Origin of the sequence: Rhizobium sp. CCGE 510, assembly GCF_000292525.1 — a bacterium.
GTDB lineage: Bacteria > Pseudomonadota > Alphaproteobacteria > Rhizobiales > Rhizobiaceae > Rhizobium.
This window is the reverse complement of sequence record NZ_AEYF01000021.1, coordinates 57,672-170,406: the sequence shown is the minus strand read 5'-3', so window position 1 is coordinate 170,406 and position 112,735 is coordinate 57,672. Positions and strand designations below refer to the sequence as shown.

Genomic DNA, 112,735 nt, shown 5'->3' with positions numbered 1-112,735 from the left:
TCGCGCCGACTTTGTTGAAGGTTTGCGGGGCGGCTTCGCCGTTGCGCTGGCGTCGGCGCCCTTTGCCGCCCTGTTCGGAGCGCTTGCGGTCGAAAACGGCATGTCGCTTCCCGAGATCGCCCTTATGAGCGGCACCGTCTATGCCGGCGCCAGCCAGATGGTCGGCATCGAACTTTTCGGACACAATGTCCATGCGTGGCTGATCGTGCTGTCGATTCTTGCCGTCAACTTTCGCCACGTGCTCTATTCGGCGGCAATGGCGCGCTATATCGGCGATTTCACGCCGGTCCAGAAATTCTTCACCTTCTTCCTGCTCGTCGATCCGCAATTTGCCGAAGCGGTGAAACGCGGCGAGGCCGGCCTGCCGGTCACCTTCGCCTGGTATCTCGGCTTCGGTATCATCATCTACATCCCCTGGGTGCTGATCAGCGTTGGCGGCGGCCTGCTCGGCGGTTTCATCGGCGATCCCAAAGCCATCGGCCTCGATATCCTGCTGCCGGCCTATTTCCTCGGCATCGTCCTCGGCTTCCGCAAACGCGACAATTTCCTGCCCGTGGCACTCGTCAGCGCGGTCGCTTCGGTGCTTGCCTATCGCTATGTCGGTTCGCCCTGGCATGTCAGCCTCGGCGCCGCCGCCGGCATCGTGCTTGCCGCCCTATTGCCGTTGCCGCCGCAACCGGGTGATCTCGAGGCCGACGCCCGTCAATCCGAAATTCACGAGGTCTGAGCCATGGAATTCGACCTTCACATGGCGCTCGTCATCTTGGCGGCCGCAGTCGCCACCTACGCCACCCGCATCGGCGGCTATATCCTCATTACCAGGATGAAGCACATCCCGCCGCGCATGGAGGCGGCGCTGAACGCCGTGCCGGCCGCCGTGCTGACGACGCTGGTCGCCCCCGCCTTCTTCACCGGAGGCTGGGATTCGAAGCTGGCGCTGGTCGTCGCCCTCTTCGTCGGCCTACGCGTCTCGCATAGCTGGATGCTGGTCGCCGCCTGGATCGTCGTGATGGCTTGGCGCCACACGATCGGGGTCTGAGCACCGGCCCGAAGGCCGGCATCTCAATATTCCAGCGGTAGAGTGGCGTTCTCGAGCCAAGCCCTGACATCGTGATCGTGGACGAGCGGCATCAGCGCCTCGCATGTGCGGCGATGATAGTCGTTGAACCAGTGTAACTCATCATGGGTCAGAAGCTCGGCAACGACGAGGCTGCGGTCGATCGGGCAGAAGGTCAGCGTCTCGAAGCCGAGCATCGCGGCATCACCGCCGTCGATCTCCTCGGCCCCGCGCACATAGATCAGGTTCTCGATGCGGATGCCGAAGCTGCCGGGCCGGTAATAGCCCGGCTCGTTCGATAGGATCATGCCGGGCAGCAGTTCCTGCGTCGAAAGCCTGGAGATGCGCTGCGGCCCCTCATGCACCGAGAGATAGGAGCCGACGCCATGGCCTGTACCATGGGCGAAATCGGCGCCTGCCCGCCACAGCGCGATGCGCGCCAGCGGATCGAGGTCGCAGCCGCGCGTGCCCTTTGGGAAACGCGCCGTGCTGATCTGGATCATCCCCTTCAGCACCAGCGTGAAGAAGCGGCGATGCTCGTCCGAGACAGTGCCGATGCCGACGGTACGGGTGATGTCGGTCGTGCCATTGATATATTGCGCGCCGGAATCGATCAGGAAGAGTTCGCCGGACTCGATCATTCGGTTGGTCTCGGTCGTCACGCGGTAGTGCATGATCGCCGCATGTTCGCCGGCACCCGAAATCGTGTCGAAGGAAATGTCCTTCAGCGGGTTCTGCATGCTCTGGCCGACGCGGGCACGCGCCGCTTCGAGATGCTCGGCGGCAGCGATCTCGCTCACCGTCCCGGGTTTCGTCTGCGACAGCCAATAGAGGAATTCCACCATCGCCGCCCCATCCTGCAGATGCGCGGCGGCCGAGCCGTTGATCTCGACCTCGTTCTTCACCGCGCGCGGCAGCTTGGCGGGATCAGAGCCCTCCACCACTTCGCCGCCTGCCTTGCGGATGATCTCCGCCAGCGCATAGGAGGCGATATCGGGATCGATCATCACGCGGCCGCCATCCGTGGAAACGACAGTGAGCCTCTCTTCAAGCGCCGAGGGCGGCAGCTGCGTGCAGATCTGTGCGAGATAGGCTTCGGGCTCGATGCCGGTCTTGCGCTTGTCGAGGAAGAGTTCGGCCTGCCCATCGGCATGAACGATGGCGCGCGCCAAAGGATGCGGCGTGTGCGGCACGTCGGCGCCGCGGATATTGAAGGTCCAGGCGACCGAGGACGGATCGGCGATCAGCACCGCCGCAAGATTCCTCTTCGAAAGGTCGGCGGCGATCGTGGCAATCTTGTCGCGCGCCAGCAAGCCGGCCTGCACGACATTCTGGATGCTGACCACGCCGAGCGGTTCGGCCGGCCGATCGCTCCAAAGCCTGTCCAGCGGATTGTGCGGCAGGAAGACCGGCGTACCACCGATCTCTGAAAGCGCTCTTTCCAGACGGCGCACCTCGGCACCTGCATGCAGCCAGGGATCGATGCCGAGCCGCAAGCCCTTGGTTCCGTTTGCGACCAGCCAGAGATGCGGCGGCTCGTTGACGAGATCGCCGCCCGAGAAGACCGATCCGTCGACCTGTTCGGTAAGTTGCGTCACATAACGCCCGTCGACGAAGACGATAGCCTGCGTGCGCAGGATGAGCGCAATGCCGGCCGAGCCTGTGAAGCCCGTCAGCCATGCGAGACGCTCCGAACCGGCCGGAACATATTCACCGTTGAACTCATCGGCACGCGGCACGAGGAAGGCGTCGATGCCGAGCGAATCGAAAGTAGCGCGCAACGCCGATACCCGATCCCTGCCGAACTGCGGCGTGGAGGTGACTTCGAAGGACTGGAACATGCTGGAAACCCGAATGGTTGAGACGAATCCGGTGAATGGGATGCTGGTCATGTTAGCGAAATTTCAATGGATAGGGAGAAAAAGCGACGAAACGAGTCGAAACTCGCAGTGCCGCCCAACATTTTGACGGAACTGTGACGTGAAAAGTTAATTTGGCACGCTTTATGCATTCGCCGCATGGCTCCTATGAGCGAAACCCTCTGCCTCCGCATTTCAGAATAGCTATATAGGCCCTATCGAACGGTTCGCGATGAACCTGAAACAAAGGATTTTTTGAAATGACCGCCTCTCTCGCGCGCTTCGCATATAGCAGCCCGTTGCAGGCTGGCGAACGCCAGACCGTGCGTCACGTCATCGGCGCCCGCCGGCCACAGAACGACGACAGCCTCAAGCTGCTTGGCGCCGGTCAGCGCGCCACGCGCCACAATGGCGCCCCCAGCTACGCGTTCTAAGTCTGAAAGCCCGTCCGTCTCCTCCCTCCCGGATTGGCCTATTGGAATGCAGTAGAGCCCGCTCGAGCGCTCCTCCCCTTGAGCTCGCGGGCAATGGCCGGATAGACCGGTCCAAGGCGGTGCCATAGGCACCGCCTTTTTTTGTTGGTTTAAGGCGGTTCCGTTTGTACGAAGCGCGAACCTCGCCCCATCCTCATTCCTGTGACAAGCACAGGAATGAAGGTGGGGCGGAGACACCTGCCTAAAGCCGACAGGCCAAGCCCTCGCCTCGCGGCCCCAAAAAATCATGGCCGATCGAAGTGGATCGTCACCCAGCCATTCCGCCAAATTGTCCTGACATGGCGAAGCCTCGCACCGCTATAGGCCGCAATTACCTTCCATCGCTGCGCGGCCAGAATGCCGGACAGAATGACCGATCCACCGGGTGCCAGATGTGTCGCAAGCTTCGGCGCCATGCGGATCAGTGGCCGGGCGAGAATGTTGGCGATGATGAGATCGAAAGGACCATGCTCGGAAAACGCCGTCGAATGAAAACCGGGAGCTGTCCTGGTAACAATGCCCGATGCGATGCCGTTACGGCGCACATTCTCAGCCGCCACCCGTGTCGCGATCGGATCGATGTCGGTCGCCAGCACCGGTATGTTCCTGAGCTTGCGCACCGCGATCGCCAGCACGCCGCTGCCGGTGCCGAGATCGAGCGCGTTGCGAACCGGGCGCGAGCGCACCACGGCATCGATCACCTCGAGGCAACCAGCCGTCGTGCCATGATGGCCGGTGCCGAAGGCCTGGCCGGCATCGATCTCGATGGCGATGTCGCCGGAGCGGATTTTGTCGCGGTCATGCGACCCATGCACGAGGAAGCGCCCTGCCCTGACGGGCTTCAGCCCCTCCAGCGACTTCACCACCCAGTCGACGTCAGGGATGACTTCCCGCTCCAACCGGGCATCGGGGAAAGAGGCTTTCAATGCGTCCTCGACGCGGGAATGCACTTCAGCCTCGTCCTCGGCCATCATATAGATCGAGGCTTCCCAGATGTCTCTCTTCTCATCGATCTCGGTGGTGCCGATGGCAAAGTCTTCTTCGCCGAAGACCGCGCTCAGAAGGTCGAGGATCTCTTCGGCCCTGCTTTCGGTCGTCGTCACGTAAAGGCGGATTTCACTCACGATAGGCGGTCTTTCCCGTTTCCGTTGCCCGCCACCGGTCGAGTCAACGCCCCATCACGCTGAAACCATCACCCCTTGCTGACGAGATTCTCCAGCTTCTTTACCGCCGTGTCCGGGTTTTCGCCATAGGCGATCGTTCCGGCAAACCGCCCGGCCGAGTCGAGCAGGAAGACCGAGGCGGTGTGATCCATCGTATAGTCACCGTTCGGATCCTTTTCGTCGATCGGCACCTTCTTGGCGTAGACGCGGAAACCCTTGATGACTTCGGCAATCTTCTCAGGCGCGCCTGATATGCCTGTAATGCGCTTGGAGACGTTGGACACATACCCATTCATGATCTCGGGCGTGTCACGCTCTGGATCGACGGTCACGAAATAGGCTTGCAGCTTGTCGCCCTTCGGATCAACTTTCTCCATCCAGCCGTTCAGCTCGAAAAGCGTCGTCGGGCAAACTTCCGGGCAATGGGTAAAGCCGAAAAACAGCGCCGTCGGCTTGCCACGGAGCGCCTGTTCGGTGATCGGCTGTCCGCTTTGCGAGACCAGAGTGAAAGGCACGCCGAAGGGCGCTTCCGCCACCACATCTTGAGACTTCGGATAATACGTCGCCCAGCCGAGAACCCCGGCAAGTATCAAAACACCGACCCAGACGGCGATGCGAAATCTCTTCATTGGCATGATCCTCGATCCAGGCGGATAGGTGCCGCCGGCCCCGTGCGCGCGCTCCGCGTGATTATAGTCTCGACCGAGCGCGCGCAATTCAAGAATATGTTTTTTGACCCGTGATTAATCGCCTCACCCGCAGAAACTGTCGGGGTAAGGAAATTCGCGCTTAGAAATCTGCCCGGATCAAAAATGCGATGTTTGCGAATGGCTTACCTTTAGAGCGACGGGTAATCCGAAAATACATATCGTTAGGAAAGACTTAAGCCGTCACATCTATATTTAACGGCGGTTATGCATCGCCGCTCCCGTCGGGGACAACTGGGAAGAATTCTGACCATGAACAACAACAACGCCATCAAGCAGTCGGGCGCTTATCTCGAAATCGTCTCGTTCCACCTGGGCGACCAGGAATTCTGCATCGACATCATGGCCATCCGCGAAATCCGCGGCTGGGCGCCGGTGACGCCGATGCCGCACACCCCGCCCTACGTGCTCGGCCTCATCAACCTGCGCGGCGCGGTCATCCCCGTCATCGACATGGCCTGCCGCCTCGGCATGAAGATGACCGAGCCCTCCGAGCGCTCAGCGATCATCGTGACCGACATTGCCGGCAAGCTGGTCGGCCTGTTGGTCGAACAGGTCTCCGACATGATGACCATCAAGAGCGAAGACCTGCAGCCACCACCGGAAATCATCCCGGAAGCCCAGCGCGCCTTCTGCCGCGGCATCGTCGCGCTCGAAAAGACCATGGTCTGCTTCCTCAACCTCGATACGGTCATCGCCGACGAGTTGACCCAGGCCGCCTGAGGGCTATCCATATCTGGAATTAAGAGGCCTGGCTCGTCCGGGCCTTTTTGAATTTGGAATGAGCGAAAAAGGGAAGCGGCGCTCTTTCCAAAATCTCACCGCAGAAGCCTTATTGCGGCTTCCCATTCTTCCAGACAACGTTCTGCCCATAGAGCGGAATCGTCGAAATCGACATCTTCGCCGACCCATCGGTCAATTCGCGCGAATGGGCGAGATAGATCAGCGTGTCGTTGGTCTTGTCGTAGATGCGGTTGACGACCAGTGTCTTCCAGATCAGCGACATGCCCTGGCGGAACACCTCGCTGCCATCCTTGGACAAGTCGATACTGCCGATCTCGATCGGCCCCGTCTGCCGGCAGGCGATGGAATTGTTGGACGGATCCTCGAACCAGTTACCGTTCTTGAACCGGTCGATCAGGCTGCGGTCGAAGTAGGTGACATGGCAGGTGACGCCCTTGACGTCAGGGTCGGAGACCGCCTCGACGATGATGTCGTTGCCGATCCAGTCGACCCCGACCTTGCCGACAACCTCGGCTGAGGCAGCACCTGTGGAAAGGGCGGCGAAAGAGAAGGCGGCGAGGAGAAGATTGCGCAGTCTGGACATGGCGGCTCCCTGGTAATCCGCATTCTAGATAAGCATGCACCCATGCTTTGCAAGATAAGCGCGTTTGCGGAAAGGGATCAGCCTTTTCGGCAGGTACAAGGCTCGTAGGCCCGCGCCGACAGCCGGCCGGGCCTCATGCCGATCAGCGCCGGTATGGCATGAACGGCATTGGCCTTGACCGCTTTTGCCATCTCGATCGCTGCGGTCGCGCAGACGACGGCGTCCTCGGCGGCATTGTGGTGCACGAAACGCAAGCCGAGATGCTCGGCGATCAGGTTCAGCCGATGCGAGAGGAAGTGCGGCCAGATCCGCTGCGCCATCTTGAGGCTGCAGAGATAAGAAAGTTCCGGGTAGGATTGCCGGTAGAGATCGAGGCTCGCCCGCCAGACGCTGAAGTCGAAGGCGGCGTTGTGGGCGATCATTGTCGAGCCGCTGATATCCTCATGGAACTCGTCCATCACCTCGGGAAACTCAGGCGCATCCTCGACATGTTCCGGCCGGATGCCGTGGATCGCAATGTTCATCCCGGAAAAGCGCATGTCCCGCGGCCGGATCAGCCGTTCCTCGACGCGCGTAACCCTGCCCTCCTCGATCCAGGCAAGGCCGACGGAACAGGCGCTACCGCGTTGTTCGTTCGCCGTCTCGAAGTCAATCGCGATGGTCTTCAAATCAGCACCCGAATCATTCCTTCAAAAATAGAAATACCGTCCTGCTCCCGGCGGCGCAAATTCGACACGACGCATGGTTGACTTTTCAACCGACATATCGAAACTTCTCGCCATGATCGGTTTCATGACCATGGCAGCGTTTATCCACCACACCACGACCCTTGAAGGGTACGCGGGAGCGATGGCGCGTTAACAGCGATCCGATCATCCTGAAAACCCTGCCGAGGCGAGCAGGGTTTTCAGAACCTCGGCTCTCCTCCTTAAATCAACGGAGAGCAGCCAATGTCTGAAAACGAAGAGAGTGACGCTGGCCGCCGAGCGCGCCTTCCGGAGGGCATCCTCGTGCGCGCCGTACGCCTTTCCGATGCGGAGGAAATCACCGATCTGATAAATCTGCCGGGCTATCGGGCCGGCACCCTGCGGCCACCGTACCAGAGGGTCGAAGAGGTTCGCAAAAATATGGAAAACCCGTCGCCGGGTGCGCTGAACCTCGTCGTCACCCTGGATGGCAAGATCGTCGGCAATGGCGGCCTCAATCGCTTCTCCGGCCGCAGGCAGCACGTTGCCAGCCTCGGCATGGGCGTGCATGACGATTTCACCGGCCGTGGTTTCGGCCGCATCCTGCTCGGCGCCATGGTCGACGCCGCCGACGACTGGCTTGATGTCAAACGGCTGGAACTGACCGTCTACACCGACAACGGTGTCGCGATCGGCCTCTACGAAAAGTTCGGCTTCGAGCGCGAAGGTCTGCTAAGGGCCTTCGGCTTTCGATCGGGAGAGTATGTCGACGCCTATACGATGGCGCGGCTCAGGCTTTGAAAGAACGAGGCTGACGGCCCGCCGTCAGCCTCTCACCCGCTGATCAGCGCCAGCCATTCGTCCTCGTCCATCGTCTGCACGCCGAGTTCGCGCGCCTTGTCGAGCTTGGAGCCGGCGCCAGGGCCGGCGACAACGATGTCGGTCTTCTTGGAGACCGATCCCGCCACCTTGGCGCCGAGGCTTTCCGCCCTCGCCTTCGCCTCGTCGCGGGTGAATTTTTCCAGCGATCCGGTAAAGACCACGGTCTTGCCGGCGACCGGACTGCCTGAGGTGACCGGGTGCTCGGCCTCCTGAGGCTTCACCTGCCTGATCAGCTCCGAAATCACCGCAACGTTGCGCGGTTCCTTGTAGAATTCGACCATGGCGCGGGCAACGACCTCGCCGATGCCGTCGATGGCGTTGAGATCGTTCCAGGCGTCGCCGGCAAGCGTCTCAGCCTCCCGCATAGCCGTTTCAAAGGCTTCGTAGGTGCCATAGGAGCGCGCCAGCAGCTTCGCTGTGGTTTCGCCGACGTGACGGATGCCGAGCGCGTAGATGAAGCGATGGAGCGCAATACTGCGCCGCTCGTTGATCGCCATATAAAGCTTGCCGACGCTGACCTTGCCGAAGCCGTCGATATTCTCCAGCTTGGTCAGCGATTGCAGTTGCCGCTCCTCCAGCGTGAAGATCTCGGGCGCCGTGCGGATTTGCAGCGACGGATCCTCGTTTTCGAAGAAGAAGTCGATCTGCTTCGACCCCAGCCCCTCGATATCGAAGGCGTTGCGCGAGACGAAGTGCTTCAGATGCTCGGTCGCCTGCGCCCGGCAGATGAACCCGCCGGTGCAGCGGCGCACCGAATCCATCTTGCCGGTCTTCTCGTTGACCTCGCGCACCGCATGCGAACCGCAGACCGGGCAGGTTTTCGGAAATTCGTACGATCGGGCGTCAGCCGTGCGTTTTTCCATCACCACGTCGAGGATCTGCGGAATGACGTCGCCGGCGCGCTGGACGATGACGGTATCGCCTTCGCGGATATCATGGTCTTCCGGCCGGATGCGCTCGCCATTATTGCCGAGACCCTTGATGTAGTCCTCGTTGTGCAGCGTCGCATTGGTGACGACGACGCCGCCGACGGTGATCGGCTTCAGCCGCGCCACCGGCGTCAGCGCTCCGGTACGGCCGACCTGGATCTCGATCTTCTCGACCTCGGTGAAAGCCTGTTCGGCCGGAAATTTATGCGCCGTCGCCCAGCGCGGGCTGCGCGAGCGGAAGCCGAGACGCTGCTGTAATTCGAGGCTGTCGACCTTGTAGACGACGCCGTCGATGTCGTAGTCGAGATCCGGACGTTCGAGGCCGATCTCGTCATAATGCGCCAGAATGTCAGCGACCGAATTCAGCCGCTTCATCAGCGGGTTCACGGGAAATCCCCAGTCCTTGAAGGTCTGCACCATGCCGAACTGTGTATCTTCAGGCATCTCCGACATCTCTCCCCAGGCATAGGCGAAGAATTTCAGCTTGCGGCTCGCCGTCACCTTGGCGTCGAGCTGGCGCAGTGACCCGGCCGCCGTATTGCGTGGGTTGACATAGGTCTGCTTGCCCTCCGCCTCCATCTGCCGGTTCAGCGCCAGAAAGTCGCTCTTGGCCATATAAACCTCGCCGCGGATCTCCACTACAGCGGGCACGCCCTTCGGTAGCTTGTTGGGGATTTCTGCGATGGTGCGAATGTTAGCGGTGACGTTCTCCCCCGTTGTACCGTCGCCACGCGTCGCAGCCGTCACCAGACTGCCGTTCTCGTAACGGATCGACATCGACAGACCGTCGATCTTCGGCTCGGCGGTAAAGGCGATCGACTGGTCCGGCAGACGGCCGAGGAAGCGATAGACGCCAGCGACGAAATCCTGCACGTCCTCCTGCGAGAAGGTGTTGTCAAGCGACAGCATCGGCCGCGCATGGACGACGGGCGTGAAAGTGACGGAAGGCGCAGCGCCGACATGCCGCGACGGGCTGTCCTCGCGGATCAACTCGGGAAATCGTGCTTCGAGCGCATCGTTCCGGCGCTTCAACGCGTCGTAATCGGCATCCGAGATCTCCGGCTGGTCCTTTCCATGGTAGAGCGCATCGTGATGCGCGATCTCCTTTGCCAGGCGCTCAAGCTCGGCGGCAACCTCTTCGATCGTCAACGTATCGACGGCGGAACCTTCGGTGGACATGGAACATCACTCCAGAGAATCTGGTCAGAAAATCTGGATTGTTTTTAGAGCAAAATTGCCGGATGAAAAGAGAGGGGGATATGCTGCATGCCGGATGGCCCGCTATCGGACAGGGCCACCCAGCTCTCTGCCCTCATCCCTCATCCTGTAACCCGCAAGATCACATGGCACTAGCCGGGAATATCTGGGAATTGCCGGGAAATGGCGGTGAAAGCCTATAAACACAGGGCTTCTAGTGGATTCCGCGGCGAAAGATGCGACAACAGCCGCGCAAGATCAAATGGCACCTCAGTTGCAGATAAGAAGTCGTTGGCCTAACCCTTTCCCCGCATTTTGACCTACCATTGCTGCAGGGAGAGAGGGGATTTTAGCTGCCGTTTTAGAACGCCTTCGAGTTCAGACTTTTCGTGAAAAAAGCGACTTCATAATTTTAAAAAAATCTACGAATGCTTGGATCTCTCTGCGGCCTCTAAACTCGTGATAATATTCGATTTCCTGCTTTTTCTCAGGAGGCTTCTCGTTCTCATCCCGCTTTGTCATCAGACTTGATGCCTCTCACAAGCCACTCTTCGTTGAGCTGACGATCGGCGTATACAAAAGGTATTGCGAGGTCTTCACCGCCGGATTTCTGCAATATCGGCTTCGAAACGTGATCAGGTTTCCCCGCTCGCTGTCGCGCCAAGTCCGCATCTCCGTCGTGCAGTATGTCGGAGGGCCAAGATCGAGGTCGTCGAGTTCAGGCCTACCATATTGTGCCCGGAGCTTTGCACTAACCCGCACGGCTTGCTCGTAATCACTCATATATAGCACAACCGCAGAAAGCTTTTTGTTATGAAACAGGTAATCGGCAGAAAAGTTCTCAGCCCCTGCCTTGTATGGCCCCGAAAGAAGCGGCTTTCCGTATGCCGGAATGGAGCGATCTTCGATCGCGGTCCCGACCACTAGCTCCAATTGCCTTTCGCTCGCTCTCAACGCTTCGAGTGATTGACCCCACCGTGTATCTTGCCAATCTGCGTAGACACAAGTCGCTGTAAATGCAGAAATTAACAGCGCACATAAGAACGCAGCTCGGCGGGTCATATCGACCTTCCAAACCACATGACGCGACCCGCAATGTGCAGATCCGGGACTTCTGCGATCGGCACGTCTTCGCGTGGGTATCGCTCATTGTCGGATATCAGCGTTAGCGAGCCATCGCGCTTTATGTGGACGCGTTTCACTAGGACATTGCCGGCATATATGATGACGTAAATGGCGTTGTCGCGGACCTGATTTATCGAGGTGTCGACCACTAGAATGTCGCCGTCTCGGATCGTCGGCTCCATGCTGTCGCCTTTGACGTCAAGTATTCGGGCGGCGGCTGCATTAATGCTGCGCTCGCGGAGCCAATTTCGATTAAAGCCAAGAATATCAACGGTATCTTCGCTAACAACGAGGGCACCAGTCCCTGCAGACGCCTGGACGTCCAGACGCTGAATAAAAGCAATTTCATTCATTATTCGACCACGAGACCTTTCAAAGTTTCTTCAATGTGGAATCAGGCGGCGGGCTGCGCGAGGTGCAGGACAACGCGGCTGTTTATGAGGCCGACTAGGCCTGTTTAAAACTCGGTCACCGGAGCGAGGTTTCCACCCCGCTTCAAAGGGTCCAACTGAGGCCGAAGTCGCGGCCAATATTTCAGAAGGACCACTATGTAATCCCGTGCCTCTTGGCTATAGGCCATAGTAATGCCGGCAGGATCAAACTCCCTTCCGGTGAGGCAGGCAAAAGCACCTTCCACGCCCATAGTGATGGAACGGATCATCTCGTACGTCTCTTTCTCGTCGCGCCCCCTCCTTCTGCTAAGGGCAGCCGCCCAGGAACCGAGGACGTGAAAATAGCCTTACGTAAATCGGGGGGTGCTTCCTCGTTTCCACATTTGCCAGGGTCGCGGCTTCGTCTGCGATCCTGAAAGAGAAGTAGACCGCCCACATCTGAAGCGAAAGCATCGTCGAGCCAGGCCCAAATTTATTTTCCCAGTCCGTAATCATCGGCAACCAGGGTTGCGGTAGTAGTCTTTCCCGAGTCATGGCGGTTCCAGCGAAGACGTCGGCATCCATTTCGAGAGTTTGGTATTCAGTCTCGGAAATCCGCGCATCGGGTGTTTTTTCAATTTCTTTGTAGGCGCTTATCCCGAGCCCGTTACCGAAGCTCGTGTGACCGTTCCATATGTGACCCATCTCGTGTTCGAAGATGAAGTCCATCGCGATAGTCGTGAGAAGCGTTGCCAAGTTCGATCTGATCTGATTGGGCGGAACTATCCGAGGAACATTTGAGTTGAGACCATATACAAGGTCTTTCGGATCAACCGGCTCTGGATCAACGTGTTCCTCGTCAAGCGGCCCCGCGAAAGGCATAACCGATTTGAAACAGAGAGCGCGATTGAATGCCCGCTCTAACGACACAGGCACGTTGGCGCTGATCGCAATCAGGTCTCCCTCGTCGTCCGTTCTGGCGATGGCGTTGTATTCACAATCTTCTGAAAATCCGATTGCCACTGAATGACCCGGAGCTTGCTGCCGAGCTCGCTCAGCTGCGAAATAACTGAAGCGGTCGAGCAGTTGTTTCAAAAGGGGCTGCCAAAATTCCAGACTGTCCGGGTGGAGGGCAGTGCGGCCGAAGCGGCGCAGCCGCCGCTCAAAATTGGATGCCATGCTATCCTCCAACCCTTAACTGGATCCTCGCCTATCAGCGTCCGGCTATCAGCGACGCCCGTGCCATTCAGTGTCCTGCATAGAGCGCTAGCATCGTTTGCCGCATGAGCGAGGCAATGAATAGAAATTTCTTGGCGCTCAGGCCTCGTGCGAACTCAATCGTTCCCAACTGTGACGGCCAAATTCTGTGCAATCCAGACTGGTGGCAGAGTTCATCTAATCCGGCATAGCCGACTTGATACGGTCCTGGTAAACGCACAACAATCAACCCCACGGTGCCAAAATGGATCCTCGTAAATAGAGCTCGGTCGAGCTCACCCTCTTCGGACCGCGGCCAGGCGCCGGTGTGGAACCAATCGGCCTCGTCGTTGCTTCGAAGTCGAGTCATATAGATTCGCCAGTCGGGAGGCGGTTTGCTGAAGCTTTTTGCAGTGAATGGCATGGCGTGCCGATCCTGATCGGTAGCCATGACAAGCTTCGGATCATAAAATTCGATTACCATCGTGAATATTGTCGCCCACGTCGCGATGACTTCCTGCACCGTCTGAGACATTGTCCTGCCAACGGTCGAATAGGGCTTTAAGTGCGCGCTTGCAGCATTTTGAATGCGAGACATCCAGCCATTGTTGCAGAGTTTGCAGACCACTTCGATTGTCTGTTCTGTAGGAGCACCCTTGACCCGCGCGTTGATTTTCCGGGGTTCGCTGCCCTCGGTCACAAACAGGGTGTATGGGGAAGCTTTTGGCAGGTGTGGTTGGAGCCACTTCGGCCAGTAGTCTTCTTTTGAGTTGGCGTAGCGAATACCGCAGAAGATGCACTTCGAGACTGGCCTTTGGATCTTTCGCATTTGCTCCTCTGGGGGATGCCGTAGGGCGGTGGCTGTGTTGGCGTTATTGGAACGTGGATGATAGCCGAAAACCGAGTCGCGCCTTAGAGAGCTTCACGAGGCAATTAAGAGCTTTCAAGAAGATCAAAAATTCTGGGTTTCCGCTGTTAAAATTCCAACGACCGATTGAGTTAGTTTCTGTTGCCATTTGATCTTGCGCGAAATGCCATTCGATTTTGCGCGCTACACATCCCTGTGCTCGTCACAGGGATCCAGCCACGGCGCGTCCGCGCCGTGAATGACTCTCATACAGGCAAGAAGTCTCTCGCGCCCAAGGACTTGGGCGCGCTGGATCCTTGTGACGAGCACAGGGATGAGGGAGATTGGGGTCAGCGTTCGCACGTAATTCATGCCTGTGGGACGCTTGTCGCGGCCTTCGGCGCCGGCAGGAAACGCGATAGCTCGCCGCCTAACCGGCCTATTCCCAGTCTCGAGCATTGCGCAGCCGGATGCCGCTGGCATGCAGGCCGGTATTCAAGAGGCTCTTCAACGGCCGCAGGCTATCGACCACCCTGAGATCCACCTTGCGTGACACAAGCTCCTGGTCGAGGCGCGACATGGCGGTCCGCTTGACGGGAATGACACGTCGGCGGGCCACCCACATGCCCGCGTCATCGAGATTCTCGAAATCCTGCGTCGGCATCTCGTAACGATGGATCGTCTCTGCCTCGAGCCTTTCCAGCCAATGACGCTCGACGAAGGCGACGGCGGGCCAATCACCGAGCCAGCGCCGCCGTTCGGCCTCCGACGTATCCGGCGTCGCCCAGATCAGGATGCGCGGGCAGTCGCGCGGAAAGAGATACATGAAGTCATGATCGCCATCGATCGCCCAGACGAGCGGACCGTTCAGCCATTCCCTGCCGGCCGGGCGAATGGAGGGGATGCGGACCGGGCGCGGTTCGAAGACGGCGATATCGGGATCATCGCTGAAATGGAAAAGACGCATGGCAAGGGATCACCGCTGATCGAGTGATTCGCATAACGTGAATCGGAATGCATGTCACAGCGGCCGCTTCCGGAGATCAGCCATTGCCCGCAAGCAGCCGCTTCGCCGCCGCCCTCGCCTCTTCGGTCACCGAAGCCCCGGCCAGCATGCGGGCGATCTCCTCGGTGCGGTCCTTCTGCGCCATCGTCGCCACGCGCGTGGCGATCTTTTCGGATCCCTCGGCCGCCGGTCCCTTGGAAATCAGAAGATGCGTCGCCGCCCGCGCCGCGACCTGCGGCGCATGCGTGACCGATAGCACCTGCACCCGCTCCGACAACCGCTTCAGCCGTTGGCCGATCGCATCGGCAACGGCTCCGCCGACGCCGGTATCGATTTCGTCGAAGACGAGTGTCGGGGCCGATCCGCGATCGGCGAGCGCCACCTTCAGCGCCAGCAGGAAACGCGACAGCTCGCCGCCGGAGGCAACCTTCATGATCGAGCCCGGCCGTGTGCCCGGATTGGTCTGAACATGAAATTCGACGACGTCGATGCCTTCGGCGAGCGCCTCCTGGGCATCCGTGGTGATCTCGACCATGAAACGGGCGCGTTCAAGCTTCAGCGCCGGCAGTTCCGCCATGACAGCCGCCGCCAGCGCGGTGCCGGCGTGATGGCGCTTGTCGGAGAGCGAGCGCGCCGCCGCATCGTAATTTTCCCTCGCCAGGCCGACCTCGGCTTCGAGCTTGGCAAGCCTCTCCTCGCCAGCGTCGAGATCGGCGAGTTCGGCGATCATGCGGGCGGCGAGCGCCGGCAGCTCGGTGACGGGCACGGAGTATTTGCGCGAGGCGGCCCTGAGCGCGAAAAGCCGCTCCTCCACCCGCTCCAGTTCCCTCGGATCATATTCGGTCTTGCGCAGCGCTGCCTCGACTTCCATCTGCGCGTTGGAAAGCTGGTCAAGCGCGGCATCGAGCAGCGTCACAGTGTCTTCAAGCAGGCCCGGCGCCTCATGGCTCTTGCGCTCCAGCCGGCGCACCAGCGAGGCGATATGAGGCACTGGCGAGGCATTGCCGTTCAGGAACTCGGACGCCTCGGCAATATCGCCGGCGATTCGCTCGGCCTTCATCATTTTTTGCCGGCGATCGGCGAGTCCGTCCTCCTCGCCATCCTGCGGCGAGAGCTTTTCCAGTTCCTCAACGGAGGAGCGCAGATAGTCGGCTTCGCGCGCCGCACCTTCCACCTTCTCGCGATGCTTCTTCAGCGCCCGCTCGCTGTCGCGCCACAGGCGATACAGCCGGGATACCTCCGAAACCTCATCGGGGAGACCGCCGAAGGCATCAAGCAGAGTGCGGTGGGCATTGGTGTCGACAAGGGCGCGATCGTCGTGCTGGCCGTGGATTTCGACCAGCATCTGGCCGGCTTGGCGCATCAGTTGCACGCTGACCGGCTGGTCGTTGACATAGGCCTTGGTGCGCCCGTCCGCCGATTGCTGGCGGCGAAAGATCAGGTCGCCCTCGTCGTCGATCCCGTTTTCACGCAGCAGCGTGCGGGCGCCGTGGTCCATGCCGACGTCGAACACCGCGGTCACCTGGCCCTTGTCCTCGCCGTGGCGCACCAAGTCGCCGTCGCCGCGCCCACCGAGCGCCAGAGACAGGCTGTCGAGCAGGATGGATTTTCCCGCCCCGGTCTCACCCGTCAACACGGAGAGGCCGGTCTCGAAGGCAAGATCCAGCCGCTCGATCAGGACGATATCGCGGATCGAAAGCTGGATCAGCATTGGCCTCAGGAACCGAGAAGAAGTTTCTTGCCTGCCGCAGCGATCCACGAGCCCTTGTTCTCACGCGGCTCGGCACCGCCGCTCTGCAGCAGCTTGTAGGAATCGGCGTACCACTGGCTGTCTGGATAATTGTGGCCGAGAACGGCAGCCGCCGTCTGCGCCTCTTCGACGATGCCCATGGCGTAATAAGCTTCGACGAGACGCGCCAAGGCCTCTTCGATCTGGTTCGTGTTCGGATATTTCTCGACGACGATGCGGAAGCGCGAGATCGCGGCGAGATATTCTTTCCGCTCCATGTAGTAGCGGCCGATCTGCATTTCCTTGCCGGCGAGCTGGTCGCGCGCGAAGCGGATCTTCGCCTGCGCGTCATCGACATATTCGGAGTTCGGATAATTGTCGATGACGGCCTGCATCGCCTCGATCGTCTTTGCCGAGGCGCGCTGATCCTGCGTCACGTCGACGATCTGCTTGGAATAGGTGAGACCGACAAGATACTGCACATAGGCGGCATCCGGGGACTTCGGATATTGCGACATGTAGCGGTTGCCGGAGGCAAGCGCATCGTCAAGGCGGCCCTGGCGGTATTTGACGAAGGTGCTCATGACGAGCGCCTTGCGCGCCCATTCGGAGAACGGATTCTCACGGTCGATCGCGTCGAACTTGCGCGCCGCTTCCGCCATGTTGCCGGCTTTCATATTGGCAAGGCCCTGGGTGTAGAGCACATCCGGCGGATCGGTTTCGAGGCCGAGTTTGGTGATGTCGATATCGGGGTCCGACTGGCAACCGGATATCGAGGCGCCTGCACTGAGCACCAGAAGCGATGCGAACAAAGCACGCGCTGTCTTCATCATACCTTCAGATCCTGCATAACCCATTCGAAAGAACCCCACTGCCGCCGCTCGCTCCACGGCAGCCACGCCTCGCTGGCGTTTCTAGCCACAAATGTGCATCAAGAGCAACGCAATGATAAGGCATTAACGCATTTTTGTGGCAGCAGCCGGGGAATGATCGGCTTTTCATCTTCTTCCCCGACCTGTGGCAGTTAAGCATCGGACCCGGCCGGACATAAAAAAACCGCCTCCGGGAAAGAGGCGGCCTGGTCTTAAGAATGTGCTGGAGGTCATGCTGACCAGGGAGCGAATTCCGAAGCGCTGACCGCAATCAGTTCGCGGGCAGCGACGCGCTGGCGCCGTGTCGACGTCTCCACAACCTCGTAGGCGGATGGATCGGCGAGCAGCGCCTTCAGCGCATTGGCATTCATCTTGTGACCGCCGCGATAGGAACGGTAGCAGCCGATGAACTGGACGCCGGCAAGCGACAGATCGCCGACGGCATCGAGCGTCTTGTGGCGGACGAATTCGTCCTTGGCGTAACGCAGCCCTTCGACGTTGATGACGGTATTGTCGTCCGAGATGACGACGGAATTTTCGAGCGAGGAACCGAGCGCGTGGCCCGAGGCCCAGAGACGCTCGACATCGCGCATGAAGCCGAAGGTGCGGGCGCGGGAAAGTTCGGTCTTGAAGACGGCGGCGGTCATGTCGCCGGCCCACTTCTGCCGGCCGATCAGCGGGCAATCGAAATCAATCTCGACTTCGAAGCGCGTGCCGTCATAGGGACGGAATTCGCTCCAGGAGCCGCCATGCTCGATTCGCACCGGCTTGGTGATACGGATATAGCGGCGCTTGACGCCGAGCGAGACCAGACCAACCTGCTCGATCGCCTCGACGAAGGGCAGCGAACTGCCGTCCATGATCGGCATTTCGGAGCCCTGCACCTCGATCACCACATTGTCGAGGCCGAGCGCATAGATCGCCGCCATGACATGCTCGATCGTCGCGACCGAATGGGCGGGCGAGAAGCCGAGCACGGTGCAGAGATCGGTATTGCCGACCTGCGAGGAGACGGCCTTGAGTTCGGTGATGTCGCCATTGGCATGCAGGCGCTGGAAAACGACGCCGGCGTCCGATTCGGCCGGGTTCAGCGTGATCGAGACATTAGCGCCCGAATGCACCCCGATGCCCGAAAGCGTCACGGGACGCGATACCGTCGTTTGAAAACCCAGCAAGCCAATTGCCATAAAATCTGCCTTTATTCTTCCGCACCGGCAGTCTGCCCAATCGGCGCGGTCATCGTTCGTTCTGTACAAGGAGCCTGTTGAAAGGACTCCTGGGGCAGTTTCCTTGCACCATACTTACGTGCGCCGGCGTTCCAATCCAAATCACTGTTTCTTTCGCTTTGTTACGAAGTCACAGGATTGAAATCGTTCGCGAATCACAGATCTAAAAACAGCAATGCCCGGGACCTTGATCCCGGGCATAAATGGTGCCGAAGCACGGTTCAGTTCGACTGGCGGCGCAGAAATGCCGGGATTTCCAGCTGGTCGTCTTCCTGCATCATCCGGGCCTGCGGAACCGCCCGGCCCTGGTCATCGAGGTTGCCGCGACGCGGTGCGTAAAGGCTGGCCTCCGGCGACAGCGGTCGGCGCTGCTGCGAAGCGGCCGGCGGTGCGGCAGTCATGTCGGCGGCAACGGCGTCGTCGTCGCGGCGGCCAAGCGAATTGGTGATTCGCTTCAGCAGACCCATCGGACCGCGCTCTTCCGCCGCATGCGCGGAAGCCGGCTGCGTGCGGTGGTCGAGTTCGGCCTGGACGACCGGCGGGAAATCCTCGACCTTCGGCATGCGCATCGGTTCGGGCGCCTGGCGGATGATCGGTTCCTGCCGAACCGGCTGCTGCTGGACGGGCTGGTTCATAACCGGCTGGCTCATGACGGGTGCCGGAGCTTGCTGCTGCACAGGTGCAGAGCGCATTACCGGAGCTTCCGGCGCAGGCGCGAAGATCTTGCTCTGCGGACGGAAGGTTTCCTGCGGTGCCACCGGCTGCTGCAGTGGTGCGGAGGCACGCGGGGCCGGAATTTCGAGCTCGCGTTCCATCTCGGCTGCGCGGATGGTCTGCGCGATCGGATCCATGGCCTTCGGTGCCTGCATCACGGCGGCAGGCTGAACTGCGGCTGCTGCCGGAGCAACAGCCGCCGAGGGACGGATAACAGGCCTCGCGGCTGGCTGGAGGTTGCGCTCGGCGGCCTCGTTCATCGCCCGATCGATGCCGGTCGCGACAACCGAGACGCGGATGATGCCTTCAAGCGATTCGTCGAAGGTGGCGCCGAGGATGATGTTGGCGTCTGGATCGACTTCTTCGCGGATGCGGGTCGCCGCTTCGTCGACTTCGAAGAGAGTAAGGTCGCGACCGCCGGTGATGGAAATCAGCAGGCCCTGGGCACCCTTCATTGAGGTCTCGTCGAGCAGCGGGTTGGCGATTGCAGCCTCTGCGGCCTGCAGCGCGCGGCCGGAACCGGAGGCTTCGCCGGTGCCCATCATCGCGCGGCCCATTTCGCGCATCACCGAGCGGACGTCGGCAAAGTCGAGGTTGATGAGACCTTCCTTCACCATCAGGTCGGTGATGCAGGCAACGCCCGAATAGAGAACCTGGTCGGCCATCGCGAAGGCATCGGCGAAGGTCGTCTTATCGTTGGCAATGCGGAAGAGGTTCTGGTTCGGAATGACGATCAGCGTATCGACAGACTTCTGCAGTTCCTGGATGCCCATCTCGGCCAGGCGCATGCGGCGCCCGCCTTCGAAGTGGAACGGCTTGGTGACGACGCCGACCGTCAGGATGCCCTTGTTGCGGGCGGCCTGCGCGACGACGGGAGCTGCACCTGTGCCGGTGCCGCCGCCCATGCCGGCGGTGACGAAGCACATATGCGTGCCGTTCAGGTGATCGACGATCTCATCGATGCACTCTTCGGCGGCCGCGCGGCCGACTTCCGGCTGCGAACCTGCGCCGAGGCCTTCGGTGACATTGACGCCGAGCTGGATGATGCGCTCGGCCTTCGTCATCGTCAGCGCCTGCGCATCCGTATTGGCGACGACGAAGTCGACGCCCTGGAGGCCGGCGGTGATCATGTTGTTGACGGCATTGCCGCCACCGCCACCCACGCCGAATACGGTGATGCGCGGCTTCAGCTCTGTGATGTCAGGCTTTTGCAGCTTGATGGTCATTGTACCTGTTCCTTCTCTCTCTGGCCGCATCGCCACGCCGGCCAATTACTCAATTGTCAGAAGCTTTCCTTCAGCCACTGGCCCATCCGGGCTATGCGGCTGTTATTTCCACCAAGCGACAGGAGCAGACCGCTCTGTGACGCATGTGTCTCCATGTCCGCGACCTGCGGATAGATCATCAGGCCGACGGCCGTCGAAAAGGCCGGGCCCTTGGCCGCCGTCGGCAGTCCCGAGACGCCCATCGGACGGCCGATGCGGACGTTGCGGGCAAGGATGCGCCGCGCCACGTCGGCAAGGCCGGTCAGCTGGCTGGCTCCGCCTGTCAGCACGACGCGCTTGCCGACGATCGGGCTGAAGCCGGAGCGCTGGATGCGGTCGCGGATCAGTTCCATCGTCTCTTCAATTCGGGCCGAAACGATGCGCGAAACCAGCGCTCTCGGCACCTGCGACGGCTGGTCGCGATCGTCCTCGCCGATCGGCGGGATCGAGATCAGCTCGCGCTCGTCGGAAGAATTCGAAAGGGCCGTGGCATGCACGACCTTCAGCCGCTCCGCATCCTCGATGCGGGTGGAAAGCCCGCGCGCAAGGTCGGTGGTGACGTGATGGCCGCCGAGGCCGACGGCATCCGTATGTACGAGCTTGCCTTCGGCAAAGACCGAGATCGTCGTCGTGCCGCCGCCCATATCGATTGCCGCGCAGCCGAGCTCGACCTCGTCGTCGACAAGAGCCGCAAGGCCCGATGCATAGGGCGTCGCAACGATGCCCTCGACCGACAGATGCGCGCGGTTGACGCTGAGTTCGAGGTTCTTCAGCGCCGAGCGCTCCGCCGTCACGACATGCATGTCGACGCCAAGCGCATCTCCGTACATTGCCAGTGGATCGCGGATGCCGCGCTCGCCGTCGAGCGAAAAACCGGTCGCCAGCGAATGCAGCACCGAACGGTCCTGGCGCAGCGACTGCTGGCAGGCTGCCGACAGCACCTTCTTCAGATCGTTGAGTTCGACTTCCTGGCCGCCGAGATCGATCGTCGCGGTGTAGATGTCGCTACCGAGACGGCCGGCCGTCAGATTGACGATCAGGCTTTCGACGGTCAGCCCCGCCATGCGTTCAGCCGCGTCGACAGCGAGACGGATAACTCCTTCCAGCGCGTCGAGATCGGCAATCACGCCGGTCTTGATGCCGCGGGAACGCTGGTGACCGATGCCGATGATCTCGATATTGTGCGTGCGGCCCGGCAGGATCTGGCTTTCCTCTCGCGGCGTCAGCCGTCCGATCATGCAGACGACCTTGGTCGAGCCGATGTCGAGCACCGAAACGACATGCGACCGCTTCGACGAAAGCGGCTTCAGGCGCGGCAGTCCGAAATGGGATGAACCGAACAAGCTCATATACTCTGCCCCGCCTTCTTCAATTCTTTCGTACGCTCCGTCACAGCCGTCTGCCTGCGGACCGCCGCCTCCGGCGTCAACTGGATCGCGGTTCTGTCGGACAGCCTGAGATCGACCGCGGCAATGTCCCGCTCCAGGAGCTGGTGCTCCTTGTCGAACTTCGAAAGCGTCGCCAGCGCCTGCTCGATACCGTCTTCCGGCAGCTTGACGACGACGCCATTGTCCATGTGCAGGTCCCAACGACGGCCAGATATCCAGACATAGGCCTTCACACGGGCCTTCACGTCGGGCCACTTCGAGAAGGCGTCGTCGAGTGAAGCCGCTGCCGTTTCCGCATCGCGGCCGACGACGAGCGGCAGCGCCGAAAACTTGTTGTCGCGCAGCGGCGCAATGACGCTGCCGTTCTTCTCGATCAGGGAAAGCTCCTGCCCGTGCTGCCAGATCGCATAGGCCTGACGCTCCTTGAGCTTCACCTCGATCGTCTTCGGATAGATCTTGCGGACCTCGACATTTTCCACCCAGGGGAGATGCGCGATCTTCCGGCGGGCGGCATCGACGTCGAGGGCGACCAGCGAGGTCGTGCCGTCCAGACCGATCAGTTGCAGGATCTCAATCTCGGAGGTTTCCGAATTGCCCGAGACCTTCACGTCCTCGATCGCAAAACCCGCCGCCGTTGTCGTCGCCTGCGCGACAGATTCGGTGTGGCCGCCGAGCGACATGCCGTAAAGCCCGGTTGCGGCCAGGAAGGCAAGGGCCGAGACCGTGCCGGTATGGGCGGGGATGTAGATGCGGCCGCTGCCGAGACTGACCAGGAAGCGGGTCACGCGGCGCAGTGGACGCGGCAGGACGAACCGCTCTTCGGCTTCCATGATCGGAAGCACGGCATGATGGCTCGGACGCCCAATCCTCTTGACTGTCAACGCAAACAAGACGCGTCCTCCACCATCCACCGGAGAAACTGACCAAATGTATAACCGGCATGACCGGCCATTTCGGGCACGAGCGAGGTCGGAGTCATGCCTGGCTGGGTATTGACCTCCAGCCAGATGATCTCGCCGTCTTCGGAGAAACGATCGTCGTAACGAAAGTCCGACCGACTGACGCCGCGACAACCGATTGCCTGATGCGCCCTTAGGGCCAATCTTTGTATTTTTTGGTAAATATTCGGTGAAATTTTCGCAGGAATGACGTGTTTTGAACCGCCTGCCGCGTACTTGGAGTCGTAATCATAAAAATTGTGTCCCTGCGGCACCACCTCGGTGACACCGAGCGGAGTTTCGCCCATCACACCACATGTGAGCTCGCGGCCATGGACATAGCGCTCGACGAGCACTTCCTCGCCGTAGCGCCACTCGGGCGAACTGACGACCTGCGGCGGATGCGTCTGATCTTCGGTGACGATGACGACGCCGAAGCTCGATCCCTCGCGGACGGGCTTCACGACATAGGGCGGCTTCATCGGATGCGTCGAGGGAAAGGCAAAACGGTTGATCACCTGTGATTCGGCGACCGGAATGCCGGCGGCGGCAGCGACAAGCTTCGCCTTGTCCTTGTCCATCGCCAGCGCCGAGGCAAGCACGCCCGAATGCGTATAGGGAATCTCGAGATATTCGAGGATGCCCTGAATGGTGCCGTCCTCACCGAACGGCCCGTGAAGCGCATTGAAGACCACATCGGGCTTCAGCGCGGCGAGCTTCTCGGAAACGTCGCGCGCGACATCGATGCAAGTCACCTCGAAGCCTTCCGCTTCGAGAGCCTCTGCGCAAGCCTTTCCCGAGGAAAGGCTGACAGGCCTTTCCGAGGAAAATCCGCCCATCAGGACCGCGACATGCTTGCGACTCATCAACACCCCCAAAAATAACTTCCATTGTCGAAATCGACGCTTGCGCGAAGCTTTCCGCGCCGTTTCAGGCCTCTGTCCGACCCGCATGCATTAGAGCACCATTATGGTTAACGAAGTGTTTACTTTCGTTAACTTCCTCTTGCCGCGCCCTTCATTTTTCCACCTTCGCTTCCTCGGGAGCATCGGAGCGAAGGTGCCTACCGATCCGCGAACACAGAAAAGCCCGCGCGGAAAAATCGCGCGGGCTCAATGGGATAGATCTGGGTTCTGCAGTCAGTCGGCGTCGTCGAGGAACTTCCACACGAGCCCGCCGAGCGCCCCGCCCACAAGCGGTGCTATCCAGAACAGCCAGAGCTGCTGCAATGCCCAGCCGCCGACGAAAAGCGCCTGGCCGGTTGAACGCGCCGGATTGACCGAAGTGTTTGTTACCGGGATGGAAACGAGATGGATCAACGTCAGCCCGAGGCCGATCGCAAGCGGTGCGAAGCCCGCAGGCACCCGGCTGCTGGTCGATCCCAAGATGATGATCAGGAAGAACATGGTCAGCAGCACTTCGATCAGCAGCGCCGAAAGCAGCGAATAACCGCCCGGAGAATGATCGCCATATCCATTGGCAGCAAAACCGCCGAGCTCGAAACCTGCCTTGCCGCTGGCGATGAGATAGAGCAGCGCCGCCGCGGCGATGGCGCCGACGACCTGCACGACGATATAGGGAACAAGACGCGCCGCGGGAAACCGTCCGGCAACCGTCAGGCCGAAGGAGACGGCTGGATTAAAATGACCGCCCGAAATGCCGCCCACGGCATAGGCCATGGTGAGCACGGTCAGGCCGAACGCAAAGGCCACGCCGACAAAACCGATGCCCAGCTCGGGATAGGCCGCCGCAAGGACGGCGCTGCCGCATCCACCGAAGACAAGCCAGAACGTGCCGAGAAACTCGGCAACAAGACTCTTTTGCATGCGCGCCCTCCACCTCAACCAAAGAGTTCATGATGATTCAGCTACAATTTGATTCTGGTCAAGTTGGCGGCAAATGCTGCGGCAAGCTCCACGCAAGGATCGAGAGACTGCGTATCCGAGGAATCCTCGACGGCCACCGTCTCGGCTTTTTTATTGATGCGGTCGACACTTCCGGCTAACTGGAGCACTCAAGATAAACGGGGAACAGACCATGCAATGCCTGATTACCGGCGCCGCCGGCTTTGTCGGTGGACCTCTCGTCGAAAGACTGCACAGAGAGCGGCTCTGCGAGCTTCAGGTCACCACGCGATCTGCAGCCGCCAGCTTTCCGGCAGATGTGCGGCATTTTCCCATCGAGATCTCCAGCGAAACTGACTGGACGGCCGCTCTCCACGGTGTTGACGTCGTCGTCCATCTCGCTGCTCGCGTGCATATCATGAATGATCGCTCCGCCGATCCACTGACGGAATTCCGCCGGATCAACACCGCCGCCACGCTGAATCTCGCCGAGCAAGCTGCACGCGCCGGGGTGAAAAGGCTGGTTTTTATCAGCAGCATCAAAGTCAATGGTGAAGAGAACGACCGCCCCTTCCGCCACGACGACAGGCCGAAGCCGCTTGATCCCTATGGTGTTTCGAAGCTGGAAAGCGAAATCGGGCTGCATGAAATCTCCGCCAGAACCGGCATCGAAATCGTCGTCATTCGGCCGCCGCTCGTCTATGGACCTGGGGCCAGAGGGAACTTCACCCTGCTCGTCGGACTTGTCAGGAAGAAGATACCGCTCCCCTTCGCGTCACTGAAAAACCACCGGACGCTGGTTGCGCTTCCAAATCTCGTCGATCTGATCATCACGGGCATGACGCACCCGGGCGCTGCCGGCCAGACCTTTCTCGCAGGCGACGGAGAAGATCTCTCGACGCCCGGGCTGATCGAGGGGATTGCCGCAGGCTTGGGCGTCAAACCGATGCTGCTTCCCTTCCCCCCCGCTCTGTTGCAGCTGGGCGCGCGATTGACCGGAAAAGACGCCGTCTACCAGCGTCTTTGCGGTTCCCTGCAGGTCGACATATCCCACGCCCGCGACGTGCTCGACTGGTCGCCCATCGTCACACCACGCGAAGGTCTGAAGCTCGCTGTGAAGTAAGAACTATTCGCTGGTGACGCCGTGGAACGGGCGCACTTCGCGGCCGGGCATGAAGACACCGAGGCGCTTGATTTCCCATTCGAGCTTGATGCCCTCTTTCTCGAAGACTTCGCGGCGCACTTGTTCGCCGAGATATTCAAGATCGTAGCCGGTCGCCTGCCCCATGTTGATCATGAAGTTGCAGTGAAGCGACGACATCTGCGCTCCGCCGATGACCAGGCCGCGGCAGCCTGCCTCGTCGACCAGTTTCCAGGCCGAATGGCCCTCCGGGTTCTTGAAGGTCGAGCCGCCGGTCTTTTCGCGCACCGGCTGCACCGTCTCGCGGTGATTGCGCACGGCGTCCATCTCGGCGCGGATCTGCGCGCGCTCTTCCGGATAGCCTTCGAACAGCACCGAGGTGAAGATCAGGTCGGCGGGTGCGGCGGAATACCGGTAGGAATAGCCCATTTCGGCATTGGAAAGCACATGTTTGTTGCCCTTGCGGTCGACGGCGTTGACCTCGATCAGCCGTTCGCGTGTCTCCACGCCGTTTGCCCCCGCATTCATGCGCGCCGCGCCGCCGATGCTGCCCGGAATACCGTAGAAGAAATGAAAGCCACCGATACCGTTATCCATCGCCATCGCGGCCACATGTTTATCGGGGCAGATGGAGCCGGCCAGAATGCGGTTTTCGCCTGCAAGCTCGACGAAGCCGAACCCCTTGGCGGACAGGCGCAGCACAACGCCGGGAATGCCGCCGTCACGCACCAGGATGTTGGAGCCGACGCCGATCACCGTCAGCGGCACCTCTTCCGGCAGTATCTTCAGGAAGGCGACGAGATCGTCGATGTCATGCGGCTGGAACATCAGCTCGGCGAGGCCGCCTGCCCTGAACCAGGTGACGCGGTCCATGGGGGCATCCGGCGTGATGCGCCCGCGGATATCCTTTACACCGTCTCCGAGAGACGCGAGAAGCTTTTCCCCATTCACCTGTTTCATACGGACTTTCCCGATAGGCCTTCCAGTTGCTTGGGCAGCGCCGCCGCCCAGGATGTGATGCTGCCAGCCCCCAACAGAACCACGAAATCGCCAGGCTTTGCAACCTCCGCAACCATCTGCGGCAGAAGCTCCGCCGAGGTGAGAAACCGGGCGTCGCGATGCCCGCCGGATTTGATGCGCGAGACCAGCGACACGGAATCGATACCCGCGATCGGATCTTCACCCGCAGCATAGACCGGTGCGAGGAAAATGCTGTCTGCATCGTTGAAGCAGGCGGCGAACTCCTCGAACAGGCTCGCAAGGCGGCTATAGCGGTGCGGCTGGTGGACAGCGATCACCCGCCCCTTGCAGGATTCGCGGGCAGCGCGCAGCACCGCCTTGATCTCGACGGGATGGTGGCCGTAATCGTCGAAGACTTGCACCCCGTTCCATTCACCGGTCAGCGTGAAACGCCGTTTGACACCGCCGAAGGAAGCAAGCCCCTTGGCGATATCGGCGCTCGATATGCCGAGCCGGTTGGCAACGGCGATCGCCGCCGTCGCGTTGGAAATATTGTGCCTGCCGGGCATCGGCATGACCAGCCCCTTGAGCTCGATCACCTGGCCGGTACGGCGGCGGCGGATTTCGACGTCGAAGATCGAGCGCGTGCCATCGATGCGCACATTCGTGAAGCGCACGTCGGCCTGCGGGTTCTCGCCATAGGTAATGATCTTGCGATCCTCGATGCGGCCGACCAGCGACTGCACCTCAGGATGGTCGAGGCACATGACGCCGAAGCCGTAGAACGGCACGTTCTCGACGAACTGCCGGAAGGCGGCGCGCACGGCATCGAAATTGCCGTAATGGTCGAGATGTTCCGGATCGATATTGGTGATGACGGCGACATCGGCGGGAAGCTTCAGGAAGGTGCCGTCCGATTCGTCGGCCTCGACCACCATCCACTCCCCCTCGCCCATGCGGGCATTGGTGCCGTAGGCGTTGATGATGCCGCCGTTGATCACGGTCGGGTCGAGCCCGCCGGCTTCGAGCAGCGTCGCGACCAGCGAAGTGGTCGTCGTCTTGCCATGCGTGCCGCCGATGGCGATCGCATTGCGGAAGCGCATCAACTCGGCAAGCATTTCGGCGCGGCGCACCACCGGCAGCAGCTTTTCGCGCGCGGCGATGAGTTCCGGATTGCTCTTCTTGATCGCCGTCGAGACGACGACGACTTCGGCCTCACCCAGGTTTTCGGCCCGGTGGCCGACGAATACCTCGATGCCCTTGTCGCGCAGTCGCTGGACATTGGCGCTGTCGGCCTGGTCCGATCCCTGTACCTTGTGGCCGAGATTATGCAGCACCTCGGCAATGCCGCTCATGCCGATGCCGCCGATGCCGATGAAATGAACGAGGCCGATCGCCTTCGGCAGTTTCATGCGCGTGTCCTCTTGAAGTCCGCAATTGTCCGTCCGGCGGCAATAGCCTCAACCATGTCGGCAAGCAAGTTCGCGGCATCGGGTTTCCCGGCCAGTCTCGCCGCCGCTGCCATGTGCGAAAGCTTTTCCGGATCGTTCATCACCGCCGTCAGGATCGCCGCGATCTTCTCCGGCGAAAGTTCGGACTGGACAATGACCTTGGCCCCACCGGTCGCAGCCAGGGCTGCCGCGTTCGCCGCCTGGTCGTGATCGAGCGCATGCGGATAAGGCACCAGCACCGCAGGCCGGCCGATGACCGAGATTTCCGAAACCGTCGAGGCGCCCGAGCGGCAGATGACGAGATGGGCTGTCGCCAATCTCTCGGCCATGTCGGTGAAGAAGGGGGCGATATCGGCGCCCATCTCCAGCTTGGCGACGCAGCCGCCGACCATCTCCATATCCTCAGGACGTACCTGCTGGGTGATGCGCAGGCGCAGGCGAAGCGCGTCGTCGAGCAGGCTGATCGCTGTCGGCAGCGCCTTGGAGAAATATTGCGCGCCCTGGCTGCCGCCGAAGACGACGAGGTTGAAAGCTTCGCCGGGATGCGAGGGCATGTAAGGCACTTCGGCGGCGGCGATGATCGCCGGGCGGACCGGATTGCCCGTCGTCACCGTCTTGTCCGGGAAGGCGCCGCCCCCTTCCGGCAGGAAACCGCCGGCAATACCCTGCACGCGGGTCGCCAAGGCCTTGTTGGCCCGGCCCATCACGGCGTTCTGCTCATGGATCATCGACGGCACGCCGAGCCGCGTGGCGGCAAGCAGCGGCGGCACTGTCGGATAACCGCCGAAACCGACGACGATAACCGGTTTCAGCCGCTGGATCAGCTTCTTTGCCGCCCGCATACCGCTCCAGAGCGTCCACAGTGAGCGTGCGACCGCAACCGCGTTCTTCGAGCCGATCGTCGCCGACGGCACGACATGGATCTCCTCGGCCGGGAACTTGCCGGCATAACGCTCGGCTCGGCTGTCAGTGACGAGATGCACCGCGTAGCCGCGCTCCTTCAGCTTGAAGGCCAGCGCCTCCGCCGGGAACACATGGCCGCCGGTTCCCCCGGCGGCAAGCAGCACGATGCCTTTGCTCATGGCCTCTACTCCGCCGGCATGCCGTGCGGGACGCGGAAAAGGCTCCGGTCCTGCGCACGTTTTTCCGGTCGATGGCGCGTCAGCGCCAGAATGAAGCCGGCGGTGACGCAAATCGCCACCATGGACGAGCCGCCGTAGGAAATCAGCGGCAGCGTCATGCCTTTTGCCGGCAACAGCTCGAGGTTGACACCGATATTGATGATCGACTGGATGCCCATCTGCAGCACCAGGCCGGCAACGGCGAAGCGGTTGAAGTCGTTGCGCTCGCGATAGGCATGCGAGAGACCGCGCAGCACCAGCACGGTGAACAGCGCAACCAGCGCTATGCAGAAGACGATGCCGAACTCCTCGGCTGCGACCGAGAAGATGAAATCGGTATGCGCATCCGGGATGATCCGTTTGACGATACCTTCGCCTGGTCCCTGGCCGAACCAGCTGCCGCGGATAATCGCCTCGCGGGCGGTGTCAATCTGGAACGTGTCGCCCTCACCGGTCATGAACTTGTCTATTCGCAGCGCAACGTGCGGGAAGACGTAATAGGCGCTGAGCAGGCCGCCGGCGCCGCCGATGCCAAGCAGCATGATCCATATCCATGGCATGCCAGCCATGAAGAACATCCCGCCCCAGACAGCCGTGGTCAGGATGGTCTGGCCGAGGTCAGGCTGCGCGACGAGCAAGGCGGCGACGATGGCAAACAGGATGATGGCGAAGAGATTGCCGGGGATCTCCGGCTGGCGCGCATGCTCGGCAAACAGCCAGGCGCAAACCACGACGAAGGCGGGCTTCATGAATTCCGACGGCTGGATGGAAAGGCCGGCGATCCAGATCCAGCGCCTGCCGCCCTTGACCTCCTGCCCGACGAACAGCACCAGCACCATCATGGCGATCGAAATGATCAGCAGCAGGATCGCCGTTCGCCGCACTTGCCGTGGCGTCAGGAACGACAGCCCGAGCATGACGGTGATCGAAGGGATCATGAAGGCTGCATGGCGCTTGACGAAGTGGAAGGGCTCGAGCCCGATGCGCTCGGCAACAGCCGGCGATGCCGCAAACGACAGCATGAAACCGATGCCCATCAGGAAGATGAACATTGCCAGGAAGAAACGGTCGATGGTCCAGAACCAATCGGCCAGAGGCCCACGTTCCGCGCGGCTTACCATGTCATTTCTCTCCTGTTGCCGAACCGATCAGCATCGCAATTCCGTCAAGCGCTGCGACGTGGCCAACGAAGGCATCGCCCCTGACTTCGAAGTTCTTATACTGATCGAAGCTTGCGCAAGCCGGGGATAACATCACCGCCGAAGCGCTGCTCTCGTCGCGCTCGGCATCGGCTGCCGCATGCGCGACCGCACGCTCCAGCGTGCCGGAGATCTCGTAGGGCACAGCCTCGCCGAGCGTCGCAGCGAATTCCGCCGCCGCCTCGCCGATCAGATAGGCCTTGACGATGCGCGGGAAATAGGGAGCGAGCGTTGTAATGCCGCCAGCCTTCGGCAGGCCGCCGGCGATCCAGTAGATGCGATCATAGCTCGAAAGGGCCGGCGCTGCAGCATCCGCATTGGTTGCTTTGGAATCATTGACGAAAACGACGCTGCCACGCTGCCCCACAGGCTGCATACGATGCTTGAGGCCGGGAAACGAGGCAAGGCCGGTGCGAATGTCGTCGGCGGAAACTCCGACGGCAAGGCAGGCGGCGACAGCGGCGGCGGCGTTCTGCGCATTATGGCTGCCGCGCAGCGTCTGGATGCCGTCGAGATCGGCAAAGGGCAGCATGGCGCCGCCGGTGGCCTGAATGAGCCTGGTGCCCTCGGCATAAATGCCTGATGCCACCACGCTGCGGCGCGAAATGCGGACTACCTTGACAGCCGCCCGCTCGACGCGGTCGGCAATCAGCGCCGAATGGCTGTCGTCGATGCCGACGATCGCGACATCGCTGCCGGCAACCAGCCGTTCCTTGATATCGGCATAATGCTGCATCGTGCCGTGACGGTCGAGATGATCGGGCGTCAGGTTGAGCAGGATGCCGGCGGACGGGTTCAGCGTCGGCGCCAGATCGATCTGATAGGAGGAGCATTCGACGACGTAATAGCGCTCGGCCTTCGGCGGATCGAGGGTCAAGACCGCCGTGCCGATATTGCCGCCGAGCTGTGTGTCGTAGCCTGATGATTTGAGGATATGGGCGATCAACGCCGTCGTCGTCGACTTGCCGTTGGTGCCGGTGATGGCGATGAAGGGGCAATCCGGCGCATGAGCGCGGCGCTCGCGCACGAAGAGCTCGACGTCGCCGACGATATCGACGCCGGCCGCGCGCGCAAGATCGACGGTCCAGTGTGGCTTCGGATGGGTGAGCGGCACGCCGGGCGACAGCACCAACACTGCCTGCTGGCTCCAGTCGATGGTGTGAAGGTCTTCCGTCCTGATGCCTTCCGCCGCAGCCTTGGCAACGCTGTCCGGATTGTCGTCCCAGGCGGTCACTTCAGCGCCGCCCGAAACCAGCGCCCGCGCGGTGGCAAAGCCGGAGCCGCCGAGCCCGAACAGCGCGACCTTCCTGTCCCTGAGCGTCGTGACCGGGATCATCGCCGCCTCACCGCAGCTTCAGCGTCGAGAGGCCAAGCATGGCAAGGCCGACGGCGACGATCCAGAAGCGGATCACCACCTGGCTCTCGGTCCAGCCCTTCTTCTCGAAGTGATGATGGATCGGCGCCATCAGGAAGACGCGCCGGCCGGTCATCTTGAAGAAGCCGACTTGGATAATCACCGACAGCGTCTCGATGACGAAGAGGCCGCCGATGATCGCCATGACGATCTCGTGTTTGGTGGCGACGGCAACGGTGCCGATCGTGCCGCCGAGTGCGAGCGACCCGGTGTCTCCCATGAAGATGGCAGCCGGCGGCGCATTGAACCAGAGAAAGCCGAGGCCGGCGCCGATCACGGCGCCGAGGACGACGGCGAGTTCGCCGGTGCCGGGTACGAAATTGATCTGCAAGTAATTGGCAAACACGACGTTGCCGGCGAGATAGGCGATGACGCCGAAGGAGGCGGCGGCGATCATCACAGGCACGATCGCAAGCCCGTCGAGGCCGTCGGTCAGGTTGACGGCATTGCCGGCCCCGACGATGACGAAGCCGCCGAAGACGACGAACATGATGCCGATATTGATCATGAAGTCCTTGAAGAAAGGAAAGGCGATCGAAGAACCGAAAGTCGAACCGGCAATGCCCGAGGCAAGGGCGGTGCGCATCATGAAATAGACGGCGATGCCGGCAATGACGAATTCGATGCCGAGGCGGGCCTTGCCGGAAAAGCCCATATGGCTCTGCTTCGTGACCTTGAGATAATCGTCGTAGAAGCCGATCGCGCCGAAGCCGAGCGTCACCAGCAAAGTGGCGACGACATAGACGTTGGAAAGATCAGCCCAGAGCAGCGACGCGCCGACGATGCCGGCAAGGATCATCAGCCCGCCCATGGTCGGGGTGCCGGCCTTCTTGAAATGCGTCTGCGGCCCGTCGGCACGGATCGGCTGGCCCTTGCCTTGGCGGATGCGCAGCGAATTGATGATCGTCGGCCCGAACAGGAAGACGATCAGTGCCGAGGTGAACAGAGCGGCCCCTGTGCGGAAGGTAATATATCTGAACAGGTTCAGAAATTTAAAATATTCCGACAGTTCGACAAGCCAGATTAGCATTCAGGGCCCCTTGTTTACCCGATCAAAGTTCGCGTTGCGTGTCGGAAAATGGCGGGAACTTGTCAAGGAGCGCGGCGACGATCTTGCCGAAACCGATGCCCAGAGACGATTTCACCATCAACACGTCGCCTGGTGCGACCGAGTTCAATACATAATTCGTCAATTCGCCAGTGTTCTCGCAATATTCGACATGGACGCTTTCCGGCAGCGATTCCTTCAGCGCAGCCATTTCTGCTCCTGCGAGCCAGACATGTTCGATGCCGGCCGCAAGCAGCGGCACGGCGAGATCGGTATGAACCTTCTGCGCATACTCGCCCATCTCCAGCATGTCGCCGAGCACGGCGATACGGCGTCCGCGGCCGGTCGGCTCGGAAGCCGCCAGCAGTGCGATCGCCGCGCGCATCGAAGCCGGATTGGCATTGTAGCTCTCGTCGATCAGTATGAAGCTGCCGCTGCCGATCGAAAGCCGGTGGCGTTTGCCCCTGCCCTTTTCCGGCCTCAGCGTCGCAAGCGCCTCGATCGCCTTTTCCATGTCGGCACCGACGATCCTGACGACGCCGAGCGCTGCGAGAGCGTTCTCGGCGATATGGCGGCCGGGCGCGCCGATCGCGGCCTCCAGCGTCTCGCCGCCGATCGTCAGCCACAGCGTCGAATTCTCATCCGAGCCGTTGAATTCCGCCAGCCGGAATTCCGCCTTGGCGTGCTGGCCGAAGGAATGGATATGCCCGATACCGAGCGACTGCGCCGTGCGGTCGAGGAAATTGAACTGGTCGTTGTCGCGGTTGAGAACGACATGGCCAGCCGGTTCGAGCCCCTCGAAGATCTCCGCTTTGGCGGCGGCGATCTCTTTGATGTTCTTGAAATTGCCGAGATGCGCCGGCGCAATCGTGGTGATGATGACGACATCGGGACGGATCATCGCCACCAGCGGCCGGATCTCGCCGGGATGGTTCATTCCGACTTCGAAGACGCCGTAATCCGTATCCTCAGGCATCCGCGCCAGCGTCAGCGGCACACCCCAATGATTGTTGAAGGAGGCGACGGAAGCATGCACCTTGCCGGAGGGCGACAGCACATGCCGCAGCATCTCCTTGGTGGTCGTTTTCCCCACAGATCCCGTCACCGCGATGATCCGGGCCTTGGAGCGCTCACGCGAGGCAAGTCCGAGACGGCCAAGTGCTGCGAGCACGTCCTCCACGACGATCATCGGCACCGTCAAACGGCCCATGGCCGGAAGCCTCGCCTCGCTGACGACGAGAAGGGCGGCGCCGTTTGCCATCGCCATCGATGCGTAGTCGTGACCGTCGACACGGTCGCCCTTGATCGCAAAGAAGGCCTCGCCTGGAGCAATTGAGCGGCTGTCGATGGAAATGCCGGTGATGCCTTCGGGCAGAGTGCCGAAGGGGCGCCCTGCCATTGCTGCGATCAGATCTTCCGTCGTCCAGAGCCAGCTCAAGATTGCAGTTCCTCCAAGGCCTTGCGCACTTCCGCATGATCGGAGAACGGCAGGGTAACGCTGCCGATCGTCTGCCCTTCCTCATGCCCCTTGCCGGCGACGATCAGCGTATCGCCAGATCTCAACATGCCAACCGCCTCGCGGATCGCCATGCCGCGATCGGCGATTTCCGAGGCGCCGGGTGCTGTCGCCATGATCTCCGCCCGGATCGATGCCGGCTTCTCCGAGCGCGGATTATCGTCGGTGACGATGACGACGTCGGCAAGCCGGCAGGCGATTTCGCCCATGATCGGCCGTTTGCCGCGATCACGGTCGCCGCCGCAGCCAAAGACGACGACGACGCGCCCGGTGGTGAAGGGTCTGACCGAGCCGAGCACGTTTTCCAGCGCATCCGGCTTGTGGGCGTAGTCGACATAGGCGAGAGCGCCATCTTTCGTATGGCCGACCAGTTCGAGACGGCCGGACGCGCCGACGAGCCTCTCGAGTGCAACCATCGCAACCTTCGCCGCAACGCCGGTCGACATGGCAAGCCCTGCCGCGACCAGCGCGTTGGCGACCTGAAAATCGCCGGCCAGCGGAATGTCCACCTCGAAGATCTCGCCGTCGATATGGATCTCGGCGGTCTGCTTGTGGCGGAAGTGTTCGACACGTTTCAAGGAGAGGTAATCGCCCTTGCGCCCGACGGTGCGAACGTCGTGACCGGCATCGGTCGCTGCCTTGATCGCCTGCGCCGACCACGGATCGTCGGCGAAGATCACCGCCGGCGACCCCTTCGGCAGCAGCACATCGAAAAGCCGCATCTTGGCAGCCATATATTCTTCAACGGTCGGATGATAATCCATGTGGTCGCGGCCGAGATTGGTGAAGGCCGCCGCCGCAAGCTTGACGCCGTCGAGCCGGCATTGGTCGAGGCCATGGCTGGAAGCCTCCATCGCCGCATGCGTGACACCCTCGTCGGCAAGTTCGGCCAAGAGCTTGTGCAGCGACACCGGATCGGGCGTCGTCAGCGAACCATATTCGTTGCGCGTCGGCGAGATGACACCCGTCGTGCCGATCATTGCGGCCGCATGACCCGCATGCGCCCAGATCTGCCGGGTGAAGGAGGCGACGGAGGTTTTGCCCGCCGTGCCGGTGACGGCAACCATGGTATCGGGCTGCCGGCCGTGGAAGCGCGAAGCGGCGATCGAAAGGAACCGACGCGGGTCTTTGACGGCAAGCACCGGGATGGAGGCATCGATGGCATGAGAGGCGATCGCAACGGCAGCGCCCCGGCCGGCGGCATCCGCGATGAAGCCAGCGCCGTCCGCCTTGGTGCCGACGACCGCGACGAAGGCATTGCCTGGCGCCACATGGCGGCTGTCCGAAGACAGGCCTGAAATATCAAGCAAGCCTGCCGGGCCGTCGAGCTGTGCTTCAAGTTCCGGAAACTGATCTCCGGCCAGGTCTCGCAATTTCATCGAAAGCACTTTTCTCTCTTGAAGCCGGTTCACCCCTCGCGAATCGGCGTCGATATTCATTCACACTCAATAAGACACCAGCAAGGCCGATCCGCCCTCCCCGAATTTCGGCTCGATGCCGAGAATAGGGGCCGCGCGGCTGATGATCTCACGGGCGATCGGTCCGGCTGTGCCGGCGGAGATCGTTCCGCCATAGGCCTTCTCGCCGGTTTTCGGTTCGTCGCAGAAGGTGATCACGGCATATCTGGGATCGTTGATGGGGAATGCGGCGATGAAGGAATTGAAGTTCAGCGTCGCGGAATAACGACCGTTCACCACTTTGTCGGCCGTGCCGGTCTTGCTGCCGACGTCGAAGCCGGGCACGCGGGCGACGCGGCCCGATCCCTTCGAGCCGTTGACGTCGAGGAGATAGCGGATCTGGTCGCTGGTCGACTTCTTGATCACCTGCGTCGCGACCTCATCGGCCTGTTCGGCCGTGCGCGGCAGAAATGTCGGCTCGATCAGCTTGCCGCCGTTGACGAGAGCGGCTGCCGCGATCCCGGTCTGCAACGCTGTCGTCGAGACGCCATGACCGAAGGAAATCGTGATCGAATTGATCTTCTTCCAGACCCGCGGCTGGCTCGGCATCTTCACTTCGGGCAGCTCGGTCTGCATCTTCGTCAGCAGGCCAAATTTGGTCAGATAGTCCTTCTGCGCGTCGATGCCGACGATGTCGATGACGCGCGCCGTGCCGATATTCGAGGAATACTGGAAAATCTCAGGAACGCTCAGCCAGCGGCGCTGCCCGTGAAAATCGTGAATGGTGAAGCCGCCGATATAGATCGGTTTGCTGGCATCGAACGTATCGGTCATCTTCACCTTGCCGGTGTCGAGCGCCATGGCCAGCGAAAAGGTCTTGAAGGTTGATCCCATTTCGAAGGTGCCGTTGGTCATCCGGTTGAGCCAACCCTCCTTGGCCCCTTGCTGCGGATCGTTCGGATCGAAATCCGGCGCCGAAGCCATTGCCAGCACTTCCCCCGTATGCACGTCTATAACAGCGGCACCGGCGCCCTTTGACTGGAAGTTGTTGACGGCGTTGACGACGGCGTCCCGGACGATGTTCTGCACGCGCAGGTCGATCGAAAGCCGCACCGGCTCGAGAGGCTGGTCGCTGGTCATACCGACCGAGGCGAGGTCGGCAAGCCCCTGGTCGTCAATATATTTCTCCATGCCGGCGACGCCACGATTGTCGATGTTGACGTAGCCAAGGATGTGCGCGGCGGTCGAGCCGCCCGGATAGAAGCGGCGCTTCTCTGGCCGGAAGCCGATGCCGGGAATGCCGAGGGCCAGGATCTGGCTCTGCTGCTTCGGCGTCAGCTGCCGGCGCAGCCAGGCGAAATGCGAGGTCTTGGCCGAGAGCTTTTTATAGGTGTCTCGAACGTCGAGTTCGGGCAGCACCGTCGCAAGCTTCTCGACCGCCTCGTCGGCATCGACGATCTTGTTGGGTTCGGCAAACAGCGAGACGGTGCGGATGTCGGTCGCCAGCACTTCGCCGTTGCGGTCGAGAATGTCGGGGCGCGAGGCCATCAGCCGATCGGGCGGCAGGATGCTGGAGACGACCTCCTGATCCTTCATTGCATATTCGACGAGACGGCCGCCGATAATGACGTAGACACCCATGAAGCCGAGGATCAGCAGGCCGACGCGGCTTTTAGCCTGCCCTGATTTCTTCTTGCGCGATCCTTCGATCGCCAGGCCGGCAGGGGAAGGACCGCCGAACCGGTTATAGACGCCGGCGGAAAAATGCGCCTGGCTCTTCAAGACCATTATGCGGGAAAGAAACGACATTATTCCACCGACCCCGTTTCGATCTCATCTGCATCGTCTTCCGGCTCGGCGCGGGGCGCGGGCTTTGGAACAGGCTGCGCCTTCGTCGTAACGGTCGCCCCGGCAAGAGCCGCGCCTTTGGCATTGGCCTCGGTCGCGCCCTTGGCGCTGGCCTCGGTCGCGCTCTTTGCGCTGGCCTTGGCCTCCGTCACGTCGGGCACCGGAACCTCGGATTTCAACATCGGCAATTCTTTGGCATGCACCAGCGCCGTCGATTGCGTCGGCTGCAGCTGCAGTTCGTCATCATAGGCCTTGACCAGCCGCTCCAGACGGTTCGGCTGCGATTGCAGCGCCCAGTCGGCCTTGAGAAGGTCGATGGTGTCCTCTTCGAGCTTGATCTCGGCTTCGAGGCGATGAACCTCCTCGAGCTTCAATTCGGCGCGATGCTTGATCGTGTAGGTGACGGCAGCGGTGGCCGTCATGACGCCGATGAGCACGAGATCGAACGTTTTCAGCATATCAACCTCCAAGCTTTCCGAGACTGGCGAGATTGGGAAACCCAAAGAGCGACATATCCGCGGCCTCAGCCGCAGCGTCCGTCCTCAGGCCGGCGCGCAGTTTGGCCGAGCGGGCGCGCGGATTGAGCTCCGCCTCCGCCTCGCTCGCCGAAACCATCGGCTTGCCGATCGCCGCAAAGGTTGCCGCCCGCTCATGCGCGACCGGCAGATGCCGCGACCCCACCGCCTTGCCGGCGCGGTCGGAGAAGAATTTTTTGACGATGCGGTCTTCGAGCGAATGAAAGGTGACGACGACGAGCCTCCCGCCCGGTTTCAGCGCCGCTTCCGCCGCAAACAGCGCCTGCGCCAGTTCGCCGAGCTCGTCGTTGACGAAGATGCGCAAGGCTTGGAAGACGCGCGTTGCCGGATGGATCTTGTCCTTCATCTTGCGCGGCGTGACGAGCTCGATGAGACCGGCAAGATCGCGCGTCGTCTCGAACGGCTTTTCGTCGCGACGTTTTTCGATGGCATGCGCAATGCGCGGCGACTGGCTTTCCTCGCCGAGAAAATGAAAGATGCGGATGAGATCGGCGACCTTGGCGCGGTTGACGACATCGGCGGCCGAAACGCCTGCCGCCGACATGCGCATGTCGAGCGGCCCGTTCTTCTGAAAGGAGAAACCGCGCTCGGCCTCATCGATCTGCATGGAGGAAACGCCGATATCGAGCACGACGCCGTCAAGTCCGCCTTGCTGTGCATGATCGGCAAGATGTGAGAATTGCGAATGAACGAGCTTGAGACGGCCGCCATGGGCGGCAACCATTGCCTGGCCAGCGGCAATCGCCGTCGGATCGCGGTCGAGCGCGATCACCTCGGCGCCGGCAGCAAGGATTGCCGAGCTGTAACCGCCCGCACCGAAGGTACCATCGAGAATGAGCTTGCCGGGCGAAGGCGCCAGCGCTGAAAGCACTTCATCGAGAAGAACAGGAATGTGACGAACCGGTCCGCCACCGGCTTCAGTTGAACCTCCGCCAGGATTCGCCACCATTCCGTTCCCTCGTTCTTTCAGGAACGCTTGCCCGCCAGCTTGCGCTCCCCTCTTGCCTGCGCCTGCGCAGCCACAAAAGCCTGCGGCTGCCAGAGCTGAAAATGATCCGCCCGACCGACGAAGGTCACTTCGTCCGAGATGCCGGTAAAGCCGCGAATGAAATCCGTGACCATCAGCCGCCCCTCGGCGTCGAGCTTCATGAAGACCCCGCCTCCATGAATGAGAAGCGACATCTCGTTCGCATCCGGCGAAAACGGATCCTCCGCAGCAATCTGCCGTTCGAATCTTTCGAGAAGATCCGGACCGCCGACACTGATCGCCGGAAACACAAAGTCCTGGAAGCAATAGAGCTCCTGAACATTGCGCTGCGCCAGCACGGAACGAAAAACCGAAGGCACGGAAACCCGGCCCTTGGCATCGATCCTGTTGGTCGCGTTCGAAAGGAAGCGGCTCATTACACGAAACATCCGTTCCCGCAGGGATCCGGACCGAAAGACGCCCGAAACTCCCGATATCAGGCACAGCTTCGCAAGCCGGATGAGTGAAAACCCCTCCGACGCTTCCAGAGAGGAAGACGCCTTTGCTTTGCGATGAATGGGCAGGTGATTGCCCTGGTGCAGTGCGCATTTGGGATAGCATGGGACCATATGGGCGTCAATGGGATGCGCCCATTTTGCAGTGGACGCATGATCAAAAATTTATAAGCCGTTAAGTTTAACAAAGGGTTAGGATCGCCCTCTTGCGATGGCGCGCAACGGTGCTTTCGCAAAAAGATTTTCAACAGGCGGATTGCATCAGCATCCACTTGAAAACTTTCGATTTCAGCAACTTACCTGGAAATGATTCCTGAAATCGGGGCTTGAACGCGCCAAAAAAGTTAATCGCCAGTTGGCCTGTAAGCCGGGTTCTGTATGGCTCCGGCGTGAACCGGAACGTGGCAGCCATTCCTCTGGGACAGCGTTCGCACGCTGCCTCGCGCAACCCACCCGGATGACTGGCCTGGAAACCGGCCGGAAGGCCTTTCGGCCTGCCACGTCATCCCTATTCGGTCTTGCTCCCGGTGGGGTTTACCGTGCCATTTCCGTTGCCGGAGATGCGGTGGGCTCTTACCCCACCCTTTCACCCTTACCTGTCATGACAGGCGGTTTGCTTTCTGTGGCACTTTCCCTGAGGTCGCCCTCGCCGGACGTTATCCGGCACCGTGTTTCCGTGGAGCCCGGACTTTCCTCACCCTACCGCCTTTCGGCATTGATAAAGCGCGGCTGCCCAGCCAACTGGCAGGGCTCCCATAAACGAGAGAGATGGCAATTGCCACCGAAATCAAAATTTATTTAGCGAAATTGCGGTGTGAAATCCGTGGAGTAGCCCTGTTCGCTGATTCTGCCTGCCAAAAGCAGCTCGGCCCCAAGTCGGCCGATTTCGTCCGAGCTCTTGGCCGAGGTGCCGGCACAGCCCGTCAGCACCGCAATTTGTGGCGATGAGGTATAGCCGATCATCGGGTAACCACTCGCAGTCTGAGAGACGACGCAGGCGGCGGTTGAAATCGAGAGCGGCACCATGTCGGGCACGAGACCCTCAACGATATGCTGGAGATGGGCGCGCACGCTATCGCGCCCCTCGGTCTTGAACCAGGCGCGCATCTCCGCCGCGTCGCCGAGCGTGAGATCGTCGGGATCGCCGCCGATCTTCAGGTAGAATTTGCCGTCAGGGTAACGGATCGGCGGCAGCAGATAGATATGGAAGCCGGGCGCTTCGAGAATGAGCGACGGCATCGCGGCCAAACGCGCCGCATCGGCCTCGCTCACCTCGAAGAGCGTCACGGTTCGGGCATAAACCGTCATGTCAACCGGCTTCGGCAACAGATTCTCCGCAATGGAAAATCCCCCCGCCGCCAGCAGCACCTTTTCAGCGCGGAAGGTCCGGCCGCCGGCAGTCTTGACGACAGCCGATCCGCTCTCGCTGCGAATCGAGACGGCATAGTCGCGAATGACGGTGGCACCTGCCTTTTCCGCCAGCAGCGACTGCGCCTTGACGAGCTCACGCGGACTGATGTGGCCGGCGCCCCTCGCCTCGAAGACACCTGCACTATCGGCAGAAAAGGTGAAAAAGGGAAAGGCAGCCTTCAGCCCGGCCTCATCGACAAGGCTGATCCCGACGCCGAGCGAAACGGCCGCCTGCCGGGTTTTCTCGAGATAATCGCTTCCATCGGGCGCAACGACGACGCAGCCGGCCTCGCGATAGAATTCGATGCCGCTGTCGCGGGCAATCTCGCCGTAGCGGTTGATCGAGCGGTTGGCGAGCAGCGCCCAGTTTCGGTCAGGATCGATGGTGCGGGTAATGCGCCCCTCGTCGTAATGGCTGGCGAAGACGCCCTCATGCACCTTGCGATCATCAGGCTCGTCCGGGCCGATCACCGCCACGCCATCAGTCTGCCGCGCCAGATGCCGCGCCGCCGCGGCCCCCATCAGCCCGCGGCCAACGACGATGTATTTGAAATCGACTGCCATGATGCTTCCTTTCAGGCAAAGACCGGCGTGAGTTCACGGCCGAAATCCTTCTCGCCAAGCTGCCCGTCTGTAAGAAGCACCGCTCCCAGCCGCCCAAGCTCGTCGGAGGATTTGGCCGCGACGAAATTGCCGCCGGTGAGCACCGCGATGCGCGGCGATTGGGTAAATCCGGCGTAGGGATAACCGGTCGGCGTGAAATTCGCCACGCAGGGTGCCGAAGTAACCGGGCAGCCGGCAAGCTCCGGCATCAGTTGCAGGGCGATGGCAGACAGATGATCGCGCTCGCTAGCATTGCCGTCTGAACGGAACCACGTGCCGACATCCTCCAACCTTTCGAAGGAAAGCGCTTCGGTGTCGCCACCGAGCTTCAGATAGGTCTTGCCGTCGGGATAACGCACCGGCGGCAGGATATAGATGTGGTCTTCCTCCCGGTCGCCGAGCACGATCGTCGACGGCATATCGCCGAAGATCGCCATCTCGCGCTCACCGATCTCGTAGAAGGCGACCGTGCGCGCCAGGACCCTGGTATCGACGGGACGCGGCAGCAGGGTATGGAAATTGCTGAAACCGCCGGCAGCGACCAGCACGCGCTCGGCGCTGTAGCTTCTGCCTCCGGCCGTCACCTCGACATGGGAGCCGGCATCGCGCACCGATGTCGCGACGGCCTCGATCAGCGAGACGCCGCCCTGTTCGGCAAGCCTCGTCTGCGCCCGCACCAGTGCCCGCGGGTTAATGTGCCCTGCGCGCTTGCCCTCGAAATATCCTGTAAAATCTGGATCGACGGCAAGATAGGAAAAACGTTGGCGAAGTTCCGACGGCGCGATGGTCTCGATATCGCTGCCGAGCGTCCGGCTGACAGTCAGCGCCTGGCTGATATAGTCCTGCTCATCCTTCGGCGTCGGACCGGTAAAGAGGCAACCGACCTCCGAAAAAAAGGAAACGCCGCTCCTTGCCTCGATCTCGCGGTAGCGGCCGAGCGCCCGAGCGGCGAAACTTCCCCAAGCCAGATTGCCGTCGAAAGTGCGGGTGATGCGCGCTTCGTCGTAATGGCTGGCGAATAGCCCGTCATGGGCCTTGCGTTGCTCCGGCTCGCGCGGGCCGATCAGCGCAATGCTGTCGGCCATCGACGAGAGGTGCCGTGCGGCGGCGGCACCCATCATGCCGCGTCCGATGATGATGAACCTGAAGTCGACTGCCATACCTAACCTCGTCTCGAGGTGGCCTAACCTCGTCTCGAGGTGGCCTAACCTCGTCTCGAGGTGGCCTAACCTCATCTTGAGGTGGCCTAACCTCGTATCGAGGTAGCCCACCTCGTTTCAGGTGGGGATATCACGGCGAGCGTCCTGATTCATATAGCAAAAATGCCGGAAGGGAATTTCGTCCAGCGGGTCATGCGAAGCTCAGTCGAGCATCGCCAGCACCTTGCCGCAATAGGTCTTCGACACCGGGTTCATTCGGGTAGCAGCATGGCCGGCATTGTATTTCAGGATGGTGTTGCACGTCTGCCCGCCACCGAGCTGATGGGCGGCCGCCAGATATTTCATCCCGTATTTGATGTTGGTTTCGGGATCGAACAGCCCCTTCTTCGTACCGGAATAACCCATCATCCGCGCCGTCGCCGGCTTGATCTGCATCAGGCCGACTTCGCCGGCACTGCCGCGGGCATTCGGATTGAAATTGCTCTCGACACGCACGACAGCCTGGGCGAGCGCGACGGGCACGTTGTATTCAGCGGCATATTTATTGATCAGCACGGCATAGGGAGTGCTCGTGGAAAAATCCGGCATGGCATAACCGCTCTGGCGATCGACGGTTTTCAACGAGATGGTTTCAGCCCTGGCACCCCAGTCATCCCCAGCCAAGGCAAAACTATATCCCGCCAGCAGCATGCCAACGCATGCCGCAGCACCAACAATCATATTCTTCATGTAGTCTATTCACTCCGACCCATAGAATTGCAGGACTGCGCGCCTCGCCGTCATCCGGTTATACGCGATCAAGGATTGATCGTGTTCCGCAGCAATTCTTATCGTTTCATTTGGCGCTCATCGTTACACTTGAAAAAGCCGCGAGCGCTGTTCAGCGGGCGTTCTTAGACCATCGCAATGAGGAGATAATAGGGAAATGATGTGGCGAGGTGGTTTTCTCGCTGATCGCGAGAAATCCGCCCGGAAATCCCACTCTTCCGCTCAGGAATAACGCGGCAGCGCCGACAGCAGCCGATGCAGCGTATCGATCGTCGAGAAATCGGCGATGCCATCCACCCGTTCGGGCCGGAAATGGCGCTGGAACGCTTCGACGTCACCCGCCGTCTTTTCAGAGAATTCGCCGGTAATTTCAGTGCTGTAACCATAAAGCGACAGCATCGACTGCAATGCTTCGACGGGCTGGCCGGCGTCACCCCGCTGGAAGAAGCGCCCGCCGGTGATCGTTGCCGGTTCGACCCAGTGCCCGACGCCCGCCCGGTGAAGCTCGGCCCAGGGGAATTTTTCGCCCGGATCGACCTTGCGGATCGGGGCGACATCGGAGTGCCCGAGGACCCGTTCAGGCGCGATCGACCAACGTTTGACACAGTCGCGACACAATTCGATCACCGCAGCGACCTGCTCTTTCGGATAATCGGGAAGTCCGCCGGGATGGCCGGCATTAGCGATCTCGATGCCGATCGACAGCGAATTGATATCCGTTTTGCCCTGCCAACTGCTCTTACCAGCGTGCCAGGCACGCCGCACCTCCGGCACGAGCTGCACCACCTCACCATTCTCATGCACGAAATAGTGGCTGGAAACCTGGCTTTCGGCGCGACAGAGCCAGTCGAGCGCGCCATCTGCCTTTGGCATGCCGGTATAGTGCAACAGGATCATGTCTGGGCGGCGCCCGTCCGCCCGCTCGCCGTGATTTGGCGAAGGCTGCACCCGGGCGCTGCTGCAGTCGGCCTCGAACGAGGTCATGCGGCGCGGCGTTCCTTCTCGATCGCCGCATAGGCAGCATTCAGTGCCGCCATGCGTTCGTTGGCGATCACGTGGAATTCCTTGGGCACGCCGCGCGAGATCAGCCGGTCGGGATGATGTTCGCTGACGAGGCCGTGGTAACGGCGGCGGATCGTCGGGAAATCGTCAGAGGGCGACACGCCGAGCACCTTGTATGGATCGCCGCCTGTGGAGACATGGCGGGCGGCGATCTGCTCGAAGCGGGTCTCGCTCATTTGGAAGATCTCACCGATGTGGCTGAGGAAATTCAGTTCCTTCTCGTGGATCAGCCCATCGGCCTTGGCGATGTGGAAGAGGCCGTCAAGCACGTCTTCCAGCACGGTGCAATTGGCCGCGCAGGTGACGCAAAGCGTCGAGAGCCGTTCGGCATAGGCCTCGTAGCCAGCCACGTCCTGTCGTGCAAGGTTGTAAAGCCTGGCGACGTTCTTAGCCTGATCCTGTGGGAATTCGAAGATTTCGCGGAAGGCTTCGACCTCCTTCTCGCTGACAACGCCGTCGGCCTTGGCCATCTTGGCTGACAGCGCGATGATCGCCACGGAGAAAGCCACTTTACGGCGGGTCTCGGGATCACCTTCGAAAACTGTTCGGATAGCCTCGACCACCGCAGACAGCGCATTGCCCGCGGTATTGCCAATGGCATTCAACAGTTTTTCCCAGAAGGACATCGAAATCTCTCGCATGCTTGTCAACTTATATGCAAACAGCTTGACCAAAGAATCGTAGCCTTTGCAAGGCGACTATTGGTCGTAGGGCCGAACACAGTTTTCACGATTTTGTAATTGTCGCACTGCAGCAAAGGATCATTGCAGCCGCCTTCATCCCGCATCAGACGAGTGTTACGACACCGTCGGAATTGCCCGCATCGCTAGGGTACCAACTTTCGGAGCGCGCCAGACCGGCAATTTCCACAACAGTTCTCGGCAGTCAGAACCGGCTTGAAACGATTATATCAGCTCTTCCGGTAGCCACGCGACAGAAAGGCACATTTTTCGTAAATTCTTTACTTTACAGGCCCCTTTCCCTGCCGCATCCATGCGCTCATGCATTCGCCTGGAAGTGTGCAGCGGTTCCGGGATAATGACATGCATGAAAACAAAGAGCTAAAGCGCGTCACTGGAATCACATTCGATGCCGCGCGCTCTGATTAACGCCGCCGCACCGAAACGCCATAGGAGGGATCATGGCCAAGCAGAAAGTTGCAATGCTGACCGCCGGAGGCCTGGCGCCCTGTCTCTCCTCCGCCGTCGGCGGGCTCATCGAACGCTACAGCGACATCGCCCCCGACCTCGATATCGTCGCGTATAAGTCCGGCTACCAGGGCGTACTGCTCGGCGACAGCATCGAGATCAGCCGCGAAATGCGCGAAAAGGCGCCGCAACTGCATCGCTATGGCGGCTCGCCGATCGGCAACAGCCGCGTCAAGCTCACCAATGCCGCCGATTGCGTCAAGCGCGGCCTGGTCAAGGAAGGCGAGAACCCGCTGCGGATTGCCGCCGAACGCCTCGCCAATGACGGCATCACCATTCTCCACACGATCGGCGGCGACGACACCAACACCACAGCCGCCGACCTTGCCGCTTATCTCGCCGCCAACGGCTACAATCTCACCGTCGTCGGCCTGCCGAAGACTGTCGACAACGACGTCGTGCCGATCCGCCAGTCGCTCGGCGCCTGGACGGCCGCCGAAGTCGGCGCGCATTTCTTCGACAATGTCGGCAACGAACAGACGGCCGCCCCCCGCACCCTCGTCATCCACGAGGTCATGGGCCGCCATTGCGGCTGGCTGACGGCGGCGACCGCCCGCGCCTATCTCCAGCGCACCAGCCGCAACCAGTATGTCGACGGCCTGATGATGAACGCGCATCTGAAGAGCATCGACGCCGTCTACCTGCCTGAGATGGCCTTCGACCTCGACGCCGAGGCCGCCCGCCTGAAGGAAAGCATGGACCGCAACGGCCACGCCACGGTCTTCGTCTCCGAAGGCGCTTGCCTCGACGCCATCGTCACGGAGCGCGAAGCCGCCGGCGAAACCGTCAAGCGCGACGCCTTTGGCCATGTGAAGATCGACACGATCAATGTCGGCGCCTGGTTCCAGAAGCAGTTCGCCAGCCTGTTGAACGCCGAACGTTCGCTCGTGCAGAAATCAGGCTATTTCGCCCGCTCGGCGCCTGCCAACGGCGACGACCTCAGGCTGATCCAGAGCATGGTCGATCTCGCCGTCGAAAGCGCGCTCAACAAAGTCTCCGGCGTCACCGGCCATGATGAAGCGCAGAACGGTAAATTGCGCACTATAGAATTTCCGCGCATCAAGGGCGGCAAGGCTTTTGACCTTTCGACGGCATGGTTTGCCGAAGTGATGGACAATATAGGCCAGAAATACAAAGAAGCGTGATTGACGGATGGTTAATATGATGTCTTTGCTTGTTCCCGAGGAATAGGAGGAGACACCATGTCACTTGAAGCTTGGCTCGCTTTTGCGGCCGCATCCGCCATCATGCTGGCCATACCGGGGCCGACGATACTGCTCGTCGTTTCCTATGCGCTCGGTCATGGCCGCAGGACTGCGTTTGCGACGGTGGGCGGCGTGGCGCTGGGTGACTTCACCGCGATGACGGCGTCTCTCTTTGGTCTCGGCGCCATCCTTGCCGCCTCCGCCACCCTTTTCACCGTCTTGAAGTGGGTCGGCGGCGCCTATCTGATCTGGCTGGGAATCAAGCTCTGGCGGGCTCCCATCATCGGCGAACCGGTTGCCGATAACGACAATCTGCCGGAAGAGAAGTCGCTCAAGATCTTCCTCCACGCCTATGTCGTCACTGCCCTCAATCCGAAGAGCATCATCTTCTTCGTCGCCTTCGTGCCGCAATTCCTCAATCCGGCCCTGCCCTTCGTCGGTCAGATGGCGATCATGGAAGCCACCTTCCTCGTACTGGCGATCCTCAACGCTTCCACCTATGCGTTTCTCGCCCATACCGCCCGCGGGCTGATTCGCAAAGCGAGCATCCAGCGCGCCGTAAACCGTACCGGCGGCACCCTGCTGATCGCTGCAGGCGCCGTAACGGCCGGGTATCGCCGCATTGCAGCCTAGTTGTTTAGTCCCGGCATTTGATGGATCGGATCGATGATGAATCGATCTGGCTCCCCTAGTAACATTGCGTGGTTGCCGAAATGCCACGAATAGGTTAATGGGGTCACCAGGGCTTAAGGTTTTTAGTAACTTTTATACGTTGCCGGGGCGGCGCGATTTCACGAAAGTGGCGGAATGGTAGCGATCGGATTGTCCGGCCTGAAACGCAGTCTTGTCGTTTCGACGATATTCTGCGGCGTGATGACGGGATGCGCCAGCGTCGAATACACATCCCAGGCCGAACTGACAGCCGCCCAGACCGTTGTGCCGATGCCGAAACCCGGTGAGGACGCCACGCTTGCCGCGATTCCGACAGCCGAAGGCACAAGCGGTCAGGCAGTCGCCAGCGCCACCCTTCCTCAGGAATCCCCTTCCCTGACCGCGACGGCGATGCCGACGGTGACAGCCTCTCAGCCTGCCGATCTCACGATACAGCCGGCAGCCTATGCGCAAATCCCGCTGACGCCCGAAATGACGGCGATCCAGTCCGTAGTGCCGACACCGCGTCCGGGAGCCCCTGCACAGCCGACGACGCAGCTTGCCTTTGCCGCGACACCGCAGAACGGCGCGCTTGCGGCACTTGCCGCAGTCGATACGACGCCGCGTTCCAGAATGGACTACGGCTTCGATGAATCCGGGCCGATCGATCCGCCGACGGCGCCGCCGATGTTCAGCGACGACGACAAGGACGATGCGCCGACGGTCGAAAAGAGCTTCGTCACCAAGCTCATTCAGAAATATTCGAAGCTCTACCAAATTCCAGAGACGCTGCTCCACCGCATCGTCCATCGCGAGAGCCGCTACAACGCCAAGGCCTACAACAAGCGCGGCTATTTCGGCCTCATGCAGATCAAATACAACACTGCCAAGTCCATGGGGTATGACGGCGCCCCGGGCGGTCTTTTCGATGCCGAGACCAATATCAAGTATGCCGCGAAATATCTGCGCGGCGCCTGGCTCGTCTCCGACAGCAAGGAAGACGACGCCGTGCGCCTCTATGCGCGCGGCTATTATTACGACGCCAAGCGCAAGGGCATGACCGACATCGCCCAGGGCAACTATTAAACAATAAAACGACCGGAACGGCGGAAGCCGCCTATGGCTGCGGCTGGGCTTGCCGTTGCGATCCGGCCTGCCGTTGCGGCTCTCCCGGTTGCGGCAAGGTCGCCAGGACCGCCTTGAGAAGCGTCTGCGGCTGATAACCGAGCCGGCTCGGCGTCAGCCCGAGCCGGATGACGACCAGATTGGCGGACGGCACGATCGCAATGCTCTGCCCGTCATGCCCCGTCAGCCAGAATGTATCTTCGGGCAGCCCGAACTTGGCACTCGAGCCACCGGGCGCGAGCCAAGCCTGGCCCTGCGTATAGCGGCCGTTCGACGCTGCCGTCGGCGTGCGCATGGCGCCGACAAAACCTTCCGGCAACAGCCGTTGACCGTTCCACACTCCATCCTGCAGCAGGAACTGTCCGAAACGCGCCCAGTCATGCGCCGTCGCGTAGAGATAGGAGCTTCCGGCAAACGTGCCGCGCGCATCGAGTTCGAACACGGCGCTGGTCATTCCGAGCGGCGAAAACAGCGCGTCGTGCGGATAGGAAAAGGCCGCCTGTGCATGGCCGACCCGATCCATCCAGATACGCGACAACAGCACCGCCGTGCCGCTCGAATAACGGAAGCGCTGGCCGGGTGCGGCCTCCATCGGGGCGTTTGCCGGCAGCGATACCATGTCGGGATCGAGATAGAGCATGCGGGTCACATCGGCGACATCGCCGTAGTCCTCGTTGAAGGCAAGTCCGCTCTCCATGCCGAGCAGGTCGGAGACCTTGATCCTGGCGCGCTGATCGCTCTTCCACTGCGCCAGCAGATTATCATCGTCGAAGGAGATCTTGCCGTCGAGCATCAGCCGGCCGAGGATCGCAGCATTCACCGTTTTCGTCATCGACCAGCCGATCAGCGGTGTCTTCGCCGAGAAGCCGGCGCCAAAAGTTTCGGCGACGATACGGCCGTTGCGCACCACCACGATCGCCCTCATGGCCGGGCCGGCAACTCTCTCATCGGCAAGCAACGCGGCGATCTTCCCGTCCGGTTGATCACCGGCAGCCTCCCCCTCCGGCCACAACGCCCCGTCCACCTCCGCCCTGGCCGGCGCATCGAAAGGTACCGCATTCGCCGCCGCCTCGAAATTGCCGTCCGGCACGCTCGTGCAGCCGAAAGCGCCGCGATAGAGCGCATAACTTGGGGCAAACATTCCCATGAAGCGCGCCGTCACACGGTCGTCGTCGCGGTCGACGCTGACGCGCACCAGCCGCAGGAGCGGATTTCCCGGCGCCTGGACATCATCACGGAGCACTTCCTCGGCCTCCCGGCCGGCGATGAAGACGTTGGAGCAGACGATTTTAGCGGCATAGCCGTCGCCGACACGCAGCAGTTCCGGCGGCTGGAAAAAAAGCCAGCCGGCGGCAGCGATGACGACGAGAACGGCAAGGAGAGCAAGCGCCTTCAGCATACGCAGGACAAATCGCATGGCATTCCTCCATGTCCGGAGAGAAGCAGGAATCGCACCCGCCGGAAAGGGGCCGCAGTGAAGAAGAGCCGTCATAGCGATCACTTTACCAGGAGGCGATCTCCCCTGAGAACGGCGACCCACAGCCCACGTCATCAAACTGTAGCAGTGCCGCGCTACACGCCCTGAACGCTAAAAAGGTGACAGACTCATGTCAGAATTTGCACCGGATGCCGGCTTCCGCAAGAACCGGAAACTCAAGGACGCCCTTCTCCGCCACAAGGCCTTTTCGAAAGATGGCTTTTCCGAGCGTCTTTTCGGCCTTCTCTTCTCCGGCCTCGTTTATCCGCAGATTTGGGAAGATCCGGATCTCGACATGCAGGCGATGGAACTAAGGCCAAACCATCGCATCGTCACCATCGGCTCCGGCGGCTGCAACATGCTCGCCTATCTCTCCAAAGCGCCGGCCTCGATCGACGTCGTCGATCTCAACCCGCACCACATCGCACTGAACCGGCTGAAGCTCGCCGCCTTCAAGCACCTTCCCGGCCATACCGATCTCGTCCGCTTCCTGGCGATGCCGAACGAGAAGTCCAACAGCCGCGCCTACGACCAGCATCTCGCCGCCAAGCTCGACGAGGCGACCAGCAGCTATTGGAACGGCCGCAAATTTGGCCGCCGCCGCGTCACGGTCTTCGACCGCAACATCTACGAAACCGGCCTGCTCGGCCGCTTCATCGGCGCAGCCCATCTTCTTGCCCGCCTGCATGGCGTCAAGCTGCGCGAGATGACCAAGACCCGCTCGATCCGAGAGCAGCGCCAGTTCTTCGAAGAGCAGATCGCGCCGCTGTTCGAAAAGCCGGTGCTGCGCTGGATCACCCGCCGCAAGAGCTCGCTCTTTGGCCTCGGCATTCCACCGCAGCAATATGACGAGCTCGCCAGTCTCGCCGCCGATCATTCAATCGCACCGGTGCTGAAGCACCGCCTGGAAAAGCTCGCCTGTCATTTCCCGATGCACGACAACTATTTCGCCTGGCAAGCCTTCGGCCGCCGCTACGGCACGCAAGAGGAAGGCCCGCTACCGACCTATCTGAAGTCGGCGCACTACGAGGTGATCCGCGCCAACGTCGACCGCGTCAACGTCCACCATGCAAGCTTCACCGAGCTTCTGGCCCGCGAGCCGGCCGCCTCGCGCGACCGCTATATCCTGCTTGACGCGCAAGACTGGATGACGGACGAGCAGTTGAACGATGTCTGGCGGGAAATCACCCGCACGGCGCGTGAAGGCGCCCGCGTGATCTTCCGCACCGCCGCCGAAAAGAGCATCATCGAAGGGCGCCTGTCTCCCTCGATCCGCGACCAGTGGGATTACTTCGAGGAGAAGTCGCGTGAGCTGACGGCGCTCGATCGCTCGGCAATCTATGGCGGTTTCCACATCTACGGGAAGAAGGCGTGAACAAGGTCGGCGCCGAGACGGCAGGAAAAAGCGGCGAACATGCCAGCCTGATGGACGGCATGTACCGCTATCAGCGCCATATCTACGACCTGACCCGCAAATATTACCTTCTCGGTCGCGACAGCACGATCCGCAATCTCGACGTGCCCGAGGGCGGCACCCTGCTTGAAGTCGGCTGCGGCACCGGACGAAACATGGCCTTCGCCCATCGGCATTTCCCGACCGCCAAGCTGTTCGGCCTCGACATTTCGCAGGAAATGCTGATTTCGGCGCGCAAGACCTTCGCCACCAAGGCGACGATCCCGGAATTCCACGTCGCCGACGCCACAGCGTTCACGCCGCGCGAATTCGGCGTCAGCGGCTTTGACCGCATCCTGATCTCCTATGCGCTGTCGATGATCCCGGACTGGGAGCGCGCCGTCGATGCGTCGATCGCCGCGCTCAACCCCGGCGGCCAGCTGCACATTGTCGATTTCGGCCAGCAGGAGGGCCTGCCCGGCTGGTTCGGCCGCATGCTGCAGTCATGGCTTGCGAAATTCCACGTCACTCCGCGCCCCGATCTGCGCGAGGTCCTGGAAGCGCAAGCCCATGAAAACAACGCGAGATTGTTGTTCGACACGGTTGGCGGCGGTTATGCCTGGCGGGCCGCCATTATCAGCAAGCGCTCATAATTCGCTTGAAACTAACCGAATTTTTACGTTGATATGGTGAAAAGAGGGTTATCCTCTGCCGAATCGTCTTTTTCGAAGGTCAGGCTGTGGGGCAAAGAGATCATTCGAGTTACGACGGGACGCCCATGCGCCGGCTTTTGTTTTGCGTTTTGCCCCTGGCTATCCTGCTGGCCGGCTGCACCTCCTCCGGTTATGACTATCTCGAAACGGCATCGATCAAGCCGAAGACGCGATTCAAGGACACCGATCCGCAGGACTTCGGCCCGAAGCATCCGCAACAGAACCAAGTCCATGGCATCGATATCTCCAAATGGCAGGGCGATATCGATTGGAGCACGGTGAAGAATTCCGGTGTCGCCTTCGCCTTCATCAAGGCGACTGAAGGCAAGGACAGGGTCGATCCGCGCTTCGACGAATACTGGCGCGAGGCCCGCGCCGCCGGCATCCCGCACGCGCCCTATCATTTCTATTATTTCTGTTCCTCGGCCGATCAGCAGGCCGACTGGTTTATCCGCAACGTGCCGAAGGAGGCCATGCGCCTGCCGCCGGTACTCGACGTCGAATGGAATGCGGAATCGAAGACCTGCCGCCTCCGTCCCGATCCGGAAACCGTGCGCGCCGAAATGCAGCGTTTCATGGATAGGCTGGAAGCCTATTACGGCAAGCGCCCGATCATCTACACCTCGGTCGATTTCCACCGCGACAATCTGGCCGGCTACTTCCAGGACTATCATTTCTGGGTCCGGTCGGTGGCAAAACATCCAGAGGTGACCTATTCCGACCGCCGCTGGGCCTTCTGGCAATATACCTCGACCGGCGTGATCCCCGGCATCAGCGGTCCCACGGATATCAATGTCTTTGCCGGCAGTGCAAAGAACTGGAACAATTGGGTTGCGGCCGTTTCCAAGGATAGAAATTCTTAGTAACGTCTTATGATGTTTCTTGCTTCCGTCACATTCCTCTGTGAAAGCGACGGCAATCTGTTTTGATATAAGGACCGCTCCATGCACCGCTCGCTCGCAAGCCGCTCTGCAATCGCCCTTCTGTTTGCCCTCGCCCTCGCCGGCAGTGCGGCCGCCCAGCAGGCACCTGACACAGCCGCTACAGCGCCCTGCGGCGGCGATCTGTCCGCCTTCCTCCAAGGCGTCAAGAAAGATGCGGTTGCAGCCGGCGCAAGTGCAGCCGCTGCCGACGCAGCCTTCGCCGGCGCCGAGATCGATCCCAAGGTCCTGAGCCGGGATCGCGCTCAGGGTGTCTTCAAGCAGACCTTCCTCGAATTCTCCCAACGTACCGTCAGCCAGGCCCGCCTCGACATCGGCCGCCAGAAGATGAAGCAATATGCCGACGTCTTTGCCCGCGCCGAGCAGGAATTCGGCGTTCCCTCCGGCGTCATCACTGCCTTCTGGGCAATGGAAACCGATTTCGGCGCTGTCCAGGGCGATTTCAACACCCGCAACGCGCTGGTGACGCTGTCGCATGACTGCCGCCGCCCGGAACTCTTTCGCCCGCAGTTGATCGCCCTTATCGAGATGGTTCAGCACGGTGACCTCGACCCCGCCACCAATACCGGCGCCTGGGCCGGCGAAATCGGCCAGGTGCAGATGCTGCCGCGCGACATCATCGCCTACGGCATGGACGGCGACGGCGACGGCCATATCCGCCTGAAGCAGAGCGGCCCGGACGCTATCCTGACGGCGGCGAAATTCATCCAACATCTCGGCTTCGAGCGCGGCCAGCCCTGGCTGCAGGAAGTCACCCTGCCTGATAACCTGCCCTGGGAGAAATCCGGCCTCGGCGGCACGATGAAGGCTGGCGAGTGGTTCGCGCTCGGCGTCAAGCCGCGCGACGGTAATGCCGCCTTCGGCAACCTCGAAGGCGACCTGGTTCTGCCGCAGGGCCGCATGGGCCCGGCCTTCATCGCCTATCCGAATTTCAAGATCTATCTCGAATGGAACAAGTCGTTCATCTACACGACATCGGCCGCCTATTTCGGCACGCGCCTCTCTGGCGCTGAGCCCTATCTCAAGGGCGTGCCGGAACAAGGGCTCGCCAACGATCAGATGAAGGCGCTGCAGACGAAACTGCAGTCGCTCGGCCATGATGTCGGCGAGATCGACGGCATTCTCGGCTCCGGCACGCGCGTCGCGATCCAGAAGGAGCAACAGCGCCTCGGCATCCCGGCCGACGGCTGGGCAACGCCCGCCCTTCTCAACGCTCTCTGATCGCCGAGACCTTCCGTCGCCCGCTTCGCAAGAAACGGGTGGCGCGGTCCGCCGTCTGCGCTAAGCATTAAGCCCGAGAACTGATGCCAGGGTAGGCAGGGCGAGCGGCTTGCGGTGGAGGAACCGGCGTGGACAGCAGAATGAATGCCTGGACGTGGGGCCTGCTGGTTCTGCTCGGCCTGATCTGGGGCGGCTCCTTCTTCTTCGCCCGTATCGCCGTCCAGCATGTGCCGCCGCTGACCCTCGTCTGCCTCAGGCTGCTGCTCGCAGCGCTGGCGCTGCATGTCTATATCGCCGGCCGTTTCGATATCTATTCGATCCTCCGTGCCCGCTGGCGCGAATTCCTGATCCTCGGGCTCATCAACAATGCCCTGCCGCATGCGCTGATCTTTTTCGGCCAGACCCGCATCGGTGCCGGCCTTGCTGCGATCCTGAACGCCACGACGCCGATCTGGACCGTGCTCATCGCCAACTATTTCACATCCGACGAGAAGCTGACTTCGGCAAAGATCGCCGGCTGCCTCGTCGGCCTGAGCGGAACGATCGTGCTGATCGGCCCCGGCCTGTCGGCCGGCGGCGAAGCGCCGCTCTGGGCGCTGCTGCTTCCGGTGCTCGCTGCCGTCTCCTATGGCTTCGCCGCCACCTACGGCAAGCGGTTCAAGGAGGTTCCAGCACCAGTCACCGCAGCCGGACAGTTGACCGCCTCCTCGCTGATCACTCTGCCCTTGTCGATGCTGGCCGATCGTCCCTGGACGCTCCCCATGCCGCCGCTCGATATCCTCCTCGCCGTGGTGGCGCTGGCGCTGGTATCGACCGCTTTCGCCTATATCCTCTATTTCCGGATCATGGCGGCAGCCGGCGCCACCAACGCCTCGCTCGTCACCCTGCTGGTGCCGCCGAGCGCCATCCTTCTCGGCGTGCTTTTCCTCGGAGAGAGGCTCGCGCTTGGCGAATTCGCCGGCATGGCGCTGATCAGTTTCGGCCTCGTCATTCTTGATGGCCGGGCCTATCGCCTGCTGCTGAGGACCACCTGATGCCGGTTGCGAATTCCGCATGTTTTCAACCGGTTGCCTGTTCGCCATGTTTTCGGCGCATAGGTAAACCGGCAATCGCCTAATTTAACGGCGCGTTAAAATCTGTGAACAAAAATTAATTGGAAATAATCGATTTGTTTCAGCGACTTGCCGAACCACTCCTCGACATATCCACCCTGGCCTTCCGCAGCGCAGCATAGATTCTGCTTCCCAAGCGACATATTTCCAACATATTATCTGCCGGTTAACGCGAGGAGACAGACATGGGACTCACGCAATCCTTGAATGTTCTGTTGGTCAGTGCAGCGTTTGCTTTCGTCTTGTCCATGCTCTTCATTTGAGCTGGCCGACCTAGGCGTAATGACTGGTAGTACCTGAACTCCCCTGATCAATCCGCCAATGAAAAAGCGCATGTCCCGCCCGACATGCGCTTTTCACTTTTGACCAACCGAGCGATCAGGCGGCCGCGCCTGCACTTTTTGCCGCCCGGCGGGAGAAGCCGAGATTGTCAAGCACGGCGGAAACCAGAGGCGAACGGTTCATCGTATAAAGATGGAAATCGCGGATGCCGCGCCGGACGAGATCCTCGATCTGCTCGGCGGCGACATCGGCTGCCACCTTCGCGCGCTCCTCGGGCCTGTCGTCGAAGCCGGCGAAGCGCTCATCGAGAAACGCCGGGATGATCGTGCCGCAGGCGCCGGCGAAGCGCTTCAGCTGCGTCAGGTTCTGGATCGGCATGATGCCGGGCACGATCGGGATCGAGATGCCGGCCGCGCGCACCCGCTCGAGGTAGCGCTCGAAATTGTCGTTGTCGAAGAAGAACTGCGTCAACGCCCGGTCGGCGCCATTGTCGGCCTTGCGCTTCAGCATCTCGACATCGGCAGCGGTATCGCGGCTTTCAGGGTGCTTTTCCGGATAGGCGGAAACAGAAATCTCGAAATCGCCGATCTCCCTGAGGCCGGCCACCAGCTCGGCTGCATTGGCATAACCGCCGGGATGCGGCTGGTAGGGCGCACCGGCGCCGCCGGGCGCATCACCGCGCAGCGCCACGAAATGCGTCACGCCGGCCTTTCGGAATGTATCGATCACCTGATGCGTCTCTTCCTTCGTCGCGCCGACGCAGGTGAGATGCGAGGCGGTGGCGAGCGGCGTCTGCGACAGAAACCGCGTGACGGCGGTGAGCGTCGGCGCCTTGGTGGTGCCGCCGGCGCCATAGGTCACCGAAACGAAATCCGGATCCCAGTCCTGCAACTCGCTCACCGTCTGCCAGAGCTGGCCTTCCATCTCTTCCGATTTCGGCGGGAAGAATTCGAATGAGATCCCGATGTTCCGGCCGCGTGCGTTGTTCAAAGCCATGTCATACTCTCCCGGCAAATGTAGGTTCGGCGCCTTCGCTCGTCTGCGAAGCCATCAGGCGCCTCGGGTCGCGCGCGAGCCAGACGGTGACCGTCAACCCCTGCCCGCTTGGCTGACCCGGATGAAGATCGACAACCTGCTCGACGTCGAGCCCGGCCCTGTGCAGCCAGTCGGATATCGCCTGGTGCGAAAAACCGAGACGGACATGCGCATGTTCGTCGCGAAGGTATTCGAGCGCGTGCGGCCCGAGGTCGATGACCACGAGCCGGCCGCCCGGCCGGAGCATGCGCGCCGCTTCAGCGATCGCAATCTCCGGCTGGTCGAAGAAATGCAGCACCTGATGGATCGTCACCAGATCGAAATCCTGGCCCTCGAACGGCAGGTTCAAAATGTCGGCGTGGCGCACAGTGGCCTTGGTGATACGGGACTTGTCGAGATTGGCGCGCGCCACGCTCAGCATGTCGCGGCTGGCATCGACACCGATCGCCCGACGGTAAAGCCCGGAAAGAAGCTCGAGGATACGGCCGGTGCCGGTGCCGAGATCGAGCAGGGAGTCGATTGGCTGATTGCCGAGCAGCCGGATGACGGCGGCGTCGACCTCTTCGTCGGCGGCATGCAGGCGGCGAAGCTCGTCCCACTCAGCCGCGTTTCGGCTGAAATAGGCCTGTGCCCGTTCGGCGCGCTGGCGCTTGACCTGTGAAAGTCGCTCGCCGTCGCGAAGCACCGTCGGATCGTTCTCGGAGACATGTTTCAACAACGCCCGCACCAGCATTGCCGCCTTGCCGTCCTGCTTGAGGCGGAAATAGGCCCAGGCGCCTTCTTGGTAGCGTTCGATCAGTTCAGCCTCGCCGAGCAGCTTCAGATGGCGAGAGATGCGCGGCTGCGATTGGCCGAGAATCTCGGTAAGATCGGTCACCGTCAGGTCGCCGCCGTCGAGGAGCGCCAGAAGACGCAGGCGCGTGGGCTCGCCGGCCGCCTTCAAGACGTCCACCAGCGCATCCAGTCCAAGCTTCAGCGGTTCGCTCATTATCCGTCCAATCAAGATATAAAGATATCTTTATGTGATTTGAAAGACGGTGACAAGCGGCAATTCGCGCTCCAGCGAAATTGCCTGCTCAAATTGCGACAGCCAGACGTGAAAAAGCCCCGGCTGAACCGGGGCTTCTCAACTGAAGAAAATGGCTGCGATCAGCGCGTCAGGCGCTTATGGGCCTGACTGCCCGGGTTGAGCGCGTCGGGGCCAAGGCGACGAACCTTGTCCTGTTCATAATCTTCGAAGTTGCCTTCGAACCATTCGACATGGCCGTCGCCTTCAAAGGCGAGGATATGCGTCGCCAGACGGTCGAGGAACATGCGATCATGGCTGATGATGATGGCGCAGCCGGCAAATGCCTCCAGCGCGCTTTCCAGTGCACCGAGGGTTTCCGTATCGAGGTCGTTGGTCGGTTCGTCGAGCAGCAGAACGTTGCCGCCGGCCTTGAGCATCTTGGCAAGGTGAACGCGGTTGCGCTGGCCACCCGAGAGATTGCCGACCTTCTGCTGCTGATCGCCGCCCTTGAAGTTGAAGGCGCCGCAATAGGCTCTGGAGTTCATATCGAACTTGCCGAGCTTGATGATTTCAGCGCCACCGGAGATTTCCTCCCAGACCGTCTTACTGCCGTCAAGAGCATCGCGGCTCTGGTCGACATAACCGAGGTGGACCGTCTCACCGATGCGGACCGATCCCGCATCCGGCTTTTCCTGGCCGGTAATCATGCGGAACAGCGTCGTCTTGCCGGCGCCGTTCGGGCCGATGATGCCGACGATACCGCCCGGCGGCAGCTTGATCGACAGGTCGTTGATCAGCGTGCGGCCCTCGAAGCCCTTGGTGATGCCTTCCATCTCGATGACAACCTGGCCGAGGCGCTCGCTGACCGGGATGATGATCTGCGCGTCACCGGGACGCTGCTTTTCGGCCGCCTCCACCAGTTGTTCGTAGGATTTGATACGTGCCTTGGATTTTGCCTGACGCGCCTTCGGGCTGGAGGCGATCCATTCCTGCTCGCGGCTGATCGCCTTCTGGCGGCCCGCCTCTTCCCGGTTTTCCTGCTGCATGCGCTTGGCCTTGGCGAGCAGGTAAGCCGAGTAATTGCCTTCGTAAGGAATGCCACGGCCGCGGTCGAGTTCGAGAATCCATCCCGTGACGTTGTCGAGGAAGTAGCGATCGTGGGTGATCATCATCACGGAGCCCGGATAGTCGCGCAGATGCTTTTCGAGCCAGGCAATCGTCTCGGCGTCCAGGTGGTTGGTCGGTTCGTCGAGCAGCAGCAGATCCGGCTGCGAAAGCAGCAGGCGGCAGAGCGCGATACGGCGGCGCTCACCACCGGAAAGGCTGGTGACATCGGCGTCGCGCGGCGGGCAGCGCAGCGCTTCCATCGCCATCTCGACCTGGCTTTCCAGATCCCAGAGGTTCTGGCTGTCGATAATGTCCTGAAGCTTCGATCCCTCTTCCGCCGTCTCGTCGGAATAGTTCATCATCAGTTCATTGTAGCGCTCGAGCACCGCCGTCTTCTTGGCAACGCCTTCCATGACGTTTTCGAACACCGTCTTGTTAGGATCGATGTGCGGCTCCTGCTCGAGGTAACCGACCGTCGCTCCTTCGGCGAGCCAGGCTTCGCCGGTATATTCCTTGTCTTGTCCGGCGATGATGCGCAGCACGGTGGATTTACCGGCGCCGTTCGGTCCGAGGATACCGATCTTTGCGTCGGGGTAGAACGAGAGGTGGATATTCTCCAGGATCTTCTTGTTGCCATAGGCCTTGTTGAGGCCGGACATATGATAGATGAACTGACGTGCCATGCTGCGCTGCTCCGGGCGGGAAACTTCGATCGTGCCGCTATGTAGGCGAAACAGCGCCTGCGGGCAACGCTAAACCCGGTTCACTCAGGATTTCCGGTCAAAACCCCGCAGCATCGACGACGCCTTCGTCGCAGCCGAAGGAGGTTTTCCCCGCACCCTGGATCAAATCGGTGAGGCCCGCACTTTTCGCCGACGCCGATCCGGCGGCCTCCGAAAGCCCGATGGTCAAGCCGCTGATCATCTTGACATTGCCGGCCCGCCGGCAGCTCACCTTGACGCGCTCGCCAGCGCCCGGCCCAAAGCTCTTGTCGAAAGCTGCCTTGATCGCCTCAGCCTTGACCGGCTTGCCGATATTGGCGGCAAAAAGCTCGCGCACGGCCGACGCGTTGAGGCCGTCCAACAGATGCACGCCGACGCCAAAATAGTCTTCGGCGCTCATTTTCGTGCAGGTGCCGTGCTTTGTCCATTCATGCCGTTCCAGGCCGGATTGCGTCCCGGGCATGGCCTTTGCGAGAGCCGCCTGCGTCTCGGCCGAAAGCGTGACCGCCGGCAACGTGTTCCAACTGCCGTCCTTGTCGGCGGCCTTCTGCTCGGCGCTGACGTCGCAATAATTCTGTCGCATCGGCCAGAGCCCGTGCAAGGAAAAATTCGTCGCATCGGGGCGCTCGCCGGTCTGGCTGGCGCATTCGGCCTTCTTCTGGTTCGTTTGGCAAAACGCCGGCTGCCAGCTTGCCGAAAGGATAAAACGGGTGCGCCCGCCAGCCTCCTGCGCCACGGCGGCGCTGGTAACAACCATCGACAAAGCGAACGACAAGGTACGCAACTGCATGCTGCTCATTTCAACCCCCAAAAAAGAACAATACAGGAACAAATAAGCACGAAGATCAAAAGCCCGCAACCCTTAATCGCAACAAGGCTGCATAATTCCGTAAATCGATTCCGATTTGAGGAATTATACACCAGCGATCTGCTTTGTTACCGCAGGGAGGACCTACATGTTTTCTGAAACGCAAAAGCTCACCGTGCCGGGGGCGTCGCTCGCCTATCACCATGCTGCGGCCGCCGGCCCGGCGCGGGGCATCCTGTTGATATCGCATGGCCTGGCCGAACATTCGAAACGATACCGCCGCTTTGCCGAGGCGATGGCGGCGCGCGGCTATCATGTCTACGCTCATGACCACCGCGGCCACGGAGAGACGACCGCCCCCGACGCACCGATCGGCCGCTTCGCCCGGCGGGACGGCGTCGGCAGAGTGATCGGCGATATCATCGCCATGCGCGCCCACGCCGCCTTGCGCCATCCCGGCCTGCCGGTGATCCTCTTCGGCCATTCGATGGGCGGCCTCATCGCCCTCAATGCATCGGTCTCGGCGCCGGCCGACTTCGACGCCGTCGCCGTCTGGAATTCGAATTTTGCCGTCGGCCTTGCCGGCCGCGCCGCCCAGGCGATCCTCTTTGCCGAGCGCATGCTGAAGGGCTCCGACGTGCCGAGCGGCTTGTTGCCGAAGCTCACCTTCGGCGCCTGGGGCAAATCCGTTCCCGGCCGCCGCACCGAATTCGACTGGCTGTCGCGCCTTCCCGACGAAGTCGACAAATATATCGCCGATCCACTCTGCGGTTTCGACGCCTCGGTCTCTCTCTGGCTCGACCTCTTCGAGCTGACTTTTCGCGCCCCGCAGAAGATCCATCTCGCCCGGCTGCCGCGGGATATGCCGATCCATCTGGTCGGCGGCGGAGAGGATCCGGCTACGGAGCGTGGAAAAGCGATCGTCTGGCTGTCAAACCATTTGAAAGCCAGGGGCTTCTCTCGTATCAGCACTGAGATATATCAGGACATGCGGCACGAAACGCTGAATGAGATCGGCGCGGATGGCGCTATCGCAGCCTTCGCGGACTGGTGCGACGAGGTCGTCGCAAAATCCTGAGCCGGAGAGATTCCATCATGAGCAGCACGACCGCCCGCCCCACTTCGTCCACCTCCGACGTGATGACGGGGCTTGTGCTGATGTTCGCCTCGGTGATGTTCTCGCCGATCATCGATATCTTCGCCAAGCTTGCGATCACGACCGTGCCATCCGCCGAGATCACCGCCGGCCGGTTCGCGGTCCAGGCGCTCTGCATGCTGCCGATCGTCTTATGGCGGCGCAGCTTTGCCGATTTCTCCTGGCGCCAGAGCCTGTTCCACGCCATTCGCGGCGCAATCATCACCGTGTCGATGATCTCCTTCGTCACCACGCTGAAATATATGGCGGTCGCCGACGCGATCGCGATCTTCTTCGTCGAGCCGATCATCGTGACGATCCTCGGCGGCATCTTCCTGAAGGAGACCATCGGCTGGCGGCGCTACACCGCCTGCGGCGTCGGCTTCTTCGGCGCGATGCTGATCATCCAGCCTAGTTTCGAGGAGGTCGGCTACATCGCGCTCCTGCCCGTCCTCAGCGCGCTCTGCATCGCGATTTTCGTGCTGATGACCCGGGTCCTCGCGCATCGCGAAGACCCGTGGTCGATGCAGTTCCAGATGGGCATCTGGGGCCTGCTCTTCTGCATCATCCTGCTCTATCTCGGAGGGGGAACCGGCTCCGACGTCTTCGACCCGGTCATGCCGGAAGGCCGCGCCTGGTTCTATCTCGCCGGCGTCGGCGCCACGGCCGCAATTGCTGGCATCCTCGGCGTCTATGCCTATCGCGCCGCACCGGCCTCGACGCTGGCACCGCTGCAATATTTCGAGATCGTCTCGGCGACCATCTTCGCCTGGCTGGTTTTCGGCGACTTCCCGAATGCGGTCAAATGGCTCGGGATCACGATCATCATGGCGTCGGGCTTCTATATCCTCTGGCGCGAGCGCCGCTTTGCTTCAAAGCCTGTATCCGATACATCTGAGGCGACAGTGGCGCCGTAGAAACGGACGAGGGAATATGACGACGAAAAAACCGCCGCTTGCCGGCATCCGGGTGATCGAGCTTGCCCGCGTGCTCGCCGGTCCCTGGGCGGGGCAGATGCTCGCCGATCTCGGCGCCGACGTCATCAAGGTCGAAAACCCCGACGGCGGTGACGAGACCCGACAATGGGGGCCGCCCTTCGTCGAAGGCGCCGATGGCGAAAACCTCTCAGCCGCCTATTACCACGCCGCCAATCGCGGCAAGCGCTCGATTACTGCTGATCTGAAGAGCCCCGAAGGTCAGGATCTCGTCCGCCGCCTTGTCGCCACCGCAGATGTGGTGATCGAGAATTTCAAGCTCGGCGGCCTCGTCAAATACGGGCTCGATTACGATAGCCTGCGCCAGGTGAACCCAAAGCTCGTCTATTGCTCGATCACCGGCTTCGGCCAGACCGGACCCTATGCCAGCCTTGCCGGCTACGATTACATCGTCCAGGGCATGTCCGGTTTCATGTCGATCACCGGCGAGCCGGACGGCCAGCCGATGAAGGCAGGCGTTGCCATCGCCGATATCTTCACCGGCATCTATGCCGTCTCGGCAATCGAGGCTGCCCTGATCCACGCGCTGAAGTCAGGCGAAGGCCAGCTCGTCGACATGGCCCTGCTCGACGTGCAATCGGCCGTGCTCGCCAATCAGAACATGAATTACCTCGTCTCCGGCGCCGCACCCACCCGCCTTGGCAATGCCCATCCGAATATCTCGCCCTATGAGGTCGTGCCGACGGCGGACAGCTATCTCATTCTGGCGGTCGGCAACGACGGCCAGTTCCGGCGCCTATGCACCATCCTCGGCCTTGACGCCATCGCCGGCGACGAGCGTTTCGCCACCAACAAGGCCCGGGTCGCCAATCGCGGCGAGGTGCGCAGCCTCATCTCGACCGAGACCCTGAAATGGCGGAGGGCGGATCTGCTCAAGGCCTGCGAGAAGAATGCGGTTCCCGCCGGCCCGATCAACACGATCGAAGAGATGTTTGCCGACCCGCAGGTTGAAGCCCGCGGCCTGCGTATTGACCTTGCGGATGCGGCCGGAACCGTGATCCCCGGGGTCAGGACGCCGGTGGTACTGTCGCAAACGCCGTTGTCTTACCTCAGACCGAGCCCGCGTCTCGGCGAACACAGCGAAGAAATTATGGCGGAACTCGCCGACCGCGACAGGAAGGCATCGGCATGAAGAGGGCATTGTCATGAAAAAGACGGGCGGACAACTGATCGTCGAGGCGTTGAAGGCGAACGGCGTCAAGCGTCTCTCCTGCGTGCCGGGCGAGAGTTTTCTCGCCGTGCTCGACGCACTGCGCGACAGCGATATCGACGTCGTCGTCTGCCGCCAGGAAGGCGGGGCGGCGATGATGGCGGATTGCTGGGGCAGACTGACCGGCGAACCCGGCATCTGCATGGTGACCCGCGGCCCCGGCGCCACCAACGCCTCCGCCGGCCTGCACATCGCCAAGCAGGATTCGATCCCGATGATCCTCTTCATCGGCCAGGTGCAGCGAGAAGCCCGCGAGCGAGAAGCCTTCCAGGAGGTCGAGTTCCGCCGCGCCTTCACCGAATTCGCCAAATGGGTGGGCGAGATCGACGATGCCGCCCGCATTCCCGAATTCGTCACCCGCGCCTTTGCGGTCGCAACCTCGGGCCGGCCTGGCCCTGTCGTGCTGACGCTGCCGGAGGATATGCTGCGCGATGAGGTCGAGGCACCCCGCGCCAAGCACTATGTCAGCGTCGAGGCGCATCCCGGCCGCAGCCAGATCGACGATCTCTATGTGAGGCTGCTGAAGGCGGAACGGCCAATGGTGATCCTTGGCGGCACACGCTGGGATGCCGACGCCGTCGCCGACTTTGCAAGCTTTGCGGAGCGTTTCCGACTGCCGGTCGGCTGCTCCTTCCGCCGGCAGATGCTGTTTGATCATCTCCATCCCTGCTATGCCGGCGATGTCGGCATCGGCATCAACCCGGCGCTGGCGAAGGAGATCAAGGAGAGCGACCTGCTGATCCTGCTCGGCGCCCGCATGTCGGAGATGCCGTCTTCGTCCTATACGCTGATCGACATCCCCTACCCCCAGCAATCGCTGGTGCACATCCATCCTGACGCATCCGAACTTGGCCGTATCTATCGCCCGGATCTTGCCATCTGCGCGGCACCCGCCGATTTCGTCGCAACGCTCGCCGATCTGGAAGCGCCGGCCGAGCCGCACTGGGCCGAGCGCACGCAACGCATGCATCAAGCCTATCTTTCCTGGTCGAAGCCGCCAGCGACAGGTCCCGGCCCAGTTCATATGGGGCCGATCATGGAGTGGCTGGAGGCCAATACCGGGCCGGAAACGATCTTCACCAATGGCGCCGGCAACTATGCCACCTGGGTGCACCGTTTCCATCGTTTTCGCCGCTTCAACACCCAAGCCGCCCCCACTTCCGGCTCGATGGGTTACGGCCTGCCGGCCGCCGTCGCCGCCAAGCGGCTCTTCCCCGAGCGAGAGGTCATCTGCTTCGCCGGAGACGGCTGCTTCCTGATGCACGGCCAGGAATTCGCCACCGCCATCCGTTACGGCCTGGCGATCATCACGGTCGTTGTCAATAACGGCATATACGGCACGATCCGCATGCATCAGGAACGCGAATATCCCGGCCGCGTCGCCAGCACCGATCTGACCAATCCCGACTTCGCAGCTTTGGCCCGCGCCTATGGCGGCCACGGCGAGACGGTGGAGCGGACCGAGGAATTCGCGCCGGCCTTCGAACGGGCGCGCACCAGCGGCAAGCCGGCGATCATCGAGGTCAAACTCGATCCCGAGGCGATCACGCCGACGCGCACACTCTCGGAAATCGCGCAAACAATAAGCCGGTAGGTTTCCCCACCGGCTTTCGCGCACAATCCTGCAGTGACCTCAGTCGATCGCCGCTGTGACGATGAACTCGACCTTGTATTTCGGCGCAGCGAGCTTTGCTTCGCTGGTCGCGCGGGCCGGTGTATTGGCCGGATCGATCCAGGCTTCCCAGGCAGCGTTCATCTCGGCGAAATAGGCAATGTCGGAGAGGTAGATAATCGTCTGCAGGATCTTCGACTTGCTGCTGCCGGCCGCAGCCAGCAGGCGGTCGACTTCGGCAAGCGAAGACTTGCACTGATCGGTGACGCTTTCGCCCTCGCCGACCTGGCCTGCGAGATAGACCGTGTTGCCGTGAATGACGGCGCCGCTCATGCGCGCGCCGACGTCGATACGTTTAATGCTCATTATAGTCTCCTGAGTGATGGAAGGTGGCGGCGCTGCGGAACAGCGCCGGAAAAGCGGGCACCCGGAACGGGCGCGGTTACGGGCTCAGCCGCGAATATGGTGAGACTTCTGGTAGATCGCCGTCGAGCGCGCCCCGGAGCGGCAGTAGCCGAGCATCGGCCGCGGGAATTCATCGAGCGCGTCGACCATGCCTTGCACGGCTTCCTCGGTCACGCCCATCGGTCCAACCGGCACATGAGCGATATCGAGACCAAGCTCTTTGGCGCGCGCCTCGATGACCGAGAATGCTGTCTGGTCGGGGCTCTCATGGTCGGGGCGGTGGCAGACGATAGATTTGAACCCCATCGCCTTGATCTCGTCGAGCTCTTCAAGCGTGATCTGGCCCGAAACCGAATATTCATCGTCGATCTGGCGGATATCCATCGTCTTGTCTCCTCAAAATCGTGGGCTGAAGGTCTACGACGGGAGGCCCGCGAGCGTCAACAACACTTCGCTCAGAGGAAGGCAAAGCTCAGCGCATAGCTGCGGCTCTCGCCGGGTGCCAGCATGTTGAACTCACCGGCCGCCTGAAGCTCGTCGCGGGACACCCAACGATGGGAGACCGGCTCAATGCCGATAATATCGGCCGGCGCCTTCTGGTTCCGCCACACCTGCAGATGGGGCAGCGTATCGGCGCGAAAGCGCACGCGGAGCGTCCTGCCGCCGACCGCGGCAATGGGTCCAAGCCGGATCTCCGCGAAGCCTTCCTCCGTCGCCGGCGCCGGAACGCAGAAGATGCCGCCCGCCGCCTCGCCGAATGTCCAGGGCAAACCGCCATTCTCCAACATCCGGCCTTCGAGCCGCGTGCTCTCGTCCAGCCATTTGCCGCCGGTATTCATGTGATACATCAGGAAGGTCGGCACCGTGCGATCACTCGTATTGACGACCCGGTCCTCAAGCTGCACCTCGCCGGTCGCCCCGTCGATCCGCCACAGCCGCTCGATGCGCTGTGGCAGTCCCTCGACGGTTGTGATGTCGATATCGGCGCGGCATTCGGCATTACCATTCTCGTACTTCGTCCACAGCACCTTGGCCGCATGGCCGGAGACCGATCCGTGCAGCGGATAGACCTTGCCGTCGGACCGGCCGGCGATCGGCTGGCGATGGCGGATATGGTCCGGGCCGCAGGTAAACAGGAAGCCTTCGAGCGAGTGATCGATTCGCGGATCGCCGTCGTCGGGAATGGCGCGCTTCGGCGCGATGTCGACGCCTTCGACGATGCATCCGCCGATATCCAGCACCGATGTTTCGTCCAGCATCAGGCGCGGCCCGCTTGCGGCGGCAAATTCGATCATCACGGTCTCCTCAGGGAATTATCGGCCGGTAGCGTTAGGTTTCGTGCCGCCATTCGTCAATCGGCCCTGTCGCCATCTTACTGATTTCGCGCCAACTGGGGATATTCGGAACCGACACAGGGACGCAAACGTTTATGAGCAAAAGGAAATCTTAGTGATTTTCATATTTTGTTCAGCACGGTTTCATAAATTCCACACTAGCGTCAAAATTCGCATGTGTGTGTCTGCCAGTCACTGTTCCGAGGTATGAGACGTGAATCGCTTTTTGAAGTCGGCATTTTCGCTTGCAGCCGTGCTGGCAGCCATCGCGGCTGCAGCGCCGGACGCAGGCGCGCAGCAGTTCCGTGACCGCCGGCAAAGCGATGTCGTGCTGGTCACGCCGAACGGCGAAATTCTCGACTACGTCCCGCGCGGCTATATCTATGCCCGCGACCGCAGCGGCAATCGCGTGCTGATCGATGACTACGGCAACGTCGTCGCCACCGAGATGCGCGCTCGCGGCTACTATCCGCCACGGCCCGGTCCGCGCGAGGTCTATGCTGACCAGAACGGCAACGATCCCTATTACGCCGACGACAACGCCTCTGGCGACACGCGTTATTCCGAGCGCGGTGCGGTCACCGGCGGTATTCCCCGCGATGCGGCGATCGAACGCCAGCCGCTCGACGGGCAGCCCTATCCCGACGACAACAGCATCGGCAATCCGCAGTCCGGCGACGATTATGCCTCGATTGATCCCGACCAGCAGCTCCCCCCCGCGGATGCGCCCAGGACCGCGCCGGATGAGCCCGTGATCACGCTGAAGAATAAATCGAAGCCAGAGATCGTCGCGCTGCAGGTCTTCCTCGACCGAGCAGGCATCTCCCCCGGCGTCATTGACGGCCATATGGGCTCGAACGTCACCAAGTCGGTCTATGCCTATGACCAGATGACCGGCTCCAAACTCGACCCGAACGATACCGACGCCATTCTGGAAGAGCTGCGCATGAATGGCGGCCTGCCGGTCGTCAGCTACACGATCACCCCGGCGGATGCCGCCGGCCCCTACGTCGCAGAGATCCCGGAAGACTATTCGCAGAAGGCGCTGCTGCCGTCGCTCGCCTTTACCTCGACCACCGAAATGTTGGCCGAGCGCTTCCACATGGATGAAGCCTTCCTCAAGGAAATGAACCCCGGCGCCGATTTCACCGTTGCCGGCACGATCATCAAGGTTGTCAATCCGGGCGAGCCGAAGAGCGGCGAGGTTGCCCGTATAATCGCCGACAAGGGCCGAAAGCAGGTCTTTGCCTATGACGGCGCCGGCAATCTCATTGCCGCCTACCCGGCATCGATCGGCTCCACCGACACGCCTTCCCCGTCAGGCACCGTTACGGTCGAGCGCGTCGCGTTCAATCCCGGCTATACTTATAATCCGAAGATCAATTTCCAGCAGGCCGGCAACGACAAGATCCTCAACATTCCACCCGGCCCGAACGGCCCCGTCGGCACCGTCTGGATGGCGCTGTCGAAGCCGACCTACGGCATCCACGGCACCCCCGAGCCTTCCAAGATCGGCCGCACCCAGAGCCACGGCTGCATCCGCCTAACCAATTGGGATGCGACCGAGCTTGCCAAGATGGTCAAGCCGGGGGTGACGGTCGAATTCGTCGATTGATCGAATATCGCGAATCTCGAAACGCAGTTACCGCAAGGCGGACAATACGATGTCGGGTAGCAAACGACCGAGACGCGGTAGGATGGGTGTGTCCGCCTTTTGATACAACAATCTAGCAGGGACGACGGCGGCAGTTCAAATTTGCTCCCCCGTTTCAAAGTTTGGAATCTGAGAACGCGCCTAAAGCAATTAAATCTGTAGATTTAACCTCCTGACATTTTGGAGGTCATATGAAATTGTTTGTTCGTTTTGCTTTAAGCGCATTGGCAGGTTTGGTCGCGATCAGCACGGCGCGGGCTGCCGATCTCTCGGAAATTCGCCTGGACTGGGCGACCTACAACCCAGTCAGCCTTATCCTCAAGAATGAAGGCATCCTGGAAAAGGAATTCGAGAAGGATGGGATCAAGATCACCTGGGTCCAGTCCGCCGGCTCCAACAAAGCCCTTGAATTCCTGAACGCTGGCTCTCTCGACTTCGGCTCGACCGCCGGGGCAGCCGCCTTGATCGGTCGCATCAACGGCAATCCGATCAAATCCATCTACGTCTATTCGCGTCCGGAATGGACGGCATTGGTAACCCGCAAGGATACCGGCATTGCCAAGGTCGGGGATCTCAAGGGCAAGACCATCGCCGTGACGCGCGGCACCGATCCGCACATTTTTTTGGTCCGCGCTCTCGCCGATGCAGGCCTGACTGAAAAGGATGTTTCGCTCGTCCTGCTCCAGCATGCGGACGGCCGCCTTGCGTTGAACCGCGGTGACGTCGACGCTTGGGCGGGCCTCGATCCGATCATGGCCTCGGCCGAGATCGAAGACGGCGACGTGCTCTTCTATCGCAAGCCGGAAAACAACAGCTGGGGCATTCTCAACGTGCGCGAGGAGTTTGCCGTTGCGCATCCCGATATCGTCAAACGTGTCCTTGCGTCCTACGAGAAGGCCCGCACTGAAGCGCTGAAGGAACCGGCCAAGCTGAAAGCCGCCCTCGTTGCTGCCACCAAGCTGCCCGATAGCGTGATTGATCGCCAACTGGAGCGCACCAACCTCAGCTATTCCGTCATTGGCGATGCGCAGCGCGAAACGATTGAAGCCGCCGGTCTCGCTTTGCAAAAAGCTGACGTCATCAAGGCGGATGTCGATGTCAAACAGGCCGTATCCGGGCTGATCGATCCCAGCTACGCCTCCGCCGCTCTCGGCCAGTGAAGCGATAGGAAACACATTCTTATGTCGTTGGTCGACATCGCGCTGTCATGGCGCAATACAGAAACAGGAAGAGAGACCCGGCAGCGCCGGGTTTCTCCTTTCGATCATCCGATCGTTGGGATCGTGCTTCCAGTTGCGCTGTTTGCCGCCTGGGAGATCCTCGTCCGTACGGGAGTGGTCGGGGGTCGTCTGATGCCACCGCCCTCGAAAATTCTCTATACGGTCTATACGCTGGCCGCATCGGGAGAACTGGCGACGCATGTCGGTGTGACGCTGCGGAGAGTGGCGATCGGTTTTGCCGTCGGGTCTCTGGCGGGAACGGTGCTCGGGGCGCTGACCGGGTATTCCAAGCTGCTCGCACGCCTGTTCGATCCGACGCTGCAGGCCCTGAGAGCCATTCCGTCGATTGCCTGGGTGCCGCTGTTTATCCTGTGGTTCGGCATTTTCGAAGCCTCCAAAGTCGCCTTGATTGCCGTCGGCGTCTTCTTCCCTGTCTATCTCGGGGTCTATGGCGCCGTGGTCGGTGTTGACAGGCGCATCGTCGAGGTCGGACGTGTCTTTCGGCTTTCCGGGTTCGACCTCATTCGTCTGATCCTGCTGCCGGCAGTCCTTCCCGACTATATCCTTGCCCTGCGCGCAGGCCTGGGTCTCGGCTGGATGTTCGTCGTCGCGGCGGAATTCATGGGTGCATCGGAGGGCCTGGGATATCTCCTGGTCGATGGGCAGCAGCTCGGAAAACCGGATCAGATCCTTGCCGCTATCTTGATCTTTGCCATTGTCGGCAAGGCGACCGACAGCCTGCTTCTGATTGCGACCGCGCCGTTTCTGCGCTGGCGTGACAACCATGTGAGCGGGATCTGACATGCTCGATATCCGCACTCTGTCCAAGATCTACCCCAACGGAACGCATGCCCTGCAGGACTTCTCCTTGAGCGTCGAAAAGGGTGAGCTGATCGCAGTCATCGGCGGATCGGGCTGCGGCAAGAGCACCCTTTTGAGGCTGTTGTCGGGCCTGGAAACCCCCACCCAGGGCGAAATCAGCCTGGAGGGACGGCGGCTGACCGAGCCGGACGCGCTCGTGAACCTTGTGTTCCAGGAGCCTCGGCTCTTTCCCTGGCTGACGGTCGCCGACAATATCGGTTTCGGCCTGCGTCACCTGGCAAGTGACGAACGCGAGAAGCAGGTATCGGCCGCCCTGGAGAAGCTTGGCCTCCCCGGCTATGAGAAACGCTGGATCAAAGAGCTGTCCGGCGGGCAGGCTCAGCGTGTGGCGTTGGCGCGCGCTCTCGTGACGAAACCATCAGTGCTTTTGCTGGATGAGCCGTTCTCCTCGCTTGATGCGATGACGCGCGCCGAACTCCAGGATCATCTGATCGATTTATGGCGTTTGAATGCCACAACGATGCTGCTGGTCACCCACGATATCGAGGAGGCCGCCTTTCTGGCGGATCGCGTCGTCGTGATGTGCCCCTGGCCGGGCCGCATTCTCGAAGTGGTCGATGTGGGCTTGCCCCGGCAACGCAATCGCATGTCGGACGAATTGGCCGGGGTCAAAAGACGTCTTTCCGAGCTTCTGGCTCATTCTCTCAATGGTGATGGTCGCACGGCAGGCACCTGAAAAACGAAATGCGTCGCCGGCGCACCGGACGCATTTTCGTCTTCGGGATGCTGGCTGTCAGGCCGCCGTCGCCATACGGGCCGATGCCGTCAGCCTGACCGGCAGCTTGCTCATCATTTCCTCGGCAAAACAGGTGGCGTTTTCACGCGCCTTGTCGAGATTGCTGACGCGTGTGGGATCGATCGTGTGCAGCGTGCCACCACAGTCGAAGATGTCGCGGAAGGCCGAGCGTTCGATGATCGCCGTGTCCAGCACCGGCACATGCCGCTCGCTGAGAAGCGACTTGACGACCTGCAGCGCCCTTGTCGTCACCATGGAGTTGACGCGCGTCAGCACCACCGAATGGCCGATCTTGATGCCCGCCTTCTCGTCCAGATACTGTAGCAGTTCGAGCACCTGCGCGCCACCGCGCGCATCCATCGCACAGCCCTGGATCGGGATCAGCACGTGATCGGAAAGGCCGACGGCTGTGGCGAGCAGCGGATTGCGCGCGCCCGGCAGGTCGACGATGAAATAGTCGGTATTGTGCTTGTTCTCGCTGATATGCAGCGGCAGCGACGCGGTTGTCACGAAATCGATCACCGAAATATTGGCCACATGGCCCGATATTTCGTGCCAACGCGAAATCCAGTGCTGCGGGTCGGCATCGAGAATGGTGACACGATAGCCTTTGCGGGCCAGCTCGGTGGCGAGCAGCAGAACAGCGGTCGTCTTGCCGGCCCCGCCCTTGGTATTTGCGAATGTGATGACAGGCATGTTCGGTCCTCGGAAGGAAATGGCGCGAGCCGGAATCGCTCTTTTACGCACCGTCGGAGCATCGTGCGGTTAATCCATTCTTTACAATCATGGTTAACAAATCCCGAACACGCCCGCCGAAATTGCAGTTGGTATTTTTCACATCCCTAAAATTTATGTAAATCGCCCAAAAGTGTTCAGCGGTTTTGGGACAACGATATGCATCGGGCAAAAACTTAAAGCACGGATGTCGCCAAAGCAAAAAGGCCCGGAAGAACAAAGTCTTCCGGGCCAATCTGCAGGTCCGCTCTTATCAAGCATGTCGCGCAAAAGTGTGCAGCGGTTTTGCGCTAACGATATGCGTAAAGACCTACAGCGCAAGGAGCGAATCTGAAAATCGCGACGCGCTTTAGTGTCAGAAGCAGTCCTTGAAAAGCGCCTTGGTATTTTCGAGCGTCATCGCAACCGGGTTGCCGCCCGCACTCGGATCTTCGATCGCCATCGCCGACAATTCGTCGATCCGGTCAGCCGCAATTCCCATCGCCGACAGCGTCTCCGGCACGCCGAGCTCGGAGCGGAGCTTCAGCACATAATCGTAGAAGCCGTCGAAACCGCCCGAGATACCGAGATAGGCAGCAGCACGGCCGATCTTCTCCTCGATCGCCTTGCGGTTGAAGCGCAGCACCGCCGGCATGACAACCGCATTGGTCATGCCGTGATGGGTGTTGTAGACGGCGCCGATCGGGTGCGACAGCGCATGGATGGCGCCGAGCCCCTTCTGGAAGGCAACAGCGCCCATGGCGGCGGCGGCCATCATATTGGCGCGGGCTTCGAGATCCGTGCCCTCCCTGTAGGCGCGCGGCAGGAATTCCTTGACGAGCCGCATGCCTTCAAGCGCGATGCCGGCCGACATCGGGTGATAGAAAGGCGAGGAATAGGCCTCCAGGCAATGGGCGAAAGCATCCATGCCGGTGCCGGCGGTGATGATCTTCGGCATCCCGACCGTCAGTTCCGGATCGGAGATGACGACGCCAGGCAGAAACTTCGGATGGAAGATGATCTTCTTCACATGCGTTTGCGAATTGGTGATGACGCTGGCGCGGCCGACTTCCGAACCGGTGCCCGCCGTCGTCGGCACCGCGACGATCGGGGCGATACCCTCGAGGTTCGCACGCGTCCACCAGTCGCCGATATCTTCGAAGTCCCAAACCGGCCGCGTCTGGCCGGCCATGAAGGCGACGCACTTGCCGAGGTCGAGACCTGAGCCGCCGCCGAAGGCGACGACGCCGTCATGCCCGCCGTCCTTGAAAGCCCTGACGCCGGCCTCGAGGTTCTTTTCGTTCGGGTTCGGGTCGACATCGGCAAAGATCGCCCGGCCAAGACCGGCATCTTCGAGGATATCGAGCGCATTTTTAGTGATCGCCATCGAGGCGAGACCGCGGTCGGTGACGAGAAGCGGCTTTTTGATGCCGAGGCTCTTGCAGGCGTCGGCCAGTTCCTTGATGCGGCCCCGGCCGAGCTTGACGGATGTCGGATAGCTCCAATTTGCGGTGATGTTGCTGCTCATGCTGTGACTTTCTTCAAATGAAAGGATTTCGGACGCGTCAGATTCTGGAAGCCGATGATCGACAGCGAGCCGCCGCGACCGGTCTCCTTGACGCCGGTCCAGCAGAGCGCCGGATCGAGATAGTCCGCGCGGTTCATGAAAACGGTGCCGGTTTCGATCTCGCGGCCGAGCCGCGCTGCCCGCTCGACATCGCCGGTCCAGAGCGAGGCCGTCAGTCCGTACTGGCTGTCGTTCATCAAAGCGAGTGCCTCCTCGTCGCTCTTCACCTTCATGATGCCGACTGCCGGACCGAAGGTCTCCTCGCGCATGAAGGCCATGGAATGGTCGACATCGACGAGAACCTGCGGTGCCAGATAAGCGCCACCGTCATCCTGGGGGAAAAGCTTGGGGTCGACAAGCGCCTTGGCACCCTTGGAAACCGCCTCGTCGATCTGCTCGCGCACCACTTTGGCAAAGCGCTTATGCGCCATCGGCCCAAGCGACGTATCGGGATCGAGCGGATTGCCGAGCTTATAGTTCGACACCCAGGCGACCGACTTCTCGACGAAGGTGTCATAGAGCGATTCATGCACATAGATGCGCTCGATGCCGCAGCAGCATTGGCCGGAATTATAGGTCGCGCCGTCCATCAGCGTATCGACGGCCGCCTCGAGATCGGCGTCCTCCATCACATAACCCGGATCCTTGCCGCCGAGTTCGAGGCCGAGCCCGGTGAAGGTGCCCGCGGCAGCCCGTTCCATCGACCGTCCGCCTTCGACCGATCCAGTGAAATTGACAAAATTGAAGCTGCCGGCGGCAATCAGCGCCGACGTCGTTTGATGATCGAGGAAGACGTTCTGGAACACGTCCTCGGGAACGCCAGCCTCGATGAAGGCCTGTACCAGTCGCTCGCCGACCAGGAGCGTCTGCGAGGCATGTTTCAGCACCACCGTATTGCCGGCCATCAGTGCCGGTGCGATCGTGTTGATCGCCGTCATATAGGGATAGTTCCATGGCGCGACGACGAAGACGACGCCATGCGCTTCGCGCTCGATGCGGCGCTCGAAACGCTCGCTCTCCTCGACGACGAGCGGAGCTAATGCATCCGCCGCAATCGAAGCGACATAATTCGAGCGCTCGTTGAAACCCTTATATTCGCCGCCATACTTGACCGGCCGGCCCATCTGCCAGGCAAGCTCCGGCACGACGACGTCTGACATCTCGTTCAGCCGCGCCGTACCCTTCAGCACAAGCTGCACGCGCTCTTCGAGCGGCCGTTTCGCCCAGGCCTTCTGCGCCTTGCGGGCCCGCGCCACCACGTCCTTGGCGGCATCGAGAGATAGTGCGGCGCGCTCGGCGTAGACCGACCCGTCAATCGGTGAAATGCATTGGATCATTGCCATGATCGATTTCCGTCCTCGTATTGATCAAAAATTTCGTCGAGGGCATGAGCCCCTCATCCGCGCCGGCACCTTCTCCCCGCTTGCGGGGCGAAGGGGATATGCCGCAACCTCTCCGTTCCTCGCTAAGGTCTCGCGGGGCACGTCCCCTCTCCCCGTTTTTACGGGGAGAGGGTGAGGGTGAGGGGCAGCAACCCCCGATCCGTACTAAGCTCTTTCGAAACCGCGCGCCACTTCCCAATCGGTGATGCGGCGGTCGTATTCTTCCTGCTCCCATTCGGCGGCGCGGGTGTAATGGTCGATCACGTCATCGCCGAAGGCTTTGCGCAGCATTGCCGATTCCGTCATTTCGGTGGTGGCCGCGCGCAGCGTGCGCGGGATTTCGCGCACACCCTTGCCGCCATAGGCGTCGCCGACGAAGGGGGCTTCGAGTTCCAGCTTGTTCTCGATCCCGTCGATGCCGGCCGCAAGCAGCGCAGCAAAGGCGAGATAGGGATTGAGATCTGAGCCGCCGACGCGGCACTCGATACGAATTCCCTTCGTCTCCTCGCCGCAGAGCCGGTAGCCGGCAGTGCGGTTGTCCTTGCTCCAGATCGCCTTGGTCGGCGCAAAGGTGCCGGCCATGAAGCGCTTGTAGGAGTTGATGTACGGCGCCAGGAAATAGGTGATCTCACTCGCATGAGCGAGAAGCCCGGCGACGTAATTGTGCATCAGCGGCGACATGCCGTATTTGCCGGTATGGTCGAAGAATAGCGGCTTCTCCTCCAGGCTCCAGAGCGACTGATGGATATGCGAGGAACTGCCGGCGGCGTTGTAATTCCACTTGGCCAGGAAGGTGATCGCCTTGCCCTTCGACCAGGCGATCTCCTTGCAGCCGTTCTTGATGATCGCGTGCCGGTCGGCCATGGCCAGCGCGTCGGCGTAGCGCACGTTGATTTCCTCCTGGCCGGCGGAAGCCTCGCCCTTGGAATTCTCGACCGGAATGCCGGCGCCTTGCAGCCCGGTGCGGATCGCCCGCATCACCTCTTCCTCCTTGGTCGTCTGGAAGATGTGGTAATCCTCGTTATAGGCGCTGGCGAGCTTGAGGTTGCGGTAGCCGGATGCCTGCGCCGTCTCGTAGCTCTGGTCGAACAGGAAGAATTCGAGCTCGGAGGCCATGTAGGCCTTCATGCCCATGTCTTCCAGGCGCTTCACCTGCTTCTTCAGGATCGCGCGCGGCGAATGGGCGACCTCTTCATGGGTGTGATGGTCGAGCATGTCGCAGAGCACCAGCGCCGTGCCGTCGAGCCAGGGGATACGGCGCAGCGTCGCCAGATCCGGCTTCATCGTATAGTCGCCGTAGCCCTTTTCCCAACTCGTCGCCTTATAGCCGGAGACGGTCTCCATCTCCATGTCGGTGGCGATCAGGTAGTTGCAGCTGTGCGTTTCCTTCCAGGCGCTTTCGAGGAAAAATTCCGCTTGAAAGCGCTTTCCCATCAGCCGGCCCTGCATGTCAACCTGGCAGGCCAGAACCGTATCGATGCGCCCTTCGGCAACATCCTTCCTGAGATCGTCGATTGTGTAATTGCTCATTGTTGATCCGCCTGAACGAGAAATGGGGAAATCGGAAACCGGGGCAACGAAACGGCATACCATCGCCAGCTTTTTCCGGCCGGATGCCTTTTCGTTGGACCGCTGATGGGGCCGCGAATGCGGCCCCATCATTCGAGAGGGAAGCCTCGTTGCTTAGTGTTCGCCTCTTTCGCCGACGGCTGCTTCGGCGGCCGCAATGTCGGCCTGGCGCTTTGCCACATCTGCGCCGATCGGCGGCCCCTTGAAGCGCCGGTTCTCGAAACCGAACCATACGATCGCGGTCAACAAGAGGAAGCCAACGGTAACGTAAAGCGCAGCACCGTTCGGCGGCTGGATGCCGAGAATGAAGATCAGGATCATCGCGATGACCGTGAGCACGGCAAAGAGCTTGAAGACCCCTTCACCGAGGTTCCACGGACCCATCTTGTCCCACTTCGACGTACCCCAGGCGAAAAGGCCGAGCGTGATCGGGATCGCAAAGGAGAAGAACAGGAAGATGACCGTGCACGAGACGACGATCGTATAGACCGGCGTGTCGCCGACTTTCATGAAGTCGAGTGAGGTGAACCAAACGAAAAGTACCGACAGGATCGAGCCGGTCCAGATCGCCGCCACTGGCGTGCGGTATTTCGGGCTGACCTTCGCCAGTGCCTTGGAGGCTGGCAGACCGCCGTCACGCGAGAAGGCGAAGATCATGCGCGAGACCGAGGTGACGGTCGCAAGGCCGCACAGCCACTGGCTGACGAGGATGGCAAAATAGAGGATGTCCTTGACGATCGGATTCACCTGGCTGTCCATCGCCCAGAAGAACACGTTCCAGCCCTGCTTTGCCGCATCGTCCATGTTCGGCAGCATCAGAACGAAGGCGCACAGCATGATGTAGCCGAAAAGCGCCGACCACAGGACGGACGCGACCATGCCGCGCGGGACCGACTCGGCAGCCTTGACGGTCTCTTCCGAGGTATGCGCCGAGGCGTCATAGCCGGTGATCGTATAGATCGGCAGCAACAGACCGAGCAGGAAGACCCAGGCGCCCGAGGTGGAAGGCCAGACGTTGCCGCCGGCTTCGCCGGAATAGTTGGCGAAGGTGAAGAGGCGGCCGATCTCGTAGGAGGGCGCTGCGATGAGGCAGACGGCCGATAGCGCGATCGCGGTCGCGAAGATCAGATAACCCGAGAAATCGGTCAGCTTCGCGGTCAGCCCGATGCCCATGTGGTTCACGAGCGCCTGCGCGCCGGTGATCACCACGAGGAAGATGATGCGCACCGCTGTCGTGTCGGTCAGTCCGAAATAGCCGGTGCCGAACGACCCCATGAAGAAATAATAGGTGCCGACATTGATGGCGCCGAGCACGGTGACGAGACCGAGCAGGTTGAACCAGGCGGTCACCCAGCCGGTGAAACGATTGCCGAGGATCGAGCTCCAGTGGTAGAGGCCGCCGGCCGTCGGATAGGCCGAACTGATCTGCGCCATGCCAATGGCAAAGACGAGCGATATGAAGCATCCCACCGGCCAGCCGATGCCGATCGCCGCTCCGCCGGCACCGGAGGTCGCCTGCGCCAGCGAATTGATGCCCCCGGAGAGGATGCAGATGATGGAGAATGAGACTGCAAAGTTCGAGAACGAGCTCATGCGTCGTTCGAGTTCCTGGGCATAACCCATGGAATGCAGGATGTGCACATCCTGCTTCTTGTCCAGTTCGGAATAATCCGACATGACTTCCCCCTGTTCACGATCGGCCGCGGGATTGCGGGCCGGTTCAGTGCCAAATTGTCCGCGGCCTTCGCGCCATACGGACGTTCGCAGTTAGACTGCTCCCTCGGGTCTTCTTTTTATGTCAGGCGTCCAGGCTTTGCTGGAGCAGCCCTTTTAGATAGTCGGCCATGACCCCTTGGCCGACATCGTCTGCGATGAGGTCGTTGCGGACCTCGATCATCACATTGCGCAAGCCGTTCGAAAGCCCGTGCAGGATCAGCGTGTGGGTCACGCCGTCCTCGGGCCCGTAAGGCTCGTTGCGTTCCGTCCTGTAAAGCGGCGCCTCGGCCGCTGCCTTCAGCATAAGGTCGGCGAACCGGCTGTCCTCATCGTGCAATATGCCGAGTTCGACGACACGTTCGCGACCGTGATAGACCGGCGTGAAGCTGTGGATCGTCACGATGATGCTGTCTTGTCCCCTCGCCCGGCGATCGCGGATCAGCCCGCGAATCGCGTCGTGGAAAGGCACGTAGAGCGCGTCGGTACGCGCCAGGCGTTCTTCGGCGGTCAAATCCTTGTTGCCGGGAATGGCGTAGATCTCGCTTGCTTCAGGCATGGCGCCAGGTGAACTGGGCGGCCGGTTGCAGTCGTAGATAAGCCTGGAGAACCGCTGGTGAACGAGCGTCGCGTCGAGCCCGTCCGATATGCCGCGGGCGACCGCGAGGGCGCCCGGGTCCCAGGCAATATGGCTCGCGAGTGCTTCGCTGGGCAGTCCAAGGTCGCCGAAATACGCCGGAAGCACATTCGAAGCGTGCTCGCAGATCAGCAGCACCGGGCTCTGGCCACGGATACGCTCGACACCGACACAGTCGCCATCCGCTTCGCTGAGGATTTTCGGCCTGGCCAGCACCAAAGGCGCCACTCCTTATCCGTTAACAAATTCCTGATGAAGAAAAGAATTCTTCAGGTTTCGGCCACTGTCAAGCGTCGACTGAAAATTTCTTTTCATGACAGTAGTTGACATGGATTGTGACAGCGTTGTTAACTTTGAGTGGGAAAGTGGCGCCAGACCATCCCGGGGAGCATAGTTACGTGACAGTTGCGTCGAAGACGGTTTCGGACGTCATACACTCGCATTTCGGGGTGCTGACGCGTGCCGAGAAGCAGCTGGCCGAAAGCCTTCTCGACAATTATCCGGTTTCCGGTCTCGGCAGCATCACCACGATCGCCGAGAATGCCGGCGTCTCGACGCCGACGGTCGTGCGTATGGTGCAGAAGCTCGGCTTCAAGGGCTATCCGGACTTTCAGGCACATCTGCATCTGGAGGTCGAGGCGACGATCTCCAACCCGATCACCAAGCACGACCGCTGGGCGCAGAATGCGCCGGGCACTCATATCCTCAACCGTTTCGCCGATGCCATCATGGGCAATCTGCGTCAGACGCTGACAGATCTCGACACCGCGACCTTCGACAGCGTCGCTTCGCTGCTTTCCGACCGCAAACGCGGCCTCTATTTCGTCGGCGGCCGCATAACCGGCGCGCTTGCCGAGTATTTCTTCACTCATATGCAGGTAATCCGGCCGGCAACGACGCTGCTGTCGTCGAACTCCAGCAGCTGGCCGCAATATGTTCTCAACATGAATGCCGGCGACATCCTGATCATCTTCGACATCCGCCGCTATGAACAGGAGATGGTGAGCCTTGCCACCGCCGCCCGCAAACGCGGCGCCGAAATCGTTCTCTTCACCGACCAGTGGGGCTCGCCGGCCGCCAAGCTGGCCCGGCATGCCTTCCGCGTTCGGATCGAGGCGCCGTCGGCCTGGGATTCCTCGGTCGTCACCCTCTTCATCGTCGAGGCGCTGATTGAAGCCGTTCAGAATTCGACCTGGGACGAGACGAAGGAACGGATGAAGACACTGGAGGGCCTGTTCGAGCAGACCAAGCTCTTCCGCAAACCGGGCTAAGGAGGAGAAGACTAAAAGAGAGGAAAACCAATGGCGGATTTCTGCGGAAACAGACTGCGCTGTCGCAAATGAACCATTTGACGCAGGCGCCTGCTATTCATGCAGAACTACCGTCATTCAACCGTCACACAAGCTTCATGTAAGCTGATTAACAGCATCGCCAGACACTGAAAACCCGAAGGAGAACAACAGTGATCTCTAACCTTTCTCGACTTCTGTCGCTCTCTACTGCGATGATCGTGGCTTCGACCGCGATTGCCGCTGCCGAGCCGAGCGCTGAACTTATCGCCGCCGCCAAGAAGGAAGGCACACTGACGACGATCGCCCTTCCGCACGACTGGTGCGGCTACGGCGATGTCATTGCCGGTTTCAAAGCAAAGTATGGCCTCGAGGTCAACGAACTGAACCCGGATGCAGGTTCGGGCGACGAAGTAGAAGCCATCAAGGCGAACAAGGGCAACACCGGCCCGCAGGCGCCTGACGTCATCGACGTCGGCCTCTCCTTCGGCCCATCCGCCAAGAAGGACGGCCTGATTCAGCCTTACAAGGTTTCCACCTGGGATTCGATCCCGGATTCGGCCAAGGATGCCGAAGGCTTCTGGTACGGCGACTATTACGGCGTTCTCTCGTTCCTCGTGAACAAGGATCTCGTCAAGGAATCGCCGGCCGACTGGACCGACCTGAAGAAGAGCGACTATGCAAACTCCGTCGCCCTCGCAGGCGATCCGCGCAGCGCCAACCAGGCTGTCCAGGGCGTCTATGCCGCTGGTCTTTCCGCATCAGGCGGTGACGCGGCCAAGGCAGGCGAAGAAGGTCTGAAGTTCTTCGCCGAACTGAACAAGAACGGCAATTTCGTGCCTGTCGTCGGCAAGGCTGCTCCCTTCGCTCAGGGCTCCACGCCGATCATCGTCGCTTGGGACTACAACGCCCTCTCCTGGGGCCAGAGCCTCAAGGGCAATCCTCCGTTCGAGGTCGTCGTTCCGAAAACAGGCGTCGTCGCCGGCGTATACGTTCAGGCGATTTCCGCCTTCGCTCCGCATCCGAACGCTGCCAAGCTCTGGATGGAATACCTCTATTCCGACGAGGGTCAGCTCGGCTGGCTGAAGGGCTATTGCCACCCGATCCGCTTCAACGATCTTGCCAAGAACAACAAGATCCCGAAGGACCTGCTCGACAAGCTGCCTCCGGCAGCAGCCTATGAAAAGGCTGTCTTCCCGACGCTCGAAGAGCAGGCTGCCGGCAAGGAAGCCATCACCAAGAACTGGGATTCCGTCGTCGGCGCCAGCGTCAAGTAATCCCTGATCCTGCCTCCCCGCCGCATAGGCGGGGAGGTTTTTTCACTCCGACGCCCCAGGATGAGCTTTTTCCATGAGCACGGTTTCAACGCCTATGGTGAGCAGTGCCCCCTTGATCAACAGAGATCGCGTGATCGACTGGCTGGGCATTGCACCCTTCATTATCTTCTCCCTGCTGTTCCTGATCATCCCCACACTTTATCTTGTGGCGGGCGCGTTCCTGACCCCCGAGGGCGACCTCACGCTGAAGAACATCGGCGATCTCTTTACCCCCTCGATCATGAGCGCTTACTGGATCAGTATCCGTGTCTCAGTGGCGTCGGCTCTCGGCGGTGCGTTGATCGGCTTTTTCCTTGCCTGGGCCGTCGTGCTCGGCGGCCTGCCCGCCTCCGTGCGCTCGACGCTTCTGACCTTCTCAGGCGTCGCCTCGAATTTCGCCGGCGTGCCGCTCGCCTTCGCCTTTCTGGCAACGCTCGGCCGCACCGGCCTTGTGACGATCTTCCTGCGCGAATGGTTTGGCTTCAATCTGTACGGCACCGGCTTCAACCTGCTGTCCTTCCTCGGCCTCACCATCACCTATATGTATTTCCAGATCCCGCTGATGGTGCTGATCCTGACGCCGGCCCTCGACGGCATGAAAAAGGAATGGCGCGAAGCCTCGCAAATCCTTGGCGCCACCAACCGTCAGTACTGGACGATGGTAGCGCTGCCGATCCTCTGGCCAAGCCTGCTCGGCACGACGCTGCTACTCTTTGCCAACGCCTTCGGCGCCATTGCCACGGCCTTCGCGCTGACCGGCAGCTCGCTCAATATCGTGCCGATCCTGCTTTATGCGCAGATCCGCGGCGACGTTTTGCACAATGCCAACCTCGGTTACGCCATCGCGCTCGGCATGATCGTCATAACCGGCGTCTCCAACGTCCTTTATCTCATGCTGCGCATGCGCGCCGAACGGTGGCAGAAATGAAACCTCAACGTCTCGGAGCATGGATCGCCGTTATTCTGGGGGCATCCTATTTTGTCATTCCATTGATCGGCACAATCGAGTTTTCGCTGCGCATGCGCCGTGGAGAATACAGCCTCGATGCCTATGAGTCAGTCTTCTCAGACGTGCAGTTCCGAGAGACCTTCGGCTACTCCATGCTGATGGCACTGCTCACCATCGTCTTCGGCATGCTTCTCGTCGTGCCGACGGCCTACTGGGTCCGGCTGCGCCTGCCGCAGATGCGCCCGGTTGTCGAATTCATCACGCTGCTGCCGCTGGTCATTCCGGCGATCGTCATCGTCTTCGGTTACCTCAGGATGTATAACTCGTCGTCCTACCTGCCGCTGACCGGCTCCACGACCGGCACCAACATCCTGCTGGTCTTCTCCTACATCACGCTGTCCCTGCCCTACATGTACCGCGCCGTCGATACCGCCATGCGCGCCATCGACGTCCGCACCCTCACGGAAGCCGCTGAGAGCCTCGGTGCCCGCTGGACGACGATCATGTTCAAGTGCATTTTCCCCAATGTCATGAGCGGAGTGCTGTCTGGCGCCTTCATCACGCTTGCGATCGTCATGGGCGAGTTCACATTCGCCGCCCTGCTTAATCGTCCGGCCTTCGGCCCTTACCTGCAGCTTGTCGGCGCCAATAAGGCCTATGAGCCCTCGGCGCTCGCCGTCATCGCCTTCTCGATCACCTGGCTCAGCATGGGCCTGCTCAACCTCGTTTCCCGCGTCGGCAAAGCCCGCCCGGCAAAGGCTTAAGGTATCTGGCTCATGTCCTTTCTCACATTGAACAATATTCAGAAATCCTTCGGCCCCGTACAGGTCGTCAAGAACTTCAACATGAACATCGAGAAGGGTGAGTTCGTCTCCTTCCTCGGACCGTCCGGCTGCGGCAAGACGACCGTCTTGCGCATGATCGCCGGTTTCGAAACGCCGACTGGCGGCACGCTCACCATCAACGGCAAGGACCAGAGCGCGCTGAAGCCGAACCAGCGCAACATCGGCATGGTGTTCCAGGCCTACGCGCTGTTTCCGAATATGACTGTACACGACAACGTCGCCTTCGGCCTCAAGGTTGCCGGCGCTCCCAAGCCTGAGATCGATGCCCGCGTCAAGGAGATGCTCGGCCTGATCAAGCTCGATCACCTCGCCGACCGCTTCCCCTACCAGATGTCGGGCGGCCAGCAGCAGCGTGTCGCGCTTGCCCGCGCGCTTGCCGTCAAGCCCCAGGTACTGTTGCTCGACGAGCCGCTCTCCGCGCTCGACGCCAAGATCCGCGTGTCGCTGCGCGAGGAAATCCGTGCGATCCAGCAGCAGCTCGGCATCACCACTGTTTTCGTTACCCACGATCAGGAAGAAGCCCTGTCGATATCCGACCGCATCGTCGTCATGAATGCCGGCAAGGCCGACCAGATCGGTTCGCCCTTCGAGATCTACAATACGCCGGCAACGCGCTTCGTCGCCTCCTTCGTCGGCACGCTTAACCTCATCGAGGCCAAGGTCGTCGACCCCGACGCCAACCGCATCCAGATCGGCGATCAAGGCATAACGCTGAAGCAGTCGGTCGCAGCCCATAAGGCCGGCGAAACCATCTCGCTGGCGCTGCGCCCGGAAGCTGGCTCGCTCTCCGACAGCGTCAAGAGCGACACGGCACTGACCGGTCAGGTCGTCTCGGCGCACTTCCTGGGCTCGGTCATCCGCACCCGCATGAATGTCGGCGGCAACGTCATCTCTTTCGACATGTTCAACAGCCCGGGCACCACCCCGCCGCAGGCCGGCGAAACGGTGACGCTGCGCTTCATGGCGGCCGATCTGCTGATCATCCGCGACTGAGTTTTGACGACACCCCTCATGCAAAAGGCGTTTTCACGGCGCCTTTTGCATTTCAGCCCGGCCGAACTATCAGGAAACCTGATGCAGCCATCATCACAAAGCACTTGAACTCTCCTAGCGCGGTGCCAGAAGTTGAGCGAACCAGATTGGTCGGCAGCCCTCGGCCAGCATTCACGCGATGGGATATTTCAAATGATCACCTGCCACCTACGCTATGTACTCGATCCGTACAAGCTTGCCGAATTCGAGGAATATGCCCGGCTGTGGATTCCGATCGTCAACAGGATGGGCGGCACCCATCACGGTTATTTCCTGCCATCAGAAGGCGCCAACAACATTGCCATTGCGCTGTTTTCCTTCCCGAGCCTTGCCGCTTACGAGGACTATCGCACCCGCATGGCAAGCGATCCGGAATGCCAGGCCGCTTTCGAGCTGGATAAACACAACCGCAGTATCGTCAGCTATGAACGTGGTTTCATGCGGCCGGTGCTCGGCTGATCGAACCAGCGCACGGAGGCTGGATAAAAACCCCGCAACATTGAACCGGCCTCCGAAAGTTGGACATCAACCTTCGGGGGTCGATTCACGTCGCAGGGCTTTCGCTTGTCATGCGCTCAGCGGATTGCCTGGTCGTCCACATCGAAGCGGTGGACATGCGCCTGATCCGGCGTCGCATAGACGATCTCGTCGGGCTCGTACTGGTGCTCGCCGAACAGGCGGGCCGTCAGCAGGCCGCACTGGTCGGATTCCAGATAGATGATCGTGTCGGCGCCGAGATGCTCGACATGCACGACCTTCGCAGCCCAAGTCCCCTGCTCGCGCGACAGCGTCATGTGTTCGGGACGGACGCCGATCGTCTTGGCGCTGTGATCACCGACTTTCTCGGCCGCGATGAAATTCATCTGCGGCGAGCCGATGAAGCCGGCGACGAAAACATTGGCCGGTCGTTTGTAGAGTTCCATCGGCGAGCCGACCTGCTCGATCGCGCCCGCATTCAAGACGACAATCTTGTCGGCAAGCGTCATCGCCTCGACCTGATCGTGGGTGACGTAGATCATCGTCGCCTTCAGGCTGCGGTGCAGCCGGGCGATTTCGAGCCGGGTCTGGACGCGCAGCGCCGCATCGAGGTTCGACAGCGGCTCGTCGAACAGGAAGAGCTCCGGTTCGCGCACAATGGCACGGCCGATTGCGACGCGCTGGCGCTGGCCGCCGGAGAGCTCCGCCGGCCGGCGCGCCAGATAGGGCTCCAGCGACAGCATACCCGACGCCTTACCGACGCGCTTTTCGATCTCGTCCTTGGCGGTGCCGGCCTGTTTGAGGCCGAGCCCCATATTGTCCTTGACCGTCAGATGTGGATAGAGCGCGTAGGATTGGAACACCATGGCGATGCCGCGCTTGGCCGGCGGCGTCAGCGTCTCGTCTCGGCCGTTGATGACCACAGCGCCTGAGGTTACGTCCTCGAGGCCTGCTATGCTGCGCAACAGCGTCGATTTCCCGCAGCCCGACGGCCCGACGAAGATGACGAATTCGCCGTCCTTGACCTCGAGATCGATGCCTTTCAGCACCTCATGCGTGCCATAGGTCTTGCGAATGGATTTGAGTTGAAGCGATCCCACTGATTTTCCCTTACAATCTGACCGGCTGGCCGGTACGCACGCTCTCGTCGGCGGCAAGGCAGATGCGCAGCGACGCCACCGCATCCGCCATATGGCGATCGAGGTTCAGATCCTCACGGATCGCCCTCAACACGAAGGCCTGTTCCAGGTCGCAGAGCGCCTGATGACCGGGCTCGCCCGTCATCGTCATCTCCTGGTCGGGCCGGATGAATTTGCCGTCCGGGCCGGTTTCGGCGGTATGCAGACGGATCACCGAGGTCTTGGTATGGGTGTCGATATCGTCGGACTTGGCGTTCGGATCCATAACGATCGAAACCGCGCCCTTCGGCGACATCACATCCTTCACGAAGAAGGCGGTCTCCGAGATCATCGGGCCCCAGCCGGCCTCGTACCAGCCGACCGAACCGTCTTCGAACAGCACTTGCAGCTGGCCGTAATTATACATGTCGGCGGCAATTTCCTCGGACAGTCGCAGTCCCATGCCGCGCACCTCGACAGCCCTGGCGTCCGTGATCTGGCACATCACGTCGACATAATGCACGCCGCAATCGACGATCGGCGAGGTGGTTTGCATCAGCGACTTGTGGGTCGCCCAGGTCGGGCCGCTGGACTGCTGGTTGAGGTTCATGCGGAAGACGAAAGGCGGGCCGAGCTTGCGCGCCTCTTCGATCAGCCTCGTCCAGGAAGGGTGATGGCGAAGAATATAGCCGATCACCAGCTTACGGCCTGCCTTTCTGGCCGCCGCCACGACGCGCTCGGCATCGGCGACGGTGGTCGCCAGTGGCTTCTCGACGAAGACGTCGCAGCCCGCCTCGAAGGCGGCGACCGCATAATCCGCATGACTGTCGGAATAGGTGTTGATCGAGCAGAGGTCCGGCTTCAGCTCGGCGAGCGCCTTCGTAAAATCGGGATGGATCCTATAGCCCTGCAGCTCGGTCTCCAGCTTCGGCGTCGAGCGGTTGACCATACCGACGATCTCGAAGCCGGGATTGTTATGATAGGCGAGCGCATGGCTGCGGCCCATATTGCCGAGGCCGGCAACGAGGACCCGGATCGGTTTATCGGATTGGCTCATTTGACGGCTCCTGACGTGATGCCGCGGATCAGCTGCCGCGAGAAGATGACGTAAAGGACGAGGATCGGCAGGATCGCCAACGACAGCGCCGCCAGCACCGCATTCCAGTTGGTGACGAACTGGCCGATGAAGATCTGCGAGCCGAGCGTTACCGTCTTGGTAGCCTCGGAGGGCGCCAGAATTAGCGGGAACCACAGATCGTTCCAGATCGGGATCATGGTGAAGACCGCCACCGTTGCCATGGCTGGCCGCACCAGCGGCAGCACCAGCCGGAAGAAAATCGCATACTCGGAAAGCCCGTCGATGCGCCCGGCATTTTTCAGATCGTCCGAAACTGTGCGCATGAATTCCGACAGGATGAAGATCGCCAGCGGTATGCCCTGCGCGGTATAGACGAGGACCAACGCCGTCAGCGTATTGACCAAGCCGGCGGCCACCATGCCCTGCAGGATCGCAACCGTGCCGAGACGGATCGGGATCATGATGCCGATCGCCATGTAGAGTCCGAGCAGCGTATTGCCGCGGAAACGGTATTCAGAGAGCGCAAAGGCCGCCATCGCGCCGAAGAGCAGCACCAGCAGAATCGAGACGATCGTGACGATGAAGCTGTTCTGGAAGTAATTAGCGAAGTCGCCCTGGCCGAGCACCGTCTGATAGCCGACGAGGCTGAAGGTTGACGGCGTCGGCACCATCAGCGGCTCGCGGAAGATCGAGGCGCGATCCTTAAGCGAGTTGACGATGGTCAGGAAAACAGGAAACAGGGCGACCAGCGTATAGGCGCCAAGCGCCAGATGCATGAGACCGGTGCGGATGGGAGATGTGCGCGCCTTGGACATGCCCGCTCCTCAGAATTGGTAGCGGCGCATGCGCCGCTGGATGACGAAAAGATAAAGCGAGACGCCGGCGAGGATGATGAGGAACATCACGGTGGCGATCGTCGCGCCCATCGAGCGGTCGCCAAGCTGAAGCTGGAAACCGAAGAAGGTGCGGTAAAGCAGCGTGCCGAGAATGTCGGTAGACATGTCAGGCCCGGCGAGAGCGCCCTGCACAGTGTAGATCAGGTCGAAAGCGTTGAAATTGCCGACGAAAGTCAGGATCGAGATGATGCCGATCGCCGGCAGGATGAGCGGCAGTTTGATCTTCCAGAATTGCGCCCACCCGGTGATGCCGTCGCATTCCGCCGCCTCGATCACCTCTTCGGGGATGCTGAGCAATGCCGCATAGATCAGCATCATCGGAATACCGATATACTGCCAGTTCGAAATCAGCGACACGGCAATCAGCGCCGAACCGGGCTTGCCGAGCCAGGGCGCGAACAGGAATTTCAACCCGATGAGATCGAGCATCCAGGGCGCCACGCCCCAGATCGGCGAAAGGATCAGCTTCCAGATGAAGCCGACGATCACGAAGGAGAGCAGCGTCGGCAGGAATATCGCGGTCCGGTAAAAGGCGACGCCGCGTAGCTTCGGCACCGAAAGCAGGGCGGCAAGCGCCACGCCGATCGGGTTCTGCACACACATGTGGATGACGAAGAAGACAAGGTTGTTGACCAACGCGTTCCAGAAATCGTGGGCCCAGCGCGGATCGCCGAACAGAACCATGAAATTCGCGAAGCCGACGAAGGCCGGCTGCCCGTCGACCGTATTGTAGAGTGAAAGCCGGAGCGTTTCGATGAGCGGCAGGACCATGATAGCGGAATAGACGATGACCGCCGGCAGCATGAAGACGAAAATATGCCAGCGCACCGGGCGCTTGATCGGGACGATATCGACCGCGTTGTGGATTTCGCTCATGGCTTTTGCCTGTTCTTGTCGACTGGCTGCAAGGGCAGCACAGATGGAAAACGTTGCGCCTCACCCTACTCTCTGCCACCTGGGAAGAGAGGGAACACGCCCTGCTGAGATGCCATACCGGGCTGGGAGGTCGCTGCGAGTCTCCTTCTCCCCGCAAGCGGGGAGAAGGTGGCCGGCAGGCCGGATGAGGGGCTGCAAACGCCGCCCCTCAACACACATTCACTTGGCCGGCTTGTACCAGCTGTCGAGGCCCTTCTGCAGCTTCTCGGCAGCGACCTGCGGCGTATCCGTGCCGTTGATCACATTGGCCGATTCAACCCAGGTCTCGTTTTCCAGGTTCGGCTTGCCGCGCGACAGGATCTGGTAGGTCGAGCGCACGGTCGACTTGTACGGCCCGCGCCAGGAAACGAATTCCTGAGCAAGCGGATCGGACATCTTGACCGGGTTGGAGTTCAAGCTGAAGAAGCCCGGCAGCGCGTTGGCATAAATATCGGCGAATTCAGGCGAAGCGACCCAGGTGAGGAACTTCTTGGCTTCCTCGGCATGGGTGCTCTTCGCGTTCAGGGCAACGCCGATATCCGGATGGTCGGAAATGTAGCCGGTGTCGCCGGCCTTTGGAACCGGCGGCGGGAAGGCGCCCATCTTGAACTGGGCCTGGCTGTTGAACAACGAGATTTCCCACGAACCGGCGGGATAGATCGCTGCACGGCCGAGCGTGAAGAGGTTCTGGCTGTCGGAGTAAGTCTGCGCTTCGAAGCCGTCGCCGAGATAAGGCTTCCACTTGGCAAGCTCTTCATAGGGCTTGACCCAGTCGGCATCCGTCAGCTTCTGCTTGCCGGAGATCAGTGCGGCGCGGCCGTCCTCACCCTTCCAGTAGTTCGGGCCGATGTTCTGGTAGCCCATGGTGGCGGCTTCCCAGAGGTCCTTGGTGCCCATGGCGAGCGGGATGTAGGTGCCGTCGGCCTTGATCTTGTCGAGCGCTGCGTAGAACTCATCCTGCGTCTTCGGTACAGAGATGCCGAGCTTGTCGAAGGCATCCTTATTATAGATGAAGCCGTGGATGACCGAAGCCATCGGCACGCAGAAGGTCGACTTGCCGTCGTCAGTGCTCCAGGCGGCCTTGGCGACCGGCGAGAAATTCTCCATGCCGGTAAGGCTGGTGATGTCGGCGAGCTGCTTCTTATTGAAGAGTTCGAGCGAGGCATCGAACGGGCGGCAGGTGATGATGTCGCCTGCAGAGCCGGCATCGAGCTTGGCGTTCAGCGACGCGTTGTATTCGGTCGGCGCGGTCGGCGAGAAGACGATCTTGATGCCCGGGTTCTTCGCTTCGAAAGCCGGGATGATTTTTTCCTGCCAGATTTGCAGGTCGTCGTTACGCCAGCTTTCGACCGTCAGCGTGACGTCGGCGGCGTGGACGAAGCCCGCAGAACTCAGCAGACTGGAGGCAAGCAGCAAGCTTTTCAGAGCAGTATTTTTCATTTCCCTCTCCTGTGTTTTAAGCGCCGGAAGGCGCCGTTTTCGATCTGAAACAAGCAGTTGGCGTGCCTGAGGAAACACCCAATGCCCCTTGGAGGACCGCCAGCGACTGCCGGCCCCGAAAGCTCGATAACCGCGAAGGCGGACTGCCTGCGGCCGGAAGGCGCGCCCTGCACGATGGTCTGCACCGGGCGAGACGAAAAGCTTGGGAAAAGCCGATGGATACCTGAGCTTCGCCACCAGCCTGACGGCTGACGGGGTCGTTTCTCGATCATCCTCGAAGCGGTTCCGGCTTGGCTTTGCTGCCGGTTTTCATGGGCTTCGATGTGCTGTTCCCTTTTGCCGAATTAAGTCCAAAAAAATACCAATTGTCCAGCCGAATTTAACTTTTTGGCCATCAAAAATTCATTAAAAAAATTTTATCAAGCAAAATCAATGTGATAAAAAGATCATTTTCTCGATCATTCCCACTTGGTAAATGGTATTTTTTTGGTATTGTAATAAAAACATGGGGAACGGCGTATTCGGAGGCCCGATGACGGAGCTTGCAATCGGCATAGACGGCGGTGGAACGAGCTGCCGGGCGGCTGTCGCGGACAGAGATGGCAATATCATCGGCCGCGGCAAATCAGGTCCTGCCAACATCCTGTCCGATCTGGAAAACTCTCTTCTCAATATCGTCGAATCCGCCCGGCAGGCGTTGCTTGATGCCGGGCTGGCCGCTGAAACCATCTCCTCCGTTGCATCGATTGTCGGCGTCGCCGGCGCCAATGTCGGCGATTACGGCAGGCGGATCGAACAAGCCCTGCCCTTTGCCGGAGGCCTAGTTGTCACCGATGCGCTGATTGCCCTGCAGGGCGCGCTCGGCGATGCCGACGGCATTGTCGGCGCCTTCGGCACAGGCTCGGTCTATAATGCCCGCAGGAACGGCCGGCTGAACGGCATCGGCGGCTGGGGCTCTATTGTCGGCGATCAGGCAAGCGGCGCCCGGCTCGGCCGCGATCTAATGGAACGATCGCTGCTTGCCCATGACGGCGTGCGCCCGGCTTCACCGATCACCGAAGCGGTTCTGGCGGAATATGGCAACGATCCTGAACGCATCGTCGAATTCGCGCATTCGGCAAGACCGACGGATTTTGCCCGTTACGCGCCCATCGTCTTCGAATATGCTGCCAAGAGCGATGCCGTCGCGATCAGCATCGTCACCGATGCATCAATGGCAATCGGCGAAAGCCTCGACGCGTTGCTCTGGCCGGAATGCCCGTCGATCTGCCTGCTCGGCGGGCTCGCGGACGCCTATGAACCATGGCTTTCCGAACGCTACAAGTCTCGGCTTGCCAAGCCGAAGGCCGATGCCCTGCAGGGTGCGGTGGAACTGGCCGTCAAGCACCTCAACGACCGGCAGAGAGGTGCGGCATGACCGACGACCTCGCCACCCTCCTGTCCCTTGAGCGCCTGCAGGCAGCCGGCACCGGTCCGCTCTACGTCAAGCTGCGCCGCAGGCTCGAAGAGGCCGTGCGCACCGGAACGCTCGGTCACGGCGATGCGCTGCCGCCGGAGCGCGACATCGCCGAGTTTGCCGCCGTCAGCCGGGTCACCGTGCGCAAGGCGATCGACGAACTCGTCGCCGACGGCCTGCTGGTACGCCGCCACGGTTCGGGCACCTTCGTCGCCAAGCCGGTCTCCAGGGTCGAGCAACGCCTGTCGCAGCTTACCTCCTTCACCGAGGACATGGCGCGCCGCGGCATGTCCTCCCGCTCCGAATGGCTGCACAAGGGCGTCCACACCCCCTCGCCCGACGAGATGATGATCCTCGGTCTCGGCACCGACGTGAAGGTTTCACGCCTCTCCCGCCTGCGCATCGCCGATGACCAGCCGCTGGCGATCGAGAATGCCAGCGTCTCCGGCGAATTCCTGCCCGATCCTTCCGTCGTCACCAATTCGCTCTATGCCGAACTCGAACGCCTTCAGGTCCGCCCCGTGCGCGCCGTGCAGCGCATTTCGGCGACCAACATGAAGGAAGCCGACGCCCAGCTTCTCGGCGTCTCCGTCGGCGCCGCCGGCCTGTCGATCGAACGTATTTCCTATCTCGGCTCCGGCCGCGCCGTGGAATTCACCCGCTCACTCTATCGAGGCGATGCCTACGATTTCGTCGCCGAGCTGACGATCGGGGTAACGTAAGCATTACCAGAAGCGGGCGATCCAAAGCGGATTGCCGACGAGTTCATCGAAAACCGCGTCGGCAGAGATAATCGGTATCCCATTCTGCATGGCGGTCGCCGCAAGAAACCGATCGAACGGATCGCGATGCGCCCAGTCCATCATGGCTGCGGCCAGACAAATTTCCGGTGTCAGCGCCACGGTAATGCCGCCCTGTTCCTGCAGCAGTTCCGGCAGCCGGCCGATGAAAGGCTCCATCTCCGGCCATTTACCGAGACGAACCTTCTGACTGATTTCAAACAGGGATATCGGGCTGACGAGAATAGTTTCCGCCTTTTCGATCAAAGCGACCGCCTTGACCGAGAGACGTTCGTCGCCGCTCAGCGACCATGCCCAGGCATGGGTGTCGAGCAAAAGCGAATTCACTCGGCCCCTTCCCAGGCTGAAAGGTCGCTCTCATCCATGGGCTCGAAGAAATCCGGCCCCTTTCCAGCGAGTTGGCCCTTGAGCAACCCGATTTTGAAGGAGGACTGCGTAATCGGTATGATCTTCACGACCGGCTTGCGCCCTTTGGCGATCACCACTTCCTCTCCGGAAAGGGCGGCGTCGATCAATTTCGACAGATTGGTCTTGGCGGCATGAATGGTCACCTGCATCGCGGTCTCATTAGCTAACTTGGCTAACCATACCACCTTATCGACAATTCCGCTATCGCATTCATACTGCCTGAATTTCGTCAATTATTGAGCGGCATCAAAATCATAAAGCCAGAAAGTGAACCACTCCCCGGCTTTCGATTATTGAATCATTCCTTGAGCACGCCGCCCCAAGCGACTGCGAAGACTCGGCAAATCAGGCCGCGTCTTCGATCTCCGCGCCCGTCTTGCGCGGCACGTAGTTGAGCACCGGTCCGAGCCAGCGCTCGATTTCTGAGATCTCCATGCCCTTGCGCCTGGCATAGTCTTCCACCTGATCGCGCTCCACCTTGGCGACGCCGAAATAATAGGAGTCGGGGTGGCCGATATAGAGGCCGGAGACCGAGGAACCAGGCCACATCGCATAGCTCTCCGTCAGCTTCACGCCGGCCGCTTTTTCGGCATCGAGCAGCTTGAAGAGCGTTGCCTTTTCGGTGTGATCGGGCTGCGCGGGATAACCGGGCGCCGGGCGGATACCGGCATAGGCTTCGGTGATGAGATCCTCTTTGCTGAGCGTCTCGTCCTTCGCATAGCCCCAATATTCGCGGCGCACCTGCTCATGCATGCGCTCGGCGAAGGCTTCGGCGAAGCGGTCGGCCAGCGCCTTGACCAGGATCGAAGAATAATCGTCATTCGCCCGTTCGAAACGCTCGGCAATGGCGATTTCCTCGATGCCGGCCGTCACCACGAAGCCGCCGACATAATCCTGAACACCGCTCGAAACCGGCGCGACGAAATCGGAGAGCGCCACGTTCGGCCGCCCGTCCCGTTTCGAAAGCTGCTGGCGCAGCGTGTAGAAGGTGGCAAGCTCCTGGCTGCGGCTCTCGTCCGTAAACAGGCGGATATCGTCACCGACGGCGCCGGCCGGCCAGAAGCCGATGACGGCGCGCGGGCGGAACCACTTCTCGTCGATGATCTTCTTGAGCATCGCCTGCGCATCGGCCCAGAGCGCGCGGGCTGCTTCGCCCTGCTTTTCGTCCTCGAGAATGGCGGGGTAACGGCCGCGCAGTTCCCATGTCTGGAAGAACGGCGTCCAGTCGATATATTTGGCAAGCTCAGCCAGATCGTAATCCTCGAACACTTGCGTGCCGAAGAACTGCGGCTTCGTCGGCTGGTAGCCGGACCAGTCGACCTTATGTGCATTCTCGCGAGCCCGCGGCAATGGCAGGCGCACCTTCTCGGCCTCGCTGCGCGCATGAGCCGCCGCCACCTTGGCATACTCGGCTCTTATATCGTCGACATAGCCGCGGCGCGCCTCTGGCGACAGCAGCGCCGAGACGACGCCGACGGCGCGGCTCGCATCGGTGACGTAGATCGCCTGCCCCTTGTTGTAGCCCGGATGGATCTTCACGGCCGTATGCACGCGGCTGGTCGTCGCCCCGCCGATCAACAGCGGGATCTCGAAACCCTGTCGCTCCATTTCGGCTGCGACATGCACCATCTCGTCGAGCGACGGGGTGATCAGGCCGGAAAGACCGATGACGTCGACTTTTTCGGCGATCGCCGTTTCGAGGATCTTCGTCGCCGGCACCATGACGCCGAGGTCGACGATCTCGTAATTGTTGCAGGCAAGCACGACGCCGACGATGTTCTTGCCGATATCGTGCACGTCGCCCTTGACCGTCGCCATCAGGATCTTGCCGGCCGACCGGCGCTCTTCGCCGCCGTTCAGGCGCTTTTCCTCTTCCATGTGAGGCAGCAGCACGGCGACCGCCTGCTTCATGACGCGCGCAGACTTGACCACCTGCGGCAGGAACATCTTGCCCGAGCCGAACAGATCGCCGACGACGTTCATGCCGGCCATCAGCGGTCCCTCGATGACATGCAGCGGACGGGCGGCCTGCAGGCGGGCTTCCTCGGTATCGGCTTCGATATATTCGGTTATGCCGTTGACCAGCGCATGCTCGAGACGCTTCTCGACGCTCCATTCGCGCCACGAGAGGTCCTGAACCCGGCCTTCCCTGGCGCCAGCGCCCCGGAAGCGCTCGGCCACTTCGAGCAGCCGCTCGGTGCCGTCGGGACGGCGGTTCAGCACCACGTCTTCGCAGGCCTCGCGCAGCTCGGGATCGATATTGTCGTAGACGGCAAGCTGGCCGGCATTGACGATGCCCATGTCCATGCCCGCCTGGATGGCGTGGTAGAGGAACACAGCGTGCATCGCCTCGCGCACCGGCTCGTTGCCGCGGAACGAGAAGGACAGGTTGGAGACGCCGCCGGAGATATGCACGAGCGGCATGCGCTCACGGATCGTCCGCGTCGCCTCGATGAAATCGACGCCGTAGTTATTGTGCTCTTCGATACCGGTGGCGACCGCGAAAATGTTCGGGTCGAAGATGATATCCTCAGGCGGGAAACCGATCTTTTCGGTCAAGAGCTTGTAGGCGCGCGTGCAGATTTCCACCTTGCGCTCGTAGCTGTCCGCCTGCCCCGTCTCGTCGAAGGCCATGACGACGACGGCGGCACCGTAATTGTGTAGCAGCCGCGCCTGGGCGAGGAAATTCTCCTCGCCTTCTTTCAGCGAGATCGAGTTGACGATCGGCTTGCCCTGGACGCGCTTCAGGCCGGATTCGATGATCGAGAATTTCGAACTATCGATCATCACGGGCACGCGGGCGATATCGGGCTCGGCGGCAATCAGGTTGAGGAACTCGACCATCGCCTTTTCGGAATCGATCAGCCCCTCGTCCATATTGATGTCGATCACCTGCGCGCCGTTTTCGACCTGGTCGCGCGCCACATCGAGGGCTGCGGTGTAATCGGCATTGGTGATCAGCTTGCGGAACTTCGCCGAACCGGTGACGTTGGTGCGCTCGCCGACATTGACGAAGGGAATATCCTTGGTCAGCTCGAAAGGTTCGAGGCCCGACAGCGACATAAAGGGGCGATGCTCGGGAATCGGCCGTGGCTTGTATTTGGCGACGGTCTCGGCGATTGCCCTGATATGTTCAGGTGTCGAGCCGCAGCAGCCGCCGACGATATTGACTAGGCCCTCGCGGGCGAAGCTGTCGATCTGCGCCGCCATCAGCTCCGGCGTTTCGTCGTACTGGCCGAATTCGTTCGGCAGGCCGGCATTCGGATAGGCGCAGATGAAGGTGTCGGCGACGCCGGACAGTTCCTGCAGGTGCGGGCGCATCGCATTGGCGCCGAGCGCGCAGTTGAGCCCGATCGTGAACGGATTGGCGTGGCGCACCGAGTTCCAGAAGGCCGACGGCGTCTGGCCGGAGAGTGTCCGGCCGGAAAGGTCGGTGATCGTGCCGGAGATCATCACCGGCAGGCGCACGCCCTTGGCCTCGAAGCGCTCCTCGCAGGCAAAGATTGCCGCCTTGGCGTTCAGCGTGTCGAAGATCGTCTCGATCAGGATGATATCGGCGCCGCCGTCGATCAGCCCGTCGATCTGCTCGCCATAGGCAATGCGCAGATCGTCGAAGCTCACGGCGCGAAAGCCGGGATTGTTGACATCCGGCGAGATCGAGGCGGTGCGGTTGGTCGGGCCGATGGCGCCGGCGACGAAGCGGCGGCGGCCATCCTCGCGCTCGGCGCGCTGGGCTGCCCGGCGCACGATCTCGGCGCCTTCCTTATTGAGGTCGTAGACCGCATTTTCCATCGCATAATCGGCCTGCGCAATGCGGGTCGAGGAGAAGGTGTTGGTCTCGAGGATATCGGCGCCGGCCTTGGCGTATCGGTAATGGATCTCTTCGATCGCATCGGGCTGGGTCAGGATCAGAAGGTCGTTATTGCCCTTCTGATGGCAGGCGCAGCCGATGAAGCGCGTTCCGCGGAACTGGTCCTCGTCATAACCGAGCCCCTGGATCTGCGTGCCCATGGCGCCATCGAGGACAAGGATGCGCTCGCTCGCAGCTTTGCGCAACGCTGCGAAAACTTCATTGCCGTCACGTTTGCCCGTTTCCGGACCAAAGAGGGTGTCAAACACGGGAGGGCTCCTTGACGTCGTAAGACCAGACAGTCCAAATCACATAAAGATATCTTTATGTCAATATATGCCTGTCGATTTCGTGCTTTGCAAGCCTGGCCCGATGACAGACTCGAATGGCCTCTATATAGGCATTTCAAAAGCATCGCGCACGAAATCGGAGGAAGTGTCATGGCACCCGTGCTTGGAAACTGGACGAGCCGCGCCTATCATCGTGGCTGGCTGCTTGCCCAGGCAAACGGTCTCTTCGATTTCTTCCAGCACAATTCGCTCAACCCCAAGGGCGGCTTCTACGATCTCGACGATACCGGCAGACCTCTCGATGCCGAGGGCCAGGTGCGCGGCATCCATATCGCGGCGCGCGCGGTGCATTGCTTCTCGATCGGCACGCTGCTCGGCCGTCCGGGTGCTGCCGACCTCGTCGACCACGGCATGGACTATCTCTGGAACCATCATCGCGACAGGAAAAACGGCGGCTATTTCTGGTCGCTGGACAATGACGGTCCCGTCGATACCAATAAGCAGGGTTATGGCCATGCTTTCGTGCTGCTGGCCGCCTCCTCCGCAAAGACCATCGGCCATCCGCTGGCCGACGGCATGCTTGACGATATCACCGAGATCCTCAACACCAAGTTCTGGGAAGCAAAGCACGGCGCCATCGCCGAGGAATTCACCGCCGACTGGCAGCCGCTCGACGGCGGCACCTATCGCGGCCAGAACTCCAACATGCACCTGACCGAAGCGCTGATGGCCGCCTTCGAAGCCACCGGCGACAGGCAATATCTGACCAAGGCCGAAAGCATCGCCGATCTCGTCATCCGCCGCCAGGCCGGCTCGGTCGATTGGCGCGTCGCCGAGCATTTCGATGCCGAATGGAACCTCGACAAGAACTACTATCATCCGAACGAAATGTTCCGCCCGGCCGGCACGACGCCCGGCCACTGGCTGGAATGGGCCCGCCTGATCCTGCAGCTCTGGACGCTCGGCGGCAAACGCATCGAATGGCTGCCGGATGCGGCCAAGGCGCTTTTCGCACAATCCATGGCACTCGGCTGGGATAACGACAAGGGCGGCTTCTTCTATACGCTTGATTGGGACGACCAGCCCGCCAAGCGCAACAAGCTCTGGTGGCCGGCCTGCGAGGGTGCCGCCGCCGCCCATTTCCTCAACGAACACCTTCCGAGCGATTTCCACGAAGACAGCTACCGCAAGATCTGGAACGTTATCGAGCGCGCCTTCATCGACCACAAGAACGGCGGCTGGCACGAAGAGCTGACGGAAGACCTCGTTCCCTCGCACGCGCTCTTCCCCGGCAAGGGCGATATCTATCATGCCCTGCAGGCCTGCCTCATCCCGCTTTTCCCGGCAACCGGCAGCCTGACGAAAGGCATCGCGGAGGCCGACGGCAGGATCTGAGGACTGAGTAACCCGGGGCCGGGCTGAATGGGCAGACCCGTTAGAGCGGGGCGAGCCGCAGCGTATCCAGATCCTTGGCCAGCATCAGCGCCAGGGCCTCAACCGCGAGATTGTGGTCGTCGCGTTGCGGCAGGCCGGAGACGGTGACCGCGCCGATGCAGCCGGTGCCCTTGACGTTGATCGGGAAACTGCCGCCGTGCGGCGCATAATCGTCGCCGGAAAGCCCGTTATCCTCGACGGTCTTCCCGTCCTTCCTGAGCTTCAGGCCGGAGGCATAACTGCTGCGGAAATAGCGCAGCACCATGTTGCGCTTGCGACGGACCCAGTTGACGTTATCGGGCGTCACACCGGGCAATGCCGCATAGAAGACCGGCATTGCATGCAGGGTCACGTCGATCGCGATACCAAGGCCGCGCTCGGTGGCGAGTTCCTGCAGCAGTTTGCCGAGCTGCCATGCCGTCGTCAGGTCGAAGGCGTCGAAGCTCAGGACATTCTCCTGCTCCGCAATCCGGCTGAGATCGTCCTCGATTGTCATGGGCAAGCGCTCCTCTGCCGCGATAATCCGCTGCAGACAATTCTCGCCGACAGCGAAAATGTAAAGCAAAAACTTAGGCCTACCTCACCTGTCAGAACTTCGGCGTCAGCATCTCGAAACGATCGCGTGTTGTGGCGCAGGTGTCGCCCCCGAGCCTCGCAATGGCATCGAGCGCGGCCGGATCGACATGCAACCGTTCGGGATCGACGACGCCATCGCGATAGTGCGCATAGACGATCTCGCCCATGACGATCTGCCGCGAGCGGCCGAGCTCCAGGGTCACATGCCGCCGGCATTCGAAGGCGGCCGGCGCCTCGGCAATCCAAGGCGAAGCCACCTTCTCACCCGGCATCGCCGTCAAGCCCGCCTCCTTCAGCTCGTCGACGCCGCGGGGATATTTGGCGCCGCAGACATGCATGGCCTCGGCGATGGCGAAGGAGACGATGTTGACCGTGAAGACCTCGGTCATGCGGATATTGTGGCCGGTGTCCTTGAACGACATGTCGGCATTGTTTTCGACACCGATCGCCAGGATCGGCGGATCGGCCGAAAGGCAGTTGAAAAAACTGAAAGGCGCCGCGTTGATCCGGCCGTGCTCGTCGACCGTCGTCACTAGCGCGATCGGCCGCGGAATGATCGTGCCGATCATCAGCTTGTAACGCTCGCGCTCCGAGAGCTGCTCAAAGTCGAAGGACATGGCCATGGGATCAGCTAACCTTCCGGACTGGCGAGAATCCGCTCATCGCCCCGGTAAAGGTTTTCGGCAGCGGCGAGGCATAGGAGCCGCGCTTACTGGTGGAAAGCTTAAGCGACACCAGGGCCTCGGCCTGCTTGACGGCCGCCGCGACACCATCGACGACCGGCACGCCGTAGATCGCTTGCAACTCGCGCGCCAGATCGGTCATGCCGGCGCAGCCGAGCACGATCGCCTCGGCGCCGTCCTCCAACAGTGCCCGCTCGATCTCGGCCCGGAGCTTACCGATCGCGCCCGAAGCCGCATCTTCCAGCTCCAGCACCGGGATATCGCAGGCGCGCACCTTGGCGCGATCGCCCATGCCGTAACGGCGGACCAGATTGTCGATCAGCACCCGCGACCGTTCCAGCGTCGTCACCACGGTGAAGCGCTGCGCCAAGAAACCGGCGGTCGCCACGGCGGATTCGCAAAGCCCGAGGATCGGCACGTCGGCAAAGCTCCGTGCCGCCTCCAGCCCGGTATCGTCAAAGCAGGCGATGACAGCCGCGTCGTAGCCGGTCGACTGCCGCTCCTTGAGTTCGGTGAGCAGACCGGGGATCGCCAGCGCGCCGTCATAATGGCCCTCGATGGAGACAGGCCCCATGCGCGAGGTGGCGGCGATAATCTCGGTTCCGGAAGCCGCCACCGCGCGTGCGGCGGTGGCGGCCTTCTCGGTCATGGAGGCCGTGGTGTTCGGATTGACGATGAGAATGCGCATGTCAGTCTATCTTTGCCTGCCGCCGGCCGAGCATGGTCATGATGCCGAGCGCAATGAGAATGATGGTGAAGGAAAACAGCGTCGTCACCGTGCCCAGCGCATAGAGCACCGGCGTCGTGACATTGGTCGTCATGCCATAGATTTCGAGCGGCAGCGTATTGTAGCTGCCCGAGGTCATTAGCGTACGGGCGAATTCGTCATAGGAGAGCGTGAAGCCGAACAGACCGACGCCGATCAGGCTCGGGGCGATCATCGGCAGCACCACATGGCAAAAGGTCTGCCACGAACTGGCGCCAAGATCGCGGGCCGCCTCTTCATAGGCCGGCGAGAAGCGGTTGAAGACGGCAAACATGATCAGCACGCCGAACGGCAGCGTCCAGGTCAGATGCGCGCCGAAGGCCGATGAATACCAGGCGGGCCTCAGCCCTCCCTCCTGGAAGACGACGCCGATGCCGAGCGAAATGATGATCGACGGCACCACGAGACTTGCGACGGTGGCGTAAAACAGCGCGGTCGAACCTGGAAAACGGCGGCGGAAGGCAAGGCCGGCGAGCAGCGACACGGTGACTGTCACCACCATCACCATCAGCCCGAGGGTGAAGGAGCGCCGGAAGGAGGCGCCGAAATCGCCGACCGCCTGCTTCTCGAACAGGTTGAAGAACCAGTGCGTGGACATCCCGTTCATCGGGAAGGTCAGACCACCGTCCGGCCCCTGGAAGGAGAGGATCAGGATCGCCGAAAGCGGCCCGTAGAGGAACAGCACGAAGATGATGAAGAAGATCGCCAGCAGATAGAATTCGAGGCCGCGTTTTTCGTGGTTCATCTCAAAGCTCCTTGCGGATGTCGACGACACGCAGGATGGCCGCGACCATCAAAAGCACCACGGCAAGCAGCACCACGGCATTGGCGGCCGCGGCCGGATATTGCAGCAGCGACATCTGGTTCTTCATCATCAGCGCCACCGAGGCGCTCTGGCCGCCGGACATTACCTGCACCGTCGAAAAGTCGGCCATGACCAGCGTGACGACAAAGATCGTGCCGATCGCCATGCCGGGTTTGGCCAGCGGAATGACGACGTTCCACAGCACCTGCCAGCCCGACGCGCCGGCATCGCGGGCCGCCTCGAATAGCGAACGGTCGATACGCATCAGCGTGTTGAAGATCGGCGTCACCATGAACAGCGTATAGAGATGCACCATGGCGAGCACGACGGCGAAATCGGAATAGAGCAGCCATTCGATCGGCTGCGGGATGATTCCCATCTCAATCAGCGCCGAATTGACGAGACCATTGCGCCCGAGCACCGGGATCCACGAAATCATCCGGATGATGTTCGAGGTCATGAACGGCACGGTGCAGACGAGAAAGAGGATCATCTGCGTCGAGGTCTTGCGGATGTGGAAGGCCAGGAAATAGGCCACCCAGAAACCGATGAAAAGCGTCAGCCCCCAGACGATCGCAGTGAATTTCAGAGTGTTGAGATAGGTCTTCCACGTCACCCACGAACCGAGCGTGTCGGTATAGTTCATGGTGAGGAAATCGGGATAGAGGCCGGCGAAATCGTAATCCCAGAAGCTGACGACCGATATCATGGCGATCGGCAGCAGGAAGAAGAAGCCGAGAATGCCGATCAGCGGCATCGCCTGGAGATAGGAGATGGCGGACGGGGAGAGGCTCAGTCTGCGCCCGGCCTGCCGTCCTTCCTCCGTTTCCGCTGCGATAGTTGCCATACCCGTTCTCCGTTCTGATTACTTCAGGTTGGACGAAGGCGCGTGGCGCCCCCTCATCCGCCTGCCGGCACCTTCTCCCCGCTGGGGAGAAGAGGAATCGCGGCAACGTCCGGGCCACCGCGGATCTTGCTTTCAAATAGAGAAGGTTCAAACGACCCCTCCCCAACCCTCCCCACAAGGGGGAGGGAGTTTTTTGCCGCACCCTCGCCGGGCTCCCTCCCCCTTGTGGGGAGGGTTGGGGAGGGGAAAGCGGCAGACGCCTTACGCCGCGATGAACTCGTTCCAGCGGCGGACCATGTAGCGGTCTTCGTCCATCACGGAGTTCCAGCAGGCGACTGCACCCATGCGGGCTTCGAAGGAGCCGCCGTCACGCACGGCGCCGGCCTTCTCCATCACCTTGCCCTCGGGAGACAGGATATCGCCCTGGGCCGGCTTTCCTTCGATCCAGTAGCCCCATTCGTCGGCCGACATGAACCCCTTGGCGGTGTCCATGGCAGCAGAATAGTAGCCCTGGCGGTTGAGGTAGCCGCCGACCCAGCCGGACGTGTACCAGTTGATGTATTCGTAAGCCGCATCGAGCTGAGCGCCCTTGAGGTGCGAGGCAAGGCCGAGACCACCGCCCCAGGCGCGATAGCCTTCTTTGAGCGGCTGAAAGGTGCAGGCAATGCCCTTGGAGCGGACGGCGGCCACGGCCGGCGACCACATCGACTGGATGACGACTTCACCCGAGGCCATCAGGTTGACCGACTCGTCGAACGACTTCCAGAAAGCGCGGAACTGGCCGTCGCCCTTGGTCTTGATCAGGAATTCGATCGTCTTGTCGATCTCTGCCTTGGTCATGTTGCCCTTGTCGGCATATTTGATCTTGCCGGAGGCTTCCATGATCATCGCCGCATCCATGATGCCGATCGACGGAATGTTGAGGATCGCGGTCTTGCCCTTGAAAGCCGGATCGAGAATATCGGCCCAGCTGGTGATCGGACGGCCGGTGAGGTCGGGGCGGATGCCGAGCGTATCAGCATTGTAGATTGTGGGAACCATCGTCATCCACTGCGTCGGCTCCTTGGCGAATTTCTTCGAACCCTGCGCTTCGACGAAGCCGACCGTGTGCGGCGCAGTGCCTTGGGCGATAACGCTGTCCGCCTTTAGCTTGCCATTGATGAACAGCGGCACGATCTTGTCGTAATATTTCAGTTTCTTGACGTCCATCGGTTGCATCACGCCCGTTGGAAACACCTTCTTGGCGATCCAGTATTCGATGTCGGCAATGTCGTAGCTGTCCGGCTGGGTGACGGCGCGCTGGGCGGCGGCATCGGAATCGGTCGCCGTCATCTCCAGCGTGATGCCGAGATCGGCCTTGCACTTTTCGGCGATGGCATTGATGTTCGAAACACCGGTGCCGAACTGGCGAAGCGTGATGTTCGACTGCGCCCAGATCATGGGAAAGCCGGTGATGGCGCCGGAGCCGGCGATAGCGCCGACGGCGGCAGCACCCGTCTTCAGCAACGTGCGGCGGGAAAGGCCCTTCGCAGCCTTGGTCGATGTCGTTTCAGTCGTCATATCAGTTCCCCTTTTTGTTGGATGGGCAAGTTTGGTTGTCGATGGTGTTCATCCGGAAGCGCGGCCGAGCAGCACGGCATCCTCGAGCGCCCAGCTAAGCGAGACGGCGTCGCCGACCGCGACCGGCCGGGCGAAATAATCGCTATCGTCTGATATGACCGTGAAGTCGTCGCTGCCGGCGCCGACGACGGTGATCTTCACCGAAGAGCCGCGATATTCGATGTTGGAGACGATGCCGTCGAAGCCGAGCGTCCATTCGGTCGCCACCTGCAGGCGGACGCGGTCTGTGCGGATACCGATATCGACAGGCTCTCCAACCTCTCTGCCGGTTCCGCGCACCGAAAAGCTCTGCCCCTCCGGCACGGCCATGACGAGCACGCCGTTCTCGCTCGACGTCACCCGGCCGGTGAGCACATTGTGATCGCCCATGAACCGGGCGACGAAGGCGGTCGCCGGCTTTTCGAAAATCTCGCGCGGTGCGGCCGCCTGCTCGATCCTTCCGTCATTCATGATGACAATGACATCGGCGAGCGCCATCGCCTCTTCCTGGCTGTGGGTGACGTGCACGAAAGTGATGCCGAGCGACTTCTGTAGTTTCTTGAGTTCGGCGCGCATGCGGATCTTCAAAAATGGATCGAGCGCCGAAAGCGGCTCGTCGAGCAGCAACGCTTCAGGATCGGTGATCAGCGCGCGCGCCAGCGCCACGCGCTGTTGCTGGCCGCCGGAAAGCTGGGCCGGGCGCCTGACGGCATAGGACTCCATCTGCATCAGCTTCAACATCTCGAGCGCCTTGGCCCGACGTTCCGCCTTGTCGACGCCCTTCATCTTCAAGCTGAAAGCGACATTGTCGATCAGATCGAGATGCGGGAACAGCGCATAGGACTGGAACATCATCGCCGTTCCGCGCCTGGCCGGCGGAAAATCGGTGACGACGACATTGCCGAGACGGATATCGCCCGACGAAATACTCTCGTGGCCGGCGATCATCCGCAGCGTCGAGGTCTTGCCGCAGCCCGACGGGCCGAGGAAGCAGCAATAGGAACCGGCCGGAATCTTCAGGCTGATCTCATCGACCGCCGTCGTCGCGCCGTAGACCTTCGAAACGGATACTATATCGATCTCTGCCGCTTTCGACATCATGCTTCCCCTGTTTGGAAAAGACGATGCATCCGCCGTGCCAGTTTCCCTCGCACCCAACCAAGCTCTTGTGATACAAAGATTTTATCGACGACAAGCCCACGAACAAAATTTTGAGCGAGACAGTGTCTGCACATGATTTAGGCTATCGTGCTCAATTTTTATAAAAAATTGTATACAATTCAACCGGCATTTCGGGCACAAATTCATTTAACTTTTGCCGCGAAGCCAGATATGGTTTGCCCGCCATCAGGGAATGATTTGATGAAATCCGCCGCCACGGCTCAGCAGGCCGAAGAACCCGCCGAAACCGGCGCGCAACAGATCCGCGACGCCATTCGCACGGCGATCGTCGAACGCAGGCTTTCGCCCGGCACCAAGCTTTCCGAAAGCGATGTCGGCAATCTCTTCAACGTCAGCCGCACGCTCGCCCGCGCCGCTTTGCAGGCGCTCTCCTATGAGGGCCTCGTCAACGTCGAAAAGAACCGCGGCGCCTTTGTCGCCTATCCCTCGCCTGAAGAAGCCCGCCAGATTTTCTCAGCCCGCCGCTTGGTCGAGCCCGGCCTGTTGCGCGAAGCAGCGGCGCGGATCACTCCGGATGACATCAAAGATCTGAGAGAGCTGTTGCTGGAAGAAGGCCGGCTGATGAGCGAGCGTGGACAGACGGCGCGCCGCGCCGAAATCAAGGCATCCGGCGATTTCCACCTGATGCTGGCGGTCATATCCGGCAATGCGATCATGCAGCGCTTCATGGAGGAACTCGTTGCCCGCTCGTCCCTGGTGATCGCGCTCTATGGCCAGTCGACCGCCTCGAGCTGCGGCCATTCCGAACATGGCGAGATCATCTCGGCGATCGAAAGCAACGAACTCGACCGCGCCTGCCAGCTGATGCTGCATCACATCGCTCATATCGAGGCCGATCTCGACCTGCGCGAACGCAAGAGCCTCGGCCTCAAGGAAGCCTTCGAACTTTAGAGCATGTCTCGCAAAAGTGTGCTGCGGTTTTGCCAGGCAAAGCGCAAAGCGCTTTTGCCGCAAAGACATGCGTAAAAACAAAGACCTCAAGCGTGACAAGCGAATCTGAAAGATCGCGACACGCTTTAGGAATGCCCTTCGAGCGATAAGCATGCAAAGACGCCGGCCGCGCGGCTTTCGCCACGCTCCGTCGCGCGTCAAGCGAAGGGTCGAAACACTACCAAGGCGTCTGTGGCAGCATCTCAAAAGCCGCGAAGATATCCTCCGCGGTCCGCGGCTCGCTCGAGCGCAGCTTCACTGCCCCGTCGCGGCCGACCAGGATCAGCCCGAACGCGCCGGATGGCGGCCCTTGCAGCCGCTCTCTTACATCGTCGGCATCGAGTTCGGAGCCGTCGTCGAACAGCGAGAAAGCACCGCCGCCGGCGATGATGAAAACCTCGACATCTTCCTCGATGAGGCGCATATGCGCGTTCCGCAGCCATTCGTCCTGAATGACGGCGCGGTCGTCCTGCGCATCGGCAAAGATGATCAGCACCCGCTTCCTGTCGCGAAACTGCTCGAGCGATTGCGGAAGCTCCGGCTCACGCCGCGGAGCTCCGATGATTTCATGAACGATGGATTTCAGCATGATGCTCATTCCTCACCCGCACTGGCGGCGGGCCTGCCGGTAAAACGGCTGGCAATGGGCGAGGTTCCGCCAGGACGCGGAAAAGGATCGCAGCCATCGCCGCGATCCTCATCCAAATCAGTCGCGGCTCTGGTCTTCGGATGTGTGAGCCGAAACGGCGACGAGATCGACCGTGCCGTTGGCATGAAGGCGCTTGCGCACCAGCACGCGCATCACACGCGCCGCCGTCGAGAAGGTCATCTGGTCGAGCGGGCCTTCGCCCTCCCACGGCTTGGTCAGCCGTTCGGTAACTGCGCCGACGATATTCATCGGCACGATGTCTGTGCATTCGCGCATGGCTTCGAAAACGAAGCCGATGGGGATGATCCGTCCTTCGTAAGTCACGATCGGTTCGGTCAGTTCGCTGTCCCATTCCTCGAAGGCATAGAGCGCTTCGCGAAACAGCTGCTGGAGGGTAAACGGCGCATGGCCGTCATGAAGTGGCGGCAGGGCATTCATCATGTCTGTCTCCTCTTGATGGGTTGAAGCCAAAGTCCTCCGGTATCGGTCGCGCCAACGCGGGGAACGCAACGTTTTTGCCGCCCCTGCGAACCGATTAACACGATTGATTCTATAGACTAACGCGCCGGGGTAAAGCCCATTTATCGGCAACCCCGGAAGCCAATTCCATAACACGCTGATATTCTTGCATTTTTTAGTTGAAATTTTCCCTGCGCCGACCATTCTGGAAAATCCATGCTGCAGCTCCAGATTGCCCCGCTATGGCACGAGTGGGCGAAAAAACCCTGAAAATTCACGGAACTTTTGTCGCTGTAATCTGTTTTGTTCTCACATTTGAAAAACAGTCTGGGGTAATCACCAATGACGCAAATCCGCGAACCGGAGCGCCGAAGCAGGATCCTGCGCGGCCGGCCGTACAGCCTTGATGAATTCGCTTCCAAATATGGCCTGTTGAGCGATCAGGCCGAAAGCCTGTTCACCCGTTTTGGGCCCTCATCGATCGAGCTCGATCTGCTGATGGCCGCCAAGCGCCGCCTGCCGGTTCGCCAGGACAGACCGGTTCCGCAGGACAGACCGGCTCCGCAGGACAGAATTGCCGAATAAACACCTTTAACGAATGGAACGGATAGATGAGCAACAGACGTCATGAATGGATCAGCAAAAGAGCTTACGCGATCTGGGAAGAACAGGGCCGCCCGCAGGGGCGTGACGACGATCACTGGCGTCAGGCGGTTGCCGAACGCAATGCGCTGGAACGCACACAGGCCTCCGTTGACGGCCGCGAGGTGCTGGTGAAGTTTCGCCCGAAGCAGCCAAAGCCCGAAATACCCCACCACGACTGGGTCAACCCTTCGAGCAAGGTCGGCTGACCGCTATCTCATATAGACTTCTGCGCCGGGGCCGGTCTCGTCCCTCGAGGCCCCTGCGGGGCACCTCAAGATGAGGAAGTTGCGGCTTGTGGCTGATCGGAGAACGCAGCGCCCCACCGCCGATAGTCCAGCCGCAGGGCACAACAACTAGCCGTCATGGTGCGGAGGCCTGCAGGGCCGTCTCGAACCACGAGGGCGGGTGGGGGGGCGCACCCACGGCATCGCACGATTACTGCCCGCTCAATCCCCCATGCTAGCTTCCTGCCATGGAAGTCACCGTCTACATCTTCCGCTGCAGCGACGGTTCGTATTACACCGGCCTCACCAAGCAGGAGATCGAGGCGCGTGTCTGGAAGCACAATGCCGGGACCTATGACGGCTACACTGCCAAGCGCGCCTCCCGGTCGAACTCGTCTTCGCCGAAACCTATGACCGCATCATCGACGCCATCTCCCGCGAGCGGCAAATCAAAGGCTGGTCGCGCCGCAAGAAGGAGGCCTTGATTGCCATGGATTACGAGGCCTTGCCGGAATTGTCGAAGCGAGGGCCGGTAGAGGCCAGGTGAGCGCGGGTGGCCGGTGGCCGTCCTCGTCCTTCGAGACCCCTGCGGGGGAGGAGGCCCGCAGGGCCGTCTCGAACCACGAGGGCGGGTGATGAGCAGTACGCGGGAGCTTCCGCAATGGCACAGTGCAACCGCTTCCCCGGACACTGGAAACGCTTCGTCAACCATATTGACACAAATCCATGGAGTACGGGCTTTCCCCCCACCCGCCAACGCCATTGCCGCTCGACACTCTCTTCGCAAAATCGGAAACGGATAAGAACGAAACGTGGTCACTCGCGGGACACGGATTTCATCTCGCCGCGGCACCAATTCCGGTGCCCGCCGATCCTGTAATATCGGGAAAAGCCTGAAGCGCCCGCCAGGGCAGGCCATGTCAGAAAGCGCTGTTTTCCACGCAAAGCGCCCGGTGGACCTCGGTCCAGAACAGCGCCAGCGGGGTATCGCCATTGCGTTCGGCAACGAGCGCGCGGATCAGCGCTTCGGAGCCTGCCATGTCCTGCCAGCTGGATTTCAGGCCCTTGGCGGCCTGTTGGCATTCGGCAATCTCGAATGGTCTCTTGCTGTCCATATGAGGTCTCCTCACGGAAGGCGCTAGCAGGTGGAGCCCGGATTGTCATTCCCCGCATATGGGGGGATGCCTTGTATTTATGACGGTCCTCGCGGTAGGATTGAGGGAATTGGGGCAGTGGAAATGACTGAGAACACCTATAGCGAAAAGTTCGAGTCCGCTTTCGAACAGATCAAGGCTGCGGCCAATGTGGATGGCGCGATCCGCGTTCTTCAGACGGAGTATGGCCTCGATTTCGTCACCTACCACCTCGCCCAGACGATCGCCAGCAAGATCGATTCGCCCTTCGTGCGCACCACCTATCCGGATGCCTGGGTCTCCCGCTACCTCCTGAACAGCTATGTGAAGGTCGATCCGATCGTCAAGCAGGGCTTCGAACGCCAACTGCCGTTCGACTGGAGCGAGGTCGAGCCGACGCCGGAGGCCTATGCCATGCTGGTCGACGCCCAGAAGCACGGCATTGGCGGCAACGGCTACTCCATTCCCGTCGCCGACAAGGCGCAGCGCCGCGCCCTCCTGTCGGTGAATACCCGCATCCCGGCCGACGAATGGGCTGAGCTTGTCCGCCGCTGCCGCAACGAATGGATCGAGATCGCCCATCTGATCCATCGCAAGGCGGTCTATGAGCTGCACGGCGAAAACGATCCGGTGCCGTCACTGTCGCCGCGCGAGATCGAGTGCCTGCACTGGACGGCACTCGGCAAGGATTACAAGGATATCTCGGTCATATTGGGCATTTCCGAGCACACCACCCGCGATTATTTGAAGACCGCCCGCTTCAAGCTCGGCTGCGCCACGATCTCGGCCGCTGCCTCGCGGGCCGTGCAATTGCGCATCATAAATCCCTAAACTGATCCCCTCATCTGAGGGGGCCCATCTGAGGGAATTTCCGATCCGGCCCGTCTGAACCATTCTGCTCTCCACGAACTTGCAAACGCTGGAGGGCAAGATGTTTGTAATCATTCAGGCTCATGAGTATCAGAAATACGCTGCCGTACTCGATCAGATGTTTCGCCTGCGCAAGCAGGTCTTCGCCGATACGCTCGGCTGGGACGTTCCCGTCATCGGCCCTTACGAGCGTGACAGCTACGATGCGCTGGCTCCCGCCTATCTCGTCTGGTGCAACGACAGCCGCACCCGTCTTTACGGCGGCATGCGTCTGATGCCGACGACCGGCCCAACCCTTCTCTACGATGTCTTCCGCGAGACTTTTCCGGATGCCGCCGATCTTATCGCGCCGGGCATCTGGGAGGGCACGCGCATGTGCATCGACGAGGAGGCGATCGCCAGGGATTTCCCCAATATCGACGCCGGCCGGGCCTTCTCGATGATGCTGCTTGCGCTTTGCGAATGCGCGCTCGATCACGGCATCCACACGATGATTTCCAACTACGAGCCCTATCTCAAGCGCGTCTACAAACGTGCCGGCGCCGAAGTGGAAGAACTCGGCCGTGCAGACGGTTACGGCAAGTATCCCGTCTGCTGCGGCGCCTTCGAAGTGTCGGACCGCGTGCTGCACAAGATGCGCACCGCCCTCGGCCTGACCCTACCCCTTTATATCAAACACGTGCCGGCCCGCTCGGTCGTGACCCAATTCCTGGAGATGGCAGCATGAAACGCCTCGTTGAAACCGCTACGCAAAAAGACATCGGCGCGCTGGAGCGCCATGTTCTCGCATCCCGTGACATCGCCACGCAGATAGGGGATCCCTTCCTCTCCTATCTCCTCTCGATGGCGCTGTTCACGATCTACGAAAAAAAGGCTCACCACGAGAACGAGGCGCTGAAGAGCAGCTTCGGCTGAGGGCGCGACCCCCTCCGCTGCGCCCGAAGACGAGCATGTCTCCCGGCGCCTCGCGCGCAGCCGCAAAAACAGTCCCCGTTTTGCGGCTGCGCGCCCCATTCGTGTCATGGGAAGTCGTGTCATGGGGAATTCATATCACCAGGAAATCCAGTCACGTCATCAACGAAGCGATTGTCGAGATCAGCGCGTCGTGCATATAGGGCTTCGGCAGGAAGGCGGTGTTGGCTGGCAGCGCCATCGGGTCCAGCCGCACCATGCCCGAGGTGATGATGATGCCGATATTCGGCCGCATCGCCCTCACCCGCTTGGCAAGCTGGATCCCGTCCATGGAGCCGGCCATGTTGACATCGGTGAACAGGATATCGATATCCTGCCGCCCTTTGAGCACCACCAGCGCCTCATCGGCATTCGCCGCCTCCAGCGCCACATGGCCGATATCTTCAAGCACATCGAGGACAGTGAACCGGATCAGCGGTTCGTCCTCGACGATAAGCACCACGGCACTGTTCAACGCCACCATCTGCGATCGCCCTCTTCATCGAATCCAATCTCAGTAATTGTCGCCCGCGCGAGAAGGTTCCAGTAGCGGCGCCTATGAAATATGCATCGTCCACAGATGCTTGCGCTCTCCGCTTGTGGCTCCCTGCAATTTGCGTTAGAGCGAACCGATGCTGCGGGAGCCATTGCCCCGGCATCCAGGCGCCGGCCTCCGGCGTCAAGGGCCTGTAGCTCAATGGTTAGAGCCGGCGGCTCATAACCGCTTGGTTGGGGGTTCGAGTCCCTCCGGGCCCACCATTTTTCTCGACCGGCTTTACTCGGCGGTTAAGAGCGAGCGCGGGACGTTGACGTCGTCTTCGCCAATGGGGGGCAGGAAGTCCGCTCCCGCTCGACAAGATCACCGCCGAGCACATCGACGAGAACTTCGCTACCAATGTGAGGGTACCATCTTCACATTGAGCGCGGGCACCGCGGGCGAGTTCGCGCGGAAAAAACAGCGCAAGCCGCCGGAATGGCGATATGGCGCTCCTCTTCCATGCGAACTGGGAGAGAGGCGGCCTGTTTCACTGAACTTCTCGCTGTGGACTTGAAACGAACACAATCAACGGCTACATATCCTGCATCGGCATTGCTGGTGAGTGCTCCACGAGAGCGTTCGCGATAGCCGAA

The 112,735-nt window shown here is 61.0% G+C and carries 105 protein-coding genes, 1 tRNA gene, 1 other RNA gene and 2 pseudogenes (1 of these 109 running past the window's edge); 40 read left to right on the top strand and 69 right to left on the bottom strand.

Features of this window, described 5'->3' with window-relative positions; all coding sequences use genetic code 11:
• Together RCCGE510_RS11740 and RCCGE510_RS11735 are read left to right on the top strand one after the other, a co-directional pair.
• Positions 1–727, top strand: the 3' portion of a protein-coding gene (locus RCCGE510_RS11740) for an AzlC family ABC transporter permease (RefSeq protein WP_007630151.1). 5 nt of this gene lie to the left of the window's left edge; 727 of the gene's 732 nt are visible here — the last part of the coding sequence; the start codon falls outside the window, past its left edge; the stop codon is at positions 725–727.
• Between the two features lie 3 nt (positions 728–730).
• Positions 731–1,039, top strand: a complete 309-nt coding sequence (locus RCCGE510_RS11735) for an AzlD family protein (protein WP_007630150.1) — start codon at positions 731–733, stop codon at positions 1,037–1,039.
• Positions 1,040–1,062: 23 nt separating this feature from the next.
• Here RCCGE510_RS11735 and RCCGE510_RS11730 read toward each other — a convergent pair whose 3' ends face one another.
• Positions 1,063–2,949, bottom strand: a complete 1,887-nt coding sequence (locus tag RCCGE510_RS11730; RefSeq protein ID WP_240539648.1) for an aminopeptidase P family protein — start codon at positions 2,947–2,949, stop codon at positions 1,063–1,065.
• 227 nt (positions 2,950–3,176) lie between these two features.
• On the opposite strand from RCCGE510_RS11730, the gene RCCGE510_RS35165 reads away from it, so the two are divergent.
• Positions 3,177–3,350, top strand: coding sequence for a hypothetical protein (locus RCCGE510_RS35165; protein ID WP_007630148.1), 174 nt, complete (start codon positions 3,177–3,179; stop codon positions 3,348–3,350).
• A 284-nt stretch (positions 3,351–3,634) separates the two neighbouring features.
• On the opposite strand, the gene RCCGE510_RS11725 is transcribed toward RCCGE510_RS35165, so the two are convergent.
• Together RCCGE510_RS11725 and RCCGE510_RS11720 are read right to left on the bottom strand one after the other, a co-directional pair.
• A complete protein-coding gene (locus RCCGE510_RS11725; protein WP_007630147.1) occupies positions 3,635–4,513 on the bottom strand; it encodes a 50S ribosomal protein L11 methyltransferase in 879 nt (292 codons plus the stop codon).
• Between the two features lie 68 nt (positions 4,514–4,581).
• The gene (locus RCCGE510_RS11720; RefSeq protein WP_007630146.1) at positions 4,582–5,181 is read right to left on the bottom strand and encodes an SCO family protein; all 600 of its coding nucleotides are present in this window, start codon (positions 5,179–5,181) and stop codon (positions 4,582–4,584) included.
• A 330-nt stretch (positions 5,182–5,511) separates the two neighbouring features.
• Between RCCGE510_RS11720 and RCCGE510_RS11715 the strand changes: the two genes are divergently transcribed.
• Entirely contained in the window at positions 5,512–5,982 is a 471-nt protein-coding gene (locus RCCGE510_RS11715; RefSeq protein WP_003541378.1) for a chemotaxis protein CheW, read from the top strand.
• 109 nt (positions 5,983–6,091) lie between these two features.
• Here the strand turns inward: RCCGE510_RS11715 and RCCGE510_RS11710 are convergent, their stop codons facing one another.
• Positions 6,092–6,586: a CreA family protein gene (locus RCCGE510_RS11710; protein ID WP_007630137.1), complete on the bottom strand. Its 495-nt coding sequence runs from the start codon at positions 6,584–6,586 to the stop codon at positions 6,092–6,094.
• A 77-nt stretch (positions 6,587–6,663) separates the two neighbouring features.
• Positions 6,664–7,254 carry a 3'-5' exonuclease gene (locus tag RCCGE510_RS11705; RefSeq protein WP_007630136.1) on the bottom strand — a complete coding sequence of 197 codons (591 nt, stop codon included), beginning with the start codon at positions 7,252–7,254 and terminating at the stop codon, positions 6,664–6,666.
• Between the two features lie 282 nt (positions 7,255–7,536).
• Between RCCGE510_RS11705 and RCCGE510_RS11700 the strand changes: the two genes are divergently transcribed.
• On the top strand, positions 7,537–8,073 hold the full coding sequence (locus RCCGE510_RS11700; protein WP_007630134.1) for a GNAT family N-acetyltransferase: 537 nt from the start codon (positions 7,537–7,539) through the stop codon (positions 8,071–8,073).
• A gap of 32 nt (positions 8,074–8,105) precedes the next feature.
• Here the strand turns inward: RCCGE510_RS11700 and ligA are convergent, their stop codons facing one another.
• The 13 genes from ligA to aqpZ all read right to left on the bottom strand — a co-directional run bounded on the left by ligA (position 8,106) and on the right by aqpZ (position 24,784).
• Complete coding sequence (gene ligA / locus RCCGE510_RS11695) at positions 8,106–10,262, bottom strand: NAD-dependent DNA ligase LigA (RefSeq protein ID WP_007630132.1); 2,157 nt, start codon at positions 10,260–10,262, stop codon at positions 8,106–8,108.
• Between the two features lie 1,076 nt (positions 10,263–11,338).
• The gene (locus tag RCCGE510_RS35570; protein WP_007630129.1) at positions 11,339–11,758 is read right to left on the bottom strand and encodes a helix-turn-helix transcriptional regulator; all 420 of its coding nucleotides are present in this window, start codon (positions 11,756–11,758) and stop codon (positions 11,339–11,341) included.
• 345 nt (positions 11,759–12,103) lie between these two features.
• Positions 12,104–12,955, bottom strand: coding sequence for a hypothetical protein (locus RCCGE510_RS11675; RefSeq protein ID WP_007630127.1), 852 nt, complete (start codon positions 12,953–12,955; stop codon positions 12,104–12,106).
• A gap of 67 nt (positions 12,956–13,022) precedes the next feature.
• Complete coding sequence (locus tag RCCGE510_RS11670; RefSeq protein WP_007630126.1) at positions 13,023–13,802, bottom strand: hypothetical protein; 780 nt, start codon at positions 13,800–13,802, stop codon at positions 13,023–13,025.
• A 457-nt stretch (positions 13,803–14,259) separates the two neighbouring features.
• On the bottom strand, positions 14,260–14,787 hold the full coding sequence (locus RCCGE510_RS11660; RefSeq protein ID WP_007630125.1) for a DUF6886 family protein: 528 nt from the start codon (positions 14,785–14,787) through the stop codon (positions 14,260–14,262).
• Positions 14,788–14,863: 76 nt separating this feature from the next.
• Positions 14,864–16,537, bottom strand: coding sequence for a DNA repair protein RecN (gene recN / locus RCCGE510_RS11655; protein ID WP_007630124.1), 1,674 nt, complete (start codon positions 16,535–16,537; stop codon positions 14,864–14,866).
• A 5-nt stretch (positions 16,538–16,542) separates the two neighbouring features.
• Positions 16,543–17,412: an outer membrane protein assembly factor BamD gene (locus RCCGE510_RS11650; RefSeq protein ID WP_007630118.1), complete on the bottom strand. Its 870-nt coding sequence runs from the start codon at positions 17,410–17,412 to the stop codon at positions 16,543–16,545.
• A 245-nt stretch (positions 17,413–17,657) separates the two neighbouring features.
• On the bottom strand, positions 17,658–18,614 hold the full coding sequence (gene lpxC, locus RCCGE510_RS11645; protein WP_007630117.1) for a UDP-3-O-acyl-N-acetylglucosamine deacetylase: 957 nt from the start codon (positions 18,612–18,614) through the stop codon (positions 17,658–17,660).
• Between the two features lie 260 nt (positions 18,615–18,874).
• Positions 18,875–20,593 carry a cell division protein FtsZ gene (ftsZ, locus tag RCCGE510_RS11640; RefSeq protein ID WP_007630116.1) on the bottom strand — a complete coding sequence of 573 codons (1,719 nt, stop codon included), beginning with the start codon at positions 20,591–20,593 and terminating at the stop codon, positions 18,875–18,877.
• A 56-nt stretch (positions 20,594–20,649) separates the two neighbouring features.
• Positions 20,650–21,981, bottom strand: coding sequence for a cell division protein FtsA (ftsA, locus tag RCCGE510_RS11635; protein WP_007630115.1), 1,332 nt, complete (start codon positions 21,979–21,981; stop codon positions 20,650–20,652).
• A complete protein-coding gene (locus RCCGE510_RS11630) occupies positions 21,978–22,910 on the bottom strand; it encodes a cell division protein FtsQ/DivIB (protein ID WP_007630114.1) in 933 nt (310 codons plus the stop codon). Before RCCGE510_RS11630 ends, ftsA begins: the two co-directional genes overlap by 4 nt.
• A complete protein-coding gene (locus tag RCCGE510_RS11625; protein ID WP_007630113.1) occupies positions 22,898–23,824 on the bottom strand; it encodes a D-alanine--D-alanine ligase in 927 nt (308 codons plus the stop codon). The genes RCCGE510_RS11630 and RCCGE510_RS11625 overlap by 13 nt, the downstream gene beginning before the upstream one ends.
• 273 nt (positions 23,825–24,097) lie before the next feature.
• On the bottom strand, positions 24,098–24,784 hold the full coding sequence (aqpZ, locus tag RCCGE510_RS11620) for an aquaporin Z (RefSeq protein ID WP_007630108.1): 687 nt from the start codon (positions 24,782–24,784) through the stop codon (positions 24,098–24,100).
• A gap of 211 nt (positions 24,785–24,995) precedes the next feature.
• Here aqpZ and RCCGE510_RS11615 point away from each other — a divergent pair, with 211 nt between their 5' ends.
• Positions 24,996–25,925: an SDR family oxidoreductase gene (locus RCCGE510_RS11615; RefSeq protein ID WP_007630107.1), complete on the top strand. Its 930-nt coding sequence runs from the start codon at positions 24,996–24,998 to the stop codon at positions 25,923–25,925.
• Between the two features lie 3 nt (positions 25,926–25,928).
• Here RCCGE510_RS11615 and murB read toward each other — a convergent pair whose 3' ends face one another.
• The 18 genes from murB to RCCGE510_RS11530 all read right to left on the bottom strand — a co-directional run bounded on the left by murB (position 25,929) and on the right by RCCGE510_RS11530 (position 45,544).
• Positions 25,929–26,903 (bottom strand): UDP-N-acetylmuramate dehydrogenase, encoded by a 975-nt coding sequence (gene murB / locus RCCGE510_RS11610; RefSeq protein ID WP_007630106.1) that lies wholly within the window; start codon positions 26,901–26,903, stop codon positions 25,929–25,931.
• On the bottom strand, positions 26,900–28,315 hold the full coding sequence (gene murC / locus RCCGE510_RS11605) for a UDP-N-acetylmuramate--L-alanine ligase (protein ID WP_007630105.1): 1,416 nt from the start codon (positions 28,313–28,315) through the stop codon (positions 26,900–26,902). Before murC ends, murB begins: the two co-directional genes overlap by 4 nt.
• Positions 28,312–29,436 (bottom strand): undecaprenyldiphospho-muramoylpentapeptide beta-N-acetylglucosaminyltransferase, encoded by a 1,125-nt coding sequence (gene murG, locus RCCGE510_RS11600; RefSeq protein ID WP_007630104.1) that lies wholly within the window; start codon positions 29,434–29,436, stop codon positions 28,312–28,314. The genes murC and murG overlap by 4 nt, the downstream gene beginning before the upstream one ends.
• Positions 29,437–29,441: 5 nt before the next feature.
• A complete protein-coding gene (gene ftsW, locus RCCGE510_RS11595; protein WP_007630102.1) occupies positions 29,442–30,596 on the bottom strand; it encodes a putative lipid II flippase FtsW in 1,155 nt (384 codons plus the stop codon).
• Between the two features lies 1 nt (position 30,597).
• Positions 30,598–32,010: a UDP-N-acetylmuramoyl-L-alanine--D-glutamate ligase gene (murD, locus tag RCCGE510_RS11590; RefSeq protein WP_007630100.1), complete on the bottom strand. Its 1,413-nt coding sequence runs from the start codon at positions 32,008–32,010 to the stop codon at positions 30,598–30,600.
• A gap of 7 nt (positions 32,011–32,017) precedes the next feature.
• A complete protein-coding gene (gene mraY, locus RCCGE510_RS11585) occupies positions 32,018–33,118 on the bottom strand; it encodes a phospho-N-acetylmuramoyl-pentapeptide-transferase (protein WP_003541415.1) in 1,101 nt (366 codons plus the stop codon).
• 22 nt (positions 33,119–33,140) lie between these two features.
• On the bottom strand, positions 33,141–34,574 hold the full coding sequence (locus tag RCCGE510_RS11580; RefSeq protein WP_007630096.1) for a UDP-N-acetylmuramoylalanyl-D-glutamyl-2,6-diaminopimelate--D-alanyl-D-alanine ligase: 1,434 nt from the start codon (positions 34,572–34,574) through the stop codon (positions 33,141–33,143).
• Positions 34,571–36,091, bottom strand: a complete 1,521-nt coding sequence (locus RCCGE510_RS11575) for a UDP-N-acetylmuramoyl-L-alanyl-D-glutamate--2,6-diaminopimelate ligase (protein WP_037078369.1) — start codon at positions 36,089–36,091, stop codon at positions 34,571–34,573. The genes RCCGE510_RS11580 and RCCGE510_RS11575 overlap by 4 nt, the downstream gene beginning before the upstream one ends.
• Positions 36,092–36,097: 6 nt before the next feature.
• Entirely contained in the window at positions 36,098–37,858 is a 1,761-nt protein-coding gene (locus RCCGE510_RS11570) for a penicillin-binding protein 2 (RefSeq protein ID WP_007630093.1), read from the bottom strand.
• Complete coding sequence (locus RCCGE510_RS11565) at positions 37,858–38,355, bottom strand: hypothetical protein (RefSeq protein WP_007630091.1); 498 nt, start codon at positions 38,353–38,355, stop codon at positions 37,858–37,860. The genes RCCGE510_RS11570 and RCCGE510_RS11565 overlap by 1 nt, the downstream gene beginning before the upstream one ends.
• A gap of 1 nt (position 38,356) precedes the next feature.
• Entirely contained in the window at positions 38,357–39,382 is a 1,026-nt protein-coding gene (gene rsmH, locus RCCGE510_RS11560) for a 16S rRNA (cytosine(1402)-N(4))-methyltransferase RsmH (protein WP_007630090.1), read from the bottom strand.
• Positions 39,383–39,399: 17 nt separating this feature from the next.
• Positions 39,400–39,837 carry a division/cell wall cluster transcriptional repressor MraZ gene (gene mraZ, locus RCCGE510_RS11555; RefSeq protein WP_007630088.1) on the bottom strand — a complete coding sequence of 146 codons (438 nt, stop codon included), beginning with the start codon at positions 39,835–39,837 and terminating at the stop codon, positions 39,400–39,402.
• A gap of 425 nt (positions 39,838–40,262) precedes the next feature.
• An RNA gene (gene rnpB / locus RCCGE510_RS32895) (RNase P RNA component class A) lies at positions 40,263–40,660 on the bottom strand.
• Between the two features lie 53 nt (positions 40,661–40,713).
• Positions 40,714–41,889 (bottom strand): FAD-dependent oxidoreductase, encoded by a 1,176-nt coding sequence (locus RCCGE510_RS11550; protein ID WP_007630086.1) that lies wholly within the window; start codon positions 41,887–41,889, stop codon positions 40,714–40,716.
• An 11-nt stretch (positions 41,890–41,900) separates the two neighbouring features.
• Entirely contained in the window at positions 41,901–43,088 is a 1,188-nt protein-coding gene (locus RCCGE510_RS11545; RefSeq protein WP_007630084.1) for an FAD-binding oxidoreductase, read from the bottom strand.
• A gap of 201 nt (positions 43,089–43,289) precedes the next feature.
• Entirely contained in the window at positions 43,290–43,817 is a 528-nt protein-coding gene (locus tag RCCGE510_RS11540; RefSeq protein WP_007630080.1) for a lytic transglycosylase domain-containing protein, read from the bottom strand.
• 261 nt (positions 43,818–44,078) lie between these two features.
• Positions 44,079–44,840: an N-acetylmuramoyl-L-alanine amidase gene (locus RCCGE510_RS11535; protein ID WP_007630078.1), complete on the bottom strand. Its 762-nt coding sequence runs from the start codon at positions 44,838–44,840 to the stop codon at positions 44,079–44,081.
• Positions 44,837–45,544, bottom strand: a complete 708-nt coding sequence (locus RCCGE510_RS11530) for a DnaJ family molecular chaperone (protein ID WP_007630076.1) — start codon at positions 45,542–45,544, stop codon at positions 44,837–44,839. The genes RCCGE510_RS11535 and RCCGE510_RS11530 overlap by 4 nt, the downstream gene beginning before the upstream one ends.
• A gap of 515 nt (positions 45,545–46,059) precedes the next feature.
• Here RCCGE510_RS11530 and RCCGE510_RS11525 point away from each other — a divergent pair.
• The 3 genes from RCCGE510_RS11525 (at position 46,060) to RCCGE510_RS11515 (ending at position 49,068) form a co-directional block, all read left to right on the top strand.
• Positions 46,060–47,271 (top strand): pyrophosphate--fructose-6-phosphate 1-phosphotransferase, encoded by a 1,212-nt coding sequence (locus RCCGE510_RS11525; RefSeq protein WP_007630075.1) that lies wholly within the window; start codon positions 46,060–46,062, stop codon positions 47,269–47,271.
• Between the two features lie 57 nt (positions 47,272–47,328).
• The gene (locus RCCGE510_RS11520; protein WP_007630074.1) at positions 47,329–47,964 is read left to right on the top strand and encodes a LysE family translocator; all 636 of its coding nucleotides are present in this window, start codon (positions 47,329–47,331) and stop codon (positions 47,962–47,964) included.
• Positions 47,965–48,138: 174 nt separating this feature from the next.
• Positions 48,139–49,068 (top strand): lytic transglycosylase domain-containing protein, encoded by a 930-nt coding sequence (locus RCCGE510_RS11515; protein WP_007630070.1) that lies wholly within the window; start codon positions 48,139–48,141, stop codon positions 49,066–49,068.
• A gap of 31 nt (positions 49,069–49,099) precedes the next feature.
• On the opposite strand, the gene RCCGE510_RS11510 is transcribed toward RCCGE510_RS11515, so the two are convergent.
• The gene (locus RCCGE510_RS11510; protein ID WP_007630069.1) at positions 49,100–50,524 is read right to left on the bottom strand and encodes a serine hydrolase; all 1,425 of its coding nucleotides are present in this window, start codon (positions 50,522–50,524) and stop codon (positions 49,100–49,102) included.
• Positions 50,525–50,714: 190 nt separating this feature from the next.
• On the opposite strand from RCCGE510_RS11510, the gene RCCGE510_RS11505 reads away from it, so the two are divergent.
• From RCCGE510_RS11505 to RCCGE510_RS11485, 5 genes are all read left to right on the top strand, one after another.
• Complete coding sequence (locus tag RCCGE510_RS11505; RefSeq protein ID WP_007630068.1) at positions 50,715–51,959, top strand: DUF3419 family protein; 1,245 nt, start codon at positions 50,715–50,717, stop codon at positions 51,957–51,959.
• Complete coding sequence (locus RCCGE510_RS11500) at positions 51,956–52,630, top strand: class I SAM-dependent methyltransferase (RefSeq protein WP_007630067.1); 675 nt, start codon at positions 51,956–51,958, stop codon at positions 52,628–52,630. The genes RCCGE510_RS11505 and RCCGE510_RS11500 overlap by 4 nt, the downstream gene beginning before the upstream one ends.
• Positions 52,631–52,755: 125 nt before the next feature.
• Positions 52,756–53,553: a GH25 family lysozyme gene (locus RCCGE510_RS11495; RefSeq protein WP_007630066.1), complete on the top strand. Its 798-nt coding sequence runs from the start codon at positions 52,756–52,758 to the stop codon at positions 53,551–53,553.
• 81 nt (positions 53,554–53,634) lie between these two features.
• Positions 53,635–54,852, top strand: coding sequence for a lytic murein transglycosylase (locus tag RCCGE510_RS11490; RefSeq protein ID WP_007630065.1), 1,218 nt, complete (start codon positions 53,635–53,637; stop codon positions 54,850–54,852).
• 128 nt (positions 54,853–54,980) lie between these two features.
• Positions 54,981–55,886 (top strand): DMT family transporter, encoded by a 906-nt coding sequence (locus RCCGE510_RS11485; protein ID WP_037078364.1) that lies wholly within the window; start codon positions 54,981–54,983, stop codon positions 55,884–55,886.
• Positions 55,887–56,342: 456 nt separating this feature from the next.
• Here the strand turns inward: RCCGE510_RS11485 and metF are convergent, their stop codons facing one another.
• The 4 genes from metF to RCCGE510_RS11465 form a co-directional block, all read right to left on the bottom strand.
• Positions 56,343–57,242, bottom strand: coding sequence for a methylenetetrahydrofolate reductase [NAD(P)H] (metF, locus tag RCCGE510_RS11480; protein ID WP_007630057.1), 900 nt, complete (start codon positions 57,240–57,242; stop codon positions 56,343–56,345).
• A 1-nt stretch (position 57,243) separates the two neighbouring features.
• Positions 57,244–58,269, bottom strand: a complete 1,026-nt coding sequence (locus RCCGE510_RS11475) for a metalloregulator ArsR/SmtB family transcription factor (RefSeq protein ID WP_007630056.1) — start codon at positions 58,267–58,269, stop codon at positions 57,244–57,246.
• Between the two features lie 161 nt (positions 58,270–58,430).
• The gene (ettA, locus tag RCCGE510_RS11470) at positions 58,431–60,080 is read right to left on the bottom strand and encodes an energy-dependent translational throttle protein EttA (RefSeq protein WP_007630055.1); all 1,650 of its coding nucleotides are present in this window, start codon (positions 60,078–60,080) and stop codon (positions 58,431–58,433) included.
• 97 nt (positions 60,081–60,177) lie between these two features.
• Positions 60,178–60,918, bottom strand: coding sequence for a ribonuclease (locus RCCGE510_RS11465; RefSeq protein WP_007630054.1), 741 nt, complete (start codon positions 60,916–60,918; stop codon positions 60,178–60,180).
• Positions 60,919–61,075: 157 nt separating this feature from the next.
• Here RCCGE510_RS11465 and RCCGE510_RS11460 point away from each other — a divergent pair, with 157 nt between their 5' ends.
• The 4 genes from RCCGE510_RS11460 to RCCGE510_RS11445 are packed head-to-tail and all read left to right on the top strand — an operon-like array spanning position 61,076 to position 65,861.
• Positions 61,076–62,005 carry an alpha/beta hydrolase gene (locus RCCGE510_RS11460; protein WP_007630052.1) on the top strand — a complete coding sequence of 310 codons (930 nt, stop codon included), beginning with the start codon at positions 61,076–61,078 and terminating at the stop codon, positions 62,003–62,005.
• Between the two features lie 17 nt (positions 62,006–62,022).
• Positions 62,023–62,979 carry a DMT family transporter gene (locus RCCGE510_RS11455; RefSeq protein WP_007630050.1) on the top strand — a complete coding sequence of 319 codons (957 nt, stop codon included), beginning with the start codon at positions 62,023–62,025 and terminating at the stop codon, positions 62,977–62,979.
• A 16-nt stretch (positions 62,980–62,995) separates the two neighbouring features.
• Positions 62,996–64,189, top strand: coding sequence for a CaiB/BaiF CoA-transferase family protein (locus tag RCCGE510_RS11450; RefSeq protein ID WP_007630047.1), 1,194 nt, complete (start codon positions 62,996–62,998; stop codon positions 64,187–64,189).
• A gap of 13 nt (positions 64,190–64,202) precedes the next feature.
• Complete coding sequence (locus RCCGE510_RS11445) at positions 64,203–65,861, top strand: thiamine pyrophosphate-dependent enzyme (RefSeq protein ID WP_007630046.1); 1,659 nt, start codon at positions 64,203–64,205, stop codon at positions 65,859–65,861.
• Between the two features lie 39 nt (positions 65,862–65,900).
• Here the strand turns inward: RCCGE510_RS11445 and RCCGE510_RS11440 are convergent, their stop codons facing one another.
• The 3 genes from RCCGE510_RS11440 to RCCGE510_RS11430 form a co-directional block, all read right to left on the bottom strand.
• Positions 65,901–66,245 carry a RidA family protein gene (locus RCCGE510_RS11440; RefSeq protein ID WP_007630045.1) on the bottom strand — a complete coding sequence of 115 codons (345 nt, stop codon included), beginning with the start codon at positions 66,243–66,245 and terminating at the stop codon, positions 65,901–65,903.
• Between the two features lie 84 nt (positions 66,246–66,329).
• The gene (locus RCCGE510_RS11435; RefSeq protein ID WP_007630044.1) at positions 66,330–66,668 is read right to left on the bottom strand and encodes a TIGR01244 family sulfur transferase; all 339 of its coding nucleotides are present in this window, start codon (positions 66,666–66,668) and stop codon (positions 66,330–66,332) included.
• A 71-nt stretch (positions 66,669–66,739) separates the two neighbouring features.
• Positions 66,740–67,579, bottom strand: a complete 840-nt coding sequence (locus tag RCCGE510_RS11430) for a DUF4432 family protein (protein WP_007630042.1) — start codon at positions 67,577–67,579, stop codon at positions 66,740–66,742.
• A 253-nt stretch (positions 67,580–67,832) separates the two neighbouring features.
• Here RCCGE510_RS11430 and RCCGE510_RS11425 point away from each other — a divergent pair, with 253 nt between their 5' ends.
• From RCCGE510_RS11425 to RCCGE510_RS11410, 4 genes are all read left to right on the top strand, one after another.
• Positions 67,833–69,233, top strand: coding sequence for a L,D-transpeptidase (locus RCCGE510_RS11425; RefSeq protein ID WP_007630041.1), 1,401 nt, complete (start codon positions 67,833–67,835; stop codon positions 69,231–69,233).
• Positions 69,234–69,463: 230 nt separating this feature from the next.
• Entirely contained in the window at positions 69,464–70,432 is a 969-nt protein-coding gene (locus tag RCCGE510_RS11420; RefSeq protein ID WP_007630040.1) for an aliphatic sulfonate ABC transporter substrate-binding protein, read from the top strand.
• A 21-nt stretch (positions 70,433–70,453) separates the two neighbouring features.
• Positions 70,454–71,293, top strand: a complete 840-nt coding sequence (locus RCCGE510_RS11415) for an ABC transporter permease (protein ID WP_007630039.1) — start codon at positions 70,454–70,456, stop codon at positions 71,291–71,293.
• Between the two features lies 1 nt (position 71,294).
• A complete protein-coding gene (locus RCCGE510_RS11410) occupies positions 71,295–72,050 on the top strand; it encodes an ABC transporter ATP-binding protein (protein ID WP_007630038.1) in 756 nt (251 codons plus the stop codon).
• A gap of 57 nt (positions 72,051–72,107) precedes the next feature.
• Here the strand turns inward: RCCGE510_RS11410 and RCCGE510_RS11405 are convergent, their stop codons facing one another.
• The 6 genes from RCCGE510_RS11405 to RCCGE510_RS11380 all read right to left on the bottom strand — a co-directional run bounded on the left by RCCGE510_RS11405 (position 72,108) and on the right by RCCGE510_RS11380 (position 79,911).
• Positions 72,108–72,806, bottom strand: a complete 699-nt coding sequence (locus RCCGE510_RS11405) for a ParA family protein (protein ID WP_007630037.1) — start codon at positions 72,804–72,806, stop codon at positions 72,108–72,110.
• A gap of 394 nt (positions 72,807–73,200) precedes the next feature.
• Positions 73,201–74,352, bottom strand: a complete 1,152-nt coding sequence (locus tag RCCGE510_RS11400) for an iron-containing alcohol dehydrogenase (RefSeq protein WP_007630036.1) — start codon at positions 74,350–74,352, stop codon at positions 73,201–73,203.
• Positions 74,349–75,734, bottom strand: coding sequence for an aldehyde dehydrogenase family protein (locus tag RCCGE510_RS11395; protein WP_007630035.1), 1,386 nt, complete (start codon positions 75,732–75,734; stop codon positions 74,349–74,351). The genes RCCGE510_RS11400 and RCCGE510_RS11395 overlap by 4 nt, the downstream gene beginning before the upstream one ends.
• 204 nt (positions 75,735–75,938) lie before the next feature.
• A complete protein-coding gene (locus RCCGE510_RS11390; protein WP_007630034.1) occupies positions 75,939–77,303 on the bottom strand; it encodes a glutamine synthetase family protein in 1,365 nt (454 codons plus the stop codon).
• A gap of 153 nt (positions 77,304–77,456) precedes the next feature.
• Positions 77,457–79,019 (bottom strand): amino acid permease, encoded by a 1,563-nt coding sequence (locus RCCGE510_RS11385; RefSeq protein ID WP_007630033.1) that lies wholly within the window; start codon positions 79,017–79,019, stop codon positions 77,457–77,459.
• A 121-nt stretch (positions 79,020–79,140) separates the two neighbouring features.
• On the bottom strand, positions 79,141–79,911 hold the full coding sequence (locus RCCGE510_RS11380) for an N-formylglutamate amidohydrolase (protein ID WP_007630032.1): 771 nt from the start codon (positions 79,909–79,911) through the stop codon (positions 79,141–79,143).
• A 179-nt stretch (positions 79,912–80,090) separates the two neighbouring features.
• Here RCCGE510_RS11380 and RCCGE510_RS11375 point away from each other — a divergent pair, with 179 nt between their 5' ends.
• The 6 genes from RCCGE510_RS11375 (at position 80,091) to RCCGE510_RS11350 (ending at position 85,582) form a co-directional block, all read left to right on the top strand.
• On the top strand, positions 80,091–80,963 hold the full coding sequence (locus RCCGE510_RS11375; RefSeq protein WP_007630031.1) for a MurR/RpiR family transcriptional regulator: 873 nt from the start codon (positions 80,091–80,093) through the stop codon (positions 80,961–80,963).
• Positions 80,964–81,154: 191 nt separating this feature from the next.
• Positions 81,155–82,258 carry an ABC transporter substrate-binding protein gene (locus RCCGE510_RS11370; RefSeq protein ID WP_007630030.1) on the top strand — a complete coding sequence of 368 codons (1,104 nt, stop codon included), beginning with the start codon at positions 81,155–81,157 and terminating at the stop codon, positions 82,256–82,258.
• A gap of 73 nt (positions 82,259–82,331) precedes the next feature.
• Complete coding sequence (locus tag RCCGE510_RS11365; protein WP_007630026.1) at positions 82,332–83,225, top strand: ABC transporter permease subunit; 894 nt, start codon at positions 82,332–82,334, stop codon at positions 83,223–83,225.
• Entirely contained in the window at positions 83,222–84,010 is a 789-nt protein-coding gene (locus tag RCCGE510_RS11360; protein WP_007630025.1) for an ABC transporter permease, read from the top strand. The genes RCCGE510_RS11365 and RCCGE510_RS11360 overlap by 4 nt, the downstream gene beginning before the upstream one ends.
• Positions 84,011–84,022: 12 nt before the next feature.
• Positions 84,023–85,084, top strand: a complete 1,062-nt coding sequence (locus RCCGE510_RS11355) for an ABC transporter ATP-binding protein (protein ID WP_007630024.1) — start codon at positions 84,023–84,025, stop codon at positions 85,082–85,084.
• Positions 85,085–85,276: 192 nt separating this feature from the next.
• Complete coding sequence (locus tag RCCGE510_RS11350) at positions 85,277–85,582, top strand: NIPSNAP family protein (RefSeq protein WP_007630023.1); 306 nt, start codon at positions 85,277–85,279, stop codon at positions 85,580–85,582.
• Between the two features lie 116 nt (positions 85,583–85,698).
• On the opposite strand, the gene RCCGE510_RS11345 is transcribed toward RCCGE510_RS11350, so the two are convergent.
• The 5 genes from RCCGE510_RS11345 to RCCGE510_RS11325 all read right to left on the bottom strand — a co-directional run bounded on the left by RCCGE510_RS11345 (position 85,699) and on the right by RCCGE510_RS11325 (position 91,047).
• Positions 85,699–86,700 (bottom strand): ABC transporter ATP-binding protein, encoded by a 1,002-nt coding sequence (locus tag RCCGE510_RS11345; RefSeq protein ID WP_007630022.1) that lies wholly within the window; start codon positions 86,698–86,700, stop codon positions 85,699–85,701.
• 10 nt (positions 86,701–86,710) lie between these two features.
• Positions 86,711–87,775, bottom strand: a complete 1,065-nt coding sequence (locus RCCGE510_RS11340; RefSeq protein ID WP_007630021.1) for a Gfo/Idh/MocA family oxidoreductase — start codon at positions 87,773–87,775, stop codon at positions 86,711–86,713.
• Positions 87,772–88,611, bottom strand: coding sequence for a carbohydrate ABC transporter permease (locus RCCGE510_RS11335; protein ID WP_007630020.1), 840 nt, complete (start codon positions 88,609–88,611; stop codon positions 87,772–87,774). Before RCCGE510_RS11335 ends, RCCGE510_RS11340 begins: the two co-directional genes overlap by 4 nt.
• A 9-nt stretch (positions 88,612–88,620) precedes the next feature.
• A complete protein-coding gene (locus tag RCCGE510_RS11330) occupies positions 88,621–89,568 on the bottom strand; it encodes a sugar ABC transporter permease (RefSeq protein ID WP_007630019.1) in 948 nt (315 codons plus the stop codon).
• Between the two features lie 219 nt (positions 89,569–89,787).
• Entirely contained in the window at positions 89,788–91,047 is a 1,260-nt protein-coding gene (locus RCCGE510_RS11325; protein WP_007630018.1) for an ABC transporter substrate-binding protein, read from the bottom strand.
• Positions 91,048–91,579: 532 nt separating this feature from the next.
• Here RCCGE510_RS11325 and RCCGE510_RS11320 point away from each other — a divergent pair.
• Both RCCGE510_RS11320 and RCCGE510_RS11315 read left to right on the top strand, forming a co-directional pair.
• Positions 91,580–92,464 carry an N-acetylglucosamine kinase gene (locus RCCGE510_RS11320; RefSeq protein ID WP_007630017.1) on the top strand — a complete coding sequence of 295 codons (885 nt, stop codon included), beginning with the start codon at positions 91,580–91,582 and terminating at the stop codon, positions 92,462–92,464.
• Complete coding sequence (locus tag RCCGE510_RS11315) at positions 92,461–93,225, top strand: GntR family transcriptional regulator (protein WP_007630014.1); 765 nt, start codon at positions 92,461–92,463, stop codon at positions 93,223–93,225. The genes RCCGE510_RS11320 and RCCGE510_RS11315 overlap by 4 nt, the downstream gene beginning before the upstream one ends.
• Before the next feature lie 3 nt (positions 93,226–93,228).
• Here RCCGE510_RS11315 and RCCGE510_RS11310 read toward each other — a convergent pair whose 3' ends face one another.
• From RCCGE510_RS11310 to metH, 3 genes are all read right to left on the bottom strand, one after another.
• Positions 93,229–93,630 (bottom strand): type II toxin-antitoxin system VapC family toxin, encoded by a 402-nt coding sequence (locus tag RCCGE510_RS11310; protein WP_007630012.1) that lies wholly within the window; start codon positions 93,628–93,630, stop codon positions 93,229–93,231.
• A complete protein-coding gene (locus RCCGE510_RS11305) occupies positions 93,627–93,860 on the bottom strand; it encodes a type II toxin-antitoxin system prevent-host-death family antitoxin (protein WP_007630008.1) in 234 nt (77 codons plus the stop codon). Before RCCGE510_RS11305 ends, RCCGE510_RS11310 begins: the two co-directional genes overlap by 4 nt.
• A 196-nt stretch (positions 93,861–94,056) precedes the next feature.
• Complete coding sequence (metH, locus tag RCCGE510_RS11300) at positions 94,057–97,830, bottom strand: methionine synthase (protein WP_007630006.1); 3,774 nt, start codon at positions 97,828–97,830, stop codon at positions 94,057–94,059.
• A gap of 171 nt (positions 97,831–98,001) precedes the next feature.
• Here metH and RCCGE510_RS11295 point away from each other — a divergent pair, with 171 nt between their 5' ends.
• Entirely contained in the window at positions 98,002–99,246 is a 1,245-nt protein-coding gene (locus RCCGE510_RS11295; RefSeq protein ID WP_007630005.1) for an AGE family epimerase/isomerase, read from the top strand.
• Positions 99,247–99,286: 40 nt separating this feature from the next.
• Here the strand turns inward: RCCGE510_RS11295 and RCCGE510_RS11290 are convergent, their stop codons facing one another.
• The 7 genes from RCCGE510_RS11290 to RCCGE510_RS11260 all read right to left on the bottom strand — a co-directional run bounded on the left by RCCGE510_RS11290 (position 99,287) and on the right by RCCGE510_RS11260 (position 105,659).
• Positions 99,287–99,781: a heme-degrading domain-containing protein gene (locus tag RCCGE510_RS11290; RefSeq protein WP_007630004.1), complete on the bottom strand. Its 495-nt coding sequence runs from the start codon at positions 99,779–99,781 to the stop codon at positions 99,287–99,289.
• Between the two features lie 91 nt (positions 99,782–99,872).
• Positions 99,873–100,484: a flavin reductase family protein gene (locus RCCGE510_RS11285; RefSeq protein ID WP_007630003.1), complete on the bottom strand. Its 612-nt coding sequence runs from the start codon at positions 100,482–100,484 to the stop codon at positions 99,873–99,875.
• Positions 100,485–100,488: 4 nt separating this feature from the next.
• Positions 100,489–101,232, bottom strand: coding sequence for an aspartate/glutamate racemase family protein (locus tag RCCGE510_RS11280; RefSeq protein WP_007630002.1), 744 nt, complete (start codon positions 101,230–101,232; stop codon positions 100,489–100,491).
• Between the two features lies 1 nt (position 101,233).
• Positions 101,234–102,055: an ABC transporter permease gene (locus RCCGE510_RS11275; RefSeq protein WP_007630001.1), complete on the bottom strand. Its 822-nt coding sequence runs from the start codon at positions 102,053–102,055 to the stop codon at positions 101,234–101,236.
• A 1-nt stretch (position 102,056) separates the two neighbouring features.
• Positions 102,057–102,962, bottom strand: a complete 906-nt coding sequence (locus RCCGE510_RS11270) for an ABC transporter permease (RefSeq protein WP_007630000.1) — start codon at positions 102,960–102,962, stop codon at positions 102,057–102,059.
• A gap of 261 nt (positions 102,963–103,223) precedes the next feature.
• Positions 103,224–104,522: a PotD/PotF family extracellular solute-binding protein gene (locus tag RCCGE510_RS11265; protein WP_007629998.1), complete on the bottom strand. Its 1,299-nt coding sequence runs from the start codon at positions 104,520–104,522 to the stop codon at positions 103,224–103,226.
• 48 nt (positions 104,523–104,570) lie between these two features.
• Positions 104,571–105,659 (bottom strand): ABC transporter ATP-binding protein, encoded by a 1,089-nt coding sequence (locus tag RCCGE510_RS11260; RefSeq protein ID WP_007629996.1) that lies wholly within the window; start codon positions 105,657–105,659, stop codon positions 104,571–104,573.
• Positions 105,660–105,923: 264 nt separating this feature from the next.
• Between RCCGE510_RS11260 and RCCGE510_RS11255 the strand changes: the two genes are divergently transcribed.
• Positions 105,924–106,634: a GntR family transcriptional regulator gene (locus tag RCCGE510_RS11255; protein ID WP_007629994.1), complete on the top strand. Its 711-nt coding sequence runs from the start codon at positions 105,924–105,926 to the stop codon at positions 106,632–106,634.
• A gap of 217 nt (positions 106,635–106,851) precedes the next feature.
• Here RCCGE510_RS11255 and RCCGE510_RS11250 read toward each other — a convergent pair whose 3' ends face one another.
• Both RCCGE510_RS11250 and RCCGE510_RS11245 read right to left on the bottom strand, forming a co-directional pair.
• On the bottom strand, positions 106,852–107,262 hold the full coding sequence (locus RCCGE510_RS11250; protein WP_007629991.1) for a DUF4174 domain-containing protein: 411 nt from the start codon (positions 107,260–107,262) through the stop codon (positions 106,852–106,854).
• A gap of 117 nt (positions 107,263–107,379) precedes the next feature.
• A complete protein-coding gene (locus RCCGE510_RS11245; protein WP_007629990.1) occupies positions 107,380–107,763 on the bottom strand; it encodes a hypothetical protein in 384 nt (127 codons plus the stop codon).
• A gap of 360 nt (positions 107,764–108,123) precedes the next feature.
• On the opposite strand from RCCGE510_RS11245, the gene RCCGE510_RS11240 reads away from it, so the two are divergent.
• The 3 genes and pseudogenes from RCCGE510_RS11240 to RCCGE510_RS33335 all read left to right on the top strand — a co-directional run bounded on the left by RCCGE510_RS11240 (position 108,124) and on the right by RCCGE510_RS33335 (position 109,197).
• Positions 108,124–108,366 carry a hypothetical protein gene (locus tag RCCGE510_RS11240; protein WP_007629989.1) on the top strand — a complete coding sequence of 81 codons (243 nt, stop codon included), beginning with the start codon at positions 108,124–108,126 and terminating at the stop codon, positions 108,364–108,366.
• A 26-nt stretch (positions 108,367–108,392) separates the two neighbouring features.
• A complete protein-coding gene (locus RCCGE510_RS11235) occupies positions 108,393–108,632 on the top strand; it encodes a DUF2934 domain-containing protein (RefSeq protein WP_007629987.1) in 240 nt (79 codons plus the stop codon).
• A 266-nt stretch (positions 108,633–108,898) separates the two neighbouring features.
• Positions 108,899–109,197: pseudogene (locus tag RCCGE510_RS33335) on the top strand (GIY-YIG nuclease family protein).
• A gap of 373 nt (positions 109,198–109,570) precedes the next feature.
• On the opposite strand, the gene RCCGE510_RS11230 reads toward RCCGE510_RS33335, so the two are convergent.
• Entirely contained in the window at positions 109,571–109,765 is a 195-nt protein-coding gene (locus RCCGE510_RS11230; RefSeq protein WP_007629985.1) for a hypothetical protein, read from the bottom strand.
• Positions 109,766–109,888: 123 nt separating this feature from the next.
• On the opposite strand from RCCGE510_RS11230, the gene RCCGE510_RS11225 reads away from it, so the two are divergent.
• The 3 genes from RCCGE510_RS11225 to RCCGE510_RS11215 all read left to right on the top strand — a co-directional run bounded on the left by RCCGE510_RS11225 (position 109,889) and on the right by RCCGE510_RS11215 (position 111,568).
• Positions 109,889–110,614 carry a LuxR family transcriptional regulator gene (locus RCCGE510_RS11225; RefSeq protein ID WP_007629982.1) on the top strand — a complete coding sequence of 242 codons (726 nt, stop codon included), beginning with the start codon at positions 109,889–109,891 and terminating at the stop codon, positions 110,612–110,614.
• Between the two features lie 100 nt (positions 110,615–110,714).
• A complete protein-coding gene (locus RCCGE510_RS11220; protein WP_007629978.1) occupies positions 110,715–111,380 on the top strand; it encodes an acyl-homoserine-lactone synthase in 666 nt (221 codons plus the stop codon).
• On the top strand, positions 111,377–111,568 hold the full coding sequence (locus RCCGE510_RS11215; protein WP_007629977.1) for a hypothetical protein: 192 nt from the start codon (positions 111,377–111,379) through the stop codon (positions 111,566–111,568). The genes RCCGE510_RS11220 and RCCGE510_RS11215 overlap by 4 nt, the downstream gene beginning before the upstream one ends.
• Before the next feature lie 151 nt (positions 111,569–111,719).
• Here the strand turns inward: RCCGE510_RS11215 and RCCGE510_RS11210 are convergent, their stop codons facing one another.
• Complete coding sequence (locus RCCGE510_RS11210) at positions 111,720–112,088, bottom strand: response regulator (RefSeq protein WP_007629976.1); 369 nt, start codon at positions 112,086–112,088, stop codon at positions 111,720–111,722.
• A 199-nt stretch (positions 112,089–112,287) separates the two neighbouring features.
• Between RCCGE510_RS11210 and RCCGE510_RS11205 the strand changes: the two genes are divergently transcribed.
• Together RCCGE510_RS11205 and RCCGE510_RS36055 are read left to right on the top strand one after the other, a co-directional pair.
• Positions 112,288–112,363: transfer RNA gene (locus RCCGE510_RS11205), tRNA-Ile, on the top strand.
• A 5-nt stretch (positions 112,364–112,368) separates the two neighbouring features.
• Positions 112,369–112,507: pseudogene (locus tag RCCGE510_RS36055) on the top strand (oxidoreductase); the annotation flags it as partial.
• Positions 112,508–112,735 lie beyond the last annotated feature (228 nt).

Bases quoted from the DNA above. Each gene is read 5' to 3' on its own strand.
- RCCGE510_RS11530 (WP_007630076.1), bottom strand. From the start codon at position 45,544: ATGTCCTTCTGGGAAAAACTGTTGAATGCCATTGGCAATACCGCGGGC.
- RCCGE510_RS11520 (WP_007630074.1), top strand. From the start codon at position 47,329: ATGTCACTTGAAGCTTGGCTCGCTTTTGCGGCCGCATCCGCCATCATG.
- RCCGE510_RS11435 (WP_007630044.1), bottom strand. From the start codon at position 66,668: ATGGATATCCGCCAGATCGACGATGAATATTCGGTTTCGGGCCAGATC.
- RCCGE510_RS11365 (WP_007630026.1), top strand. From the start codon at position 82,332: ATGAGCACGGTTTCAACGCCTATGGTGAGCAGTGCCCCCTTGATCAAC.
- RCCGE510_RS11325 (WP_007630018.1), bottom strand. From the start codon at position 91,047: ATGAAAAATACTGCTCTGAAAAGCTTGCTGCTTGCCTCCAGTCTGCTG.
- mraY (WP_003541415.1), bottom strand. From the start codon at position 33,118: ATGCTAATCTGGCTTGTCGAACTGTCGGAATATTTTAAATTTCTGAAC.
- murB (WP_007630106.1), bottom strand. From the start codon at position 26,903: ATGAAACAGGTGAATGGGGAAAAGCTTCTCGCGTCTCTCGGAGACGGT.
- ligA (WP_007630132.1), bottom strand. From the start codon at position 10,262: ATGTCCACCGAAGGTTCCGCCGTCGATACGTTGACGATCGAAGAGGTT.
- RCCGE510_RS11670 (WP_007630126.1), bottom strand. From the start codon at position 13,802: ATGCGAAAGATCCAAAGGCCAGTCTCGAAGTGCATCTTCTGCGGTATT.
- RCCGE510_RS35165 (WP_007630148.1), top strand. From the start codon at position 3,177: ATGACCGCCTCTCTCGCGCGCTTCGCATATAGCAGCCCGTTGCAGGCT.
- RCCGE510_RS11265 (WP_007629998.1), bottom strand. From the start codon at position 104,522: ATGACGACTGAAACGACATCGACCAAGGCTGCGAAGGGCCTTTCCCGC.
- RCCGE510_RS11355 (WP_007630024.1), top strand. From the start codon at position 84,023: ATGTCCTTTCTCACATTGAACAATATTCAGAAATCCTTCGGCCCCGTA.
- RCCGE510_RS11525 (WP_007630075.1), top strand. From the start codon at position 46,060: ATGGCCAAGCAGAAAGTTGCAATGCTGACCGCCGGAGGCCTGGCGCCC.
- ftsW (WP_007630102.1), bottom strand. From the start codon at position 30,596: ATGGTAAGCCGCGCGGAACGTGGGCCTCTGGCCGATTGGTTCTGGACC.
- RCCGE510_RS11625 (WP_007630113.1), bottom strand. From the start codon at position 23,824: ATGAGTCGCAAGCATGTCGCGGTCCTGATGGGCGGATTTTCCTCGGAA.
- RCCGE510_RS11405 (WP_007630037.1), bottom strand. From the start codon at position 72,806: ATGCCTGTCATCACATTCGCAAATACCAAGGGCGGGGCCGGCAAGACG.
- RCCGE510_RS11430 (WP_007630042.1), bottom strand. From the start codon at position 67,579: ATGATCGAATTTGCCGCCGCAAGCGGGCCGCGCCTGATGCTGGACGAA.
- mraZ (WP_007630088.1), bottom strand. From the start codon at position 39,837: ATGAGCCGCTTCCTTTCGAACGCGACCAACAGGATCGATGCCAAGGGC.
- RCCGE510_RS11575 (WP_037078369.1), bottom strand. From the start codon at position 36,091: ATGAATATCGACGCCGATTCGCGAGGGGTGAACCGGCTTCAAGAGAGA.
- RCCGE510_RS11540 (WP_007630080.1), bottom strand. From the start codon at position 43,817: ATGAAGAATATGATTGTTGGTGCTGCGGCATGCGTTGGCATGCTGCTG.
- RCCGE510_RS11715 (WP_003541378.1), top strand. From the start codon at position 5,512: ATGAACAACAACAACGCCATCAAGCAGTCGGGCGCTTATCTCGAAATC.
- RCCGE510_RS11455 (WP_007630050.1), top strand. From the start codon at position 62,023: ATGAGCAGCACGACCGCCCGCCCCACTTCGTCCACCTCCGACGTGATG.
- RCCGE510_RS11570 (WP_007630093.1), bottom strand. From the start codon at position 37,858: ATGTCGTTTCTTTCCCGCATAATGGTCTTGAAGAGCCAGGCGCATTTT.
- RCCGE510_RS11290 (WP_007630004.1), bottom strand. From the start codon at position 99,781: ATGACAATCGAGGACGATCTCAGCCGGATTGCGGAGCAGGAGAATGTC.
- RCCGE510_RS11330 (WP_007630019.1), bottom strand. From the start codon at position 89,568: ATGAGCGAAATCCACAACGCGGTCGATATCGTCCCGATCAAGCGCCCG.
- murG (WP_007630104.1), bottom strand. From the start codon at position 29,436: ATGAGCAAAGGCATCGTGCTGCTTGCCGCCGGGGGAACCGGCGGCCAT.
- murC (WP_007630105.1), bottom strand. From the start codon at position 28,315: ATGAAACTGCCGAAGGCGATCGGCCTCGTTCATTTCATCGGCATCGGC.
- RCCGE510_RS11650 (WP_007630118.1), bottom strand. From the start codon at position 17,412: ATGGGTTATGCAGGATCTGAAGGTATGATGAAGACAGCGCGTGCTTTG.
- RCCGE510_RS11415 (WP_007630039.1), top strand. From the start codon at position 70,454: ATGTCGTTGGTCGACATCGCGCTGTCATGGCGCAATACAGAAACAGGA.
- RCCGE510_RS11385 (WP_007630033.1), bottom strand. From the start codon at position 79,019: ATGTCGGATTATTCCGAACTGGACAAGAAGCAGGATGTGCACATCCTG.
- RCCGE510_RS11240 (WP_007629989.1), top strand. From the start codon at position 108,124: ATGACGCAAATCCGCGAACCGGAGCGCCGAAGCAGGATCCTGCGCGGC.
- RCCGE510_RS11315 (WP_007630014.1), top strand. From the start codon at position 92,461: ATGACCGACGACCTCGCCACCCTCCTGTCCCTTGAGCGCCTGCAGGCA.
- RCCGE510_RS11495 (WP_007630066.1), top strand. From the start codon at position 52,756: ATGCGCCGGCTTTTGTTTTGCGTTTTGCCCCTGGCTATCCTGCTGGCC.
- RCCGE510_RS11720 (WP_007630146.1), bottom strand. From the start codon at position 5,181: ATGAAGAGATTTCGCATCGCCGTCTGGGTCGGTGTTTTGATACTTGCC.
- RCCGE510_RS11410 (WP_007630038.1), top strand. From the start codon at position 71,295: ATGCTCGATATCCGCACTCTGTCCAAGATCTACCCCAACGGAACGCAT.
- RCCGE510_RS11280 (WP_007630002.1), bottom strand. From the start codon at position 101,232: ATGCGCATTCTCATCGTCAATCCGAACACCACGGCCTCCATGACCGAG.
- RCCGE510_RS11505 (WP_007630068.1), top strand. From the start codon at position 50,715: ATGTCAGAATTTGCACCGGATGCCGGCTTCCGCAAGAACCGGAAACTC.
- RCCGE510_RS11245 (WP_007629990.1), bottom strand. From the start codon at position 107,763: ATGATGAATGCCCTGCCGCCACTTCATGACGGCCATGCGCCGTTTACC.
- RCCGE510_RS11335 (WP_007630020.1), bottom strand. From the start codon at position 88,611: ATGTCCAAGGCGCGCACATCTCCCATCCGCACCGGTCTCATGCATCTG.
- RCCGE510_RS11445 (WP_007630046.1), top strand. From the start codon at position 64,203: ATGAAAAAGACGGGCGGACAACTGATCGTCGAGGCGTTGAAGGCGAAC.
- rsmH (WP_007630090.1), bottom strand. From the start codon at position 39,382: ATGGTGGCGAATCCTGGCGGAGGTTCAACTGAAGCCGGTGGCGGACCG.
- RCCGE510_RS11295 (WP_007630005.1), top strand. From the start codon at position 98,002: ATGGCACCCGTGCTTGGAAACTGGACGAGCCGCGCCTATCATCGTGGC.
- RCCGE510_RS11675 (WP_007630127.1), bottom strand. From the start codon at position 12,955: ATGGCATCCAATTTTGAGCGGCGGCTGCGCCGCTTCGGCCGCACTGCC.
- RCCGE510_RS11360 (WP_007630025.1), top strand. From the start codon at position 83,222: ATGAAACCTCAACGTCTCGGAGCATGGATCGCCGTTATTCTGGGGGCA.
- ettA (WP_007630055.1), bottom strand. From the start codon at position 60,080: ATGGCACGTCAGTTCATCTATCATATGTCCGGCCTCAACAAGGCCTAT.
- RCCGE510_RS11460 (WP_007630052.1), top strand. From the start codon at position 61,076: ATGTTTTCTGAAACGCAAAAGCTCACCGTGCCGGGGGCGTCGCTCGCC.
- RCCGE510_RS11565 (WP_007630091.1), bottom strand. From the start codon at position 38,355: ATGCTGAAAACGTTCGATCTCGTGCTCATCGGCGTCATGACGGCCACC.
- RCCGE510_RS11250 (WP_007629991.1), bottom strand. From the start codon at position 107,262: ATGCTGAAATCCATCGTTCATGAAATCATCGGAGCTCCGCGGCGTGAG.
- ftsZ (WP_007630116.1), bottom strand. From the start codon at position 20,593: ATGACCATCAAGCTGCAAAAGCCTGACATCACAGAGCTGAAGCCGCGC.
- RCCGE510_RS11270 (WP_007630000.1), bottom strand. From the start codon at position 102,962: ATGGCAACTATCGCAGCGGAAACGGAGGAAGGACGGCAGGCCGGGCGC.
- RCCGE510_RS11215 (WP_007629977.1), top strand. From the start codon at position 111,377: ATGAAACGCCTCGTTGAAACCGCTACGCAAAAAGACATCGGCGCGCTG.
- RCCGE510_RS11225 (WP_007629982.1), top strand. From the start codon at position 109,889: ATGACTGAGAACACCTATAGCGAAAAGTTCGAGTCCGCTTTCGAACAG.
- ftsA (WP_007630115.1), bottom strand. From the start codon at position 21,981: ATGAGCTTGTTCGGTTCATCCCATTTCGGACTGCCGCGCCTGAAGCCG.
- RCCGE510_RS11350 (WP_007630023.1), top strand. From the start codon at position 85,277: ATGATCACCTGCCACCTACGCTATGTACTCGATCCGTACAAGCTTGCC.
- murD (WP_007630100.1), bottom strand. From the start codon at position 32,010: ATGATCCCGGTCACGACGCTCAGGGACAGGAAGGTCGCGCTGTTCGGG.
- RCCGE510_RS11450 (WP_007630047.1), top strand. From the start codon at position 62,996: ATGACGACGAAAAAACCGCCGCTTGCCGGCATCCGGGTGATCGAGCTT.
- RCCGE510_RS11700 (WP_007630134.1), top strand. From the start codon at position 7,537: ATGTCTGAAAACGAAGAGAGTGACGCTGGCCGCCGAGCGCGCCTTCCG.
- RCCGE510_RS11390 (WP_007630034.1), bottom strand. From the start codon at position 77,303: ATGAGCAATTACACAATCGACGATCTCAGGAAGGATGTTGCCGAAGGG.
- RCCGE510_RS11490 (WP_007630065.1), top strand. From the start codon at position 53,635: ATGCACCGCTCGCTCGCAAGCCGCTCTGCAATCGCCCTTCTGTTTGCC.
- RCCGE510_RS11285 (WP_007630003.1), bottom strand. From the start codon at position 100,484: ATGGCCATGTCCTTCGACTTTGAGCAGCTCTCGGAGCGCGAGCGTTAC.
- RCCGE510_RS11735 (WP_007630150.1), top strand. From the start codon at position 731: ATGGAATTCGACCTTCACATGGCGCTCGTCATCTTGGCGGCCGCAGTC.
- RCCGE510_RS35570 (WP_007630129.1), bottom strand. From the start codon at position 11,758: ATGAATGAAATTGCTTTTATTCAGCGTCTGGACGTCCAGGCGTCTGCA.
- RCCGE510_RS11440 (WP_007630045.1), bottom strand. From the start codon at position 66,245: ATGAGCATTAAACGTATCGACGTCGGCGCGCGCATGAGCGGCGCCGTC.
- RCCGE510_RS11535 (WP_007630078.1), bottom strand. From the start codon at position 44,840: ATGACCTCGTTCGAGGCCGACTGCAGCAGCGCCCGGGTGCAGCCTTCG.
- RCCGE510_RS11260 (WP_007629996.1), bottom strand. From the start codon at position 105,659: ATGTCGAAAGCGGCAGAGATCGATATAGTATCCGTTTCGAAGGTCTAC.
- RCCGE510_RS11730 (WP_240539648.1), bottom strand. From the start codon at position 2,949: ATGACCAGCATCCCATTCACCGGATTCGTCTCAACCATTCGGGTTTCC.
- RCCGE510_RS11400 (WP_007630036.1), bottom strand. From the start codon at position 74,352: ATGAGCAGCAACATCACCGCAAATTGGAGCTATCCGACATCCGTCAAG.
- RCCGE510_RS11660 (WP_007630125.1), bottom strand. From the start codon at position 14,787: ATGCGTCTTTTCCATTTCAGCGATGATCCCGATATCGCCGTCTTCGAA.
- RCCGE510_RS11510 (WP_007630069.1), bottom strand. From the start codon at position 50,524: ATGCGATTTGTCCTGCGTATGCTGAAGGCGCTTGCTCTCCTTGCCGTT.
- RCCGE510_RS11515 (WP_007630070.1), top strand. From the start codon at position 48,139: ATGGTAGCGATCGGATTGTCCGGCCTGAAACGCAGTCTTGTCGTTTCG.
- RCCGE510_RS11545 (WP_007630084.1), bottom strand. From the start codon at position 43,088: ATGGCAGTCGACTTCAGGTTCATCATCATCGGACGCGGCATGATGGGT.
- RCCGE510_RS11255 (WP_007629994.1), top strand. From the start codon at position 105,924: ATGAAATCCGCCGCCACGGCTCAGCAGGCCGAAGAACCCGCCGAAACC.
- RCCGE510_RS11305 (WP_007630008.1), bottom strand. From the start codon at position 93,860: ATGCAGGTGACCATTCATGCCGCCAAGACCAATCTGTCGAAATTGATC.
- RCCGE510_RS11395 (WP_007630035.1), bottom strand. From the start codon at position 75,734: ATGGCAATGATCCAATGCATTTCACCGATTGACGGGTCGGTCTACGCC.
- metF (WP_007630057.1), bottom strand. From the start codon at position 57,242: ATGGCTTTGAACAACGCACGCGGCCGGAACATCGGGATCTCATTCGAA.
- recN (WP_007630124.1), bottom strand. From the start codon at position 16,537: ATGCTGATCCAGCTTTCGATCCGCGATATCGTCCTGATCGAGCGGCTG.
- RCCGE510_RS11230 (WP_007629985.1), bottom strand. From the start codon at position 109,765: ATGGACAGCAAGAGACCATTCGAGATTGCCGAATGCCAACAGGCCGCC.
- RCCGE510_RS11710 (WP_007630137.1), bottom strand. From the start codon at position 6,586: ATGTCCAGACTGCGCAATCTTCTCCTCGCCGCCTTCTCTTTCGCCGCC.
- RCCGE510_RS11235 (WP_007629987.1), top strand. From the start codon at position 108,393: ATGAGCAACAGACGTCATGAATGGATCAGCAAAAGAGCTTACGCGATC.
- RCCGE510_RS11220 (WP_007629978.1), top strand. From the start codon at position 110,715: ATGTTTGTAATCATTCAGGCTCATGAGTATCAGAAATACGCTGCCGTA.
- RCCGE510_RS11320 (WP_007630017.1), top strand. From the start codon at position 91,580: ATGACGGAGCTTGCAATCGGCATAGACGGCGGTGGAACGAGCTGCCGG.
- aqpZ (WP_007630108.1), bottom strand. From the start codon at position 24,784: ATGCAAAAGAGTCTTGTTGCCGAGTTTCTCGGCACGTTCTGGCTTGTC.
- RCCGE510_RS11420 (WP_007630040.1), top strand. From the start codon at position 69,464: ATGAAATTGTTTGTTCGTTTTGCTTTAAGCGCATTGGCAGGTTTGGTC.
- RCCGE510_RS11615 (WP_007630107.1), top strand. From the start codon at position 24,996: ATGCAATGCCTGATTACCGGCGCCGCCGGCTTTGTCGGTGGACCTCTC.
- RCCGE510_RS11550 (WP_007630086.1), bottom strand. From the start codon at position 41,889: ATGGCAGTCGATTTCAAATACATCGTCGTTGGCCGCGGGCTGATGGGG.
- RCCGE510_RS11275 (WP_007630001.1), bottom strand. From the start codon at position 102,055: ATGAACCACGAAAAACGCGGCCTCGAATTCTATCTGCTGGCGATCTTC.
- RCCGE510_RS11465 (WP_007630054.1), bottom strand. From the start codon at position 60,918: ATGAGCAGCATGCAGTTGCGTACCTTGTCGTTCGCTTTGTCGATGGTT.
- lpxC (WP_007630117.1), bottom strand. From the start codon at position 18,614: ATGGCAATTGGCTTGCTGGGTTTTCAAACGACGGTATCGCGTCCCGTG.
- RCCGE510_RS11475 (WP_007630056.1), bottom strand. From the start codon at position 58,269: ATGAGCGAACCGCTGAAGCTTGGACTGGATGCGCTGGTGGACGTCTTG.
- RCCGE510_RS11210 (WP_007629976.1), bottom strand. From the start codon at position 112,088: ATGGTGGCGTTGAACAGTGCCGTGGTGCTTATCGTCGAGGACGAACCG.
- RCCGE510_RS11340 (WP_007630021.1), bottom strand. From the start codon at position 87,775: ATGAGCCAATCCGATAAACCGATCCGGGTCCTCGTTGCCGGCCTCGGC.